This window comes from Erythrobacter dokdonensis DSW-74 (assembly GCF_001677335.1).
GTDB classification, from domain to species: Bacteria; Pseudomonadota; Alphaproteobacteria; order Sphingomonadales; family Sphingomonadaceae; genus Erythrobacter; species Erythrobacter dokdonensis.
This window is the reverse complement of the sequence record NZ_LZYB01000004.1, coordinates 56,226-167,187: the sequence shown is the minus strand read 5'-3', so window position 1 is coordinate 167,187 and position 110,962 is coordinate 56,226. Positions and strand designations below refer to the sequence as shown.

The 110,962-nt window shown below is 65.1% G+C and carries 114 protein-coding genes and 1 tRNA gene (1 of these 115 running past the window's edge); 46 read left to right on the top strand and 69 right to left on the bottom strand.

Annotated features, from left to right (window positions below; translation table 11 throughout):
* Positions 1-315 precede the first annotated feature (315 nt).
* From I603_RS09570 to I603_RS09535, 8 genes are all read left to right on the top strand, one after another.
* Positions 316-1,605, top strand: coding sequence for a glutamate-5-semialdehyde dehydrogenase (locus tag I603_RS09570; RefSeq protein WP_068864471.1), 1,290 nt, complete (start codon positions 316-318; stop codon positions 1,603-1,605).
* A gap of 18 nt (positions 1,606-1,623) precedes the next feature.
* Positions 1,624-2,292 (top strand): nicotinate-nucleotide adenylyltransferase, encoded by a 669-nt coding sequence (locus I603_RS09565; protein WP_068864469.1) that lies wholly within the window; start codon positions 1,624-1,626, stop codon positions 2,290-2,292.
* A gap of 174 nt (positions 2,293-2,466) precedes the next feature.
* A complete protein-coding gene (rsfS, locus tag I603_RS09560; RefSeq protein ID WP_086621927.1) occupies positions 2,467-2,820 on the top strand; it encodes a ribosome silencing factor in 354 nt (117 codons plus the stop codon).
* Between the two features lie 146 nt (positions 2,821-2,966).
* Positions 2,967-3,389 carry a 23S rRNA (pseudouridine(1915)-N(3))-methyltransferase RlmH gene (locus I603_RS09555; RefSeq protein WP_068864466.1) on the top strand — a complete coding sequence of 141 codons (423 nt, stop codon included), beginning with the start codon at positions 2,967-2,969 and terminating at the stop codon, positions 3,387-3,389.
* A gap of 21 nt (positions 3,390-3,410) precedes the next feature.
* Entirely contained in the window at positions 3,411-4,643 is a 1,233-nt protein-coding gene (locus I603_RS09550; RefSeq protein ID WP_068864464.1) for a murein hydrolase activator EnvC family protein, read from the top strand.
* A gap of 122 nt (positions 4,644-4,765) precedes the next feature.
* Complete coding sequence (locus tag I603_RS09545) at positions 4,766-6,112, top strand: S41 family peptidase (RefSeq protein WP_068864462.1); 1,347 nt, start codon at positions 4,766-4,768, stop codon at positions 6,110-6,112.
* A gap of 10 nt (positions 6,113-6,122) precedes the next feature.
* Complete coding sequence (locus tag I603_RS09540; RefSeq protein ID WP_068864460.1) at positions 6,123-6,575, top strand: disulfide bond formation protein B; 453 nt, start codon at positions 6,123-6,125, stop codon at positions 6,573-6,575.
* Between the two features lie 23 nt (positions 6,576-6,598).
* Positions 6,599-7,120 (top strand): demethoxyubiquinone hydroxylase family protein, encoded by a 522-nt coding sequence (locus I603_RS09535; protein WP_084440050.1) that lies wholly within the window; start codon positions 6,599-6,601, stop codon positions 7,118-7,120.
* A 241-nt stretch (positions 7,121-7,361) separates the two neighbouring features.
* Here the strand turns inward: I603_RS09535 and I603_RS14820 are convergent, their stop codons facing one another.
* Positions 7,362-7,598, bottom strand: a complete 237-nt coding sequence (locus tag I603_RS14820) for a UDP binding domain-containing protein (protein WP_232305341.1) — start codon at positions 7,596-7,598, stop codon at positions 7,362-7,364.
* Positions 7,599-7,697: 99 nt separating this feature from the next.
* The gene (locus I603_RS14815) at positions 7,698-8,462 is read right to left on the bottom strand and encodes a nucleotide sugar dehydrogenase (protein WP_232305340.1); all 765 of its coding nucleotides are present in this window, start codon (positions 8,460-8,462) and stop codon (positions 7,698-7,700) included.
* Between the two features lie 164 nt (positions 8,463-8,626).
* On the opposite strand from I603_RS14815, the gene I603_RS09525 reads away from it, so the two are divergent.
* Positions 8,627-9,208 carry a hypothetical protein gene (locus tag I603_RS09525; protein WP_068864456.1) on the top strand — a complete coding sequence of 194 codons (582 nt, stop codon included), beginning with the start codon at positions 8,627-8,629 and terminating at the stop codon, positions 9,206-9,208.
* Between the two features lie 9 nt (positions 9,209-9,217).
* On the opposite strand, the gene I603_RS09520 is transcribed toward I603_RS09525, so the two are convergent.
* The 13 genes from I603_RS09520 to I603_RS09460 all read right to left on the bottom strand — a co-directional run bounded on the left by I603_RS09520 (position 9,218) and on the right by I603_RS09460 (position 24,924).
* Positions 9,218-10,231 carry an NAD-dependent epimerase/dehydratase family protein gene (locus tag I603_RS09520; RefSeq protein WP_068864454.1) on the bottom strand — a complete coding sequence of 338 codons (1,014 nt, stop codon included), beginning with the start codon at positions 10,229-10,231 and terminating at the stop codon, positions 9,218-9,220.
* A gap of 41 nt (positions 10,232-10,272) precedes the next feature.
* A complete protein-coding gene (locus tag I603_RS09515) occupies positions 10,273-11,475 on the bottom strand; it encodes a polysaccharide biosynthesis/export family protein (RefSeq protein WP_084440021.1) in 1,203 nt (400 codons plus the stop codon).
* The gene (locus I603_RS09510; protein ID WP_068864452.1) at positions 11,472-12,851 is read right to left on the bottom strand and encodes a glycosyltransferase family 4 protein; all 1,380 of its coding nucleotides are present in this window, start codon (positions 12,849-12,851) and stop codon (positions 11,472-11,474) included. Before I603_RS09510 ends, I603_RS09515 begins: the two co-directional genes overlap by 4 nt.
* Before the next feature lie 14 nt (positions 12,852-12,865).
* A complete protein-coding gene (locus I603_RS09505; RefSeq protein WP_143736692.1) occupies positions 12,866-14,074 on the bottom strand; it encodes a class I SAM-dependent methyltransferase in 1,209 nt (402 codons plus the stop codon).
* A 137-nt stretch (positions 14,075-14,211) separates the two neighbouring features.
* The gene (locus I603_RS09500; protein WP_158093638.1) at positions 14,212-15,147 is read right to left on the bottom strand and encodes an FkbM family methyltransferase; all 936 of its coding nucleotides are present in this window, start codon (positions 15,145-15,147) and stop codon (positions 14,212-14,214) included.
* Positions 15,148-15,149: 2 nt separating this feature from the next.
* Positions 15,150-17,489: a glycosyltransferase family 4 protein gene (locus I603_RS09495; protein WP_068864446.1), complete on the bottom strand. Its 2,340-nt coding sequence runs from the start codon at positions 17,487-17,489 to the stop codon at positions 15,150-15,152.
* Positions 17,486-18,379 (bottom strand): FkbM family methyltransferase, encoded by an 894-nt coding sequence (locus I603_RS09490; protein ID WP_143736693.1) that lies wholly within the window; start codon positions 18,377-18,379, stop codon positions 17,486-17,488. The genes I603_RS09495 and I603_RS09490 overlap by 4 nt, the downstream gene beginning before the upstream one ends.
* Positions 18,376-19,791, bottom strand: a complete 1,416-nt coding sequence (locus I603_RS14915) for an ABC transporter ATP-binding protein (RefSeq protein ID WP_084440019.1) — start codon at positions 19,789-19,791, stop codon at positions 18,376-18,378. Before I603_RS14915 ends, I603_RS09490 begins: the two co-directional genes overlap by 4 nt.
* A complete protein-coding gene (locus I603_RS09480; protein ID WP_068864442.1) occupies positions 19,788-20,585 on the bottom strand; it encodes an ABC transporter permease in 798 nt (265 codons plus the stop codon). The genes I603_RS14915 and I603_RS09480 overlap by 4 nt, the downstream gene beginning before the upstream one ends.
* A gap of 2 nt (positions 20,586-20,587) precedes the next feature.
* On the bottom strand, positions 20,588-21,763 hold the full coding sequence (locus I603_RS09475; RefSeq protein ID WP_232305332.1) for a hypothetical protein: 1,176 nt from the start codon (positions 21,761-21,763) through the stop codon (positions 20,588-20,590).
* Positions 21,760-23,004: a glycosyltransferase family 4 protein gene (locus I603_RS09470; RefSeq protein ID WP_068864440.1), complete on the bottom strand. Its 1,245-nt coding sequence runs from the start codon at positions 23,002-23,004 to the stop codon at positions 21,760-21,762. Before I603_RS09470 ends, I603_RS09475 begins: the two co-directional genes overlap by 4 nt.
* Positions 23,001-23,762: a phosphocholine cytidylyltransferase family protein gene (locus I603_RS09465; protein WP_068864438.1), complete on the bottom strand. Its 762-nt coding sequence runs from the start codon at positions 23,760-23,762 to the stop codon at positions 23,001-23,003. The genes I603_RS09470 and I603_RS09465 overlap by 4 nt, the downstream gene beginning before the upstream one ends.
* Positions 23,763-23,823: 61 nt before the next feature.
* The gene (locus I603_RS09460; protein ID WP_068864436.1) at positions 23,824-24,924 is read right to left on the bottom strand and encodes an inositol-3-phosphate synthase; all 1,101 of its coding nucleotides are present in this window, start codon (positions 24,922-24,924) and stop codon (positions 23,824-23,826) included.
* Positions 24,925-25,229: 305 nt separating this feature from the next.
* Here I603_RS09460 and I603_RS09455 point away from each other — a divergent pair, with 305 nt between their 5' ends.
* Positions 25,230-26,384, top strand: coding sequence for a glycosyltransferase family 4 protein (locus I603_RS09455; RefSeq protein WP_158093639.1), 1,155 nt, complete (start codon positions 25,230-25,232; stop codon positions 26,382-26,384).
* Here the strand turns inward: I603_RS09455 and I603_RS09450 are convergent.
* Positions 26,354-27,238: a CDP-alcohol phosphatidyltransferase family protein gene (locus I603_RS09450; protein ID WP_068864432.1), complete on the bottom strand. Its 885-nt coding sequence runs from the start codon at positions 27,236-27,238 to the stop codon at positions 26,354-26,356. The two genes, I603_RS09455 and I603_RS09450, sit on opposite strands and share 31 nt — an antisense overlap.
* Before the next feature lie 101 nt (positions 27,239-27,339).
* Here I603_RS09450 and I603_RS09445 point away from each other — a divergent pair, with 101 nt between their 5' ends.
* Positions 27,340-28,362, top strand: coding sequence for a CDP-alcohol phosphatidyltransferase family protein (locus tag I603_RS09445; RefSeq protein ID WP_068864430.1), 1,023 nt, complete (start codon positions 27,340-27,342; stop codon positions 28,360-28,362).
* 2 nt (positions 28,363-28,364) lie between these two features.
* Here the strand turns inward: I603_RS09445 and fabI are convergent, their stop codons facing one another.
* Genes fabI through I603_RS09430 form a run of 3 tightly spaced genes read right to left on the bottom strand, consistent with a single transcriptional unit; the run spans position 28,365 to position 31,063 of the window.
* On the bottom strand, positions 28,365-29,171 hold the full coding sequence (gene fabI, locus I603_RS09440; RefSeq protein WP_068864428.1) for an enoyl-ACP reductase FabI: 807 nt from the start codon (positions 29,169-29,171) through the stop codon (positions 28,365-28,367).
* Positions 29,168-30,040 carry a YihY/virulence factor BrkB family protein gene (locus I603_RS09435; RefSeq protein WP_068864426.1) on the bottom strand — a complete coding sequence of 291 codons (873 nt, stop codon included), beginning with the start codon at positions 30,038-30,040 and terminating at the stop codon, positions 29,168-29,170. The genes fabI and I603_RS09435 overlap by 4 nt, the downstream gene beginning before the upstream one ends.
* Positions 30,041-30,064: 24 nt before the next feature.
* Positions 30,065-31,063, bottom strand: a complete 999-nt coding sequence (locus tag I603_RS09430) for a DnaJ C-terminal domain-containing protein (RefSeq protein ID WP_068864424.1) — start codon at positions 31,061-31,063, stop codon at positions 30,065-30,067.
* Between the two features lie 142 nt (positions 31,064-31,205).
* Between I603_RS09430 and pdxH the strand changes: the two genes are divergently transcribed.
* Positions 31,206-31,862 carry a pyridoxamine 5'-phosphate oxidase gene (gene pdxH, locus I603_RS09425; protein ID WP_068864422.1) on the top strand — a complete coding sequence of 219 codons (657 nt, stop codon included), beginning with the start codon at positions 31,206-31,208 and terminating at the stop codon, positions 31,860-31,862.
* Between the two features lie 2 nt (positions 31,863-31,864).
* A complete protein-coding gene (locus I603_RS09420; protein ID WP_084440015.1) occupies positions 31,865-32,674 on the top strand; it encodes a PhzF family phenazine biosynthesis protein in 810 nt (269 codons plus the stop codon).
* On the opposite strand, the gene I603_RS09415 is transcribed toward I603_RS09420, so the two are convergent.
* The gene (locus tag I603_RS09415) at positions 32,659-33,804 is read right to left on the bottom strand and encodes a serine hydrolase domain-containing protein (protein ID WP_068864420.1); all 1,146 of its coding nucleotides are present in this window, start codon (positions 33,802-33,804) and stop codon (positions 32,659-32,661) included. The genes I603_RS09420 and I603_RS09415 overlap by 16 nt on opposite strands.
* A gap of 35 nt (positions 33,805-33,839) precedes the next feature.
* On the opposite strand from I603_RS09415, the gene I603_RS09410 reads away from it, so the two are divergent.
* The gene (locus tag I603_RS09410) at positions 33,840-34,190 is read left to right on the top strand and encodes a hypothetical protein (protein ID WP_068864418.1); all 351 of its coding nucleotides are present in this window, start codon (positions 33,840-33,842) and stop codon (positions 34,188-34,190) included.
* Positions 34,191-34,331: 141 nt separating this feature from the next.
* On the opposite strand, the gene mnmA is transcribed toward I603_RS09410, so the two are convergent.
* Positions 34,332-35,501, bottom strand: a complete 1,170-nt coding sequence (gene mnmA, locus I603_RS09405; RefSeq protein WP_068864416.1) for a tRNA 2-thiouridine(34) synthase MnmA — start codon at positions 35,499-35,501, stop codon at positions 34,332-34,334.
* A gap of 145 nt (positions 35,502-35,646) precedes the next feature.
* On the opposite strand from mnmA, the gene I603_RS09400 reads away from it, so the two are divergent.
* The 6 genes from I603_RS09400 to I603_RS09375 all read left to right on the top strand — a co-directional run bounded on the left by I603_RS09400 (position 35,647) and on the right by I603_RS09375 (position 43,172).
* Positions 35,647-36,105: a hypothetical protein gene (locus tag I603_RS09400; protein ID WP_068864414.1), complete on the top strand. Its 459-nt coding sequence runs from the start codon at positions 35,647-35,649 to the stop codon at positions 36,103-36,105.
* Entirely contained in the window at positions 36,102-36,401 is a 300-nt protein-coding gene (gene sciP / locus I603_RS09395; protein ID WP_068864412.1) for a CtrA inhibitor SciP, read from the top strand. The genes I603_RS09400 and sciP overlap by 4 nt, the downstream gene beginning before the upstream one ends.
* 105 nt (positions 36,402-36,506) lie before the next feature.
* The gene (locus tag I603_RS09390; RefSeq protein WP_068864410.1) at positions 36,507-36,773 is read left to right on the top strand and encodes a GlsB/YeaQ/YmgE family stress response membrane protein; all 267 of its coding nucleotides are present in this window, start codon (positions 36,507-36,509) and stop codon (positions 36,771-36,773) included.
* A gap of 190 nt (positions 36,774-36,963) precedes the next feature.
* The gene (locus tag I603_RS09385; RefSeq protein ID WP_068864408.1) at positions 36,964-38,154 is read left to right on the top strand and encodes an efflux RND transporter periplasmic adaptor subunit; all 1,191 of its coding nucleotides are present in this window, start codon (positions 36,964-36,966) and stop codon (positions 38,152-38,154) included.
* Positions 38,155-38,229: 75 nt separating this feature from the next.
* Positions 38,230-41,823, top strand: coding sequence for an efflux RND transporter permease subunit (locus tag I603_RS09380; protein ID WP_068864407.1), 3,594 nt, complete (start codon positions 38,230-38,232; stop codon positions 41,821-41,823).
* A gap of 53 nt (positions 41,824-41,876) precedes the next feature.
* On the top strand, positions 41,877-43,172 hold the full coding sequence (locus I603_RS09375; RefSeq protein ID WP_084440048.1) for a DUF445 domain-containing protein: 1,296 nt from the start codon (positions 41,877-41,879) through the stop codon (positions 43,170-43,172).
* A gap of 15 nt (positions 43,173-43,187) precedes the next feature.
* On the opposite strand, the gene I603_RS09370 is transcribed toward I603_RS09375, so the two are convergent.
* The 5 genes from I603_RS09370 to sucC all read right to left on the bottom strand — a co-directional run bounded on the left by I603_RS09370 (position 43,188) and on the right by sucC (position 48,086).
* Entirely contained in the window at positions 43,188-44,021 is an 834-nt protein-coding gene (locus I603_RS09370) for an energy transducer TonB (RefSeq protein WP_158093640.1), read from the bottom strand.
* 115 nt (positions 44,022-44,136) lie between these two features.
* Positions 44,137-45,066, bottom strand: coding sequence for an electron transfer flavoprotein subunit alpha/FixB family protein (locus tag I603_RS09365; RefSeq protein ID WP_068864401.1), 930 nt, complete (start codon positions 45,064-45,066; stop codon positions 44,137-44,139).
* 33 nt (positions 45,067-45,099) lie between these two features.
* Positions 45,100-45,846, bottom strand: coding sequence for an electron transfer flavoprotein subunit beta/FixA family protein (locus I603_RS09360; protein ID WP_068864399.1), 747 nt, complete (start codon positions 45,844-45,846; stop codon positions 45,100-45,102).
* Between the two features lie 167 nt (positions 45,847-46,013).
* Positions 46,014-46,799, bottom strand: coding sequence for a hypothetical protein (locus tag I603_RS09355; RefSeq protein WP_143736694.1), 786 nt, complete (start codon positions 46,797-46,799; stop codon positions 46,014-46,016).
* Positions 46,800-46,886: 87 nt separating this feature from the next.
* Positions 46,887-48,086 (bottom strand): ADP-forming succinate--CoA ligase subunit beta, encoded by a 1,200-nt coding sequence (gene sucC / locus I603_RS09350; RefSeq protein ID WP_068864395.1) that lies wholly within the window; start codon positions 48,084-48,086, stop codon positions 46,887-46,889.
* Between the two features lie 112 nt (positions 48,087-48,198).
* Here sucC and I603_RS09345 point away from each other — a divergent pair, with 112 nt between their 5' ends.
* Positions 48,199-48,975, top strand: a complete 777-nt coding sequence (locus tag I603_RS09345; protein ID WP_068864393.1) for a 3'(2'),5'-bisphosphate nucleotidase CysQ — start codon at positions 48,199-48,201, stop codon at positions 48,973-48,975.
* Between the two features lie 57 nt (positions 48,976-49,032).
* On the opposite strand, the gene I603_RS09340 is transcribed toward I603_RS09345, so the two are convergent.
* Complete coding sequence (locus I603_RS09340; protein ID WP_068864773.1) at positions 49,033-49,728, bottom strand: OmpA family protein; 696 nt, start codon at positions 49,726-49,728, stop codon at positions 49,033-49,035.
* A 124-nt stretch (positions 49,729-49,852) separates the two neighbouring features.
* On the opposite strand from I603_RS09340, the gene I603_RS09335 reads away from it, so the two are divergent.
* A complete protein-coding gene (locus tag I603_RS09335; protein WP_068864392.1) occupies positions 49,853-51,157 on the top strand; it encodes a hemolysin family protein in 1,305 nt (434 codons plus the stop codon).
* Positions 51,158-51,286: 129 nt separating this feature from the next.
* On the opposite strand, the gene I603_RS09330 is transcribed toward I603_RS09335, so the two are convergent.
* Genes I603_RS09330 through I603_RS14710 form a run of 9 tightly spaced genes read right to left on the bottom strand, consistent with a single transcriptional unit; the run spans position 51,287 to position 59,047 of the window.
* Positions 51,287-51,703, bottom strand: coding sequence for a DUF3035 domain-containing protein (locus I603_RS09330; protein WP_068864390.1), 417 nt, complete (start codon positions 51,701-51,703; stop codon positions 51,287-51,289).
* Positions 51,696-52,232, bottom strand: a complete 537-nt coding sequence (gene lspA / locus I603_RS09325; protein WP_068864388.1) for a signal peptidase II — start codon at positions 52,230-52,232, stop codon at positions 51,696-51,698. Before lspA ends, I603_RS09330 begins: the two co-directional genes overlap by 8 nt.
* Positions 52,229-55,177, bottom strand: a complete 2,949-nt coding sequence (ileS, locus tag I603_RS09320; protein WP_068864386.1) for an isoleucine--tRNA ligase — start codon at positions 55,175-55,177, stop codon at positions 52,229-52,231. The genes lspA and ileS overlap by 4 nt, the downstream gene beginning before the upstream one ends.
* Positions 55,174-56,112: a bifunctional riboflavin kinase/FAD synthetase gene (locus tag I603_RS09315; protein ID WP_068864384.1), complete on the bottom strand. Its 939-nt coding sequence runs from the start codon at positions 56,110-56,112 to the stop codon at positions 55,174-55,176. Before I603_RS09315 ends, ileS begins: the two co-directional genes overlap by 4 nt.
* Entirely contained in the window at positions 56,112-56,612 is a 501-nt protein-coding gene (locus I603_RS09310; protein ID WP_068864382.1) for a dihydrofolate reductase, read from the bottom strand. Before I603_RS09310 ends, I603_RS09315 begins: the two co-directional genes overlap by 1 nt.
* Entirely contained in the window at positions 56,609-57,676 is a 1,068-nt protein-coding gene (locus tag I603_RS09305) for a 5-(carboxyamino)imidazole ribonucleotide synthase (RefSeq protein ID WP_068864380.1), read from the bottom strand. The genes I603_RS09310 and I603_RS09305 overlap by 4 nt, the downstream gene beginning before the upstream one ends.
* The gene (gene purE, locus I603_RS09300) at positions 57,676-58,167 is read right to left on the bottom strand and encodes a 5-(carboxyamino)imidazole ribonucleotide mutase (protein ID WP_086621928.1); all 492 of its coding nucleotides are present in this window, start codon (positions 58,165-58,167) and stop codon (positions 57,676-57,678) included. Before purE ends, I603_RS09305 begins: the two co-directional genes overlap by 1 nt.
* Positions 58,167-58,853, bottom strand: a complete 687-nt coding sequence (gpmA, locus tag I603_RS09295; protein WP_068864377.1) for a 2,3-diphosphoglycerate-dependent phosphoglycerate mutase — start codon at positions 58,851-58,853, stop codon at positions 58,167-58,169. Before gpmA ends, purE begins: the two co-directional genes overlap by 1 nt.
* Positions 58,854-58,888: 35 nt before the next feature.
* Complete coding sequence (locus I603_RS14710) at positions 58,889-59,047, bottom strand: hypothetical protein (protein ID WP_169711369.1); 159 nt, start codon at positions 59,045-59,047, stop codon at positions 58,889-58,891.
* Between the two features lie 89 nt (positions 59,048-59,136).
* On the opposite strand from I603_RS14710, the gene I603_RS09290 reads away from it, so the two are divergent.
* The 6 genes from I603_RS09290 (at position 59,137) to I603_RS09265 (ending at position 62,860) form a co-directional block, all read left to right on the top strand.
* Positions 59,137-59,211: transfer RNA gene (locus I603_RS09290), tRNA-Thr, on the top strand.
* Between the two features lie 277 nt (positions 59,212-59,488).
* A complete protein-coding gene (locus I603_RS09285) occupies positions 59,489-60,253 on the top strand; it encodes an SDR family NAD(P)-dependent oxidoreductase (protein ID WP_068864375.1) in 765 nt (254 codons plus the stop codon).
* A 23-nt stretch (positions 60,254-60,276) separates the two neighbouring features.
* Positions 60,277-61,245 (top strand): thiamine pyrophosphate-dependent dehydrogenase E1 component subunit alpha, encoded by a 969-nt coding sequence (locus tag I603_RS09280; RefSeq protein WP_068864373.1) that lies wholly within the window; start codon positions 60,277-60,279, stop codon positions 61,243-61,245.
* Positions 61,245-62,231 carry an alpha-ketoacid dehydrogenase subunit beta gene (locus I603_RS09275; RefSeq protein WP_068864371.1) on the top strand — a complete coding sequence of 329 codons (987 nt, stop codon included), beginning with the start codon at positions 61,245-61,247 and terminating at the stop codon, positions 62,229-62,231. The genes I603_RS09280 and I603_RS09275 overlap by 1 nt, the downstream gene beginning before the upstream one ends.
* Positions 62,232-62,468 carry a biotin/lipoyl-containing protein gene (locus I603_RS09270; protein ID WP_068864369.1) on the top strand — a complete coding sequence of 79 codons (237 nt, stop codon included), beginning with the start codon at positions 62,232-62,234 and terminating at the stop codon, positions 62,466-62,468.
* 2 nt (positions 62,469-62,470) lie between these two features.
* Entirely contained in the window at positions 62,471-62,860 is a 390-nt protein-coding gene (locus I603_RS09265) for a nuclear transport factor 2 family protein (RefSeq protein ID WP_143736695.1), read from the top strand.
* A 3-nt stretch (positions 62,861-62,863) separates the two neighbouring features.
* Here the strand turns inward: I603_RS09265 and I603_RS09260 are convergent, their stop codons facing one another.
* From I603_RS09260 to I603_RS09250, 3 genes are read right to left on the bottom strand one after another with little or no spacing between them, the layout of a single operon-like run.
* Positions 62,864-63,661, bottom strand: coding sequence for a sugar phosphate isomerase/epimerase family protein (locus tag I603_RS09260; RefSeq protein WP_068864366.1), 798 nt, complete (start codon positions 63,659-63,661; stop codon positions 62,864-62,866).
* On the bottom strand, positions 63,658-64,410 hold the full coding sequence (locus tag I603_RS09255) for an SDR family NAD(P)-dependent oxidoreductase (RefSeq protein WP_068864364.1): 753 nt from the start codon (positions 64,408-64,410) through the stop codon (positions 63,658-63,660). The genes I603_RS09260 and I603_RS09255 overlap by 4 nt, the downstream gene beginning before the upstream one ends.
* 6 nt (positions 64,411-64,416) lie before the next feature.
* Positions 64,417-65,844: an aromatic ring-hydroxylating oxygenase subunit alpha gene (locus I603_RS09250; protein ID WP_068864362.1), complete on the bottom strand. Its 1,428-nt coding sequence runs from the start codon at positions 65,842-65,844 to the stop codon at positions 64,417-64,419.
* Between the two features lie 123 nt (positions 65,845-65,967).
* Here I603_RS09250 and I603_RS09245 point away from each other — a divergent pair, with 123 nt between their 5' ends.
* Positions 65,968-66,504, top strand: a complete 537-nt coding sequence (locus I603_RS09245) for a VOC family protein (protein WP_068864360.1) — start codon at positions 65,968-65,970, stop codon at positions 66,502-66,504.
* Between the two features lie 37 nt (positions 66,505-66,541).
* Here I603_RS09245 and I603_RS09240 read toward each other — a convergent pair whose 3' ends face one another.
* Positions 66,542-67,351, bottom strand: a complete 810-nt coding sequence (locus I603_RS09240) for a helix-turn-helix transcriptional regulator (RefSeq protein ID WP_068864358.1) — start codon at positions 67,349-67,351, stop codon at positions 66,542-66,544.
* Between the two features lie 168 nt (positions 67,352-67,519).
* On the opposite strand from I603_RS09240, the gene I603_RS09235 reads away from it, so the two are divergent.
* Together I603_RS09235 and I603_RS09230 are read left to right on the top strand one after the other, a co-directional pair.
* Entirely contained in the window at positions 67,520-69,100 is a 1,581-nt protein-coding gene (locus tag I603_RS09235; protein WP_198157240.1) for an AMP-binding protein, read from the top strand.
* Positions 69,101-69,182: 82 nt separating this feature from the next.
* A complete protein-coding gene (locus tag I603_RS09230; RefSeq protein WP_068864354.1) occupies positions 69,183-70,010 on the top strand; it encodes a cytochrome b in 828 nt (275 codons plus the stop codon).
* Between the two features lie 22 nt (positions 70,011-70,032).
* Here I603_RS09230 and I603_RS09225 read toward each other — a convergent pair whose 3' ends face one another.
* The 12 genes from I603_RS09225 to I603_RS09170 all read right to left on the bottom strand — a co-directional run bounded on the left by I603_RS09225 (position 70,033) and on the right by I603_RS09170 (position 82,092).
* Positions 70,033-70,947: an SDR family oxidoreductase gene (locus I603_RS09225; RefSeq protein WP_068864352.1), complete on the bottom strand. Its 915-nt coding sequence runs from the start codon at positions 70,945-70,947 to the stop codon at positions 70,033-70,035.
* Positions 70,948-70,958: 11 nt separating this feature from the next.
* Positions 70,959-72,167 carry an acyl-CoA dehydrogenase family protein gene (locus tag I603_RS09220; RefSeq protein ID WP_068864350.1) on the bottom strand — a complete coding sequence of 403 codons (1,209 nt, stop codon included), beginning with the start codon at positions 72,165-72,167 and terminating at the stop codon, positions 70,959-70,961.
* Positions 72,168-72,221: 54 nt separating this feature from the next.
* Entirely contained in the window at positions 72,222-72,977 is a 756-nt protein-coding gene (locus I603_RS09215) for a ThuA domain-containing protein (protein WP_068864348.1), read from the bottom strand.
* A gap of 1 nt (position 72,978) precedes the next feature.
* Positions 72,979-73,749 (bottom strand): SDR family NAD(P)-dependent oxidoreductase, encoded by a 771-nt coding sequence (locus tag I603_RS09210; RefSeq protein WP_068864346.1) that lies wholly within the window; start codon positions 73,747-73,749, stop codon positions 72,979-72,981.
* Entirely contained in the window at positions 73,746-74,900 is a 1,155-nt protein-coding gene (locus I603_RS09205; RefSeq protein ID WP_068864345.1) for a thiolase family protein, read from the bottom strand. The genes I603_RS09210 and I603_RS09205 overlap by 4 nt, the downstream gene beginning before the upstream one ends.
* Positions 74,897-75,322, bottom strand: a complete 426-nt coding sequence (locus tag I603_RS09200) for an OB-fold domain-containing protein (protein WP_068864771.1) — start codon at positions 75,320-75,322, stop codon at positions 74,897-74,899. The genes I603_RS09205 and I603_RS09200 overlap by 4 nt, the downstream gene beginning before the upstream one ends.
* A 23-nt stretch (positions 75,323-75,345) precedes the next feature.
* Entirely contained in the window at positions 75,346-76,428 is a 1,083-nt protein-coding gene (locus I603_RS09195; RefSeq protein ID WP_068864344.1) for an acyl-CoA dehydrogenase family protein, read from the bottom strand.
* A 5-nt stretch (positions 76,429-76,433) separates the two neighbouring features.
* Complete coding sequence (locus I603_RS09190; RefSeq protein WP_068864342.1) at positions 76,434-77,675, bottom strand: cytochrome P450; 1,242 nt, start codon at positions 77,673-77,675, stop codon at positions 76,434-76,436.
* A gap of 98 nt (positions 77,676-77,773) precedes the next feature.
* On the bottom strand, positions 77,774-78,151 hold the full coding sequence (locus tag I603_RS09185) for a limonene-1,2-epoxide hydrolase family protein (RefSeq protein ID WP_068864340.1): 378 nt from the start codon (positions 78,149-78,151) through the stop codon (positions 77,774-77,776).
* Positions 78,148-78,915 (bottom strand): ThuA domain-containing protein, encoded by a 768-nt coding sequence (locus I603_RS09180; protein WP_068864338.1) that lies wholly within the window; start codon positions 78,913-78,915, stop codon positions 78,148-78,150. Before I603_RS09180 ends, I603_RS09185 begins: the two co-directional genes overlap by 4 nt.
* The gene (locus I603_RS09175; protein WP_068864336.1) at positions 78,915-79,925 is read right to left on the bottom strand and encodes an NADP-dependent oxidoreductase; all 1,011 of its coding nucleotides are present in this window, start codon (positions 79,923-79,925) and stop codon (positions 78,915-78,917) included. The genes I603_RS09180 and I603_RS09175 overlap by 1 nt, the downstream gene beginning before the upstream one ends.
* A 25-nt stretch (positions 79,926-79,950) precedes the next feature.
* Positions 79,951-82,092: a molybdopterin-containing oxidoreductase family protein gene (locus I603_RS09170; protein ID WP_232305331.1), complete on the bottom strand. Its 2,142-nt coding sequence runs from the start codon at positions 82,090-82,092 to the stop codon at positions 79,951-79,953.
* Between the two features lie 131 nt (positions 82,093-82,223).
* On the opposite strand from I603_RS09170, the gene I603_RS09165 reads away from it, so the two are divergent.
* Positions 82,224-83,228 carry an NADP-dependent oxidoreductase gene (locus I603_RS09165; protein ID WP_068864334.1) on the top strand — a complete coding sequence of 335 codons (1,005 nt, stop codon included), beginning with the start codon at positions 82,224-82,226 and terminating at the stop codon, positions 83,226-83,228.
* Here I603_RS09165 and mobA read toward each other — a convergent pair.
* From mobA to I603_RS09150, 3 genes are read right to left on the bottom strand one after another with little or no spacing between them, the layout of a single operon-like run.
* Positions 83,225-83,737: a molybdenum cofactor guanylyltransferase gene (gene mobA, locus I603_RS09160; RefSeq protein ID WP_068864332.1), complete on the bottom strand. Its 513-nt coding sequence runs from the start codon at positions 83,735-83,737 to the stop codon at positions 83,225-83,227. The genes I603_RS09165 and mobA overlap by 4 nt on opposite strands.
* Positions 83,730-84,071, bottom strand: a complete 342-nt coding sequence (locus I603_RS09155; RefSeq protein WP_068864330.1) for a putative quinol monooxygenase — start codon at positions 84,069-84,071, stop codon at positions 83,730-83,732. Before I603_RS09155 ends, mobA begins: the two co-directional genes overlap by 8 nt.
* A 4-nt stretch (positions 84,072-84,075) precedes the next feature.
* Positions 84,076-84,486, bottom strand: coding sequence for a nuclear transport factor 2 family protein (locus I603_RS09150; RefSeq protein ID WP_068864327.1), 411 nt, complete (start codon positions 84,484-84,486; stop codon positions 84,076-84,078).
* A 125-nt stretch (positions 84,487-84,611) separates the two neighbouring features.
* On the opposite strand from I603_RS09150, the gene I603_RS09145 reads away from it, so the two are divergent.
* Positions 84,612-85,424: an SDR family NAD(P)-dependent oxidoreductase gene (locus I603_RS09145; protein WP_068864325.1), complete on the top strand. Its 813-nt coding sequence runs from the start codon at positions 84,612-84,614 to the stop codon at positions 85,422-85,424.
* A gap of 108 nt (positions 85,425-85,532) precedes the next feature.
* On the opposite strand, the gene I603_RS09140 is transcribed toward I603_RS09145, so the two are convergent.
* Positions 85,533-86,309: an SDR family NAD(P)-dependent oxidoreductase gene (locus I603_RS09140; protein WP_068864323.1), complete on the bottom strand. Its 777-nt coding sequence runs from the start codon at positions 86,307-86,309 to the stop codon at positions 85,533-85,535.
* A gap of 101 nt (positions 86,310-86,410) precedes the next feature.
* Here I603_RS09140 and I603_RS09135 point away from each other — a divergent pair, with 101 nt between their 5' ends.
* On the top strand, positions 86,411-88,030 hold the full coding sequence (locus tag I603_RS09135; RefSeq protein ID WP_068864321.1) for an FAD-dependent oxidoreductase: 1,620 nt from the start codon (positions 86,411-86,413) through the stop codon (positions 88,028-88,030).
* Here the strand turns inward: I603_RS09135 and I603_RS09130 are convergent.
* The gene (locus I603_RS09130; protein WP_068864319.1) at positions 88,027-89,292 is read right to left on the bottom strand and encodes a cytochrome P450; all 1,266 of its coding nucleotides are present in this window, start codon (positions 89,290-89,292) and stop codon (positions 88,027-88,029) included. The two genes, I603_RS09135 and I603_RS09130, sit on opposite strands and share 4 nt — an antisense overlap.
* Positions 89,292-89,879, bottom strand: coding sequence for a carboxymuconolactone decarboxylase family protein (locus I603_RS09125; protein WP_068864317.1), 588 nt, complete (start codon positions 89,877-89,879; stop codon positions 89,292-89,294). Before I603_RS09125 ends, I603_RS09130 begins: the two co-directional genes overlap by 1 nt.
* A 147-nt stretch (positions 89,880-90,026) precedes the next feature.
* Here I603_RS09125 and I603_RS09120 point away from each other — a divergent pair, with 147 nt between their 5' ends.
* From I603_RS09120 to I603_RS09110, 3 genes are read left to right on the top strand one after another with little or no spacing between them, the layout of a single operon-like run.
* Positions 90,027-91,304 (top strand): cytochrome P450, encoded by a 1,278-nt coding sequence (locus tag I603_RS09120; protein ID WP_232305330.1) that lies wholly within the window; start codon positions 90,027-90,029, stop codon positions 91,302-91,304.
* A 14-nt stretch (positions 91,305-91,318) separates the two neighbouring features.
* Positions 91,319-91,720 (top strand): putative quinol monooxygenase, encoded by a 402-nt coding sequence (locus I603_RS09115; RefSeq protein WP_068864313.1) that lies wholly within the window; start codon positions 91,319-91,321, stop codon positions 91,718-91,720.
* A complete protein-coding gene (locus I603_RS09110) occupies positions 91,717-92,235 on the top strand; it encodes a nuclear transport factor 2 family protein (protein WP_084440013.1) in 519 nt (172 codons plus the stop codon). The genes I603_RS09115 and I603_RS09110 overlap by 4 nt, the downstream gene beginning before the upstream one ends.
* Before the next feature lies 1 nt (position 92,236).
* Here I603_RS09110 and I603_RS09105 read toward each other — a convergent pair whose 3' ends face one another.
* A complete protein-coding gene (locus tag I603_RS09105; protein ID WP_068864309.1) occupies positions 92,237-92,590 on the bottom strand; it encodes a nuclear transport factor 2 family protein in 354 nt (117 codons plus the stop codon).
* A 118-nt stretch (positions 92,591-92,708) separates the two neighbouring features.
* On the opposite strand from I603_RS09105, the gene I603_RS09100 reads away from it, so the two are divergent.
* Positions 92,709-93,242: a carboxymuconolactone decarboxylase family protein gene (locus I603_RS09100; protein ID WP_068864308.1), complete on the top strand. Its 534-nt coding sequence runs from the start codon at positions 92,709-92,711 to the stop codon at positions 93,240-93,242.
* A complete protein-coding gene (locus tag I603_RS09095; protein ID WP_068864306.1) occupies positions 93,239-93,604 on the top strand; it encodes a hypothetical protein in 366 nt (121 codons plus the stop codon). Before I603_RS09100 ends, I603_RS09095 begins: the two co-directional genes overlap by 4 nt.
* On the opposite strand, the gene I603_RS09090 is transcribed toward I603_RS09095, so the two are convergent.
* Together I603_RS09090 and I603_RS09085 are read right to left on the bottom strand one after the other, a co-directional pair.
* Positions 93,601-94,125, bottom strand: coding sequence for a VOC family protein (locus I603_RS09090; protein ID WP_232305329.1), 525 nt, complete (start codon positions 94,123-94,125; stop codon positions 93,601-93,603). The genes I603_RS09095 and I603_RS09090 overlap by 4 nt on opposite strands.
* Entirely contained in the window at positions 94,122-95,714 is a 1,593-nt protein-coding gene (locus tag I603_RS09085) for a fatty acid--CoA ligase (RefSeq protein ID WP_068864305.1), read from the bottom strand. The genes I603_RS09090 and I603_RS09085 overlap by 4 nt, the downstream gene beginning before the upstream one ends.
* A gap of 88 nt (positions 95,715-95,802) precedes the next feature.
* Here I603_RS09085 and I603_RS09080 point away from each other — a divergent pair, with 88 nt between their 5' ends.
* Positions 95,803-96,219: a PaaI family thioesterase gene (locus I603_RS09080; protein ID WP_068864304.1), complete on the top strand. Its 417-nt coding sequence runs from the start codon at positions 95,803-95,805 to the stop codon at positions 96,217-96,219.
* Here the strand turns inward: I603_RS09080 and I603_RS09075 are convergent.
* Both I603_RS09075 and I603_RS09070 read right to left on the bottom strand, forming a co-directional pair.
* A complete protein-coding gene (locus tag I603_RS09075) occupies positions 96,216-96,755 on the bottom strand; it encodes a nuclear transport factor 2 family protein (RefSeq protein WP_068864301.1) in 540 nt (179 codons plus the stop codon). The genes I603_RS09080 and I603_RS09075 overlap by 4 nt on opposite strands.
* Positions 96,752-97,753, bottom strand: coding sequence for an NADP-dependent oxidoreductase (locus I603_RS09070; RefSeq protein ID WP_068864299.1), 1,002 nt, complete (start codon positions 97,751-97,753; stop codon positions 96,752-96,754). The genes I603_RS09075 and I603_RS09070 overlap by 4 nt, the downstream gene beginning before the upstream one ends.
* Before the next feature lie 132 nt (positions 97,754-97,885).
* On the opposite strand from I603_RS09070, the gene I603_RS09065 reads away from it, so the two are divergent.
* Positions 97,886-98,833 carry an SDR family oxidoreductase gene (locus I603_RS09065; RefSeq protein WP_068864298.1) on the top strand — a complete coding sequence of 316 codons (948 nt, stop codon included), beginning with the start codon at positions 97,886-97,888 and terminating at the stop codon, positions 98,831-98,833.
* A gap of 48 nt (positions 98,834-98,881) precedes the next feature.
* Here the strand turns inward: I603_RS09065 and I603_RS09060 are convergent, their stop codons facing one another.
* The 4 genes from I603_RS09060 to I603_RS09045 all read right to left on the bottom strand — a co-directional run bounded on the left by I603_RS09060 (position 98,882) and on the right by I603_RS09045 (position 104,816).
* A complete protein-coding gene (locus I603_RS09060; RefSeq protein ID WP_068864296.1) occupies positions 98,882-99,382 on the bottom strand; it encodes a hypothetical protein in 501 nt (166 codons plus the stop codon).
* A 98-nt stretch (positions 99,383-99,480) separates the two neighbouring features.
* Positions 99,481-100,710 (bottom strand): aromatic ring-hydroxylating oxygenase subunit alpha, encoded by a 1,230-nt coding sequence (locus I603_RS09055; RefSeq protein WP_068864294.1) that lies wholly within the window; start codon positions 100,708-100,710, stop codon positions 99,481-99,483.
* A gap of 143 nt (positions 100,711-100,853) precedes the next feature.
* Positions 100,854-103,304: a TonB-dependent receptor gene (locus I603_RS09050; RefSeq protein ID WP_084440007.1), complete on the bottom strand. Its 2,451-nt coding sequence runs from the start codon at positions 103,302-103,304 to the stop codon at positions 100,854-100,856.
* Between the two features lie 198 nt (positions 103,305-103,502).
* On the bottom strand, positions 103,503-104,816 hold the full coding sequence (locus I603_RS09045; protein WP_232305322.1) for an aromatic ring-hydroxylating oxygenase subunit alpha: 1,314 nt from the start codon (positions 104,814-104,816) through the stop codon (positions 103,503-103,505).
* A 128-nt stretch (positions 104,817-104,944) separates the two neighbouring features.
* Here I603_RS09045 and I603_RS09040 point away from each other — a divergent pair, with 128 nt between their 5' ends.
* Both I603_RS09040 and I603_RS09035 read left to right on the top strand, forming a co-directional pair.
* A complete protein-coding gene (locus I603_RS09040) occupies positions 104,945-105,724 on the top strand; it encodes an SDR family NAD(P)-dependent oxidoreductase (RefSeq protein WP_068864290.1) in 780 nt (259 codons plus the stop codon).
* Positions 105,696-107,027: a spinster family MFS transporter gene (locus tag I603_RS09035; RefSeq protein ID WP_068864288.1), complete on the top strand. Its 1,332-nt coding sequence runs from the start codon at positions 105,696-105,698 to the stop codon at positions 107,025-107,027. The genes I603_RS09040 and I603_RS09035 overlap by 29 nt, the downstream gene beginning before the upstream one ends.
* 9 nt (positions 107,028-107,036) lie before the next feature.
* Here the strand turns inward: I603_RS09035 and I603_RS09030 are convergent, their stop codons facing one another.
* On the bottom strand, positions 107,037-107,816 hold the full coding sequence (locus I603_RS09030; RefSeq protein ID WP_068864287.1) for an SDR family NAD(P)-dependent oxidoreductase: 780 nt from the start codon (positions 107,814-107,816) through the stop codon (positions 107,037-107,039).
* On the bottom strand, positions 107,817-108,476 hold the full coding sequence (locus tag I603_RS09025; RefSeq protein ID WP_068864284.1) for a glutathione S-transferase family protein: 660 nt from the start codon (positions 108,474-108,476) through the stop codon (positions 107,817-107,819).
* A gap of 110 nt (positions 108,477-108,586) precedes the next feature.
* Between I603_RS09025 and I603_RS09020 the strand changes: the two genes are divergently transcribed.
* The 3 genes in view from I603_RS09020 to I603_RS09010 are tightly spaced (at most 50 nt apart) and all read left to right on the top strand, a layout consistent with a single transcriptional unit that may run on beyond the window.
* Positions 108,587-109,756, top strand: coding sequence for an acyl-CoA dehydrogenase family protein (locus tag I603_RS09020; RefSeq protein WP_068864282.1), 1,170 nt, complete (start codon positions 108,587-108,589; stop codon positions 109,754-109,756).
* A gap of 50 nt (positions 109,757-109,806) precedes the next feature.
* Positions 109,807-110,325, top strand: a complete 519-nt coding sequence (locus tag I603_RS09015) for a PH domain-containing protein (protein ID WP_068864280.1) — start codon at positions 109,807-109,809, stop codon at positions 110,323-110,325.
* On the top strand, positions 110,322-110,962 hold the 5' portion of the coding sequence (locus I603_RS09010) for a PH domain-containing protein (protein ID WP_068864278.1). Its footprint extends 919 nt past the window's final position; the window shows 641 of its 1,560 coding nt (coding positions 1-641); the start codon lies at positions 110,322-110,324; its stop codon lies beyond the right edge, outside the window. The genes I603_RS09015 and I603_RS09010 overlap by 4 nt, the downstream gene beginning before the upstream one ends.

Genomic DNA, 110,962 nt, shown 5'->3' with positions numbered 1-110,962 from the left:
GGAGCGTAGCTGCTCGGCCCACTTGCGCGCGGAAAAACTGTCTGACACTGCGGCCCCGATTTTGTTATCTATGCCCCACCGACGGGCGCTATCAGGGCAAATCCCGAGGGTCGAATCACCGCGGGCCGGCAAGGGGTGAACCGATGCGGAATCGCGGCGAATGGTTCATCGCAGAGCCATCTTCCGCAGGATCGCCACCATCTTGTCGGATATTGCGTATCGACGGCCGTCCCGTTCCCGATTCGTGCCAGCCGCTTCGAAGAGTAACGGGGGGCACACCTGACATTGCACGGCACGCCTGCTAAGACGCGCGCCATGAACACTACAGCAACCCAGCAAATCCAGGATGTAACTACCGATCCCGAATCGTTGGTCGGTGCGCTCGCCCGGCAGGCGCGCGCAGCGCAGCGCGGACTGGCCGCCATGTCCAGCGAGGCCCGCGCGGCCGCGCTTCACCGCGCAGCAGACCGGCTTGAAGCTGAGTCTCCAGCCATTCTCGAAGCCAATGCAAAGGACCTTGCTGCGGGCGAGGCGCGCGGATTGGCGAAGGCGATGCTTGACCGGTTGGCGCTCGACGAGACGCGGTTGGCGGGCATTGCGGCTGCCGTGCGTGCGGTGGCGGATCTGCCCGATCCCGTGGGGCAGGTGATCGACACTACCGATCGGCCCAACGGGTTGAAACTCCAGCGTATCCGCGTGCCCATCGGCACGATCGGGATCGTCTATGAAAGCCGCCCCAATGTCACCGCCGATGCCGCTGCGCTATGCGTGCGGGCGGGAAACGCGGCGTTGCTGCGCGGGGGGAGCGAGGCGGTTCATTCCAATCGCGCTATCCACGCGGCGCTGACCCGCGGGCTGGTTGAAGGCGGCGTGCCCGCTGAAGCCGTGCAGCTGATCCCGACCCAGGACCGCGCGGCGGTGGGGGCGATGCTCGCTGCGGCGGGTCTCATCGACATGATCGTGCCGCGCGGGGGCAAGAGCCTCGTCGCGCGCGTGCAGGCCGACGCCCGCGTGCCGGTGCTGGCCCATCTCGACGGCATCAATCACACCTATATCCATGCCGCCGCCGAGCCCGCCATGGCCGAGGCCATCGCGCTCAATGCCAAGCTGCGCCGTACCGGAATCTGCGGGGCCATGGAGACGCTGCTGATCGACGCGGATTACGCAAGGGCGGCCGAACTGGTCGGGGCATTGATCGACAAGGGCTGCGAAGTGCGTGGCGACGAGCGCATCCGGGCGCTTGATGACCGGGTCATCCCGGCGAGTGCCAATGACTGGGACACCGAATATCTCGACGCCGTGCTGTCTGTGGCGATGGTGGACGGGCTGGAGGCGGCGCTCGGACATATCGCGCGCCATTCTTCGGGTCATACCGATGCCATCGTGACATCGGACGAGGTGGCGGCGGAGCGGTTCCTGACACAGGTCGACAGCGCCATCGTAATGCACAACGCCTCATCCCAGTTCGCCGACGGAGGCGAGTTCGGCCTTGGCGCGGAAATCGGCATCGCTACCGGACGGCTGCACGCCCGCGGGCCGGTCGCGCTCGAAGGCCTCACCACTTACAAGTGGCAGGTGCGCGGGCAGGGCCAGACGCGGCCCTGAGTGAGCGGAAAACGGCGCTTGCGATCCCGCCCCGTCCTGACCGGGCTGCTCGGCGGCAGCTTCAACCCGGCGCATGGCGGGCACCGGCGGATCAGCCTGTTCGCAATCGACGCTCTGGGGCTGGACGAGCTTTGGTGGCTGGTCTCTCCCGGCAACCCGCTGAAGCCCGAAGCCGGCATGGCTCCTCTGCGGGCAAGGCTGCTTTCGGCACGGTTGCAGGCGCGCCTTGCGCCGATCGTGCCGACCGCGATCGAGGCGCAGCTAGGCACCCGCTATACGGTCGACACCCTGCGGATGTTGCAGCGCCGTTATCCCGGGCGGCGCTTCGTGTGGCTGATGGGCGCCGACAATCTCGCAGAATTCCACCGCTGGAAGGACTGGCGGCGGATCGCCCGGACAATGCCGATTGCGGTCATCGCTCGCCCCGGCTATGATGCTGATGCCGTGGCGAGCCCCGCCATGGCCTGGCTCAGGCGCTACCGTGTGTCTGCCGCCAGTTTTCGGAAACGGGGGCAATGGAGCGCACCGGCCCTGGTGTTATTGCGTTTCGATCCGGATCACCGCTCGGCCACGGCCCTTCGCCGTGCTCATGCGGGGTGGGCTGAGGACATCCTCGGCCAGGATGGAAATGCGCCGGTGCGTGATCGGCTTACATTCCGCAAAATCCGGTCCGGGGAGGATGCATGAGGCGCAGGCAACGCGTTTCGGCTCCTTTGCTTGCCGGTCCGCGTCATGTTCGCTGCCTGAGCCCTGAACTCTGGAGATACCCGATTGCCGATGAACGAGGCCCTGTTCGCATCCCTTCCTTCCGGCCCGGTCCAGGCTGCCGCCAAGCTGGCGCAGTCGATCGCGCAGGCTGACATGGGAAGCGACGCGCTGCACCAGCTGGTGCTGACCCAGCTTGACGATGACCAGGCACAGGAAATCGTCTCGATCCCGCTCGCGGGGAAGAGCTCGATTGCCGATCACATGGTGATCGCCAGCGGTCGCTCAACCAGGCAGGTGGCGTCTATGGCGCAGAAGCTGGCGGAGAAGATCAAGGAAGCCGGCTACGGCCCTGCGCGGGTCGAAGGCTTGCCGGCGGCCGACTGGGTGCTGATCGACGCAGGCGACGTGGTGGTGCACCTGTTCCGCCCTGAAGTGCGCAGCTTCTACAACCTTGAACGCATGTGGTCGTTCGAGGGGAGCGATGCGGCGGCGTCAGGCAGAGTCTGAGGCATTTTCTTGTTTGCGTGCCCGCCTCCGCGGCCACGTCCTCGGCGCTGTTTCAAGCCCTGCGGGCTTGAGCGCCTGCGGTCGGTCGGTCGCGCTTGCGGGCTGCGCCGCAGCCCGTTCTGGCTCCCTGACGTGAGGGCATTTCTATCCTTCTCCACATCATCGCGCGCGGGAAGATTGGCCGGTCGCCTGAGGGCGAGCTGGTCGATCGCTATGCCAAGCGTCTCACCTGGCCGGTGAAGCTGACCGAATGGCCCGATACTGGCGCGGGCAAGGTCGCAGAACCGCTCACCCCCTGCCGCACCGTGCTGCTTGACGAGCGCGGCAAGGCCATGTCGTCCCAGGCCTTCGCCGCCCTGATCGGCAAGTGGCGCGATGAGGGCGTGCGCGAGACCCGCTTCATGATCGGAGCGGCGGACGGCCATTCGGATGCCGAGCGCGCCGAGGCCGACCTGCTGCTCGCCTTTGGCCCTGCAACATGGCCGCACATGATGGCCCGCGCGATGCTGGTGGAGCAGCTCTACCGCGCCACCACGATCCTTTCTGGACATCCCTATCATCGCGCCTGAAAATCGGGCAAAGCCGACGCCATGACGCCCCGCGTGCCGCTTGCCTTGCTGACGACGCTTGCCGCCTGTGCCGTGCTGGCCCTCGCTCTGCCGGAGACGCGGGCGACACCTTCTGTCCTGCTGGTCGAGCCCGAGGAGGCCGAGGCCCAACTGGCCCGCGCCGCGCGCGAGAGCGCCGCCGCCGAGGCCCGCGCCGCCCGGCTGACCCGCGAAGCCGAGGCTGCGACAGAAGCAGCCACCCGAACGGCTGCCGAGGCCGCAGCATTGGCCGCACGCATCCAGCAGGCCGAGGCCGATATCGAACTGGCCCGTGCAAACTATTCGCTGGTCCGGGCGGAACGCGCCGCACTCACCGCCAGGCTGGCGGAGCAGCAGGAGCCTGCCGCGCGCCTTGCGGCCGCCCTCCAGACCGCCTCGCGTCGTCCACTGGCGCTCTCCGCCCTGCAGCCCGGTTCGCTGAAGGAACTGGTCTATGTCCGTGCCGTGCTCGACAGTGCCGTTCCGCAGATTCAGGCGCGCACGGCGGATCTGCGGGTCGAGCTCGAAAGGGGGCGCGCACTCGAAGCCGATGCCGCTCGTGCACTTTCACAACTTCGCGCTGGTGAAGCGGACCTGCGCGAACGCCGCAGCGCGCTCGCCGCGCTCGAGAACCGTCAGCGCCTCGCCATGCGCGAAGCGCGCGGCGCAGCCCAGCGCGAAGCCGAACGGGCGCTAGCGCTGGCCGAGGAAACGCGCGATCTGGATGCACTGGTCGCCCGGCTTGACGATGTCGCGACCTTGCGGCGCGAGTTGGCCGCGCTCCCAGGCCCGGTGCTGCGACCGGCCGATCTGTCTGTTGCGTTGCCCGCCGCTCCCGAAGAAGTGCTCCCGGTGCAGGCGGCAGAGGCAAGGCGGGTGTCGTTTCAGCTGCCCGTCGACGGGCGCACACTGATCGGCTTTGGTGCGCGGCGTGAGAGTGGTTTGCCGAGCAGCGCACTGGTTCTGGCGCCGGTCGCGGGCGCACAGGTGGTGGCGCCCGGCGATGGCCGCGTTGCTTTTGCCGGCCCCTATCGCGGCTTCGGGCGAATCGTCATCATCGAGCACGAGGGCGGCTGGGCCAGCCTCGTCACCGGCCTTGCCCGGATCGATGCCGAAGTCGGCGACAGCGTCATCAGCGGGAGCCCGATCGGGGTAGCAGGCGGGCGCGAGGCTCCGGTAAGCTTCGAACTGCGGCGCGACGGAAAGCCGGTCAACCCCTTGCAATTTGTGAATTAAGGCTGATCTTTCAGGGGTTGCGCACAGCGTCTGAATCCGCGCCGGAGCACGGGTGCGCTCTCATCTGGCGTTAAGGCCTGCAACCCTATACATTCGCAAGCCGAAGGAGCCTTGCACGTCTCATGAAATTCGCCGCTCTCATGCGCAGCGCCGCGCTTGTCACTGCGGTGGCGCTGATCCCCGCCACAACCGCCACCATGGCTCAGGTCGACGGCCGCGCCGGCCCCGAGTTCGCCAAGCTTTTTGCGGTTTTTCAACGGGTCAAGGCGAGCTACGTCGAGCCGGTAGAGGATGACGTGCTGATCCGCGGCGCGATCGACGGGATGCTGGCCGCGCTTGATCCGCATTCAGCCTATCTCGACGGCGGCGACCTGCAGCGACTCGAGACAATGATCGATGGCAATTATTCCGGTCTGGGCCTCTCGGTCGTAATGGAGGACGGGGCGGTCAAGGTTGTTTCCCCCTTCCGCGGCAGCCCGGCAGACAATGCCGGGATCAAGGCCGGCGATTTCATCACGCATCTTGATGGCACGCTGATCTATGGCGGCAGCCTCGATGATGCGGTGGCGCAGATGCGCGGGCCTTCGGGCACCTCGATCAGGCTGACGATTTTCCGCCCCGGCCGTGACGAGCCACTCGAAGTCGAAGTGACGCGCGGCGTAATCGAGCTGGAGCCGGTGACGCATGAACTGGGCGCGGGCAATATCGGGGTCATTACCGTCAACGAGTTTTCCGCCGATGTCGGCGCGGACGTGTTCTCCGCCTGGCAGGATATCCGCAAGGAAGCTGCCGGACGGGTCAACGGGCTGGTGCTCGACCTGCGCAACAATCCGGGAGGCAGCCTCGATGAATCGGTTGCGTTGGCCGATCTCTTCCTGACCGAGGGGCGGATCGTGAGCCAGCGCGGGCGTGCGCGTGGCGAGACGATCCTCTACGATGCCGAGACGCATTATCGCGGCGACATGGCCGAAGGCGTGCCGGTGATCGTGCTGATCAACGCCGGCTCGGCTTCCGCCTCCGAGATCGTCGCGGGCGCGCTGCAGGATCACCGCCGCGCACTGGTGATGGGCGAGCGCAGCTTCGGGAAGGGCTCGGTACAATCGCTTCTGCCGCTCGGCCCTGACGCCGCGCTCAAGCTGACCACGGCGCGCTATTTCACGCCGTCTGGCAAGTCGGTGCAGGAAGGCGGGATCAAGCCCGACATCGCCGTGCCGCAGATCTCCGACCCCGATTTTGCACTGCGCCAGAAGTACCAGACCCGCGAGAGCGACCTGCGCGGCCACCTGATCAACGAGATCGGCATCAAGGACGAGGAGATGGAATCGGACAGCATTGCCGATCCGCGGTTCCAGCTCACCGCTGATGAGCTGAAGGATCAGGGCGTGGAGGATTTCCAGCTCCACTACGCGATGGAGACCCTGCGCCGCACCACCGCGAGCACGGTGGCGCTGCGCCCGGCCAAGCGTTAAGGCCTTCGGCATGGACAGTCTGAACAAGGCGCGGCTGCTGGCCGTGCTGGTTCCTGGTGCGCTGCTCGGCGGCGCCTATATCGCGCAATACGGCTTCGGCCTGCCGCCGTGCGAGATGTGCTGGTGGCAGCGCTATCCGCATTTCGCGGCGCTTGGCATTGGTGCGCTGGCATTTTTCCTCAAGCCCGCGCGCGTATGGGTGGCGCTGGCGGGGCTCGCGATCATTACCTCGGGCCTCATCGGGGGCTTTCATGCGGGGGTCGAATATGGCTGGTGGCCGGGCATCACCGGCTGCTCCGCCCTGCCTTCGGGGATCGACGTGATGGACGTCTCCGCTGCGCCCCTGATCCGCTGCGATGTCGCGCCCTGGACGATGTTCGGCATCTCGCTGGCGGGCTTCAATTTCCTGATTTCCTGTACGCTGGGTGCGGCCATTGTGGCGCTCGCGGCGTATAGGAAGTAGGGTACGGTGCAAAGGAGCCGATGATGGAACGCGATGAACTCCACCGCATGATCCGGGTCGATCAGGCCGGCGAATTCGGCGCAACCCGCATTTACGAAGGCCAGCTCGCCGTAATGGGCGACCGCGGCCCGCATTCGGCGGAAATCCGGCACATGGCCGAACAGGAGAAAGAGCATCGCGCCAAGTTCGATGCCTTGCTGGTCAAACGCGGCGTGCGCCCTACTGCGCTGCATCCTTTCTGGTCGGCGGCAGGCTATGCGCTGGGCGCGGGCACGGCGCTGCTCGGCCCCGAGGCTGCGATGGCCTGCACCGCTGCGGTCGAGGAAGAGATCGACAAGCACTATACCGAACAGCTGGAGAAGCTCGCCGAAAGCGGCGCCGATCCCGAACTTGCCGACATGATCGAGGCGTTCCGCGAGGACGAGCGCGAGCATCGCGATGCCGCGTTGGCGAACGGGGCCGAGCGCGCACCGGCCTATCCGCTGCTGGCAGGTGCGATCCGGCTGGGCTGCCGCATCGCCATCAAGGTGAGCGAGCGCCTTTAGTTTTTCGCACCCGCCTCCGCGGGTGCGTCCTCGGCGCTGTTCCTTCGCTTCGCTACAGGCGCTTGCGGTCGGGCGGTTGCCCTTGCGGTCGCTGCGCGACCGAGCTTTCCCTTCCCTCCCTCTTTCACAAACTCCAGTAAACCAGCTCGTCCGGCAGGCTCTCGCGGTCAAGCGCGCTCTTCACGTCGACCAACACCCCGCCCTCGCGCACCCGTGCCACAAGGTCGGCTGGATCGGCGAGTTAGGCGGCGTGGTTCACCGCCAGCACCAGCGCGTCGAGCTGCAGGAGCTCTTCGGGTTCACATAGCGCAATGCCATATTCGCGCAGTTCCGCGAGTATGTCGGGCACCTTGGAATTGCGGATGTCGGGCACGTCCTGCTTGAAGGTCAGTCCCATCACGCCGACGCGCGCGCGGCAGGGTGACACCCCGTTCGCAATCAGCAGCTTGACCAGCTTCTGCGCGATCGCCTGCCCCATCGAATCATTGATCCGTCGCCCGGCGAGGATCACCTCGGGCCGGTACCCCAGCTTTTCCGCCGCGGCGGTCAGGTAAAAGGGGTCAACCCCGATGCAGTGTCAGCCGACCAGACCGGGGGTGAAGGGCAGGAAGTTCCACTTCGTCCCCGCTTCCGCCAGCACGTCGCGCGTGGAAATATCCATGCGATCGAATATCAGCGCGATCTCGTTCATCAACGCGATATTGAGGTCGCGCTGGGTGTTCTCGATGACCTTGGCGGCCTCGGCCACCCTGATCGAGGGCGCTTCGTGCAGCCCCGCATCAACGATGGCGCCATAGAGCGCGCGCATCCGCGCCAGCGCGACGTCGCTATCGGCGGCGATGATCTTGGTGATGGTCTCGAGCCGGTGGACGTGGTCGCCCGGATTGATGCGTTCGGGGCTGTAGCCAAGCGCAAAGTCGCGACCCTGCCTAAGGCCCGATGCCTGCGCTAGCCAGGGGCCGCAGATGTCCTCGGTCACGCCCGGGAATACGGTTGATTCGAAAACCACCAACGCGCCCTTGCGCAGCTTTGGTCCGAGGGTCTCGCAGGCCTTTTGCAGGGGCGTGAGATCGGGGCGGCGTTCCTCGGTGATCGGGGTCGGGACAGTAACGATGATCGTCTCCGCGCCCTCGAGGGCGGCGGGGTCGTCAGAGACGGCAAGGCCGCATGACGTCAGCCGCGCATGGCCGATCTCGCGCGTCTCGTCCTCGCCGGCGCGAAGGGCGGCAACGCGGCCTGCCGAAATGTCATAGCCCACGGTGTTGCCGCAGCGTTCCGCCAGCGCCACGGCGACGGGGAGGCCGACATAACCGAGGCCAACGACTGCGATTGTCCCGTCCATGCGTATCTGCATAAGTTTGGAGGCATCAATTTCTTGCTAAACCCGGCAAACGGCGAGCGTTTGTGCGGGCTTCACCCGCGGTTCAGCGCTTGCGGTCTAGACAAAGGCCCCCGTGCACAGGCATTGCAGCAGCATTTCCGTGCTCGCCACAAGGATCATTCGCGATGAAGCACCTTTTCGCCCCCGCCCTGCTAGCCGTGACTGCCGCTTTCGGCGCGGCCGCTCCTGCCTCGGCCCAGAGTGCGAACGAGAAGATCAACATGGTCATCGCCTATAGCGAGGACGAATGTCCCGAAGCCAAGGAAGGCGAGGTGGTGATCTGCGAAATCCTGGTCGAGGCGGAACGGTATCGCATTCCTTCCAACCTGCGCCAAAGCGACTCGCCCCAGAACAATGCCTGGGCAAACCGGGTTGAAGAGATCAAGTATGTCGGCGACTTCGGAGCGATGAGCTGCAGTCCGGCAGGCCTTGGCGGTTTTACGGGCTGCACCCAGAGGTTCATCGAGGCCGCCTACAAGGATCGCGCCGAGGCCGATAATGTGCGCTTCAGCCAGCTGATCGAGGAAGCACGTCAGCAACGTCTCTCGACCATCGACGCCGACGCGGCAGCCGAACAGGCGCGCGTTGAAATGATCGAGCGTGAATATATGCAGCGGCTCGAACGCGAGCGCGACGCTGAACTTCCGGGCGAGGCCAGGCCGCCGGCACCGGCGCAGGAGGAAGGCGAGGATGGTGGCCCCGAATAGGCCTGCCTCCTAAACCCCGTAATATTCCCGGTACCACGCGACAAACCGGGCGACGCCTTCGCGAAAGCCGGTCTGCGGTCTGTAGCCGGTCAGCGATTGGAGCAGGCTCGTGTCGGCCCAGGTGGCGGGCACATCACCCGGCTGGATCGGCAGGTAATTGCGTATCGCCGCGCGCCCGCATTCCTCCTCGATGGCGGTAACGAAGTCGAGCAACCGCACCTTCTCGCCATTGCCGATATTGACCACCCGGAACGGCGCGACGGGAGAAAGGCTGTCGCCTTGCGCAATGTCCTCCGGCGTCTCGGGCCGCATCGGAGGCGTGTCCACCAGCAGCCGGATACCGCGCACCAGGTCGGCGACATAGGTGAAGTCCCGGTACATTTCCCCGTCATTGTAGATCTCGATCGGAGCGCCTTCGAGGATCCCGCGGGTGAACTTGAACAATGCCATGTCGGGCCGCCCCCAGGGGCCGTACACCGTGAAGAAACGGAACATGGTGGTCGGCAGATTCCAGAGGTGGGCATAGGAATGTGCCATCGCCTCATTCGCCTTCTTGGTCGCCGCATAAAGCGTGAGCGGCGTGTCACACTTCTGTGTTTCGGCGAAGGGCATGTCGGTGTTCGCGCCATAGACCGACGAGGTCGAGGCCATCAGCAGGTGATCGACGCCAAGCGCGCGCGCGCATTCCATGACGTTGAACGTGCCGGTCAGGTTCGCATCGACATAGGCGCGCGGATTTTCGAGGCTGTAACGCACCCCTGCTTGCGCGGCGAGGTGGATGATCACATCGGGCTGTTCCGCCAGCGCCAGCGTATGGAGCGTATCGAAATCCTCCAGCATCCCCTCGAAAGCGCTGAAATGCGGGTTCTGGAGCAACATCTGGTGGCGCCGCTGCTTGATCCTGACGTCGTAGTAATCGGTCATCCCGTCATAGCCGACGACACGGAAACCTTCGTCCAGCAATAGCTGCGCAAGGTGATAGCCTATGAATCCGGCCGAACCGGTGACGAGTATGGTCCGCAATCTCTCTGCCCCCGCCCTGCCCGCATGATCGCGAGCCCGCGTCAGTTGCCGTTGTTGTTGTTAGACGTCACGACGTTGCCGATGGCAATGGCAGAGAAAGCAAGGCTAGTCACGGTGGCAAGGAATTCGCGGATTTCGGCACCCGGCGCGGTCGATACATAGACCACATCCTGATCGCGGATCATGAAATCCTGGGCCACGAAGAAGCCGCGCGCGTCCGACAGGTCAAGCCGGTAGACCACCGGCACCCGCCCGTCGTCGGTTGTCGGGATAGTGCCCCGCGTCTCGGTGTCCAGCGCGCCCGGGTCTTCCAGCCGGAAGACAAACAGGCCGCGGATATTGGCCTGGTTGTCGCGCAGGCCGCCCATGCGCGCCATAGCCTGGGCCAGCGAGATGCCGCGTCCCTCGAACGGGATCTCGGCGCTGCGGGCAACCGCGCCCAAGGCGATGAAGCTGTAGGGCTGGTGCAGCACGGTCACGACATCCTCGGGCTTCATCCGGATATTCTGTGCCGGATCGGCGATGATCGCATCAAGCGGCATGACCGCAGAAGTGCCATCGCGACTGACCTGAACCGTTGTCTGGTGCACCGGCGCGCGGGTGCCGCCCGCACTGGCGATGATATCGAGGAGTCGCTCTCCGCGCGGGCCGAGTGGAACGCGGCGGCTTTGCGCCACCTCGCCAAGCACGGTGACATTGCGCGAATCGTTCTGCGCCAGCCGCACGCTTGCCTGGGGATCGTTGGCGCGGCCGGTTAGCCGGGCGACGATGATGCGCTCGATCTCGGCCGGGGTCCGCCCGCCAACTTCGATGCGCCCCGCAAAGGGCACTGTGATCGCGCCGGCGCCATCCACTACCTGCTGCACCACCGCGCGATTCTGCGCACCCGCATCAAGTCCCGGAATAACCGCGCCGGTGCCGAACAGCACCGCAGGCGGCGCTTCCCAAAGAGCGATATCAAGCACGTCGCCCGGACCGATCAGCAGATCCCCCGCGCCGCTTTCGCCCAAGCGCTGTGCGAGGCTCTGCGATTGCTCGAAGGCGGCGACACGGCGCCAGGCCTGCGGATCGAGGTCGATCAGTGCAACCTGGCCGTTGGCGTAGCCTTCACCATCGATCTTGCGCACCTGGCCGGACGACGGACCGGCCGCGCCGAGCGTCGTGCAGCCCGCCACGACCGTAGCCAGCAGCAGGGCAATGGCAAGCCGCGGGAGGGCGGCAAGGCGGGACGGTTCAAGCATCATGCGGCTTTGGCTTTCCTCTGACTTTTTGTGGCAGAAGGCGGGGTGGCAAGCGCGCCTTCCTGTGCGACCGGCGCCGGCGCGACGCCAAGCGCCGCGTAGAACTCCGCCAGCCGGCCGCGATAGGCACTTGCGCTGAAGCGTTCGGCCTGCGCGAGGCCGCGCCGCGAAAGTTCAGTCACCGCGCGTTCGTCGCCGTCGAGCGCATGGATTGCCCGGGCTATGCCGCGGACCTTCATCGGATCGACCAGCAGCGCTGCCTCGCCCGCGACCTCGGGCAGGGATGAGGTGTTGCTGGTGATCACCGGCGTGCCGAGCGACATGGCTTCCAGCACCGGCAGGCCGAAGCCTTCATAGAGCGAGGGGAACACTACGGCTCTTGCTCCGGCGATTACTGTCGCCAGTGTCTGGCGCGGCAGATAGCCGAGCCACTTGATGCGGTTTTCGCGGTCAAGAGCGGCGAGCTGTTCGAGCAGCTTCACATCGCGCTCGCTCCCCCAGCCGGGGGCGCCGATGATGACAAGGGGATGTTTCGATCCGCTCGCCAGATGGGCTTCGAGCAGGCGGGCAAGGTTCTTTTTCGGTTCGAGCGCGCCGAAGAACAGATAATAGCCCCGCATTTCCACGCCGAGCAGTCCTTCGACCTCGCGCGCGATCTGGGCGGGGTCCACCCCCCTTACCAGCGCGGCGATATCGGTTGACTGGTATAAGTTCGTGACGCGGCTTTCCTCGACCCCGAGGATGCGGATGATATCGGCGCGCGAGTGTTCCGACACGGTCAGGATGTGATCCGCCTCACGGGCGATGCGCTGGCACAGGGCGAGGTAGGTCTTCTTGCGGTCGGCAGTGGTATAGGGCAGGCGGAGCGGCACCAGATCGTGCAGGGTGTACACATTGGCCGCGCCCGGCGCCTTGACCGGCAGGGGATAGGTCCAGTGGGCGAGATCGGTCCCCGGCACCGCGACCTTGCTCAGCTGCCCGGTTACCTTGAAGGCCCCGTGTGCAAGGCGGTAGAGCTGCGGCGCGTTCCAGTAGCGCGCATCCTTGAGGCCAAGGCCGGGCGGCAGGATCACCTCGCCCGACAGCGCGATTTCGCGCGCCTGCCGCGTTGACAGGATCCCGCCCGCCGCTTTGGCGACCTGTCCGGGCAGGGCCAGCGGCGAAGACTTGCCAGCCTTGGCGCCGGCTTCGTCGCCTTCGGCCAGCGCGATTTCGTTGAGCAGCGGCTGCGACTTCGAATGGCCCGCGCGGGTGCCGAACAGCAGGTTGACCTCATGCCCCAGCATGGCGCCCGCGCGCGCGAGGTTGCGCCCGTAGGTGGCAACCCCGGTGCCCTGCGGGCGGGCGATATTGTAGGCGTCGAGGAGGATGCGGGTCATGAGGGGTTGGGGGCTCAGGCTGGAACCTTTTGCTCCAAACGGACGGGCGCAAGGCCGGCGCTCATTGCCTGACGCACGAACGGGGTCATCTCCTGAACGGCCGGAAAGATCGTCATCCGCGGTGCAAGGACCCGGAATTGCGGGCCGTCCTCAATGATGCGGTAAAAGGCCAGCAGCGGCTGATAGCGTGTGCGCCGGTAATCGTGAATCACGATGATGCTGTCGGGGTTGGACAAGGCCAGCGCCATCATGGCACATTCCATCCGCCGTCGCCCATCGATGAAGATGAAGTCGAAAGTCCGCCCCGCAGTGAACGGGAAGGTGGAATAGTTCAGGCCGGTATCCCGATCATCAACGCAAGGCCCCTCAAGCGACATCGCCTGATGCTGCAAGTAGCGGCAATCGCTGTAGTCCTCGACGACTTTCTCAAGATACGACTTGTTGTGATCGATCGTCAGGAACAGATCGACGGGGCGATCGCCGATATGTTCGATCGTCATTCTCGTTGTGTATCCGGCGCCCCATTCGAGAAAGGTGGTTGCCTCAGATGCATACTGGCGCAGCACACGGCGAAACTCGGTGTCATAGGCTTGGCCGTATTGTTCAGGATTCTGCAGCATGGGCTTGACCTCTTCGGCGGTGGGAGCAGCAGGCTTTGGCAGCGTTGCGGAAAGAGCCTCGGCCACCCCTTCGCGCAGTTTCGCAATGCGCTCGTCCATGGTGGACGCGTTTGATCTCAAGACCTGTCGGATGAAGCTTGCCTTCTCGTGGTTGAATACCTCGCGCGGAACCATCGCGAGCCGTTCGAGAAGATGCGGGCTGTTGCGCAGGATCTTGTGAAGGCGGGGCTGGTCGCTCGGCACCATTTGCCAGTCACTGGCCACCCGAAGAGCCTCGTCGGGCGTCGACATGAAATCCTCATACCAGGCGAGGGCCAGTTCTTTTCCGGCATCCGAACCGAGATTGATGAGGAACACCCCGTCATTGACGTCCCACTTTTCCCCGGTCAGCCCGCCCGGTGCGAAAAGGAAGTCACCTTCAAAGAGGTCCAGCAGCGAACGAAGGTCATAGGAGTGGTCAAAGACATAGGCATCTGCATCGATGTAGAAGATCCAACCATCATAGCCCGCGTCGATCTGTTCCTTGAGGTATACGATGCGGTTGAAGCAGGCGTGCCAGGGAAAGTAGCCACGCTTGAGGCCGACAAATGTCTCGAAAGCCATGTCGAACCTGTCGCAATAGGCTTCATTGGATTGCGAGGAAATCGTGAGAAGCTCACGATAATTTTCGCTATCGCACGTCTGAAATGCCTTAATCGGGGCAGACATAAAATTCTTCCAAGTTGTCCTAAGGCAGGGCGCTAAGGCATGAACACGACGTTGACCAATTGAAATTCTTCGTGGCCGATTAGCTCTCTTGTTGCAGTTCCATCCTTCGCAATTTCGAGGCATTTGTATCCAAGATTTCGGAATAGGTCGATATAATCACTTGGTTCTACACCGCTGACACGCTCAAGCTGTGTGCGGTGGATTTCGGAGACCACAATGGGCCGCGCTTCTGCGAGCAACTCAACAGCATCGGACATGACCGTATGCTCTGCTCCCTCGACGTCGATCTTGATCAGCGACGGCAAATCACCGTCGACAAAATCGGAGAGGGGACAGGTCGGGACAGGCACGCTTGCATGGCCGGGAAGCACCGAACCATCGAATGACAGAAATGCACCGCCCCAGTTAGGCGACCCGGGCGCGTAGACCAACGCGACCGTTCCGCGCTCCTTCGCCAGCGCGACATTATGGATCGTGCAGTGCCCGAACCCGTTCTCATACGCCGACATGACGGCGCGCTCATGCAGGAATGGCAATGGCTCAAAGGCGATCACACGGCCTTCTGGCCCGACGAGTTTCGAAAAAAGCATCGAAAAGAAACCGATATTCGCGCCTATATCGAACACTGTCTGTCCGGGCTTTATAACGCCCGAAAGGAATTTTATCTCTGCGCGTTCAAAGTCGTTGCGGACGATTGGCCACGATATGCCGGTGTCCGCCAGGTTCACCCAAATCCGAATACCGACTTCGTGTTCGACCAGAACCCATTTGTTCATCAGCGGCATGAAGCGTGGGTTTTTATTTACAAATTCTTCGCTGTAGATCAGTTGGTTTGAAAGGGCCGCCTGATCCGTGCACGCCATCTTTTCAGCGATGACAGCTTCATTTTCTGGTTCGCGACCGAGTATCAGGCGATAACCCCATTCGACTGTTTCCCTGCTGATCATTTGGCGCTCTGAATCAGTCACGCTCAACATGCGATCTTGTACGCATTGCGTTCGGCGATCTTCAGGCGTTCGGCCATCGCGCCGGCGCCCAGCAGCACGAAGCTCCTGAGCCCGAAGGTCAGCTCGCGCGGGTCGATGGCGCGGCTGGCCTCGCGCATGGCGGGGGTGACGCCGGCCAGTTCGAACCGGAGATCGATCGCCAGCATCCCGTCGACGCTTTCGCTTGCGCGGCGGCGCAGCTCGGCCACGGGCAGCGGCCAGGCGAGCACGGGGTTGGCGCTGTCAACCATGCGCTCGTCCCCCAGCGCCGCACCGCCCGCCAGCAGGCGGATGCGCGCGCCCATCATCGGGGCGACGAAGGTGAAGGCGGCATAGAGCACGATCTCGCTGTCCGCCGCGATGTCCGCCGGATCGAGCGCGAATTGCAGGCCGGCGCGCTCGTGCAGCGCCCAGCTGCCCCAGCGCTCTGCCGGGAACCAGTTGGTGTCGCGCGCCAGCAGACCGGCCACGCGATGCGCCGCCTTGGCAGTGCCACCCATGATCGGAGCGCCGAAGGCTTCCTCCATCGCCTCAAGCATGGCGCGGCCGAGCAGACCGTCGAACCCGCCCTGCAGCTTCTTGACCGTATATTCGGTGCCGGGCACGATCCTTGGCCGCTGGAAGGCCGGCATCTCGCCGCGCTGGAGTGCGAGGCAGCCTTCCACGACCCGCCGCGCGACATCCTCCCAGCGCAGCGGGGCGAAGCGCGCCGCGATGGCCTGTTCATATTCGGCCAGCCGGTCCGGGTCGCCGAGCAGTCCCGCGATCGAATCCGCCGCCGTCTCGACATCGTCGAGCGGGATGAAGCAACCGAACTCGCCTGCCACTTCGGGCAGGGAGGAATTGTCGGCCAGCACGCACAGCTTGCCGTGGCCGAGGCTTTCCCCGATCGGCAGGCCCCAGCCTTCATAGACGCTGGGGAACACGGTGAAGAGGCAATCGCGGTAAAGCGCGTTCAGCGCCTCGTCCGAGACATCCTCGCGCAGCTCGATCCGCCCGCCGAGATAGTCGCTTTCGAGCAGGTTGGTGAGGAAGGCCTCGGCCCGCCAGCCGATCCGTCCGACGCACACCAGCCGCGGCACGTCCACCCCGCGCTCGACCAGCGTGCGCCAGGTCTCGAACATGAAATTGTGGTTCTTGCGTCCTTCTATGGTGGAGACGAACAGCACGAAGGGATCGCGCGCCCGCACGCCGGCAGGCGGCGGGGTCGCGGCCTCGCTGCGGGGAAAGAACTCGTCGAAACTGGTGCCCAGCTGCGTCACCAGCGTCGGCGGCACCGGGAATCCGCTCTCGCTGCAGTAGCGCTTCAGATCGCGTTCGGTGCTGCGCGAGACGCACATCGCAAGGTCGACGATGGGCAGGACCTGATCGACGAATTCGCGGAACACCACCGCCGTGCCCTGATCGCAGGTCTCGCGGGCGTAGATCGGGATGAAATCGTGGAACAGCATGGCGAAGCGCGCATCGTGGCTGCGCTTCAGATTGACGATCAGCGAGGCATATTCGGGGATCACCCAGGCCGCGCCGAGCAGCACCACGGTGGTCCGGCCCGGGCGCAGGAAGGCGGCCAGCGGCTCCTGCGGGAAGAGCCGGCCGTGGCGCGCGGCGGCTGCGTCGAACGTGGCCTTGCGGCGCTCCTTCGGCAGGGCCAGATCGTCAAGCAGGGCAAGGAAGCTGTCCGGACAAACCGAGCGGAACGCCCTGAGATCGCGGTCATAGGAAATGAAGCGCAGGTCGCGCGGATCGTGCAATCCGTATTTCATCACCGCCTGGATCATGCAGCACTGGACGCGCTGGATGCCCGAGAGGTTGTCGTGATGGCCGATATAGAAAACCAGATCGGAAATATCGAACACGACGAGTTGTTCGGTACGATGTGACGGCGCGTGCTTGCGCAGCAGAATTTCGTTGGCTTGATCGACCAGGCCCATACGCTCCAGCTCCTCGAAGGCATGGAGATTGAACGGCGTGAAGTCGAGCGCGTGCAAATAGCTTTCGATGGCGCCCTGCCGGTCCCCCATGACTTTGTGCAGGTGCCCCAGCTGAAGGTGGGTGTCGGAAGTGTTCAGCCCCAGGGCAAGCGCCTTTCTGTACGCTGCCATGCTGGCGTCAATTCGGTGTTCCTCCTTAGAGACGTTGCCGAGCTGGACCCAGATGTCGGCATGATCGGGCTTGAGCTTGAGATAACAGGCGTAATCGCGCGCCGCCGCGGCCCAATCGCCACGGTCTCGCGCGGCATCGGCGGCGGCGAGAATTGCCCCCGGATCGGATGCACCGCCCGAAAGGCTGCCGATAAGGCTGCTGGCAAACCTTACGGCCTTCATGTGCCGTCTCCCTGAGCTGCCATTTCCGAGGGTGTTACGTGTTGGCGGGTATGCGCAAAATCAACGCACACTAGCCAATCTTCTCCCGGCTGGAGGGTTTCGGCCATGTCGCGCGTGAAAGGCTTCACGGTGCTGTCGAAGTCGAGGAAGCCGAGTGCATCGGTGCCAAATGCGGACACGACCTCGTCCCAGCCATAGCCACGGCTGAAATTGATTTCGCACACCACCTTGGGCTGGAACTTGTCCAACACGGGGCGCAGATGCTCGAGCACGGCAAGTTCGGCGCCCTCGACATCGATCTTGACGAAATCGACCCGTTCGAAGGCGTCGGGATCGATCCGGCCCAACGCGACTTCGCTGACCGTCCCATGGCCCGCCAATCGCTCGGGTTCTTCCGTATCTCCGATGAAGCGGCCGTTCTTCGGGTCGCCTGCAGGCACGAAGAAAGCCCGCTTGCCGGTTTCGCCCGGTCCTGCCAGCGCGACATTGCGGGCATTTGTGCGCGGCGCAAAGCCGTTGACCGCGATGCTGGCCGAAAGATGACGAAACACCTCCGGATTGGGCTCAATCGCGATGACTTGACCCTCCGGCCCGACCAGGTCAGCGGCGAGCAGAGTATAATAACCAAGGTTCGCGCCGATATCGATCACCGTGTCACCCGGGTGGATCACCTCGGCAAAATGACGAGTAAGCCAAAATTCCCAGTAACCCTCGAAGATCATGTGCGGCGAGAAACCGATGTCATCGCCGATCGCGAACAGCTTTAGTCCGCCCAGCACCTGACACAGCAGCGTGCCTCTTCCGAGATATTGGCTGCGGGTGCGCGAGGTAAAATATTCCTCGGCAGCCGGCCGATCTTGGCGGAGCAGGATCGAGCGGAGATTGCTCATGCGCTGGCCTCTGCCCGGCTGGCGGCGGGCACGGCCCAACCATCGAGCCCGCCCGAGCGGCGCAGCGCATGAAAGAGTTCATCGCCCCGCGCCAGCGCCGCATCAAGCTCTTCCTGCCGCGCACCTGCAAGCCTGGCCAGATCCTCGCGCCATTCAATGCGCAGCGGGGCATCACCAGGAACCACCGCGATGCCACCGGGCAGGGCCGCTCCGGATGCGGTCGTACTCGGATCGTCCAGCATATGCGCTAGCACATCCTCTATGCCGTCTTGCCGCCGCATCAGTGCGAGCGCCTCGTCGTCGCCCAGCCGGTCGCGCCCTTGAGCCAGAGCCGCCAGAACGGCCAGATCGGGGTAACCGGGCGGCTGCCGCCGGGTCTCGCCACCATCAGGCGCCGCCACGGGGATCGCAGGTGCGGCTTTGCCCGGCTGTTCGACCGCTGCGATGAAAGGCTCCAATACACGCACCGACTCTCCGAAGGCACATGCGGTACGGTAAGCGATCTCGGCCCGCACCATCCGTCCCTGTTCGCGCGTCACGTGGCCAAGCTGCACCCAGTAGCTGCGCTCGTAGGGGTGCAGGCTCAGTGCGGCGGCATAGCTTGCTTCGGCTGCAGCCCAGTCATGCCGGTCGCGAGCGGCATCAGCCTGCCGCACCAGCGCCATGAAATGCTCGTCCTCATGCGCGACGCGGCGCAGGGAATCGATCGCTGCCATGCGCCGCGAGAAGGGCTGGGCCACGGCCCGGACCGGCTCACGCACCCGCATCTGGGCGAGGAAATGGTCATGTGCGGTCTCGAAGTCGTCGAAGGCGGTCAAGCGCCCGGCATCGAGCACGGCGAAACGGTTGCAATGGTCGCGCAGATAGCCCGGATCGTGAGAGATGATCATCATCGCCCGGTCGCCGCGCTTGTCGAACAGCTCGTAATTGCAGCGCTCGTGGAAGCGGGCGTCGCCGACCGAGGCGATTTCGTCGATCAGGAAGCAGTCGAACTCAATGATCATCGAGATCGCGAAGGCGAGGCGCGCGCGCATCCCCGAAGAATAGGTCATCACCGGTTCGCGCAGATATTGGCCCAACTCGGCGAATTCCTCGATGAAGGCGAGATTGTGCTCCGGATCCTGCGCGTAAAGGCGACTGATGAAGCGGACATTGTCGACCCCGGTCAGCTGCGATTGGAACGCACCGCCGAAGGCGAGCGGCCAGGATACCGACATGCCGCGTGTGATCTGGCCCGATGTTGGCCGTTCGGCCCCGCTTACCAACCGGATAAGGGTCGACTTGCCTGCCCCGTTGCGGCCCAGCACCCCGAGCCGCTCGCCCTTGTGCAGAGTGAAGTTGACATTGTCGAGTACGCGCCGAGGGCCGGTGCGGGTGCGGTAATCCTTGGAGATGTTCTCGACGGCGATCATTGCGGGGTCAGCCGTTTCTCGACCCAGCGCACCAGGATCAGTGCCGCGACCGACAACACCAGCGAGCAGGCCAGGACGTAGCCGGGATCGTAGATTGCCTGGACCTTGGAGCCGAAAAAGCCCTCGCGGATCATCTCCACCCCGTGCACCATCGGAATGTAGAGCACGATCTCGCGCGCGAAAGGTGGCAGCGCCGACACCAGAAACGCGGCCCCCGAAAGCGGAAACAGCAGATAGGATGCCGGGTGCCAGAACTTGTCCACCAGCTCGTATTCGTGGCTCAGCGCGCCCAGCGTGATCGCCAGCACGGCGCCGAACCATGCGATCATCATCCACCCGGCCGCAACCGTGAGGAAATCCTCCGGCGGGTCGAGCCAGCCGCTGAGAATGAACACCAGCGCGAGTGTGAAGAACGAGATTGTCGCGCCCGAAAACTCGATCATGATCCGCGCCATGTAGATATCCAGCGCGCGGATATTGCGGTGGTACATCAAAGAGAGATTGGCCTCGAGCGCGCCGATGCAGCGACCGGGCATGTTGCGCCACAGCAGCACGCTGGAATAGCCGGTGAGCGCGAAGGCGACGATCGGCAGGTCGCTGCCATGCGCCGATTTGGTCGCCGTCCACAGTGCCGTCACTCCGAGCGTGAACATCATCGGTTCGACGAACAGCCACAGGAAGCCGATATTGTGTCGCCCGTATCGGGTCAGTAGCTCACGCACGAGCAGCGCGGCCAGCACACGGCGCTGAATCTTGAGGCTTGCGGCCAGCGATGGCTGTGCGGCGCTCGCCATGCTCAGTCCTTGTGCTCCCGGATACCGACCAGCAGCATCGAGGCAACGCCCCATGCCAGCAGGCCGAGCACGAAGGTGGCGAGAATGCTGCGCAGGCGGCGCGGATAGGCGGCATCGTCGGGCAGGCTTGGATTGGAGATCCGTTCGACATAGGCCTGCTTGCGGCGCGCCTCGGCCTGAGCGTCCTGATAGGCCGAAAGCGCGATCGCGAGGCGCTTTTCGGCATATTCCGATGCGAGCGCCAGCTCCTGATAGCGCGCCGATGCTGCCGACAGAGAGCCTCGTCCGCCTGCGAGCTGCGCGGTTTGATCGGCGATCTCGCGTTCGAGATTTCGGATCTGGGTGCGCAGATAGGGGATCTGCGAGGCCTGCGGAGTATAGGTCTGCATCTGCAGCAGCTGGGTCTGTGCGGCGATCAGCTGGTCCTGCAGCTTGCCGATCATCTGCAGTCCGGCGCTGGCCTGCAATTCGGGGTCAATCACGCCTTCGCGGTCCCGGAAGGCGGCGAGCGCTACTGCTGCCGACTGTGCTTCCTGGCGGGCGCGGCCGAGTTCCGCTTCGGCAAAGGCAATCGCATCGCGCCGCGCGCGGTCGGACAGCTCGTTAACCAGCACCTCCGATTGTTCGAGCAGCCGCCGGTTGATCACCTGCGCGCTCTGCGGATCGAAGGATTTGACTGTGAGCACGGTCACCATGGTCGTGGTGGAATCTTCCGCCGTGACCTTGCCGAGGTAGTATTCGAACAGGTCTTCACCGGTATCCGAGCCGAGCCCGCCGAACCGGTCCATCAGGAAAATCGAGGAATTGCCCCAGGCGCGGGTGATGTAATCGTCCTGATTGACCGTTTGCAGCGCTTGGCGCGAGCCGAGGAATTCGGTCACCGCCTCGCTTTCCTCGCTCGCCCCTACAAGCCCGCTGCCGCCGAGCACCATGCCAAGCGGCGAGAGATTGGGCTTTTCCGGGCTGCGCACGATGAAGCGGCTTTCCGAGACATAGACGTCATTGGCGAGCAGCCCGAAATAGAGGCTCGCGATAACGGTCGGCGCTATGACCATCCCGGCAAACAGCGGGTTGATCGCCCGTAGCCGAGCCAGCAGGCTGCGCGGTGGGTCCTCGGCGACGGTTGCCGGTCCGTGACCCAGCCCCAGTTGTTCGGCAATAGGGTCCATCCGGGTCATGATGCAGCTCCTGCAAGTGCGGACGGCATCGCTATGCCCGCGCTGCGGTGATGGACATGGACCGACGCTCCGGATCCCTCCGGCAGGCTCGCCAACCAGTCTTCGACAAGACCGAAATGGTCGCGCCATCGGGGCGCGCGATAGGATCGCAGCGCGGCGAGCTGGCGTTGTCGCTCCGGACCATTGCTGGCGAATTCCCGGATACGTTCCAGCCATGCCTCGGGCGCGGATGGATCGAGGAAAGTGGGTATCGAGCCACCGACTTCGCGGAAGGCGGGGAGGTCGCTCGCGATCACCGGCACACCAAGCGTCAGCGCCTCGACCACCGGCAGTCCGAAACCTTCGGCACGCGAGGGTGCGAGCAGCGCGCTGGCGCTGCGCAGGTGGCCGGCGAGCTCGCTATCGGAGCAGTCGCTATGGATCGAGACGAAGCGCTGCAGCTGCGGATCCGCGAGATAGCGGCTGCGCACCGCTTCGGCTCCGACACCCCAGCGCCCGATCAGTGCGAGCCGCGGCGCAGCCTCGCTCATCTTGGCGATCAAGCGCTTCCAAACATCGAGCAGCAGCATGTGGTTCTTCCTGTGCTCGATCGTGCTGATGCACACGAAGCTGGCCTGCCGCTGCACTGTTGTGCGAGCGGCCGGAACGGGCAGGTACGGCGCGCCCAGCGGCGCTCCGAGGATCGGCGGGGGCGTGATACCCTCGCTCATGGCGAAGGCGGCGATCGCATCCGCGGTAGTATGCGAATTGGCGATGATCCCGCTTGCCGCATCAAGCGCGCGGCGTACCCGCCCTGCATGGCGACTGGTCTTGCGCGGGGTGGTAAAGTGCGGGTGTTCGATCGGAATCAGGTCATGCAACAGATAGACCGGACGCACACGGGTGTTGCTGAGCCAGTCGCGATGACTGTCGAGATCGAAATCGGTATGTGAGACATTGAGATAGATCGCACCTGTAACGTCGGTCCGCCCGCGCGCGCCTGTGCCGAGCATCGCTGCCAGTCCGGCAAAGCGACGCCGGAAGGCGCTGCGCGGGCCGTCAAGCATCGCGAACAGGGCTTGCGATTGGCTCGGCGTCAATACCCGCGCGCGGCCGCGCAATTGCACAACAGCCTGCGCCTGCGGTCCGAAATGAGCGAGATAGGCCTCGCACACACGGTCAATCCCGGTCGGCATCCGCCGCGACCAGCGATGCGCCACCATCCGGGTGCAGTCGAGCAGGAGCGGCTGCGCAACCGTCATGCAACCGCCCTTTGGTCAACCATTCCGCCAGCGAGTGAAAGGAACGTCGGCGCCGCGCGTTCAGCAAGGGCCAGCATCCGTGGTTCGTCTACATCGATCCACCAGTTGCCTGTTACATCCACGGTTTCTGCCGCGCCGTCATCCGCGAGTCGCTGCATGCCTTCCGACAGGCTTCCCGCGGCACCTTCCGCGATTGCTGCGGCAATCGCTGCTGCAAGATCGGGGGTGGCGATGAATGCACCGCAATCGACTGCATCGTAACTGGCAAGCTGCTTGCCGATCCGCGCGATCTTGCCATTGGCGCGGCAGCGCACCCAGGTTGCATCCTCGGGATCGATCGCCGGCCCTGCGATATTCCGATCGATCGCCAGTGCCGCGCCGTGCTGGCGATCCATGCCTTCGACCAGCCGGGCCAGCAGACCAGTGGCGAACAGGTGATCGGCCATCATCAGGAGGTAGTTGCCCGAAATCCTTGCGGCTCCGGCGAGCACCGAATGGCCGTTGGGCCGCGACCAGTCGGAGAGACGACAGGGCTCAAGCGTGACCCCGGTGCGGTAGGCGATGCCCGGAAGGCGCGCCTCGATCTCCTCGGCGCGGTGGCCGGTGACGACCACCGCGTGGGCGATGCCCGCCGCTGCAGCCTGATGCACCGACCATTCAAGCAGGCTGCGCCCCGCCACCTTGACGAGCGGCTTCGGTGGGCTGCCTGCCATTGCAAGGCGACTGCCATAACCGGCGGCGAGGATGAGCGCTTTCATGGAAGAGGAGACCTGAAGCATGGGGCTGAGAAAAATTGCGGCGTTCGGTTTGCGGGCCTCCCTATTCGGCTGCATCCAGCTGAGGTGTGGCACGTGCATCGAGCAGCGTGACCGCGGCATCCTCTGCCATCTGCTGCGGGGGGTGCTTGCAGAAGTAGGCGCTTTCGGCGATCAGCGCGCCGCCTTCACCACGGTCGCGCGCGAGTTTGCAGAAGCGGATCGCGTCCATTGCGCAGGCGGCGGCGTTGGGGCTGTCTTCGACCGACAGGCGCAGTTCGAGGTTCATCGGCACTCCGCCCCACTGCGTCCCTTCGAGACGCAGGAAGCAGATCTTGTTGTCCTTTTGCCATGGCACGTATTCCGACGGACCGATGCGAATGTTCTCGTCCGCCAGCCGTTCCGCGAGGGCTGCCTGGACCGCTTCGGTCTTGGACAGCTTCTTGTGGGTCAGCCGCTCGCGATCGAGCATGTTCATGAAGTCGGTATTGCCGCCGGTGTTGAGCTGGTAGGTACGGTCTACCGTAACGCCGCGGGCCGAGAACAGGCTGGAGAGCATCCGGTGAATGATCGTCGCCCCGACCTGAGCCTTGATGTCATCTCCGACGATCGGCAATCCGCGCTGGCGGAAACGCGTCTCCCACCCTGCATCGCTGGCGATGAAAACAGGGATTGCATTGACTACGCCGACGCCCGCATCGAGTGCGCATTCCATGTAGAATTCGCTCGCCTGTTGCGATCCGACGGGCAGGAAGTTGATCAGTACATCGACCCTCTCGCGCCGCAGCGCGTCAACGATGTCCTGCTGGGTAGCTTCGGGCTGCGAGGCCGGCTGGAAGCCACGCTCGCCCGCTTCGACCATATGCGCGGCTACGCCGTCCAGCAGGCGCCCCATGATGACCTTCGCATTGGTCGGGGCAATGTCGGTCTCGAAGAATTGTGTATTGTTCGGCGCAGCGAAAATTGCCTCCACAAGATGCTTGCCTACCTTGCGGCGATCAACATCGATCCCGAGCACGAAATCAACGTCGCTTACTTGGTAAGGGCCGACAAATTCATGCATCAAGCCGCCGCTTGACTTGGTGCGCCTGTAAAAGGCACCACCTTGTACCAAGGAGCAGGCACAGTTGCCCACGCCTACGATTGCGACCCGTACGCGATTCATTAAGAGACCCTCAATTTCAAACGCGGTGCATCATGACAAAACAACCCTCTGTCAAGCCGAACGAATTTTCCTCGCAGACCCTTCGTTTAGCCGAAGCCCCCAGTTTCCGCGACGGCAACTGACTGCAAAATGGTTGTGAATCCCATGCCCGAAAACCTCGGAATTCTGCGGATTCAACCCCTGCAATCAGGGGGGTTACCCAGGCGCGGGCGAGGGGGATGCAGCGGGCTGCAAGGCCCCTTCGCCGTTTCGACAGAGCGCCCGTATTTTCCGACCAGTTGCAGTGCGGCAAAGCCATGTCAGGATTGAAGAAATTGCAACAGTCCGGCCCGCGGCGCATCGCGCTCGATTGCCGCTATATCGGCCCTCGGCCAAGCGGCATCGGCGAGATGGTCGCGGCGCTCGTCAAGCACCTGCCCGCAATGGCTCCCGATTGGGAGTTCACCTTTCTGCGCAATCCCTTGAGAGTCGAATCGCTGAGCGATGCCCCCAACGTCCGCGAAGTGATGGTGCACAGCCCGGCCAATGGCCCGGTCACACTTATGCATCTGCCGCTGGCAGTCGACCTTCGGGGCATCGATCTGTTTCATGCTCCGGCCAATATCCTGCCCGGAGGCCTGTCGATGCCGGCGATCACGACGGTGCATGACGTGATGTGGCTGAAACATCCAGAATGGTGCAATCCCTCGGCCTGGGGATGGGTCGAGCGCCATTTCTACGCCTACGGCATCCGGCGAGCGCTGGCACGATCGGCGCTGGTTGCAACCGTGAGTGAAGCGAGTCGCTCCGAAATCGCGGGACTTGCGCCGGAGGTGGAGGAGCGCGTGCTTGTCACCCGCTCGGGAGTAGCCGAAGATTTTCGACCGATGGCGCGCGATGCCGCGAGTCTCGCGCGCCTCGGTGTGCCGCCAGGGCGGCGTTACGTGCTCGTGGTCGGCCAGGGCGCACCCTACAAGAACCATGCGGGCGCCCTGCAGGGCTTCGCCCGCGCATTTGCCCAAGCCGCCGATATCGACCTGGTAATGGTGCGGCGGCGCGGCGATACCGGTCCGGCGCTTGAAAAACTCGCTGGCGAACTAGGTCTTGCCGGCCGGGTGCATTTCCTCGAGACCATAGGCCGACCCGCTCTGGTGCAGCTCTATGCCGGGGCCGAGGCGCTGCTCCACCCGTCCCTGTGCGAGGGCTTCGGCAATCCCGTAGCCGAGGCCATGGCCTGCGGCTGCCCGGTGGTGACCAGCAATGTCTCGGCCATGCCCGAGGTCGCTGGCGGGGCGGCGCTGCTGGCAGATCCGCGCGATCCGGATGCGCTGGCGGCTGCTCTGAGGCGCGTGGTGGATGATCCCGCACTTGCCGCCGACCTGCGCGAGCGCGGGTTGCAACGCGCTGCCGAGCTCGACTGGCGCGCCTTTGCTGCCGCAAATCTCTCGCTTTACCGCAAGGTTCTGGAAGCAGCGGCCTGAGCCAGCACCGCTCCGAACACTCGCCGCACCCGCACCACAGAGGCCAGCAGCACCAGACCGAGCACCAAAACTTCGAACAGGAAATACCACTGCGGTCGCCCCGCCAGCATCGCAGCGCCGACTGCCAGCGTCCGGTAATTCGCGCTGAGCGGGCTGATCCATCCGAGCCATTCTCCGGCCCGCTCGCGCATGGCCTTGCGCAGGACATCGCGCTGCGCCGACTCCTGCGCAGCCGCAGTCAGCGCTTCGCCGTGGGGCACGATCAATCCTGTGAGCCAGAGGTAATAGGCAACGAAGGGGTGGCGCCGCCCGGATGCGGTAACGACCGGCGCCGTGCTCGCCATCCACGGAGTGCCGTAAACGATCAGCTGGTATTGCCGCCGCGCACCCTCGTAATGCGCAGCCTGCGCCACCCGGCTCGCACCTGCCGCCCACATCAGCGCCCAGCCCCATCCGCCGATCTGGCCCGCGGCGATGAGGCCCATCGTCACGTAGAGCACGATATGGCCCACATAGTCGCAGATCCCGTCGACCAGCTCGCCATGCGGGGAGCTCTTGCCGGTAAGCCGTGCCAGGTCTCCGTCCGCCCCGTCGAGAACGTGCCAGCCCATGTGCAGCGCCAGCCCGAGCGCGACGCTCCACGGCCATTCGAGCAGGCCATAGGCGGCGGCCGCCAGGATGATTGTCAGTGCGCCCGCCGCCGATACCATATCCGGAGAGATGCGGGTGGACGCCAGCCGCCGCGCCAGCCGCCACGAGAGCGGATGGTAAAGCCGGCCATTGAGCGGGTCTTCCAGCTCCGCAGGACGCGCGGGACGCTGTGACGGATCAAAGAACGGGGCGGACTGCGACACGCATCACCGGATGAGGGCGAGGGCGGAGTTGCCCTGCCTTGGTTTGCTCCTCCATATAGACGCCTGTTTTGCGGCGCAAATGCGCACTAGCACGGGGACGCATGACCACGCCTGCCACCTTCCAGTTTGTCTCGGCGCAGACGGCCAACCGGCTGGTCGCGGGCATTCCTGCCATCGCCCGTCTGGCACTCGCCTATGACCAGGCATGCCCCGGTGCGCCGCTCGTGCTGGCGCTGGGCGACAGGGGAGCGCTCGATCCTTTCTCCCGCGCCGAAATCATGCGGCTCGCACCGGGGCTGAAGGTGCAGGTCGAGCGCGAAGCGCAGGGCCTTGTCATTCCGGCCGAGACGCTGCCCGATGCCGCAACAATCGCCGGTCTGCTGGCGGGTGCCGCACCCGTCCCGCCGCCGCCCGCCGACCCGCAGACAGAACTCGCGGCTGCCGCGCGTGCGATCATTCGCGCCACGGCCAAGCCGGGGGACGGGATCGTTGCGCGCCGCATCAACCGCCCGATCTCGCAAGCTGTTTCGGCGTTGCTGCTGCGGTTGGCCTGGGTGCGGCCGGGACATGCCACCGCGCTCACGGCGCTGGTTGCGCTGGCGATGATCGCTTGCCTGCTGACCGGCACCACCGACGGGCTGGTCGCGGGCGCGGTGCTGTTCCAGCTGGCCTCGATCGCCGACGGGATCGACGGGGAGATTGCGCGCGCCACCTTCCGCACCTCCGCCAGCGGAGCAGCGTGGGACAGCGGAGTCGATGCGGCCACCAATCTCGGCTTTCTGGCCGGGGTGATCGCCAACCTGTGGCTCCGCGGCGCGACGGATACCGCGATCATCGGGCTGGCGGGACTGGGGATCCTTGCGTTCGGCACCGGGCTGCTTGGCCTTTATGCCCGGGCGCGCGGCGAGCCGCTGAACTTCGATGGCGCCAAGGCGCTGCTGGGCGAGCGGGAGAGCGCGCTGAAGCGCTGGCTGCGCTATCTGACGATGCGCGATTTCTACTGCCTGTTTCTGGCGCTGATGATAGCGGCCGGACAGGTCGCGGCCGCGCTGGCGATTTTCGCGCTGGCAGCAGCCGGGTGGCTGGCGACGGTGATCGTGCTGCTGTGGCGTGCCCGAGCCTGATGTCAGGACAGCGCAATATCAGGTGCGTCTTCCTGCTTCATGCCGACCAGGTGATAGCCCGCATCGACATGATGCACCTCGCCCGTCACCCCGGCAGACAGGTCTGACAGGAAATAGAGCCCCGATCCGCCGACATCCTCGATCGTGATGTTGCGGCGCAGGGGCGAATTGAGCTCGTTCCACTTGAGGATGTAGCGGAAGTCGCCGATGCCGCTCGCTGCGAGAGTCTTGACCGGCCCCGCGCTGATCGCGTTCACGCGAATGCCGCGCGGTCCGAGATCATTGGCAAGATAGCGCACGCTGGTCTCGAGCGCGGCCTTGGCCACCCCCATCACGTTGTAATGCGGTACGACCTTTTCCGCCCCGTAATAGCTCAGCGTCAGGATGCTGCCGCCGCTTTCAGGCATCATTTCCGCCGCGCGCTTCGTAACCGCCACCAGCGAATAGGCCGAAATATTCATTGTCAGCAGGAAGTTGTCGAGGCTGGTGTCGACATACTTGCCGCGCAGCTCGTTCTTGTCGGAGAAGCCGATCGCGTGAACCACGAAATCGAGGCTGTCCCAGCGGCTCTTCAGCGTCGCGAAAGCGGCATCGAGCGATTCCATGCTGGACACGTCGCATTCGAAGGTGAAGTCGCTGCCAAGCTGCTGTGCGAGCGGAATCACCCGCTTGGCCAGCGCTTCGCCCTGATAGGAAAAGGCCAGCTCGGCTCCCTGCTCGGCGAGTTTCCTCGCGATACCCCAGGCCAGCGACTTGTCGTTGGCTAGCCCCATGATCAGGCCGCGCTTGCCCTGCATCAAACCGTTCATTCAGCCGTCTCCTTGGCCATGCCTGCCTCGCGCTGCCCTCTTGTCGCCAGCGCCGCGTTCAGTTCCGCGCCGATAACGAGGCCGAGCCCGACGAGCCAGAAAAACAACAGTGTCACCATGCTTCCGGCAAGGCTGCCATAGGTGAGATCATAGGTGAAGAAACGCCGCAGCACCACCGGCAAGGCCGCAGCTACCACCAGCCACCACAGTGCCGTGAACAGTGCGCCGGGCCACTTGGGGCACCCCGCGCCGCGATATTCCGCCGGTGTGAGCGAGGCGAACAGCACATAGAGCGATCCTGCCAGGCCCAGCGCAGGCACGATCTGGGAGAGTTGCAGCGCGCCGATCAGCTCTGCGAGTTGCGGGATCGCCGCGAGGATCACCTGCTGCACCGCTCCGATCACCACCTGTGCAAACAATGACAGCATCAGCACGATCACCGCCGCCAGGGTCAGCCCGGCAGAGAACAGCCGGCTTTTCCATGCGGCATGAACGGGCCGGGTCCCGTAGGCGCGGCGCAGGATGTCGCGGATCGTTTCGATCAGGCTCGAGACCGTCCACAGTCCCACCGCGGCACCCAACCACAAAAGCCAGCCCGAACGCGCGTGGATCACATCGTCGGCAACCGGTTCGATGACGCCGGCGACCGTCGGCGGAAGCGCCCGCACGACCGCGTCGATCAGCCCCAACGCGTTCTCGCGCCCGCCGATCAGCTCGAACAGTGCCGCGCCGAGGATAAAGAATGGGAAGATCGCCAGCATCGAGAGGTAGGCCAGATTACCGGCATGGATGAAGCCGTCGTTATAGGTGCCGACCATGACGCGGCGGACGACCCCGGTTGCCTGTCGCAGGAAAGCAGTATCGCTCACCGGCTGCCAGCCTGCCGCCCGGCCCTACAGGCCGAACTTCTCCCGCGGGCGGGCCGTATCGATCCAGCCATCGAGCCGCTGCTCCAGCTCCGCGATATTGTCGGGCAGCTGGATTTCGAGCGTAACCAGCTGGTCGCCGCGCTCGTGCTTGCCGTCGGTTGTCTTGCCGCCTTTCTTCGTCCAGCCCTTGCCTGCAAGGCGCAACACGCTGCCGCCGCTCGTGCCCGGCTTGATGGTCAGCATCACCGGGCCATCGACCGTCGGGCACTTGACCTTGGCCCCGCGCACTGCCTCGTCGAGCGTGATCGGCAAGTCCATGCGGATATTGTCGCCCTCGCGCTTGAAGAAAGGGTGCGGGCCGATCTCGACCATCACGATCCCGTCGCCCGGTCCGCCCTGGCCGGGGTGGCCCTTGTCCTTGAGGCGCATCATCGTGCCGTCCTCTACCCCGGTCGGCAACTTGAGGTTGATCGCCTTGCCGTCCGCCAGCGTAATGCGCTGGTCGCGTCCTGCGGCAGCTTCGACGAAGGGCACGGCGAGGCGGTACTGAATATCCGCTCCGCGCTTGGGCGGAGGCGGTGGGGGCTGGCGTCCGAAGCCGCGCCGCGCCCCCGCACCCGGTTGCTGGCGCGTACGGCCGCCACCGAAAAGGCCCTCGAACAGGTCGCTCAGATCGACGTCATCGCTACCGAAGCCGCCGAATTCGCTGTCGCGGAACCCTGCACCGCCCGGGCCTGCACCATAAGTGCCGCCACGGCTGTAGCCGCCGCGCCCGCCCATCCCGGCGAAGGGGTTTGCAGGATTGCCCTCGGCATCGATCTCGCCGCGATCGAACTGCGCGCGCTTGGCCTTGTCCGACAGCAGATCATAGGCCCGGGTCGCCTCGGAGAATTTCTCGGCGGCCTTGGGATTGTCCTTGTTGCGATCGGGGTGCAGCTCTTTGGCGAGCTTGCGATAGGCGCTCTTGATGTCCGCTTCCGAAGCGGTGCGGGGTACGCCGAGGATGCTGTAGGGATCGCGCATAGCGTGTTAGCTAGGTGAGACAGTCCTTATGCGCAAGCATGTGCGCTAGGCAACGAACAGGCGAAATTAAGCATAAGCAGCTTTCGCGGGGCAGCGCGCGTATCTATGGGACGTCCCAACCAGCCCAACCAAGGATCTTCCGATGTCCAGCCCACCTCCCCTCGACGACGCCCAGCTTGCGGACAGCGTGATCCCGGCAGGTGCCGATCCCTTCGCGCTGTTCGACGAGTGGTTCGCTGCGGCACAGGCGAGCGAGCCCAACGATGCCAATGCCATGGCGCTTGCCACCGCGACCGCCGGCGCCGCTCCCGCTGTGCGGATGGTGCTGCTGAAGGGCCACGGGCGTGAGGAAATCCCCGGCGGAGGCTTCACCTTCTTCACCAATGCCGAAAGCCGCAAAGGCCAGCACATCCGTGCCAACATGCAAGCCGCGCTGCTGTTCCACTGGAAGAGCCTGCGCCGCCAGATCCGCATCGAAGGCCCGCTTACCGAGGTTTCGCCCGAACGCGCCGACACCTACTTCCACTCGCGCCCCTACAAGAGCCAGGTCGGCAGCGCCGCCTCCGACCAGTCGCGCCCGCTGCCCGTGCGGCAGGCCTATCTCGACCGGGTGCAGGAAATCTGGGCCGCGCACGAAGCGCAAGGCATGGTCCCGCGTCCGGCGCACTGGACCGGCTTTACGCTCTCGCCCCGCCGCATCGAGTTCTGGATCGATCGCGACAACCGCCTGCATGACCGCCGCGAGTTCCTGCGCGACAGTGCCGGAGGGCCGTGGTCCGATACGCTGCTCTACCCCTGAAGATGGCCATGCGGATCCCCTATTGGCACGTCGATGCCTTCAGCGCGCGGCCCTTCGGCGGCAACCAGGCGGCGGTGATGGTGCTGGATGAATGGCTGCCCGACGATGTGCTGGTGGCGATCGGGGACGAGAACAATTTCGCCGAAACCGCCTTTGTGGTGCGCGACGAAACGGGCGCGGTGGACTGGGAGCTGCGCTGGTGCACCCCGACCTGCGAAATCGCGCTGTGCGGCCATGCGACGCTGGCAAGCGGCCATGTGCTGCTGACGCGCGACGGCGGCGATCGGATCACCTTCCGCACCCGCCAGTCGGGCATTCTCGAAGTGCGGCGCGAGGGCGAGGGTTACGAGCTCTCGCTCCCGGCGATTGTCACCACGGCTGACACTTCTGCCGAACAGGCCGAAGCGATACGCCTGCTCGGCGCGGAGCCGCTGGAAGTGTTCCGATCAGAGCTGGGATACAACGTCTATCAATACGAGAACGAAGCGGCGGTGCGCGCTCTGACGCCCGATATTCGCGGGCTGGAGCAACTCGGCACGGACCAGTTCATCGTCACCGCGCCCGGCAGCCGCACCGATATTGTCAGCCGCGTATTCGTGCCCGGCGGCGGGGTCGACGAGGACAGCGTCACCGGCTCGGCCCACGCCGCACTGACGCCTTACTGGGCCAAGCGGCTGGGGCGTGACCGCTTTACCGCGCATCAGGCCTCCACGCGCGGAGGTGATCTCACGCTGCGGCTGGATGGCGACCGCGCATGGCTGGGCGGGCCTTGCGTGACCGTGGTCGAGGGCGTGTTCTACTTCGCGGGGTAAAGCTCCAGGACGTCCGCCGTCTGCTGCAGCATCGCCTTGCGCTCCTCGGCTCCCGAATGGCCAAGCCGCACCAGAGTCACCCGCTGTGCGGGCGAGACGAGGACATATTGGCCCATATGGCCGATCAGCGAGAACAGGCTTTGCGGCGCGCGGTCGGGGAACAGGGGGTGCTCGCTGGCTGCCACGCCGGGGATCGGGCGGTTGAGCCAGGTCTGGAAGCCGTAGTGCGGGCTGGCGGGAGAGGGCGTCACCATCGCCTCAACCCAGCGTTGCGGCACCAGCTGTTCGCCGCCCGGCGCCCGGCCCTTGCGGCGCAGCATTTCGCCGAACTTCGCCCAGTCGCGCGCTGTGGCGTGCATGAGGCTGCCTCCGATCAGCGTGCCGCTGGCATCGAACTCGGGCACCATGCTGGTCATGCCCAGAGGCCCGAACAGGCGCTGTTCGAGGTAGTTGGCCACCGCCTTGCGCCGCGCCTCGGGATCGCTGCTGTCGGTCAGCGCCCGCGCGGCGATGTCGGCGAGGATCACGCTGGTGTTCGAGGAATATTCGAACTGCTTGCCCGGCTCTGCCTCCAGCGGCTGTTCCCTGGCCCAGCGCGCCATGTCGTCGCGCCCGTCGAGGAACAGCATCCGGACTTCGGAGGATTCGTAAGGTGGGTCACCCGCCTCGGTGTGGCGTAGTCCGCTGCGCATCTGGAGCAGGTGTCTGAGGGTTATCCCGGCGCGGGGATCACCCGGGCGCTGCCACAGCGGCACGGGGGCAGGTTCGTCCAAAGCCAGCAACCCGTCCGCGACGAGCATCCCGATCAGCACGCCGGTGACGGTCTTGGCCATCGACCAGCTGACGAAGCGGGTGTCCGCGTCATAGCCATCGGCATAGCGTTCGGCAGCGAGTTTGCCGTCGGCCATCAGCACCACCGCGCGGGTTTCGCCTACGCCGGGGGCCGTGAATATGTCATCGATCCGGCGGGCGAGCTGGTCCTTCGGCGCGCCCGCATCGGCGGTGACTGCAGCCAGCGCGGCCTCGGAAAGCGGGGTTTCGGCGGGCGGGGCAGCGCCGCAGCCTGCGAGCAGCAGCAGGGCTGGTGCGAGCAGGAACGGGCGGTTATGGAAGCGGTTGGCGAGGGTCATCGCGCCCTCAATTCCCGAAGCGACAAGGCTTGGCAATGGCGAAATCATCCCCTTCCTCATCCGCGCGCCGCCCGCGCTACGGGCTGTGGCTGCTGGCACTCATCGCGTTCGTTGCCGGCGGGGCTGCCTGGGCTTTCCGCGAGCCGATCAACGGCTATGGCAGCATCGCCTCGGCCTATTCGGCGCGTGTCGCCTGCTCGTGCCGCTTCGTCGCGGGGCGCAGCCTCGAGGATTGCGCCAAGGACAAGCTGCCGGGAATGGAAGCGGTCACGCTGGTCGATGACAGTCAGGCGAGGAGTGTCACGGCGCGCTTTCCGCTGGTGGCCGAGGCGACCGCCACCTACCGCGAAGGCTATGGCTGCGTGCTTGAACCCTGGGAGGAATGAGGCCCGCCGCCATCCGCCCGGTGGCGAATGTTCCACGTGAAACACGCGATCCCGGGCTGGGCTGAGAGGGGTCTGGCAGGGGTCAAGAAGGGGTCTGGCGCGATCCAGAGGGCGCCGACCGCTGCTTTCGGGCGGCCAGCGCTAGGCCGTCACCTTCTCGGTCGAATCGATCCACCCGCCGCCGACCACACGCTCACCGGCATAGATCACTGCCGCCTGCCCGGGGGCGACGCCGAATTCGGGCGCGGCGAAACGGATCGAGGTCGCCGCACCATCTCCCAGCGGGCCTTCGAGGGTTACCGGCACCGGCTTGGCGAGACTGCGCACCTTGGCGGTCAGCGGTTCGTCAGGCAGCGGCCCGATGCGGTTGGTCTCGGTCAGGCGGGCGGCGCTCACGGCGAGCATACGCTTGGGCCCCACCCGCACCTCGCGCGCCGCAGCATCAAGGCCGACCACATAGAGCGGCTCGGGCTGGCCGCCGATCTCCAGACCCTTGCGCTGGCCGACGGTGAAATGGACGATACCCTTGTGCTCGCCCAGCACCGCGCCGGTGGCAGCGTGCACAATCGCGCCGGGCGCCGCGCCTTCGGGACGAACCTTGGTGACGATCTTCGCGTAGTTGCCGTCGGGCACGAAACAGATGTCCTGCGAATCCGGCTTGGCCGCGTTCCTCAGGCCCGCCGCCTCGGCCAGCTCGCGCACCTGCGGCTTGGGCATTCCGCCGAGCGGAAAGCGAAGGTAATCGAGCTGCGCGTCGGTGGTGCCGTAAAGAAAATAGGACTGGTCGCGCGCCGGATCGAAGGCGCGGTGCAGCTGCGGGCCGTCAGCGGTCATCACCCGGCGCACGTAATGTCCGGTGGCAAGGCAATCCGCGCCCAGCTCGCGCGCCATGCGGAACAGGTCGGTGAACTTGGGCCCCATGTTGCAGCGGATGCAGGGCACCGGTGTGCGCCCGGCGAGATATTCGTCGGCGAACTGTTCGACCACCTCCTCGCGAAAGGCGTTTTCATGGTCAAACACGTAATGCGCGATGCCGAGCCGGTCGGCCACGGCCCGCGCATCGCGGATATCGTCGCCCGCGCAGCACGCACCCTTGCGACCCGTCGCCGCGCCATAATCGTAAAGCTGGAGCGTGATGCCGATCACTTCCGCGCCGGAAGCCGCGGCGATGGCTGCCACCACCGACGAATCGACCCCGCCGCTCATCGCCACCACGATCCGGCATTCGGACGCAGGGCGGGGCAGATCGAAAAGCGCGGCGGCTTCGGGCCCGCTCAGCAGGCCGGCCTTGGGGAGTGTTGGCGTATCCATGGGAACGCGGCGCGATATAGCGATCCTGGCCGCCTTTCGCCAGCCCCACGGCATCTCCCAGGGTTTCCGCAGCAGCAGGGCTATTCCTAAGGTCGGGTAAATGGCAGTTTTACCCGATCTTGACGCACTCGCGTTAGAACGCGGAATGATGTTCGAGAAAGTCGACCCTGCTTCCATGACGTTTCGTCTGCCACTTGCCCGGCGGCCCGAAGATGGTGCGCGCTTGCGTTTGCCCGTCACGGGGCTTGCCGGCGACCGGCCCGAACCGCGCGGGTCGCGGCGTGCGGGCGATGCATTGCGTGCCGTCGAATGGAGCGAAATCACCGCCCGGCTCAATGCCGCGCGCGATCTGCGCCTCCTGCTGCGGAACGAATCGCAGGGCCGGATCGACGCCGTTGCTGCCAGCTTCGGCGATGCGGCGGCGAGTTATTTCGCGATGATCGACAATGACGAACCCGACATTAACCTTGATGCTTTAGACCGCTCTAAAGCCTCTGGTGGCAACGACGGCTACAGCGCGGCTGTCCGCGATGATGCGGGGTCTGACCACAGGTCCGATCCTGCCGCGGACGCGACCGGAGGCGATGCGAGAGACAGAAAATGATGGAAAACCAGGACATCCGCCCCGCACAGGTGATCGGCCCGCTCGGCGAGCCGCTGACGCTCGCCGACTTGCCGTCGCCCGACACCAAGCGCTGGGTCGTGCGCCGCAAGGCCGAGGTCGTGGCCGCCGTCAATGGCGGGTTGCTCACGCTTGACGAGGCGCTGGCACGCTATGGCCTGACGCTCGAGGAATTCGCCTCGTGGCAGCGCGCGGTCGACCGTTCGGGCATGCATGGCCTGCGTGTGACCAAGATCCAGCACTATCGCGATCTCTACCAGCGCCAGCTCAAGTACTAACTGCCCGCAGAGCCGCTGCGGGGTGGCCTGATCCGGAAAAGTCGTCTATTCACTCTCCTCGCGCAGGCGGCACCTGTCCGCCGCATGCAGGGAGGGAGCAATCGAATGGGGTGGATCATCGCACTGATCGTCGGCGGCGTTGCCGGCTGGCTTGCAAGCCTGATCATGAACCGCGATGCCTCGATGGGAATTTTCTGGAATATCGTGGTCGGCTGCGTCGGCTCGGTCGTCGGCAACGCGATTGCCGGACCCTTGCTGGGCATCGGTGGCAGCGTGCAGGAATTCTCGATTACCGGCCTGATGGTTGCCGTGCTCGGCGCTGTTGTGCTGCTCGGCATCGTCAATCTCATCAAGCGCGGCCGCTTGCGCTGAAGCCTGTGCGCCGAATTTCCGAAACCTTTCACCCCGTCCTTCGTCTGGTGTGAAAGTCACCCGTCGATGCGGGCATTGCCCGCATGGCTGCTCGCGCCTATCTAGCGTTGCGCTTGGTGACTTATCAGGGTAATACACTCAGGGGCTGTATATCCGCGCGCGGGTGAACGTCTCCGACGAGGGAACGAGAATGAATTACGCAACCACCATCCGGGCCGAAGCTGCCGACGGGGTGACAACCGACCTTGCCGGCGCGCGGACGCTGGCGGCCCCGCGCGTGCCTCGCTGGCTGATCCTCGGCGGGTTGGGTCTGTTTGCCCTGCTGCTGGCGATCGGCGCCTATTTCGCGCTGGCTGGCGGCGAACCCGTTGCGACGGGTGACGACAATTCCCAGGCCCCGGTGGTGACGGTCATCACACCGGGCCAGACGACCGTGGCAGGCACCATCGAAGCGCCGGGCACGCTCGCGGCGCGGCGCCCGATGCCTGTCGGTGCGGTCGGCGAGGGCGGGCAGGTCGTGCGCGTCACGGTCGATGCCGGCGACTGGGTGCAGCAGGGACAGGTGCTGGCGGTGATCGACCGTTCGGTGCAGGTCCAGCAGGCCGAGGCGCAGGCCGCGCAGATCGAGGTTGCCCGGGCCGACGCCAATATTGCCCAGGCCAATCTCGACCGCGCGTTGCAACTGGTGGAGCGCGGGTTCGTTTCCAAGGCCGATGTCGACCGCCTCACCGCTACCCGCGATGCTGCCGCGGCGCGGGTCAAGGTTGCCGAGGCCCAGCTGCGCGAACTGCGCGCCCGCAACGACCGGCTCAACATCCTTGCTCCGGCCACCGGCTACGTGCTCCAGCGGAACGTCGAGCCCGGCCAGACGGTCGGCCCGGGCAACGGCGCGCTGTTCACCATCGCCAGCGGCGGCGAGATGGAAATGCTCGCGCAGCTGAGCGAGGACCAGCTTGCGGGTCTTTCGGTCGGCACCATGGCGACCGTGGTCCCGGCCGGTTCGGACAAGCAGTTTGCGGGCCAGGTGTGGCAGCTTTCCCCGGTGATCGACCAGGCTACGCGGCAGGGCACGGCCCGCATCGCGCTGCCCTTCGACCGCGCGCTGCGGCCCGGCGGCTTTGCCACCGCGCGCCTCAGCAGCGGCAGCTTCACCGCCACCGTATTGCCCGAAAGCGCTGTTCTCGCCGACGAGGAGGGCAGCTTCGTCTATGTCGTGGGCGAGGAAAGCAAGGCCGTGCGTCGTGCGGTCAAGACCGGGGCGGTGACCAAGCAGGGCCTCGCCATCACCGAGGGCCTGTCCGGCACCGAACAGGTGGTGCTGCGCGCCGGCGGTTTCCTCAACCCGGGCGAGACCATCAACCCGCAGCCCCAGAAGAAATAGGCCGCAGAAGCAGGCGACCCATCCGGTCGCGCCGCGGGCGCGTAACTGGCAGGAAGACAGGCAACAAGGAACAATATGGCTCTCCGCGACATCTCGGCCTGGTCGATCCGCAATCCGGTGATTCCGCTGGTGTTCTTCACCGGCCTGCTGTTCGTGGGAATCGTCAGTTTCCTGCGGATGGATGTGATCGACAAGCCGGATGTCGAGTTTCCGGCAGTGAGCGTGACCATCGCCCAGCCCGGGGCGTCCCCGACCGAGATCGAGAACCAGATCACCCAGCGCGTCGAAAGCGCGCTGCGTTCGATCAACGGGGTCAATTCGTTGCAGTCCACCGCGCGCGAGGGCAGTTCCAACACCTTTGTCGAATTCGAGATCGGCACCGACCTGATCGAGGCGGTCAACGAGGTCGAGACCGCCATCGACGGGGTGCGCGGCAGCCTGCCCGACGGGATTCTCGAGCCGCAGGTGCGCAAGGTCAACGTGGTCGGCGAGCCGATCGGCTATGTCGCGGTCGAAGCCAACGACATGACGATCGAGCAGCTCAGCTGGTTCATCGACGACACCGTGGCCAAGCGGCTGCTCAAGATCGAGGGCATGGCCGAAGTCAACCGCTTCGGCGGGGTCGACCGCGAGATCGAGGTCATCCTCGACCCGGCGCGGATGCAGTCCTTCGGAGTCACCGCCTCGCAGATCAACGCCGTGCTGCGGCAGGTCAATCTCGACGCGGCTGGCGGCCTCGCAGAGATCGGCGGCACTCGCCAGTCGCTGCGCGTGCTTGGCAATTCGGACGACGCCTATGCCCTCTCGCAGACCCAGATCCAGCTCGGCGGCGGGCGCACCGTCCGGCTGGCCGACGTCGCCACCGTGCGCGACGGCTATTCCGAGCGCACCTCGATCAGTGAAGTGAACGGCAAGGAAGTCGTCAACTTCGCCATGAGCCGTGCGCGCGGGGCCTCCGATCTCACCGTCTACGACGCCGCGCTGGAGGAGATGGACGCGATCGAGGCCGAGAACGAGGGCGTGAAGTTCATCAAGCTCTCGACCAACACCACCTATACCCGCAGCCAGTACAAGTCCTCGATGTGGGCGCTGTTCGAAGGCGCGGTGCTGGCGGTGGTCGTGGTGTTCATCTTCTTGCGCGACTGGCGCGCGACCTTCATTTCGGCGGTCGCGATCCCGCTGTCGGCGATCCCGACCTTCTGGTTCATGGACCTGCTCGGGTTCAACCTCAACTTCCTCTCGCTGCTGGCGCTGGCGCTGGTAGCGGGGGTGCTGGTCGACGATGCGATCGTGGAGATCGAGAACATCGTGCGGCACATGCGCATGGGCAAGACCGCCTATCAGGCAAGTATCGACGCTGCTGACGAAATCGGCCTGCCGGTGGTGGCGACCAGCTTCTGCATCGTCGCGGTGTTCCTGCCGGTCGGCCTGATGCCGGGCGTGTCGGGCCAGTTCTTCCAGAACTTCGGGATCACCGTGGTGGTCGCGGTGCTGATGTCGCTGGCCGTGGCGCGCATGATCACGCCGCTGATGGCGGCCTATTTCCTCAAGGCGCAGGGCCAGGCCGAACACGGCGAAGGCCCGCTGATCGATGCCTATATGCGGGTGCTGGCCTGGACGCTCGACACGGGCAAGATGGAGTCCCGCCGCGCCGGGCTGGAAGGTCCGCAGCGGCGCATGATCTACGTCCCCTCGCTGCTGTTTGCGGTCATTGCTCTTCTGCTGGTTACCGCCGTGACCCTGTTCGAAAGCTTCAGCGGTTCGGTTTCGGCCATGATTGCCGAGTCTGTCGGGGTTGCCCCGCCGTGGAAAGGCATCGCCGGTTTCGAGGTCCCGAAGCTCGTGGCGAGCGCGGTTTCGAGCGACAGCAACGGCTTTGTCTACAAGCTGGTCGCCAAGATCTTCGAGATCGTGCAGGTCTTGCTCGTGTCCGGCCTGTCCTTCGGGGCCGGTTGGCTGACCTTCAAGCTGTTCGAACTGCCCGCGGGCGGATCGAGCCGGATCGCGCAGGGCGCCCGCTGGCTGACCGCGCGCTTCTATGATCACCGCGTGTGGATGCTGGCGATCGGCTGGTTCTCGTTCCTGATGACGATCCTGCTGTTCGGCCAGACCCCGCCGCAGTTCCAGCCCACCATCGACGACGAGAACAGCCAGGTCCAGATCGAAGTCGTGCCCGGCACGACGCTCCCCGAGACTAAGCGGATCGTGAACGCTGTCGCCGACCGGCTGCGCGAGGAGCCGGAAGTCGAGCGCTTGCTGGAGCGCATCCGGCTGGGCGAGACGTCCTCGATCTTCGTCAAGCTCAAGGAAGACCGGGCGCGCAGTTCGATCCAGTTCGAGCGCGAGCTGGCCCCCGTGTTGGCCAAGATCCCCGATGCGCGCGTGCGTTTCCAGTCACAAAGCGCAGGGTTCGGTTCGGGCCGCGACATGACGGTGATGCTGGCCGGTTCCGATCCCGTCCTGCTCGAGCAGACCGCGACCCGGCTGGTCGAGCAGATGAAGGGGCTTAACACGCTCGTCGCGCCGCGCATCAGCGCCGACCTCAACCGGCCCGAGATCATCATCACCCCGCGCGACAAGATCGCCGCCGAACTCGGCGTGACCACTGCGGCCCTGTCGCAGACGATCCGCATCGCGACGCTGGGCGAGATCGAGCAGAACGCAGCGCGTTTCTCGCTTTCCGACCGCCAGATTCCGATCGTCGTGCGCCTTTCAGAGGAAGCCCGCAGCGATTTCAGCACGATCGAGAACCTGCCGGTTCCCACAGCCAATGGCGGCTCGGTGCCGTTGAGCCGGGTGGCTGACATTACTTTCGGTTCCGGCCCGACCGCGATCCAGCGTTACAACCAGAACCGCCGCGTGCTGGTGGGGGCAGATCTGGCCGCGGGCGTGCTGAAGGGCGAAGCGCAGGCCCAGATCGACGCGCTGCCGGTGCTCCAGGACCTGCCCACCGGCGTGATCCGCGATGTGGTGGGCGAGGATGAATGGCAGGCCGAGCTGATCCAGAACCTGATCATCGCGATCATATCAGGGGTGCTGCTGGTCTTTGCCGTGCTGGTGCTGCTCTACAAGCGCCTGATGAGCCCGCTGGTCAACATGACCTCGCTGGCGCTGGCGCCGCTGGGCGGCGTGCTGCTTGTCTGGTTGCTGGGCCAGCCGCAATCGATGCCGGTCTATATCGGCATCCTGCTGCTGCTCGGGATCGTGTCCAAGAACTCGATCCTGCTGATAGACTTTGCGATCGAGGAAATGGCCAAGGGCGTCGGCAAGCTGGAGGCCATCATGGACGCCGGGCACAAGCGCGCGCAGCCGATCGTGATGACCACGGTCGCCATGACGGCGGGCATGGTTCCGGTCGCGCTGTCGCTTTCCGGCGACGGGGCGTGGCGCCAGCCGATGGGCGTGGTGGTCATCGGCGGGCTGGTTCTTTCGACCCTGCTGACCCTGCTGATCGTGCCCGCCGGCTTCAGCCTGGCCGACGGGTTCGAGAAGCGCGCCGGGCCGTGGTTGCGGGCGCGGCTGCTGACCTACAAGCCCGGCGACGATAGCCGCCCGCAGGGCACTCCGGAGCATGGGCCAGAGCCGGACCTGCCCTTTCCCGGCCTGCCCGGCAATGCCAAGCCGGTCCCGGCGCGCCGCCTGCCGCCGGGCACCGAACCGGCAGAATGAGCGACAAAAGCGTGACGCGGCAACCTGTGTCACGCTAGGATCACCGGATGGAGATGCGTCACTCCCGTCCCCTGACCTTTCGCGGTGAACCGCTGAGCGTGGATCGCGCCCGCCGGATGCGCTGGACAGCGACGGGAATGCTCGCCGCGATGGCAGTGCTTTTCATTGCCACGCACGGGCTTGTGTCGACGCACCCGGTCTGGGGCTATGTCAACGCCTTTGCCGAAGCTGCAATGGTGGGCGGTCTGGCCGACTGGTTCGCGGTCACCGCGCTGTTCCGCCACCCGCTCGGCCTGCCGATTCCGCACACCGCGATCATCCCCGAAAACAAGGACCGCATCGCCGACACCATGGCGCAGTTCCTGCGCGAGAACTTCCTCACGCCCGCGGTGGTCGCGCGGCGCATGTCGGGGATGAACGTGGCGAAGGCTGCGGGCGAGTTTCTTGCCGCTTCGCCGGAACGGGCTTCGGACGGCTCCCTCGACGAACGCTCGCGCATCACGAGCGGCGCGGCGGAATTGCTGGCCGAGGTGCTCGAAAGCCTTGATCCCGACAGGCTCGGCAATCAGGTGCGCGCCGGGCTCGCGGGCCAACTCGCCAAGCTCGATATTGCTCCGCTTGCGGGCCGGATGATCGAAAGCGCGATGGTCGACAAACGCCACCAGCCGCTGATCGACGGTTTCGTGCGCTGGGCGGGCCTGACCATTGAGGACAACGAGGAAACCCTGCGGGACATCATCCATCAGCGGGTCGCCGGCGTGCTGCGCTGGACGGGGCTGGACAAGACCATTTCCTCCAGCGTGCTCGACGGGCTCTACAAGCTGCTGGCCGAGGTGCTGGTCAACCCCGATCACCCACTGCGCGGCAAGATCGAGGAGGGGCTGGCGAAGCTGGGGCAGGATTTGCAGCACGATCCCGACACGCGCGCGCGGGTCGAGGAGATGAAGCGTGACCTCATCGCCAATCCGGCTGTGGCGGTGTGGTGGACAGGCGTTTGGGAGCGCATCCGCCAGTCATTGATCCGCCGCGCGCGTGATCCGGAAAGCGGGATGGGCGAGGACATGCGCAACATGCTCGCCGAACTGGGGCAGGCGCTGCAGCAGGACGAGCGGCTGCAGGAGCAGATCAACCGCTTCGCCCGCCGCACCATGGTCGGCGTGGCGACACGCTATGGCGACCAGATCGTGCGGCTGGTGTCGGAGACCGTGAAACGCTGGGACGCGACCACCATCACCGCCCGCGTCGAAGGCGCGGTGGGCCGCGACCTCCAGTTCATCCGCATCAACGGCACGCTGGTGGGCGGTCTGGTGGGGATGACTTTGCACTTCGTAACGACGCGGCTGTTATAGGCTTGCGCCTGCCGGTCAGTTTCCGATCTGGTAGGCGATTGATGTGCTCATGAACGACCGCATCGGTTGGCCCGATGCGTCAAGCGCCGGTTCGAAGCGAGCCTCGCGCATTGACTCGCAGGCGGGCGATTGCAGCTTGTCGGCCTCGGTCACGTTGAGCAACGTGCATCGCTCCACCGCGCCTGCCTCGTCGATGATCACACGCATCCGCACAATTCCCTGCTGTCCGGCACCCAGGGCTGAGCGGGGATAGTTCGCCTGGATGCGGCGCACGACCGCGTCCTGGTTGGTCCAGCGGGCCGCGCGGGTCGCCGTGAGGTGCGCCGCGGCATCGACGCCCCAGGAATCGACGAGACCCTGCGTGCATTTGTTGAGTTCGGCAAAGGCCTTGCCAAGCGGCCCGGTCATCAGCCGGACTTCACTGGCACGCTGGAGCAGGCCGATGAAGCGGGTCTGGTCGGCGAGACCGGTGTCGAGTGGCGGCAGGCTGGCGGGCGCCTCCTCGTCCTCCTTATCCTCCGTTCCGTGCTCGAGGCTGACATTGGAGTAGATAACACCGGTTCCGAACCCTTCGACCTCGCCGGTATAGGGTGCGGTCCGAAAAGGGCGCTGGCCTTCGTAGAACCGAAGCGCGGTGCGCTGGCGATGGCCGAAGCGGTCATAGGCGGGGCCGGCAACGGTAAGGCCGAAGGTTTTGCCGGGACCATATTGATCGATGAAAAGAAGATGGCGGTTCTCGCCTTCACCAAAAATGCGGGCGAGGCGACAGCGCCCCTCGCCATAATCCGCATTCCACGGCGTGCTCGGCGCAATCTCGACGGGCTTTGCGAATGCCGGGGAGAGGGGCATGGCCGCAAACGGGACAAGCGAAAGGCAAAGCAGCGCGCGCATAATAAAAAACCTCCGGCAGGTGGACAACCTGCCGGAGGTTTGCTTCGAAATAAAGTCTTTCGCGATGAAGCGCTTACAGCGCCCCGGTGAGCTCCGGAACCGCCGCGTAAAGATCCGCCACCAGCCCGATATCCGCGACCTGGAAGATCGGCGCGTCCTCGTCCTTGTTGATGGCGATGATGACCTTGGAGTCCTTCATCCCGGCAAGGTGCTGGATCGCGCCCGAGATACCGATGGCAAAGTAGACTTCCGGAGCGACGATCTTGCCGGTCTGGCCGACCTGGTAATCGTTGGGGACATAGCCCGCATCGACCGCCGCGCGGCTCGCGCCGATCGCCGCGCCGAGCTTGTCGGCGAGCGGGGTGATGACGCTTTCGAAGGTCTCGGAGTCCTTCAGCGCGCGGCCGCCCGACACGATCACCTTGGCGCTGGTCAGTTCCGGACGCTCGCTCTTGGCGATTTCCGAGCTGACGAAGGTCGAAATCCCTGCGTCACCGGGGCCGGCGACAGCTTCGATTGCCGCCGAACCGCCTTCGGTCGCGGCCTTTTCGAAGGCGGTCCCGCGCACGGTGATGACCAGCTTGGCATCGGTCGATTCGACGGTGGCGATGGCGTTGCCGGCATAGATCGGGCGGGTGAAGGTCTTGGGGCCTTCGACCGACAGGATTTCGCTCACCTGCATCACGTCGAGATGCGCGGCGACGCGCGGGGCGACGTTCTTGCCCTGCGTGGTGGCAGCGGCGAGAAACGCATCATGGTGGCCCATCAGGTCGGCCGCGAGCGGCGCGACATTTTCCGCAAGACCGTTGGCATAGGCCGCATCGTCCGCGACGTGGACCTTGGAAACGCCCGCGATCTTGGCAGCCGCTTCGGCAACCGAACCGCAATTGAGGCCGGCGACCAGCAGGTGCACTTCGCCGAGCTTGCCGGCAGCGGTGACCACCGCGAGCGTCGCGTCGTTCACCTTGGTGTTGTCATGTTCGACGAGAACCAGAGTCTTCATCTCGATGTATCCTTGTTCTGAGGGCTGGCACGCTTACGCGATGCCGAGCGCCTTGACCTTCTCGACCAGCGCGGCGACGTCGGCGACCTTTTCGCCCGCCTGACGCACCGGCGGCTCGGCGACCTTGAGGGTCTTGAGGCGCGGGGTCAGATCGACGCCGTAATCACCGGCGGTCTTGGTCGCGAGCGGCTTTTGCTTCGCCTTCATGATGTTCGGCAGCGAGGCATAGCGCGGCTCGTTCAGACGCAGGTCGGTGGTGACGATGGCGGGGAGCGCGAGCTTCACGGTCTGAAGGCCGCCATCGACTTCGCGCTTCACGGTCACGCTGTCGCCATCGACTTCGACGGTGTTGGCGAACGTGCCTTGCGGACGGCCCATCAGCGCGGCGAGCATCTGCCCGGTCTGGTTCGAATCGTCCGAGATCGACTGCTTGCCGAGGATGACGAGGCCCGGCTGTTCTTCATCCGCGATGGCCTTGAGGATCTTGGCAACCGCCAGCGGCTCAACCTCTTCCTCGGTCTCGACGAGGATCGCGCGGTCGGCACCCATGGCGAGCGCGGTGCGCAGGGTTTCCTGCGCCTTGGCCGGGCCGATGCTCACGGCGACGATCTCGGTCGCCGCGCCCTTTTCCTTGAGGCGGATGGCTTCCTCGACCGCGATCTCGTCGAACGGGTTCATGCTCATCTTGACGTTGGCAAGGTCAACGCCCGTGCCGTCGGCCTTGACCCGCGGCTTGACGTTGTAATCGATCACCCGCTTGACGGGGACGAGGATCTTCATGGCTTGTCCTTCCTCTCAAAGAATCACGCGAGGCCTTCCGGCCCCTTGGCCGCCCGCCTAGCTTGCGTTTACGTAAACGTCAAGCGAGGCAGGGTGGCAATCAGCAAGTGACGGGGCGCACATCCGCACCCGCCCGGAATCAGTTACGCGTCGAAGGCCGGAGCGGATCATGACGCCGTGGGTGCCCCTGTTGCGGCGCATTGATCGATCAACCCTGCGCCGAAGTTTTCCTTCCGCAGAGCTTCAGGATCGTCCGATCCCAGCGCAACATCGGGAGCAACGAGTTCCAGCAGGCTTCCCGTGTCGGTCGGAGAAACCTTGACCGCGTAATACTCGCGCCGGATTTTGCCCAAGTTGTCGAACCTGGTGATGAAATAGGCGTAAAATGCGCCCCTGTGGTCAGCTTCGAAGGTTGTCGAAATCCGCGCGCCGCCAAGATCTTCGTCGCGCACCGTGAGGCAATCGACTACCTGCGAAACAGGCTTTGGCGACGGCGCACTGAACTTGACGTCGTCACTCGCCCTGACCCAGGCAAGCGGAAGGGGCATTCCGGCGGGGAAAGCCTCGCCAAGTGCCACACCGCAGCGCCCATGGAACGAGGCCACATCGTTCTCGAATCGATCTGTCTCCGGATTGAGACGATAGAACCGGTTATCGATATCGACGCGGGTCCAGCCAGACGCAGACGAAAAGGTGACCTCCTCCTCGTAGGTGTACCCCGAGTCGGTCTTGCCCTTCCATGTCAGTTTCTCGATCGAGACATTGCCCTTTTTGGAGAGCTTTGACTTGAACTTCGGCGCGGGCTTCGATCTGCCGCGTTCCGCTGCCTCGATCTCGTTCACGACACATTCACGGACCACCGACACATCGGCCGGCACGCTGAATTCGAAGTGCGGCGTGAACTGCCGGAATTTGTCGAGCGGCCCGCGCTCCTTGCCAATCGGCTCGGCCATGAGGCTGGCAGGGTTTGCCAGAGCCAGCATCGCACAGCCGAGCCAGATTGTCCGCATCATCAGCTTTCCCAAAAAGCGCCTGACGGATCAGGCGGCCTTCTTCACTTCCGCGACGATCTTCTGCGCCGCATCGCCGAGGTTGTCGGCACTGACGATGGCGAGGCCCGAGTTGTCGAGGATCGCCTTGCCTTCGGCCACGTTCGTGCCTTCCAGACGCACGACCAGCGGCACCTGCAGGTTCACGTCCTTGGCCGCCTGCACGATGCCGTTGGCGATCACGTCGCACTTCATGATCCCGCCGAAGATGTTGACGAGGATGCCCTCGACCGCCGGGTCCTTGAGGATGATCTTGAAGGCCGCGGTGACCTTCTCGGTGGTGGCACCGCCGCCCACGTCGAGGAAGTTCGCCGGGAAAGCGCCGTTCAGCTTGATGATGTCCATCGTCGCCATCGCGAGGCCTGCGCCGTTCACCATGCAGCCGATGTTCCCGTCGAGCTTGATGTAGGCGAGGTCATATTCCGAGGCTTCGACTTCCGCCGGGTCTTCCTCGGTCTCGTCGCGCAGGGCTTCGATATCGGGGTGGCGGTAGAGCGCGTTGCCGTCAAAGCTCATCTTGGCGTCGAGCACCAACAGCTTGCCGTCTTCGCTTTCGACCAGCGGGTTGATCTCCAGCATCTCGCAATCGGTGGCGAGGAAGGCGTCGTAGAGCTGCTTGGCGAGCTTTTGCGCCTGCTTGTTGAGATCGCCCTTGAGCTTGAGCGCGAAGGCTACCGCGCGGCCGTGGTGCGGCTGGAAGCCCTGCGCGGGATCGACGCTGAAGGTGGTGATCAGTTCGGGCGTGTCATGCGCCACGGTCTCGATATCCATCCCGCCTTCGGTCGAGACGACAAAGGCCACGCGGCCCGTTGCCCGGTCGACCAGCAGCGAGAGGTAGTATTCCTTGGCGATGTCGACGCCGTCGGTGATGTAGAGGCGGTTCACCTGCTTGCCCGCATCCCCCGTCTGGATGGTGACCAGCGTGTTGCCGAGCATTTCCTCGGCATGGGCGCGCACTTCATCAAGGCTCTTGGCGAGGCGCACGCCGCCCTTGGCATCCGGCCCAAGCTCCTTGAACTTGCCCTTGCCGCGTCCCCCTGCGTGGATCTGCGCCTTCACGACATAGAGCGGCCCGGGCAGCTTCTTCGCGGCTTCGACCGCTTCCTCGACGCTCAGCGCGGCATGGCCGGCGGGCACCGCGATCCCGTGCTTCGCGAGCAGTTCCTTGGCCTGGTATTCGTGAACATTCATTGCGTATCGATCCCTTCAATGCATTCCTGGGGAGAGGTTCGTCCGCGCGGGGCCTAAGCACGGATCGACCCTCTTGAAAAGTGCTCTGTGCAGGGCCAACAGCGCTACTCGCATGATTGACAGGTCGCGCCTTGAAGAGATTGTCCGCGAGGCGGGCCGCATCGCCCTTTCGCGCTGGCCGGGGGCGGGCCATGCGCTGACCAGCTGGGACAAAAGCCCGAACAATCCGGTGAGCGAGGCCGATATCGAGGTCGACCGGTTCCTCAAGCGCGAACTGCATCACCTGCTGCCCGCCGCCGCGTGGCTTTCCGAAGAGACCGCCGATGACAAGATCCGGACCGGCAGCGGCCTGATCTGGCTGGTTGACCCGATCGACGGCACTCGCGATTTCGTGCGCGGGCGGGATGGTTGGGCGGTGTCGGTCGCGCTGGTGAGTGGCGGCAAGCCGCTGATCGGGATGCTCGCGGCGCCTGCGAGAGCTGAGGAATGGGTGGCTGTCGCGGGACAGGGGGCAACGCTCAACGGACGCAGGCTCAGGGCCAGTACCCGCGCGGAGTTTGCCGGCGCGCGGGTTCCGGTGCACAGCTTGCCCAGGGAGGATGCGGATCTTGTCGCGGTCGAGCAGCCCAATTCGATTGCATTGAGGATCGCGATGGTCGCCGATGACCGTGCCGATCTGGTGGCGACCCTGCGCTGGGGTTATGAATGGGATATCGCCGCGGCGACCCTCATCGCGCGCGAGGCGGGGGCCGATGTGACCGACGCCTTCGGTCGGCCGCTGGCCTATAACAAGCATGACCCGCGCGACTTCGGCGTGCTGGTTTGTTCGCCCGCGATCCATGCCGCAGCGGTGGAGCGCCTCGCCGAACGCGCGAAGGCGCTGCGCTGAAAGCGAAAACGGGCCGCCCTGCGGGGCAGCCCGTTCATCTGGTCCCGGACCGGAAAATCAGTTCCCGCGCGCGGCGTTCACATCTTCCTGGCTGATCGGGATGATCTTGATTTCCACGCGCCGGTTCATCGGCTCGTTCACCCCGTCGGCAGTCTTGACCCTGAGATAGTCATACTGCTCGCCGAAGCCCTGCGTCGCGATGCGCGAGCGTGCTACACCGCGCGCCGCGAGGTAATCCGCGACCACCTGCGCGCGCTGTTCCGACAGGCGCTGGTTGGTGGCGGGCGAGCCGGTGGTGTCGGTGAATCCGTAGACGTCGATCAGGCTGTTGGGATAGGTAATCAGGCTTTCCGCGACATTGTTGAGCGTGTCGTAGAAGCCCGGGTTGATCTGCGCCGAACCGGTCGCGAAGGTCACCCCGTCGGGCAGGCGCACGAGGATCGCGTCCTGATCGCCCACTTCCTCGACTTCGACGCCGGTGCCTTCGGTCTGTTCGCGAAGGGTGCGGATCTGGTCGTCATATTGCTTGCCCAGAATGGCGCCAGCCGAGCCGCCGATACCCGCACCGATAATGCGTCCGGCGTCGCCGCCGATCGCACCGCCGAGCAGATAGCCGAGCGTGCCGCCGAGGCCGGTCCCGATCGCTGTGCGCGAAACCTTGCGCTCGCCGGTGTTGGGGTCGGTGACGCAGGCACTGGTGCCGAGCAGCGCCAGCGCGGCGGTGCCCGAAAGCAGGATACGCGAAAAAGTCATGATGCTTACCTCCCTCTTCTCCGGACCGAACAATGCCACGCCAACCAACTTGCGACAAGGAATTCCGCTGCCGTCCCAATTCCGGCGGCTGGCATCGCGGGGCTTTTGTGCTAGCGCAGGCACCGTGACACCTTTTCCCTGGACCGACCTTGCGATCATCGTCGCGCTGATCGTGCTCAACGGTGTGTTCGCCATGTCCGAACTCGCCATCGTCTCGGCCAAGACCAGCGCGCTTGAGGCGCGGGCCGAGGCGGGTTCCGTCGGCGCGCGCACCGCCATCCGCCTTGCAGCCGATCCGGGCAAGTTCCTCTCCACCGTGCAGATCGGGATTACCCTGATCGGGATCGTCGCCGGGGCCTATTCGGGGGCTTCGCTAGGCGGGCCTGTCGGGGAACGGCTCGCAGCGCTCGGCCTGCCGCCGCGCTATGCCGACGAGACCGGCTTCGCGCTGGTGATCGCGCTGACCACCTATCTCAGCCTGATCGTCGGCGAACTGGTGCCCAAGCAACTGGCCTTGCGTGCGGCGGTGCCCGTGTCGCTGGTGATGGCGCGACCGATGGCATTTGTCGCGCGCGCGGCGGCCCCGCTTGTATGGCTGCTCGACAAGAGCTCGGCGGGCGTGATCGCGCTGTTCGGCCTGCGCGAGCGGGGCGAGGCCTCGGTCACTGCCGAGGAATTGCAGATGATCTTTGCCGAGGCGACCCGTTCGGGCGTGATCGAGGCCGACCAGCGCCAGATCCTGACCGGCGTGGTCCGCCTTGCAGAACGCCCGGTGCGCGAAATGATGACCCCGCGCACCGAGGTCGACTGGATCGAGGCCGACGCCGACCTTGCCGAAATCCGCGAGACGATCGAGGAAAGCCCCCACTCGTTGATGCCGGTCGCCGAAGGCTCGCCCGACACCATTCTCGGCGTGGTGAAGGTGCGCGAGGTGCTGGCCGCCATGGTGGCGGGCGAGCCGGTGTCGATCCGCGGGATGATGAAGCGGGTCGAGGTGGTGCCTGACCAGCTCGATGCGATGGACGCCTTGCGGGTACTGCAATCATCCGAAGTGGCGATGGCGCTGGTCCATGACGAATACGGGCATTTCGAAGGCATCGTCACCCCGGTCGACCTGCTGACCGCGATCGTCGGCACCTTTGCGAGCGATCAGGACGAAGGCGACCTGCCGCAGGTGGTCGAGCGCGAGGACGGCACGTTGCTGGTCGCCGGCTCGCTCTCCGCCGATGCGCTGGCCGATCGGCTGGGGCTCGATTACGGCGAGAACCGGGAGTTCGGCACGGCAGCAGGCTATGCCCTGTCGGTGCTCAAGAAGCTGCCTGTCGAGGGTGAGCATTTCCACGACCAGGGCTGGCGCTTCGAGGTGATCGACATGGACGGCCGCCGGATCGACAAGCTGCTGGTCACGCCCGTGACCAGCGAAGATTGACTGTTTTCCGCATCGCCGCCGCGATCCGAAATCCTCAGGCCTCCAGCGCTGCGGGCCGGCGGCCGCCGTTGCTCTCGCAGCGCGACTAATTGCAGCGACGCACTGCCGTGATTGACTAGCCTGCTTTTATCAGGCGCTCGGGATTACTGTCGAGGCCGACTGCCCGTCGCCTTCCGGAGCGGCGATGATGTCGCGGGTGACGCGGCCCTTGGCTACGGTATTGGTGCCGGTGTCGCCCGCGGTGCTGCGGATCGACGGGTCGGCGCTGCCCGCACGGTCGATCAGGCTGGTCTCGATCCTGCTGCGCGGCGCAGGGCCGCCAAACAGGGCTTCCAGAGCCTGCTCGGCCGCGGTGCCTTCGGTCGGGCGCGGGGCGCCGGGGGCGGGCGGGGTCAGGGTGAAATCGGGTGGCACGACCAGCGGCGCCTGGCGCTGCACCGCGAATTCGTCAGGCCGGTCGCGGTTGAAAATGCCGCCGCCAGCGCCGCAAGCCGCCAGCATCGCCGTGCTTCCTGCCAGCATGATAACGGGTGCAAGTTTACGCATCTGAAGTCTCTCCACGGGATGCATCCCCGGTTTCGGTTTCTCCCTTGTCGCGCACGAACAGGCTGCGGGCAAGGATAATGACGACACCGATGGTAATGGCGGCATCGGCGATGTTGAAGATCAGGAACGGGCGGAAGTCGCCGATGTGGAAATCGGCATAGTCGATGACATAGCCCAGATCATAGCGATCGCGGATATTGCCGAGCGCCCCGCCGAGGATCAGCGCGAGGCCGAAAATGTCGCCGAGCAGCTTTTCTCGCATCATCCACACCAGCACCACCAGCGCGATTGCCGCGGTCATCGCCACCAGCAGCCACCGGGTTTCCATGTCGGTGGCCTGTAGCATGCCCAGCGAGATGCCGCGGTTTTCGGTATAGGTGAGGTCGAAGAAGGGCAGCAGGTCGATATGCAGCACGCGCCGCAGGTCGAGCGGACCGATGACGTAGAACTTCACCGCCTGGTCGACCAGCGCGATGAACGCCGCGAGCGCGAGGCCGATCAGCCGGTTGCGGGTGACAGGTGCGCTCATGCCGCGCCTGCATCCATGGCGCCCACCACCTCATCGCAGCGCCCGCACAGCGCGCCTTCTTCCGCCACGTCGGGCAGATGGCGCCAGCAGCGCGAGCACTTGCGGTGGGCGGTCTTGGTCACGATCACAGCCTCGCCCTGCCCGCGCGTCACTGTCGCGGTGATGAACAATTCGGCGAGGCTCTCGTCGCTGACGCCTTCGGGCACGGCGGCGGCTGGGACGGTGACCTCTGCTTCAAGGCTCGAACGGATGGTCTTGTCGCGCCGCAGCGGTTCGATCGCCTCGTTGACCTGATCGCGCAGCGCCCTCAGCGCGTCCCACTTGGCGGCATCGGCACGCACGCCCGGCACGCTCGGCCATTCGAGCAGGTGCACAGAACCGCGCTGGCCCGCGTCATCCTCCTCGCCATCCTCGGGATAGCGGGAGAGCCACACTTCCTCCGCCGTGAACACCAGCACCGGCGCGGCGTAGCGCACCAGCGCGTGGAACAGCAGGTCGAGCACGGTGCGATAGGCGTTGCGCGTCACGCTGTCCGGCCCGTCGCAGTAGAGCGAGTCCTTGCGAATATCGAAGAAGAAGGCCGACAGGTCCTCGTTGCAGAAATCCACCAGCAGCCGGGTGTAGAGGTTGAAGTCGTATTCCTCCGCCGCCTTGCGCAGCTTGCCGTCGAGTTCGCTGAGCAGCGCGAGGATATAGACCTCCAGCTCGGGCAATTCGCCCGCATCGCTCATGTCGCCCACGAAGCTGTCGAGCGCGCCGAGCAGGTAGCGGAAGGTGTTGCGCAGCTTGCGATACTGATCGCCGACGCCCTTGAGGATCTCGTCGCCGATGCGGTGATCCTCGGTGAAATCGACCGAAAGCGCCCACAGCCGGATGATGTCCGCGCCGTAGGTCTCCATCACCTTCAAGGGATCGACCGTGTTGCCGAGGCTCTTCGACATCTTCTTGCCCTTGGCGTCCATGGTGAAGCCGTGGGTCAGCACCTGATCATAGGGCGCGCGGCCCCGCGTGGCGCTGGATTGCAGCAGCGAGGACTGGAACCAGCCGCGATGCTGGTCGCTACCTTCAAGGTAGAGATTGGCGGGCCATGTGAGGTCGGGCCAGCGCCCGCTTTCGAGCACGAAGGCGTGGGTGCAGCCCGAATCGAACCACACGTCGAGAATGTCGGTGACCATCTCGAAATCGTCTGGGTTGTAATCGGGGCCGAGGAATTCGGCCTTGCGCGCTTCGTCCCACGCATCGACCCCGTCCTGCATGACGGCGGCGATGATGCGGTGGTTCACTTCCGGATCTTGCAGATAGGTGCCGTCGGGCCGCACGAACAGCGTGATCGGCACGCCCCATGCGCGCTGGCGGGAGAGCACCCAGTCGGGCCGCCCTTCGACCATCGCGCCGATGCGGTTGCGGCCCTTTTCGGGGATGAACTCGACGCGCGCGATTTCCTCCATCGCCCGTTCGCGCAGGGTCGGGGAGGCGCACAGGGTTTCCTCGGAGGGGTCGATCGCCCCGCCTTCGTTCTCCCAGCCCTTTTCCGCGCGGGTCTTGGGCTCGATCCAGTCCATCACCCGGTCCATCGGCACGAACCACTGCGCCGTAGCACGGAAGATCACCTTGGCCTTGGAGCGCCACGAATGCGGGTAGGAGTGCGCGTAATCCGCGCTCGCGGCGAGCAGCGCGCCCGCTTCGGCGAGGTCCGAGCAGATCGGGCCGTCGGGCGCGTTGAACTTGGGGTTGATGACGCTCATGCGGCGCTCATCCGCCGAGCCGAGCCATGGCCAATCGTCGCGGTAGCGCCCGTCGTCCATCACCGCGAAGACGGGGTTGATGCCGTTCGCTTTGCAGAGGTCGAAGTCGTCCTCGCCGTGGTCAGGCGCCATGTGGACGAGGCCGGTGCCGCTGTCGGTGGTGACGAAGTCGCCGGGCAGCAGCGGGCGCGGGGCCGCGTAGAACCCGCCGAGATGGTGCATCGGGTGACGGGCGAGGGTGCCGGCAAGCTGCGAGCCATTGTAAGCCTTGCTCAGGCCATAACGCAGTAGTTCCTCGGCGTCCTCGGGCATACCCGGTTCATCAAGCAACCCAAGGCCCGAACGCTTCAAGAATGCCTCGACGAGTTCGAAAGCGACGAGATACTTCCGACCGTCTGTGGCGTTGATGAGCCAGTAAGCTACCTCCGGCCCATAAGCCAAAGCCTGGTTCACCGGGATCGTCCACGGCGTCGTCGTCCAGATCACCGCGTGAGCGCCGACCAGCTCGGGGATCGGGCTCTCGACGATCTCGAAGGCCACGTCGATCTGGGTCGAGGTGATGTCCTCGTACTCCACCTCCGCCTCGGCCAGCGCGGTCTTTTCGACCGGGGACCACATCACCGGCTTGGCCCCGCGATAGAGGTTGCCGTTCTCGGCGAACTTCATCAGCTCGGCAACGATGGTGGCTTCGGCCTGGAAATCCATGGTGAGGTACGGATTGTCCCAGTCGCCCATGATGCCGAGCCGCTTCAGCTGCTCGCGCTGCACGTTCACCCAATTCTGGGCATAGGCGCGGCATTCGGCGCGGAATTCGCGCGGCGGAACCTCGTCCTTGTTCTTCTTCTCCTTGCGGTATTGCTCCTCGACCTTCCACTCGATGGGCAGGCCGTGGCAGTCCCAACCCGGAACGTAAGGCGCGTCGCGGCCCAGCAGGTTCTGGGTGCGGCAGACCATGTCCTTGAGGATGTGGTTGAGCGCATGGCCGATATGCATGTCGCCATTGGCGTAGGGCGGGCCATCATGGAGGATGAACTTCTTGCGGCCGCGACGGGCCTTGCGCAGTGCATCATAGAGGCCGATCTGCTCCCAGCGCGCGGCAATGCCCGGCTCCTTCTGGGGGAGGCCGGCCTTCATGGGGAAATCGGTCTTCGGCAGGAAGACGGTGTCCCGGTAATCGCGCTGCTTGGAGTCTTCGGTCATAGCGGCTGCGCGCTTAGAAGGCGGCGGGCCTCGGCGCAATCCTTGTCCATCTGTTCGATCAGCGCCTCGAGGCTGTCGAACTTCGCCTCGCCGCGCAGGTAGTGGTGGAAGGCGACTTCGATCTCCTGCCCATACAGGTCACCCGAAAAGTCGAAGAAATAGGGCTCGAGCAGCTCCTTGGGTGGCTCGAACTGCGGGCGGATGCCGATATTGGCTGCGCCATGGAGCAGTTGACCGGTCGCCAGAATCCGGCCCGTCACGGCGTAGATGCCGTACTTGGGACGCAGGTAGTTGTCGATCGCGAGGTTGGCGGTGGGATAGCCGATGGTGCGCCCGCGCTTGTCGCCGTGCTCGACAATGCCCCTGATGGCGAAGTGGCGGGTGAGCAGCCGCGCCGCCAGCTGCGGGTCGCCGTCACGCAGCGCCTGCCGAATGCGGCTGGAGGAGACGATCTCGCCTCCCTCCGCCACCGCTTCGACCACGCGGGATTTCAGGCCCAGTTCCGCGCCCAGGGTGCGCAGCAGCTCGACATTGCCCTTGGCGCCCTTGCCGAAGGTGAAATCACCCCCCGTCACGACCCCGTGCGCGCCGAAGCGGTCGATCAGGATGGTACGGATGAAGTCCTCCGCGCTCGTTCCGGCCAGCTCGGCATCGAAGTGGAACACCAGCATCGCGGTCGCGCCCGCGGCCAGATAGAGTTCCTGTCGCTGTTCGAGCGTCGTCAGACGGAACGGCGGCACGTCGGGGCGGAAGAAGCGCACCGGGTGCGGATCGAAGGTGGCGATGATCGAAGGGCGGCCCTCGGCCTGCGCCCAGCGGATCGCCTCGCCCGCGACCGCCTGATGCCCGCGGTGGAACCCGTCGAAATTGCCGAGCGCGATGACCGCGCCGCGCAGCGCGGCAGGGATCGCATTGCGGTGATCGAGCCAGCGCATCAGCCCTGTCCCCGGCGATAGGTCAGGAACGAGAAGGCGGGGTGCTCGCCCTCAGCCGCATGATCCTCGCGCGCGGTCAGCGCCCAGTCGCGGCCCGGCTCGGCCATGAATGTGTCGCCCGGATAATCGGCGTGGATCTGGGTCAGTTCGATCCGGCGCGCGAGCGGCATGAACACGTCATAGATCGCCGCGCCGCCAATGATGGCGACCTCGTCGCTCTCGTTGCCTTCGGCCGCCAGTGCGAGTGCCTCCTTGACCGAACCGGCCATCTCCGCGCCCTCGGCGGTAAAGCAGTCGCGGCGCGAGAGCACGATGTGGCGGCGCCCGGGCAAGAGGCCGGGCAGGCTCTCGAAGGTCTTGCGGCCCATCACCATCGGCTTGCCAATGGTGAGCGCCTTGAAGCGCCTGAGGTCGGCGGGCAGGCGCCATGGCAGGTCGCCTTCATTCCCGATCGCGCCATTGGCGGCGCGGGCATAGATCAGGACGATTTCGGGATTCACTTGAGCGAATGCCCCACGCGGGTGACATGGCCCATCTTGCGCCCCTCGCGCGCCTCGCGCTTGCCGTAGAGGTGCAGGTGCGGCTCGCCCGCCTCGGCAAGGATAGTGTGCGCTGACAGCGCATCTTCGCCGACGATATTGCGCATGTCGATGCTGGCAAAGCGCGTCGCGGTGCCGCCCAGCGGCAGGCCGCAAATGGCGCGGATGTGGTTTTCGAACTGGCTGGTGGCCGCGCCCTCGATCGTCCAGTGGCCGGAATTGTGCACGCGCGGGGCCATCTCGTTGAACACCGGGCCACCCTTCGTCGCGAAGAATTCGAGCGTCAGCACCCCGACATAGCCCAGTGCCTGCGCGGTCTTGGCGGCGAGTTCGCGCGCCTGAGGCACCTGCGCCTCGATCAGCGCGCCCGCCGGCAGAACCGATTGCGCCAGCATCCCGCCCTCGTGCCGGTTGGCGGTCGAATCCCAGAATCGCACCTCGCCCTCACGGCTGCGCACGAGAATGACCGAGAACTCGGCTTCGAAGGCGACCAGCCCTTCATAGATGCAGGGCTTGCCGGGGAAGCGCACGCCGCTCGCCTCGCGGTCCGAGGCGATGCGCCACTGGCCCTTGCCGTCATAGCCATCGCGGGCGGTTTTCAGGATGCCGGGGGTGCCGACTGCGTTGAGAGCGCGGACGAAGTCCTCGTCGCTCTCGACCCGGGTATAGGGCGCCGAGGTGCCGCCGAGCTGGGCAATAAAGCCCTTTTCGTTCAGACGATCCTGCGCCACTTCGAGCGCGCGGGGCGGGCAAGCGAGCAGGTTGCCGGAGATCGCCGCGACTGCTGAAAGCGGGACGTTCTCGAACTCCCAGGTTACCACGTCGCACTTGGCCGCGAAGGCGGCGAGTGCCACGCGGTCACCCCAGCCCTTTTCGAAGATGTCCGCGCAGGCGTCCGCAGCGACATTGTCGCCCGGCGGGGCGTAGGCGATGCAGCGATAGCCGAGCTGCATCGCGGCCATGGCCATCATCCGGCCGAGCTGGCCGCCGCCGAGAATACCAATGGTGGAGCCGGGCGGCAGCATCAGTCTTCCGGAAACTCGCCGACGGCACCGCTTTTCGCGGCGCGCCAGTCCTGCAGGCGTTCGGACAGCTCCTTGTCGCCCAGCGCAAGGATTGCGGCCGCCATCAGCCCGGCGTTCTTCGCCCCGGCCTCGCCGATTGCCAGCGTGCCGACCGGAATTCCGGCGGGCATCTGCACGATCGAGAGCAGGCTATCCATGCCCGACAGCGCCCTGGACTGCACCGGAACGCCCAGCACCGGCAGGTGTGTCATGCTGGCGATCATGCCCGGCAGATGCGCCGCGCCGCCCGCGCCTGCGATGATGACGTCGAAGCCTTCGCCCTCCGCACCCTTGGCGAAGGCGGTCATGCGATCGGGGGTACGGTGGGCCGAGACGATCCGCGCCTCGTAGGGCACTTCGAGCTCGTCGAGCACCTCGGCAGCGCATTTCATGGTCGGCCAGTCGGACTGGCTGCCCATCACGATCGCGACGCGTCCCCCGGTCACTTCCATCATGCGTCCTTCAGATAGTACCGCTCGCCCGGCACCATAGCATCGTCGAATTCATAGATGATCGGCTGGCCGGTGGGAATCTCGAGGCCCGTAATGTCCTCGTCGGATATGCCCGACAGGTGCTTGACCAGCGCGCGCAGGGAGTTGCCGTGAGCCGAGATGATCACCGTCTCGCCGCTGGCCAGCACCGGCAGGATGGCGCTTTCCCAATAGGGCAGCACGCGCTCAATCGTCAGCTTGAGGCTTTCGGTGTTGGGGATCGGGATCCCCGCATAGCGCGGGTCACTGGCGAGATCATAGGCGCTGCCCGCCTCCAGCGGCGGCGGCGGCACGTCAAAGCTGCGGCGCCAGATATGCACCTGTTCATCGCCGTGCTTCTCGCGGGTTTCCTGCTTGTCGAGACCGGTGAGGCCGCCATAGTGGCGTTCGTTCAGGCGCCAGTCCTTGGTCTCGGGGATCCACAGCCGGCCTGCGGCTTCCAGCGCCAGGTGCAGCGTCTTGATCGCACGGGTCTGGAGCGAGGTGAAGGCTCGCGACGGCAGCACGTCCTTGTCTTTCAGCAGCGCGCCAGCCGCGACGGCTTCGGCTACACCCTGATCGGTGAGATCGACATCCCACCAGCCGGTGAAGCGGTTTTCAAGGTTCCACTGGCTCTGGCCGTGGCGGACGAGGATGAGCTTGGGCATTGCGGCTTTCGTCTTCAGCGTTGGAGCGCGCGGGGTTAGCTTTCGCTGGCCGGATTGGGAAGCGATTCCGTTGCATTTGCCGCATCCGAATCGCTCAAGGCACGAGCTTGCGCCTTCCTGCGGCGCAGATTTTCGCGCAGCTTGGCTGCGAGACGCTCCTCGCGGGAAAGATTCTTGCGGGGCTCTTCACTCATGCGAAACGCCTTGCAGATATGTCGCGCGGTCTCAAGCCTTCGCTTGACAATGCGAGGCGGCGCGACAATAGGGCGCGCCTGTTTCCGGCGCTGCTGTAGCTCAGTGGTAGAGCGCACCCTTGGTAAGGGTGAGGTCGGGAGTTCAATCCTCCCCAGCAGCACCATTTCCGGCTGAAGGCCGGAAATGGAGTCCTTGCGGTTTCGCTCGCACCTCCGTGCGAGCGTCCTCGGTGCCATTCCTCCACTGCGCTACGTTCCGGGCACCTGCGGGCGCGTGTTTTTGTGCACCCTATCGCTCCGCTATTCGAGGGCAGTCGAGCTTGTGGTTGCCTCGCGACCCATGGACTTCAATACTCCCCATCCCAACAAAATTGACGATACGCCCCGCTCCCAGCCTCGGCTATCCCCTCTTCCCACAACCAAAAGCCGGGGAGAGGCGCTATGGATCTGGGACTCAAGGGCAAGAAGGTCATCATGAACGGCGGGGCGCATGGCCTTGGGCTGCAATCCCTGAAGCTGTTTGCCGCCGAAGGCGCTGACGTCGCTTTCTTCTCGCGCAAGGAAGACAAGATCGAGGCCGCGAAGGCCGAAATCGATGCCGCTGGCCCCGGCAAGGTGTTTGCCGAGGTGTTCGACATGGCCTCGGGCACCGAAGCCTATCAGGCGTGGCTCGAAAAGGCCGTCAAGGAACTGGGCGGCTGCGATATCTTCGTCCACACCGCGAGCGCCTCGGGCACCGGCGGGGCGGGGGACTGGCAGGCCTGCCTCGACATGGACCTCAAGGGCGCGGCCTATGCGGTCGAAACGCTCACCCCTTACCTCGAAGCCTCGGGCACCGGCTCGATCGTGATGCTGTCCTCCACCGCCGCGCTCGAAACCTTCATCGCCCCCAACCCCTTCAACGCGATCAAGGCCGCGCTGATCACCTATGCCTCGCAGCTTTCGCAGGCGATGGCCGCCAAGGGTATCCGGGTGAACACGGTCAGCCCCGGCGCGGTCTATTACAAGGGCGGCAACTGGGAAGTGATCGAGGAGCACATGAAGCCGCTGTTCGACGCGACCCTCGCCAAGATGCCAACGGGCCGTTTCGGCGAACCGGTCGAGGTCGCCAAGGCGATCGTCTTCGTGGCGAGCCCGGCGGTGCCCTACATGACCGGCGCGAACATCGTGGTGGACGGCGGCTTCACCCAGCGCGTCCAGTTCTAACCCCCCAAGCAAGGCGATAAACCATGGCGCAGATCGACCGCGACAAGCTGCTCGACATCTACACCCGCACGATGAAGGTGAACCGCACCGACGAGAAGTTCCGCGAGCTGCTGATGGGCGGCAAGGTCGCGGTGATGTATTACTGCGTGCGCGGGCAGGAGCTGGTCTCGGCGGCCGCGATGGCGGCGCTCGAGAAGGACGATTACGTCGTCTGCACCTACCGCGGACAGGGCGAGCAGACCGCCAAGGGCATCCCGATGGAGAAGTGGTGGGGCGAATGCCTCGGCAAGGCGACCGGCACTTGCAAGGGCAAGGGCGGCACCATGCACATCACCGATCCCGAAACCGGCATCATGGTAACGACCGGCGTGGTTGGTTCGGGCTTGCCGATCGCCAACGGGCTTGCCATGGCGAGCCAGAATAACGGCGACGGGCGCGTGACGCTGGTGAGCTTCGGGGACGGCGCGGCCAATATCGGCGGCTTCCACGAAGCAATGAACATGGCCCAGCTCTACAAGCTCCCCGTCGTGTTCCTGTGCCAGAACAACCGCTACGGCGAGCACACGGCCTACGCCGATCACACCGACAGCCCCAACATTGCGTCCCGCGCGGCGGGTTACGGAATGCCGGGCGTGACGGTCGACGGGAACGACGTCAACCAGATCTACCCGGCGGTGAAGGAAGCGGTCGACCGTGCACGGCGCGGTGAAGGCCCGACGCTGGTCGAGGCCATGTGCTACCGCATGATGGGCCACTTCTTCGGCTCGGATTTCAGCTACATGCCGCCCGAACACATCGCGGAAATGAAGGCCGAAGACCCGCTGCCCAAGCTGCGCAAGGTGATGCTGGAGCACCAGTTCACCGAGGAAGAGCTGGACGCCATCGTTGCCGATATCGACGCGCAGATCAACGCGGCGGTCGAACACGCATTGGCCGCGCCGCTGCCGGATACCGACGAAATCTACAAGGACGTGCTGGAGGAGACCGCCTGATGGCCCAGATCACCATGACCCAGGCGCTGAACCTCGCGATCGACGAGGCTATGGCCGAAGATCCGGGTGTGTTCTGCCTCGGCGAGGACGTATCCGCCAAGCAGGGCGGGGGCGTGTTCAAGGTCACCGCCGGCCTCACCGAGAAATACGGCGAACACCGCATCCGCGCGACGCCGATTTCGGAAACGGCGATTATCGGTGCCGCCGTCGGTGCCGCGCTCGCCGGGCAGCGTCCGATTGCCGAAATCATGCTGATGAACTTCGTCGGCGTGTGCATGGACCAGATCGTCAACCACGCGGCCAAGCTGCGCTTCATGTCGGGCGGTCAGACCCCGTGCCCGATCGTGATCCGCACCACCACCGGCGTCGGTGTCGGTTTCGGCGGGCAGCACTCCGACATGCTGGAAGCGTGGTTTGCGCACGTTGCGGGCATCCACGTCGTCACTCCGTCCAACCCGGCGGACGCGCGCGGGCTGATGCGGGCGAGCATCGACGCCAATGATCCGGTGATCTTCATCGAGAACATCCTGTGCTACGGCCTCAAGGCCGAAGACCCCGGCCCGGGCTACCGCGTCCCGCTCGGCAAGGCGGCGATTGCCCGCGAGGGCACGGACATCTCGATCATCACCTATGGCCGCACTGTGCTGGATGCGCTCGATGTGGCGGCAGACCTCGAGAAGGAAGGCATTTCGGTGGAGGTCGTCGACCTGCGCACCATCGCCCCCTATGACGAGGCGACCGTGCTGGCGAGCGTCCGCAAGACCGGCCGCGCGCTGACCTTGCACGAAGCCGTGCGTCCCTTCGGCACCGGCGCGGAGCTTGCCGCGAATATCCAGGAAAAGTGCTGGGACGATCTGAAAGGCCCGGTGCGGCGGATCGGCGGAACTTTCTCTGCCGTGCCCTTCGCCTCGCACCTGGAACAGGCCTGGATCCCGACCAAGCCGCAGATTGTCGAACAGATCAAGGCCTCGATGGGGAAACTCTAAATGGCATCCGAAATCCGTATCCCCAAGCTCGGCATGAGCGCTGTTGAAATGACTCTCGTCGAATGGATGTTCGGCGATGGCGAGCGTGTCGAGAAGGGCGAGATCATCTATACTGTCGAGACCGACAAGAGCACGACCGAGATCGAAGCCCAGGCCAGCGGCATCATTCACCCGACGGGCGAGGAAGGCGCGGTCTACAAGGTCGGCGACCTGATCGGCACGATCGACGAGGGCTGACCTTGGCGGCAACTCCCCGCGAGATGCTGGCAGCCGTCTATGCGGCGGCTGGCGCGCGCGATTGGGACAGGGTGGCAAGCCTGCTGCACCCCGATTTCGTGCTCCACGAGGCCAACAGCCTGCCGTTCGCGGGTGAGTGGCGTGGGCGTGATGCGCTTCAGCGCTGCGCCGCCGCGATGTATGGCACGTGGCAAGAGGCAAAGGTCGATATCCACGACATCACGGGCGGCGACACATGGGCGGTTGTGGTGCTGAGCCTGACCATGCACCCCAAGGATGGCTCGGCCCCCTTCAGGCAGACCGTGTGCGAGGCAGGCAGTTTCGAGGACGGGCTACTGAAAGAGCTTCGTATCCACTACTTCGACGCAGCCCAGGTCGCCGCGCGGGCGTAAGCCTCAGCCGCGTGCGGCGAGCCACGCGCGGCTGGTGCGCGCGACTTCGCGGGCGCGCTGGTTGAGGTCGGGGAAGGCTTCGCGCAGGGCTGCGGAGCGTTCCTCGATGGCCATGGGCAGATGGTGCGGCAGGGCATCGACCATCGCGGCCAGCGCCAGCCCGCCTTGGCCCAGCGGCATCCGGCGGTTGATCGCATCGTCGATGACGGCATCGAAATTCGCAAGGTCTGGCCCTTGGGCGGGAGCGTCGCAGGGCTGGCAATAGGAAAGCCAATCGCGCGGGATTGCCGCCAGATCCTCCGCCGTCGCGCCCGAGCGCGACCAGTGGAGTGTATCGACCAGAAGTGCCTTGGCCTCGCCCTCGACATTCTCAAGGATCGAGCGGGCCATCTGGATGGTCTTCACCTCGGTGAAGATGCCGAATTCGAGATTGACCCTGACGCCGGTGCCTTTGGCGCGGTCGACCATCGCCTGAAACTTGGCGGTGGTGGCGGCCATGTCCGGGTCGCTCGAGACGCAAAGCAGGTTCTTCGCGCGCAGCTCGGCGGCGATTTCGACCAGTTCGGTGAGCCACGGATCGGGGGCGCCCGGCATGATCCACGCCACTTCGCAGTCGAGCAGTTCGACCCCGGCATCTCGGGCCTGTGCGCGCATTGCGCGGGTGGTGGCAGGCGTCCATGTCTCGCGTTCCACCCACATCCCGCCGAAGTCGAAATCGCTGGCCGCCGCCGCTTCGATCAACTGGCGAGGCGTGGCCTCGGGCATGATCCCGGCAGCGAGCGAGATCTGCCTGCAGGTCATAGGGTTTGCCCGTCGTCGAGCACGAAATCCGCCCCGGTGACGAACTCGGCGGCATCGGAACACAGGAACAGGATAATCGCGTCCAGTCCCTCTTCGCCCATAAGGCGGCGCTTGGGGAAGCGCGCGATCTGTTTCTTGCCGGGTTCGGTATCGAACCAAGCATCATTGATCGCGGTGCGGATGTAGCCCGGGGAGACGGTGTTGACGCAGATTCCGGCTCGCGCCCATTCGCGCGCAAGCGTGCGCCCGGCCTGCACCACGCCCGCCTTGGAGGCAGCATAGGCCACGAGGCCCGGGGAAGGCTCGAAGGCGGTGATCGAGGCGATCATCACGATCCGGCCCTTGGTGACCCCATGCGCCATCATCCGCTTGGCCCCCTCGCGCGCGGTCAGGATCGCACCCTTGAGGTTGATCGCGAGGGTCTGCTCGATCTCCTCCTCGGAGATGGTCGTCGCCATGCCCGCGCCGTCGACGCCGGCATTGGCGATCACCGTATCGACCGGGCCGAACGCCGCCTCGGCCGCGTCGAACCCGGCGATGATGTCGGCCTCGCGCGCGACGTCCATCTGCACCGCGGCCGCCCGGGCACCGATGTCGTCAGCGAGCGTTGCGAGCCGGTCGGCCCGGCGCGCTCCAAGGGCGACATTCGCGCCGCTTGCCGCGAGGATGCGCCCGAAGCGGGTGCCGAGGCCTGATGACGCGCCGGTGATGAGCGCGGTGCGCCCGGTGAGATCGAAGGAGAAGCCCATGGCGATCTACTTAGTCGCGGGCAGTTCCCCGTCGATATATTTCTTCAGCGTGGTCTGGAAATGGCGCACGCGGCTGTCCTGATAATGGCCCAGCTCCATCTGGCCGACCTTCATCGTCTTCATGCCTTCCTGAACGTAAGGCAGGTTCGCCATGTCCTGATCGAACACATTGGCAAGCTGCGGCCCCATCTTGTCTGCCGCCCAGGCGAAAGGTTCGTCGTCAGGGATATAGGTCGGCTCCACCGCGCGCGGGCGTTTTTCGCCCTTGGGGGTGGGGAACAGCAGGCGGATTTCCATGATGCACCAATCGGGCGTGTCGCCCGGTAGCCAGCGGTAGACCAGCGTGGGCAGGAAACCGATCCAGGGCGAGAAATTGGGGAAGATGTTGTAGGTGAAGTTGTCGAGGATCTCGGTGTCCGAGGCCTCCGAATAATCGTAACCGTATTGCTCGGCAAAGCCCTTGCGTCCGGCCTCGGCCAGCAGCTTGCGCGCGCCCAGCGGATCATCGGCCTCGTAACCTTCCTCTCCGCCCTCGCTGGCCGAGAAGCGCCGGTTGGTGCGCGCGTCCTGCCCGCCCGAAAATTCGTTCATTTTTTCGAGGACGTAATCCGAATTCTTGCCCTTCACGTGCGGGCTGAGCACGCCGGAAGGCGTGATCGCGCGGTTGAAGTGATCGCCGATCAGATCGTAGCGCGTGTTGGCATCGCCAAGAAAGGCAAGCAGTTGCGGGTGCGTGGTGATGGAGTGCCAGGCCTCCATGAAAGCCTCGGCCGTCGCCTTCCAGTTGGCCGGAATCTTCTTCTGCACCCACATGCCGGTGTAGCGGTTTTCGAAGTCGTAGCGCTCGTAATGCGAGGCTGCCGGGCCCAGCCAGGTCTTGAAATCGGGCAGGTCGTGGTTCTCTGTCAGCATGACGAAGCCCTGCCAAAGCTCGACGCGCGCCTCGGGCAGGCTCATGTCCTTGCCTTCGAGATGCGGGAAGTCCCAGGCGCAGGGGATTTCCTTGAGGCTTCCGTCATTGCGCCATGTGAAACCGTGGAAGGGGCAGCGAAGCTGGATCGAATTGCCGCTTTCGGTGCGCAGTTTGCGGCCGCGGTGGAGACAGGCGTTGTAGAACGCCTTCACGCTGCCGTCCTTCTGGCGGATCAGCAGGAAGCTCTTGCCGGCAATGTCGAACACGACCGTATCGCCGGCGTCGGGCATCTCGTCCTCGCGCGCCGCGAACAGCCAGACATTGGGCCACATTTTCTCGCGCTCGAGACGGGCGAATTCCTCGGAGATATAGGGCGCCACCGACAGCGGTTCGTCGCCCATTTCGATCGTGGTTTCCTCGAACAGGTAATCGGGCGGGCGGCGCGTGTCGCCGTTGAGCATGTCGGTATAGCTGATCCCCGGGCAACGGTCGCCGCGGGCAATGTCCTTGATCTCGTTCATCGGGCTTGTTCCGTCCTTTCGGGTGGTCCCTCGTCCCAGCATCCTCGCACTTTGTGCAGTATTGTGCGGAGAGAATATCACACAGGTTCGCAGGCGGGTCACCCTAGCGGATTGGAGAGGAACATGGCGCTTACCGGAAAGATTGCCGCGCTGGGCGAGGTGATGCAGCTGGCTTTCGTGCCGCAGGATTTCGATGCGGCGGTCGCGCACTGGACGAAAACCATGGGCGTCGGGCCGTTCCACCTGATCGAGGGTATCCATCTCGACGGGATGAAATACAAGGGCGAGCCGACCGGCGCGGTGTTCGACCTTGCGCTGGCCTATTGGGGCGACATCCAGATCGAGCTGATCCGGCCGCGTGACGATCACCCCTCGATCTATCGCGGCGAATACGGCTCTACCGGCAACGGACTGCACCATGTGTGCATTCTGGTGGACGACATCGCCGAGGCGCGCCGCGTCTGCGAAGCCGAAGGGGCCGAAGTGGTGATCGAAGGGCGGTTCGGCACCAGCGAGGTGATCTATGTCGATCCCGGGACGGGGCCGGGGACGCTGGTCGAGATCTTGCAGCAGGCCAAGGACGGGCCCGATCTGTTCGCAATTATCAAGGCCGCCTGCGCCGCATGGGACGGCAGCGAGCCGCTGAGGAAGCTGGGGTGAGGCCCCGCTCCTCCCTCAAGCGGGAGGAGCGGAAAGCTCAGTCAGATGCTCCAAGATATCCGAGCTGCCCGGCCTTGAAGATCGTCTGCGCGCGGTTCACTGAGTCGAGCTTCTCGCCCGCGCGGTGGATGTGGTAGCGGATCGTGGCGTGCGACCGGTTGAGGATCATGCTGATCTCCTTGTCGGTCTTGCCGATCGCGGCCCAGCGCAGGCATTCCACCTCGCGCTTGGACAGCACGCAGTCGGACGGGATGCGCCGCTTGGTGCGGTTGGCCTGCACGTAACCGGCGACGAAGCAGCGCGTCACCATCGCGAACAGTGCGCCATATTCGGCGAATTCGGCGGCAAGGTCTTCCTTGTTGCGGTCCATCGAGATGAAGCTCGAAGCGGAAATCTGGCCAAACGGCAGGTGCACAGGAATGACAATCGCGGCCTTGCACAACGCGCGCTTCTCGAAATCGGCAAGGTCGATCTCGTCGAGATAGGAATTGCGCCAGCGGGTGTTGAAGCCATGGCGGTTTACCCAGAAAGGCTCGCTTTCATAGCGGCAGGCGCGGGGCAGCGGCGAGTGAAGCGCCAGCCGGTGATCTTCCCACCAGCGCGCACCGTCATCCAGCCAGCGGAAGATATCTGCGTTGAGGATCGTGCCGTCGGCATCGACCATCGGCTCCTTGGAAGAGATGTCATCGCATACCGCGATCTGCATGCCCCGCTCCTGCGCGATTCGCGCCAGATTGACAGCGGCATCGTGGATGTCTTCGGGGCAGGTAATCGTCACCTGGTCGAGCAAAAGCTCAAGCGATTCGCGACCTTGCGGCGTCCGCAACTCGACAACATTGTGGGCCATTGTCAGCCTCGCTCCTCTCCTAATGTTCTCCCGCACAGGGACATTAGCGCAATTTCCGAGAATGTCCTCTCCATTTACGTAGGGGAAACAGGTTTGCGCGGGGGCTAGCGAAAATGAGAGAGGAGACATTCTGAAATGGGCTTTGCAGGTGCGAATTTTTGTGTGGCGTTGAAGCGCCTCGCACAGACAGTCCCGTCCGATCGGCCCGCGCTTGTCCATGGCGGGCGGGTGGTCAGCTGGGGCGAGCTCGATGCGCTCACCGACCGCATTGCCGCCGGGCTCGCCGCGCGCGGCCTCAAGCCTGGTGACATTGCCGGGCAGATGCTGCGCAACACGCCCGACTACATGCTCGCCTATTTCGGCTGCGTGAAGGCGGGGGTGGTGCCGGTCAACGTCAACTACCACTACAAGACGCGTGAGCTGGCGGATATTTTCACCCGCTTCGGGCTGAAGGCGCTGTTCACCGAAAGCGATTTTGCCGAGACGGCGCGCGAGGCCATGCCCGATGGCACGCTGACGGTCGATGTCGGGAGCGCCGACTGGACGGGGCTGTGCGAGACCGCCCTGCCCGCCGGTTTTGCCATCCATGACGACCCGCAGGCGCTGTTCCTGACCGCAACCGGCGGCACCACCGGCATGCCCAAGGCGGTGATGTGGCCGATGGATCAGGCATGGCAGGCCTTCAGCATCGGGGTGTGGCAACAGGGGCCGGGCAATCCGCCCTTCGTCGCCGGATCGCTCGATGAACAGGCCGCCCGGGCCGCGGCAATCGGCCCCGATCATCCCGCCAGCACCTCGCCGCTGCTGCTGCTATCCCCGCTGATGCACGGCGCGGGGCAGTTCACCGCCGTGATCCACCTGCTCAAAGGCGGCACGCTGGCGCTGCTGCCCGCGCCGAAATTCGATCCCGATTTGGCCTTGGACGAGGTGAAGCGGATCGGGGCTAGGGGCCTGTTCATCGTCGGCGATGCCTTCGCCCTGCCGCTTGCCGACCGGCTCGATGCGCGCGGCGACGGGGCCGAGGTGCTGGCCTCGCTCAGGAGCATCACCTCCTCGGGCGCGGTTTTCTCGCCCGCGCTGAAGCAGCGCCTCATCGCGCATCATCCGGCGCTGATGATCATCGACGCGCTCGGTTCTTCGGAAAGTTCGGGCACCGGGATCGTCATCACCACCGCGCAGGGCTCCAGCGGCGGGGGCAAGTTCCAACCGCTGCCGGGGCGCGAGACCGGGCTGTTCGACGAGAACCTCCAGCCCATTCTCCCCGGGTCGACAAGCGTCGGCATCGTTGCACGCACCGGGCCGCTGCCGCTGGGCTATCTCGGCGAGGACGAGAAGAACGCCCAGACCTTCCCGGTGATCGGCGGCAAGCGCTGGCTGATGACCGGCGACCGCGCGCGCTGGGCGGCGGATGGCACACTAGAATTCATCGGCCGCGACAATATGTGCATCAACACCGGGGGCGAGAAGGTCTTTCCCGAAGAGGTCGAGGCGGTGCTGCTCGATCATCCGGCGGTACATGACGTGCGGGTGGTGAGCCTGCCCGATCCGCGCTTCGGCAGGAAGGTTGTGGCGGTGGTGCAGCCGGAGAGCGAGGTGTCGGAGGAAGCGCTCGATGCCCACGCCCGCGCCGGGCTGGCGGGCTACAAGATCCCGCGCCTTTACGTGATCACCGACCAGTCCCTGCGGCTCAACAACGGCAAGCCCGACTACAAGACCGCGCAGGCGCTGGCCGACGCTGCCGCGGGATAGGCCGGTTCGGACGGATTGACAGACGGCGCGCACTCGCCCGATAGGCCGGCCCTTACCACTCGCAGACTTACGCGGAACACCAATGGGGATCGGATATCTGGCGCTGGCGCTGGTGCTGGCGCTAACGCTCAATGCACAGGCGCGCTGGCTGCGTGTGGCGGGAACACTGCTTGCTGCCGCCGGGCTGTTCATGATGGTCTATTCGATCATCCTTGCCGACCTCGACGGAACCTTTGCCGCCATTCCCGCGAGTGCGCCGCTGATCGTGCGGATCACTCCGTTCATTCTCAACACCCAGGCCGTGATTGCGACGGTGGCAATGCTGTTCCTGCTATGGTCGGCATGGTTGCAGACCCGGCGCCCGGTTCACGAGCAGCTGCCGCTGCGTAATGACGAGGCCCGTTTCGGCGTCGTGTCGCGCGGATTTCACTGGGCGATGGGGATCATGATGCTGTGCCTCGTGCCGATCGGGCTGTTCATGGCCGTGCTCCCCGAAAGCGCTCCGGAACGCAGCGATTTCGTCGCAGCGCATCAATCGCTCGGGATCACCGTTTTCGTGCTTGTCATCGGCCGCATTGGCTGGCTGATGGCGAGCCCGCCGCCCGCTCCGCTTGCTGTAGCGGGCACATGGGAACATCGTCTGGCACGCCTCGTCCATATCGGTCTTTACGGCGCGCTGCTGGCCTTTCCGCTGAGCGGCTATCTGCTGCCGCAAGGGGGCAGCGCCGATTTCTACGGTTGGAGGGTCGCCGCGCCGGACTGGCCCGCTGCCGCTGGCGCCGCGCGGCTGATCCATGCCTGGGTCTTGCCGCTGCTGTTCTACGCCACGCTGGCGCTGCACCTGCTGGCCGTGCTGAAGCGCCACTTCTCCGATGGCGACAGGCAGGCGGTTCGCCGGATGCTGCGCTGAGCCTGCGTGGGCAATCGAGCGGTCAGCCGACCGTTCGTTCCGCCTTGTCCTTCGCGTTGGTGCCCTTGATCATCGCGCGCATCTGCTCCCATTCGGCATCGCCGAGCGCGTGGAGCATCGGATAGAAGGTCCCGCCGGTTGCCTGGAAGCCCGCACCGTCGATCGCGATGGTCTGCCCGTTCACATACTCCGCGCCCGGCCCCATCAGGAACACCGCGAGGTTGGCAAGCTCGTGCATCTCGCCCGCCCGGCCCATCGGGTTCATCGCGTTGTTCGAATTGCCGCCCGACCCGCCCGGATTGAGCCGCGCGCTCATGCCCTTGGTCGGGAAAAGGCCCGGGGCGATGGCGTTGAAGCGCAGGCCATAGCGGCCCCATTCGGTCGCGAGGCTCTGGGTCATGGCGTTGATCGCGGTCTTCGACATGGCGGAAGGCACCACGAAGGCGCTGCCCGACCACACCCAGGTGGTGAGGATCGACAGGAAGCTGGCCTTCTTCTTCTCCGCAATCAGCCGCTTGCCGATGTCGAGCGTGACGTAGAAGGTGCCGCGCATCACGATGTCGGCAATGGCGTTGAAGCCGTTCACCGACAGGTCTTCGGTGCGGCTGATGAAGTTGCCCGCCGCATTGTTCACGACGCCGGTCAGCGCGCCTCCGTCCGCCCAGATCGCATCCACCATCGCGTGGATGGCATCCGGATCGCGGATATCGCAGGCCATGCCGACGATCTTGCCGCCGGAATCCTTGGCGTGGAGGGCGGTCAGCTCGGCGGCGGTTTCATCGAGCTTGTTCTGGCGTCGCCCGCAGATGTAGACGGTCGCACCGAGCTTGAGGAAGGCTTCGGCCATCTCGCGACCGAGGCCCGTGCCTCCGCCGGTGACAAGAATCCGCTCGCCCTTCATCAGGCCGTCGCGGAACATCAGCTTGGATACGTCCATTATCTGTCCTCTCAGAGACCGAGCACGGTCTTGGCGATGATGTTCTTCTGCACCTCGTCCGATCCGCCGAAGATCGTGGCGGCGCGATTGTTGAGGTAGCGGCCCATCGCCGTCTGCGCCATTTCGCTGCCCACTGGTTCGGGCGCCTCGTTACCGTAGAGCGGGCGTTCCAGCGGCAATTGCAGCGCGTCCGGGCCGAGCAGTTCGAGGCGCAGCACATCGACCTGCTGGCCGATATTCGAGCCGAGCAGCTTGACCAGCGAGGTCTGCGGCCCGGGTGCGCGGCCCTTGGCGAGTTCGGCGAGGATCCGCAGTTCGGTCACCTCGAGCGCCTCCGCCTCCAGCCGCACACGGGCGAGCCGGTCGCGGAAACGCGGGTCATGCGCAATCGCGCCGTTCACGCCCGAGGGCTGGGTCTGCGCCAGTTCCTCCAACCGCTCGATGCTCTGGAGCAGGCGGGGGGCAAAGCACGATCCGCCGCGCTCATTCTCCAGCAGGAACTTCGCGATGCTCCAGCCCTGGCCTTCCGCGCCGATGCGGTTCTCCGCCGCGGTTCGTGCATCGGTGAAGAACACCGCGTTGACCTCGTGATCGCCCGACATCGAATGGATCGGGGTCACTTCCACGCCCGGCTGGTCCATCGGCACCAGCAGGAAGCTGATCCCGGCCTGCTTCTTTACCGATGCATCGGTCCGCACCAGTGCGAAGATCCAGTCGGCATGGTGGGCATGGGTGGTCCAGATCTTGGAGCCGTTGATCACATATTCATTGCCCTCCAGCCGGGCCGAGGTCTTGAGGCTGGCAAGGTCGGAACCGGAACCGGGCTCTGAATAGCCCTGGCACCAGTAATCCTTACCCGAAAGGATGCCGGGCAGAAAGCGCGCCTTCTGTTCGGGTGTCCCGAACTCGCAGATCACCGGGCCGACGAGGCGCAGGCCGAGGATTGCGAGCGCGGGAGCCCCTGCAAGCGCGCATTCCTTTTCAAAGATGAATTTCTGCGTCGGGGTCCACCCTGTTCCGCCGTCCTCCTTGGGCCAGTGCGGGGCGACCCAGCCTTTCTCGTAGAGGATGCGGTGCCACTCCATCCCGATATCGGGTTCCACGAACACGCCGGGCGTGCGCCGTGCGCCGTCGCGCAGGCGTTCGGGCAGGTTGTCGCGCAGGAAAGCGCGCACTTCCTCGCGGAAGGCGATGTCCTCAGGGGAGAAGTCCATGTCCATGTCAGTCAATCCCACTTGTTCTCCGGCAGATACGGCTCATCGGCCCTGCCAGCTTCAGTCCCCGTCCCGCATGGCCCAGGCGATCGAACGCCGCAGCAGGTCATAGTAGACGTCGTAATTCCAGGCGCACATTTCCTTGTGCGGGTAGAAGTCGACCATGCCGGGAAGGTCGTAGTGCCCCCGGCAATGGCCCAGCGCGTTGTAAACGATGCGGCCTTTGCCGATATCCCTCGTATAAACGATAGGAACCGTGGTCTTGGGCCACTGGCTTTGCGTGAAGCCGGTCGCCTCGCCTTCGAAGGTGGTCTGCATCAGGGTGTCGATCGGTGCGGTGGTCTTGGACAGGTAAAGCTCGTCCACCACCTCGAAATCCGCGATGCCGCGGGTCAGCTCGTGGTCCTTGTTGACCACCTCGACCGGAAATTTGTCGATCGGCGGGTGGGCAACAAACTGCGTGCCGAGCATTTCCATCACGTCGGGACGGTCATCGGGTGCATCGACGAGGCCTTCGGCGGTGAAGACGAGGATCGAATTGGTGCCGTGGAGCGCCATCCACTTGCCACCCTTGTCGAGCCACGCGCGCAATTGCTGCGCCTGTTCGGGGGTCGGCATCAGGTCGCAGGTATAGGTGATGAGAAAGCGGCACTGGTCGAGCCGCTCCAGCCCCGAATAATCCGCCGCCACCGTGGTGCGGATCTGTGGATGCTCGGCCAGCAGCTTGAGGATCTCGAGCCGCGGATAGTCGATATCGTGATACTTGCCCGCGGCGATGAAATGCGCGTCGATGCGGGTGGCGGGTTGTTCTGCCATGTCAGCTCCTGATGCTGCCGCCGCCATCGACGGTAAAATCGCAGCCGGTGGTAAAACCTGCCTCGTCGCTGGCGAGGAACACGACGGCACGGGCGACTTCCTCGGGCTCGCCGATGCGGTTCATCGGGTGGGTGGCGGCGAAACTGGTCTCGATGTTCTCCGGCGTGTCGGCGCCCGAAAACTTGTAGCGGTTGTACATCGGGGTGCGGATTGCGCCCGGGTGGACCATGTTGACGCGGATCGGAAGGCCCCGTTCGGCGAGGTCGAGCGCGACCGATTGCGTCAGGCCCCTGAGGCCCGCTTTCGACGCCGAGTAGGCTGCAACGAAAGCCGCAGGGCGCATCGCGATCATCGAGCCGATATTGACGATTGCACAAGGCTCGCCGCTTGCCTCCATCGCCGGGATCGCGGCGCGCATCCCATAGAAGGGGCCGTTCAGATTGATGTCGATGGTGCGCTCCCAGACGTCGAGCGACCCGTCGGAAACATTGCCCGGCTCGGAAATGCCGGCGATATTGCAAAGCACGGTAAGCTTGCCGAAATGGCCGCGTGTGGCAGAGACGGCTGCTTCCCACTGGTGCAAATCGCGAACATCGAGTTGGGTCGCGGCGGCGCGCTCACCCAGTTCGGCGGCCAGTTCCTGCGCCTTTTCCAACTGGACATCGCCCAGCATGACGCTGCCGCCCTCGCCCACGATCAGGCGCGCGACCGCCGCGCCGATCCCTTCCGCGCCGCCCGAAACCAGCGCGACCTTGCCCTGCATCCTGCTCATTCGCGCTCCAGAATCGCCACGCCGGACAGGCCGGGGGCGCCGTAGACGTGACTGTAACCGAAGCGGGGCTTGCCCGGCACCTGCCGCTCGCCGGCGCGCTGGCGCAGCTGCTGGACGTTCTCATAGACCTGCCTGAGACCCGATGCCCCGATCGGCTCCCCACAGGCGAGGCATCCGCCATCGGTGTTGACCGGAAGCTTGCCGCCGTTGATTTCGGTCCAGCCGTTCGCGAGCCATTCCTCCTGCTCGCCGTCCTTGCAGAAGCCGTTTTCGGCCATGTGCATGATTTCCGCGCCGCTTTCGGTGTCCTGCAGTTGCGCAACCGAGATGTCCTCGGGCCCGATGCCCGCCTTCTCGAAGGCTGCCTGCGAAGCGAGCACGGTGGGCTTGCCGCCTTCCTCGATGCTGATGCCGGCCTGGAACACCTCGAAGGAATTGGGCGGACGGGTTTTGACCGAAACCGCGCGGATCTTGACCCCGTCCGCGCCCAGTTCCTTCATTTTCTTCTCGCTCGCGAGGATCAGCCCCACCGCGCCCTCTGCCGGCGAGCAGAACATGTATTTGGTCAACGGGTCGTTGATCATCGGCGCGTTCATGATCGTGTCGAGGTCGACCGGGCTGCGGCGCCAGGCGTGAGGTGTGATCGTGCCGTTGCGGAACGCCTTTTCGGCTACCCGGCCCAGCGTCGTGCGGCTGATTCCATGAAGCTGCATGTAGCGCTGGATCTTCAGGGCGAAGAACTGCGTCGTCAGCATCATGCCGGTCTGGCCGTACCACTCGGGCAGGCCGTATTCGGCGGGCTTGGCATTGAACGCACCGCGCGGGTGCTTGTCGAAGCCGACCGCCAGTGCGAGGTCATACATGCCGCTTGCAATCGCCTGCTGCGAGGCGGCAAGTGCGCTGCCGCCGGTGGCGCAGCCATTGGCGACATTGGTGAAGGGGAGCGAGGTCAGCCCCAGCTCGTTCACCATGATATCGGCATTGCCCGCTGCAGCGGAGCCGCCATAGGCACATTCGATATCGGGCCATTCGAGCCCCGCATCCTTCAGCGCCTCGCGCACGGCATAAACACCCTGTTCGCGGCCTGACCGGCCGTCCGTGCGCCCGAACGGATGGATGCCCGCACCGATGATATAGACGTTCTCGCTCATGCGGCCTGACTTTCAGCTTGGGAGACGGGGCGGAAGGCGAAGGTGTCGTAGCGCGCATTGAACGGCACGATGCAGAACTCCAGATCCATGCCGAGATGCAGATCCTCCAGCCGCGCATCGACAATCCGGCTTTCGACGATCACTTCGCCGGGCAGTTCGACATAGCCGAGCAGGAAGGGCTTAAAGTCGGGCGGGCCTTCGCCGGGGCCGCTGCCGGGGCCTTCATAAGGCTCCTTGGGCAGGAAGCCCTGCGAAGTCCACGACCACAGCTTGCCGCGGCGTGACAGCTTGTAAGGTTCCACGCCCTCGGCCGCGTCGCCGACCGGCATTGGAAAGACGATCTCGCCCGAAGGCAGCTTACCGCCCATCAGGTGCGGTTGCGGATCATCGCTCCACAGGTCCGGGTCGATCTTTTCGCCCATGTCAGTCCCCTCCAGCCCGCGCGTCACGCCGCGAGCGCATATTCCGCCAGCACGGTATCGACGTCGCCGAACAGCCGCGCCAGCACCAGCACGCGCTTCAAAGCGTGGCCGATGGCAAGTTCGTCGGTTATCCCCATGCCGCCATGCATCTGCACCGCCTCGCGCGCGATGTGATCGACATTCTCGGCGATGAAGGCCTTGGCACCGGCGGTAGCGCGCTGCCTTGCGGCGGTGTCGGCACGGTCGGCCAATGCGGCGCGGTATAGCATCGAGCGCGATTGTTCCTCCCGCGCGTAGCAATCGACCAGCCGGTGCTGGAGCGCCTGGAAGCTACCGATCGCAACGCCGAACTGTTCACGCTCCTTCACATAGGCCAGCGTGTCATCGAGCAGGCGCTGGCCGAGGCCGACCATCTCGGCGGCGGCGTAAAGGCGCATTTCGGCAGCAATGGCATCGAGCGCCTCTGCGTCGAGCGAAAGCTGTGCGCTGGCAGGGGTTCGGGTCAGCTTCAACTCGCCCGCGATGCTACCATCGGCCAGCCGATAGGCGCGCACTTCAAGCCCCGGCGCATCCCCCGGCACAAGGAAGCAGGCGGTTTCGCCATCAAGCTCGGCAGTCACGATGAACAGGTCAGCGAGCGCGGCTCCCATAACCATGGTCTTTTCGCCGCTGAGGGTGAGGCCGTCCGCGCCGGTTTCGGCTTTCATGCCCTTGGGGTGCAGACTGTAGCGTTGCCCCCGCTCGGTCCACGCAAGAGTGGCGATCGTCTCGCCCGACAGCACCCCTTCGAGCACTTCGCCCGCGCCCCCGCGTTCGAGCAGCAGCGCGGGCAGGATGCCGTGTTCAAGCAGCGGGTCCGGCGCATTGGCCTTGCCGATGGCTTCCGCCACCAGCGCCAGATCGAGCGGGGACCCGCCCATGCCGCCGGCATCCTCCCCCGCTGCCAGCGCGACCAGGCCAAGCTCGGCCAGTTGCTGCCAGCGCGCCCGGTCATATCCGTTGGGCGACAAACGCAGCCGCCGCCGCGCCTCCACGTCGACAGGCGCTGCAAAGCGCTCCACCGAGGAGACAAACATTTCCTGTTCTTCGGACAGGTCGAAATTCATGGGGTTCAGACTTTCCGGGTGAAGGTGATCGGCAGGCGAGTGACGCCGCGCAGCAGGATATTGGGCAGGATGCGGATGCCGTCCTCATCAGCCACCGCGAAATCATCGAGCCGCTCGAGCAGTTCATCGAAGGCGACCAGCATCTCCTTGCGGGACAGCATGTTGCCCACGCACATGTGCGGACCCTTGCCGAAGGCGAGGTGGGTGCGGGCATTCGTGCGTTCGATGTCGAACTTGTCGGGATCGGGAAATTTCCTGGGATCGCGGTTGGCCGCGGCATAGCGCAGCTGCACCACGCTGCCGTTCGGGATTTTCATGCCGCCCAGCTCGGTGTCGGCCTTGACGATGCGCCACATGCCCGCGGTCGGGGTTTCATACCGAAGCGACTCTTCGACGAGGTTGCCGATGACCTTCGGATCACGTCCGCCTGCGGCGGCCTTTGCCTTCGCCATCTGGTCGGGATTGCGGATCAGCTGGAGCAGCCCCCCGGCGAGCGTCGAAGTGGTCGTCTCGTTCCCGGCCACCATGAACTGCTGCATGATCGACATGATTTCCGGATCGGTCAGCGGGGTTTCGCCTTCGACCCGGGCCTCGACCAGATCGGTCAGCAGATCGTCGCCGCCATTGGCGCGGCGATCGTCGATCTTGCCCTTCATGTAGTGCTGGAATTCGACCAGGCTGCGCGCACATTCCTTCTTGCGCTCGTGATCGACCATCTGGCTGAAACGGTCGACTGCGGCATCGGACCATTCCTTGACCTGTTTGGGATTGTCGTCGAGCCCGATCTGCCCGGCGATCATCGCCACCGGCAGCGGCACGGCGAATTCCTCGACGAATTCGCATGACCCCTTGTCGGCGAAGGCCTCGATCAGCTCGATCGACTTGGCGCGCATGTCGGCCTCGATCGCGTTCACGCGCGGGGCGGAAAAGGCGAGGTTCACCAGCTTGCGGTTGCGGGTGTGCACCGGATGATCTGCGGTCAGCAGGGTCGGCACGTCGGGCCAGCCCTCTGCGAGAATGGCCTGGATTTCCTCGTCCGCCTCGCGCCCCATCAGAACGCTGAAATCGTTTGAATACATCTCCGGCTTGCCGAGTGCCTCGTTGCACAGGTCATAGCTGTAGACGACGTAGGTGTTCATCCCTTCGAGCAGTTCGATTTCCACTCCGGCCTCGTGGATGGCGCGGTAGTAGTCGAACGGATCGACCAGCGTTTCGGGGGCAAACACATTGCCTTCGGGCTTGTTCATGGCGAAAGGCTCCAAACCTTGCAGATCATGAAGGCAAGCCTAGCCATGAGTGCGCCTGCGATGCGATGCGCGTTTGTGTTAGGGTCGGCAGTGTGCGGTCAGGCGCCTGCGAATTCGCGCTGGAATTCGCCCATGTCGAAATAGTCGCGCCAGGCGGTGATGCGGCCGGCTGCGCCTATCTCGAAGGTGCCCATCACCCGGATCGCGGCCGAGCGTCCGTCCTTGAAGGTGAAGCCGTCGGTGCGCTCGGTCAGCACGGTGTTGCCATTGGCGGCAATGGCGCGGGTCTGCCAGTCGCACGCGGCGATATTGGCGAGAAAGCCTTCGACCATCGCGCGCATCGCGGTGGTGCCGTGGATCGGCTCCATCGGGATGTTGTGATAGACGATGTCGTCCGCACACAGTGCGAGCATCGCGTCAATGTCGCAGGCGTTCCAGCAGCCGATGAAGGCTTCGACGGTTTCTTGCGGGGTCATGCGGTTTCTCCTGAGGTGTATTCGAGCGCCTGGGCGAGCATCCGGCGCACATGCGGGTTGGCGTAGGTCGCCGGGCCGTCGCCGAATTGCAGGTAGACTAGCGGTGCGGGGCAGTTGCAGCTTTCCCATGCCACGCAATCGCTGCCGGACGGGTGGTCCCAGCCCTCGCGGGAGAACATCGCGCCTGCGACGGCATTGGCGGCCGAGTAGAAATTGTCCGCGGTGAAGGCGAAGCCCCCGGCGCGGACGAGCGGGACAATCACGCTTTCGTCGATGGGGCAAAGGTAAAGCTCGTCGGTAACGGGGAAGCCGGCCGGAAGCCCGCGCGTGACCGCGTGATCGGCGACAATGCGCGCTTCGTAGGCGACATCGTGGCGATAGCCGGAATCCGCGCCGTGCGCGCCGGGCTGGTAGTGAAACTGTCCGCCGAGCCACGCGTGCCACTCCGGCCATTCGGCCCATCCGGCCAGGGCATGGTGCATCGCCACCGCGCCCTTGCCCGCTGCGAAGCGCGCCGAGATGGCCGCGCGATAGGCCGGCGAGGGCGGGCGCATCGTCACCCCGCCCTCGCCGAAGCTGTAGCCCGGCATGTCGTAGAACAGCAGCGCATCGGCGGCGAGGATAGCCTGCGCGGCATCGGCCTCGCCGCCTTCGGGGTGGATCAGGTGGGTGATTTCCCACTCTCCGAGCGCGCCCAGCAACTCGGCGAACGGCCCGGCCTCGTAGGGGTGCCCCCCTGACAGCACGAGCAGCGAACGGGGCATCAGGCGATCTTGAGGATCATCTTGCCGTCATTGGTGCCCGCAAACAGCCGCATGAAACTGTCGAAGGCATTCTCCAGCCCCTCGTCGATATGCTCGTCGATGGTGAGGCGGCCTTGCGCCGCCCAGACGCCCATTTGTTGCGCGCCCTCGCCGAAGCGTTCGACATAATCGGCCACCAGCAGACCCCTGATTTGGGCACGCTTGACGATCAGCTGCCACAGGTTGCGGATGCCGCGCGGCTCGGTGTTGTACTCGCTGATGAGGCCGCACAGCCCGACGCGCGAATGGAGGTTGAGGTTCATCAGCCCCGCATCGAGGATCATCCCGCCGACATTTTCGAAAATCACGTCGACCCCGTCCGGGCAGGCTTCGGCGATGGCGGCGGTCAATGCCGCTTCATCCTTGCCGCGATAGTCGATGGCCGCATCGAAGCCGTATTTCTCGATAAGGCGCGCGCATTTGACAGGCCCGCCGGCAATCCCGACAGCGCGGCACCCGTGGATCTTGGCAAGCTGGCCGACAAGGCTGCCGACCGCCCCCGCCGCGCCCGACACCAACACAGTCTCGCCCGCTTTCGGCTCGCACACTTCGAGAAAGCCGAAATAGGCTGTCATCCCGACAGCGCCGAAGATCGACAGGTAATTGGTGACGCTTGGCACCAGTGACGGGTCGATCGGCTGGGTGAAACCGCCTGCGACGCCGATCGAGTAGTCCTCCAGTGCATTGAGCCCCATCACCCACTGGCCGGGCTCAAACCCTTCGGCGCGGCTCGCCTCGACCACGCCGATGGTGCTGGCGCGCACCGGATCGCCAAGCGGGATCGGCGGCATGTAATTGCCCTCAGCATCCATCCAGCCGCGCATCGCCGGATCGAGCGAGGCGTAGTGGTTGCGGATCAGGAACTGGCCCTCTTCCAGCGCGGGTGTGTCTTCGGTGACGAGTTCGAAATCCTCGTGAACCGGCGTGCCAGTCGGGCGGCGCTGGAGCAGGAAGCGGCGGTTCTGGGGCATATCTGTCTTTCGTTTGGCGAGATAATCAGGCCGGTTCGAGCTTCACCGGAATGGCGCTTTGCAAGGACTGGCCCGTGATCGGATCATAATCGACCACCTCGCTCACCAGCCGGTTGGTCGAGGAACCGCGTTCGCGCACATCCTCCTTGGTCGCGTCGGCATCCCCGTAGGCATGGGCCATCGAAACGATCCCGCGCCGCACCTTGTCGCTTGCCTTGACCACGCCGTGGATGGTGGCGTGGGGGCTGGTGATCGCGACCAGCCCGCCTTCCTCCAGCCCCAGCGCCGCCATGTCTTCCGGGTGGATATAGGCGGGGTTGGTGGTGGTCTTGGCCTGCAATCTCTTGAGCGGGTGGCCGATGGAATTGAACCGCGTTTTCGACCGGCGGCTGATCAGGCGGAAGTCGAAGCCCGCCTTGCTGGCCGGATTGGCGGCATATTTCCCGATCTCCGCCGGCATCGCGCCGACCGCCAGATCGAAGCGGTGGAAGTCGCTTTCGTCGAGCGGTTCGACCTTGGGGTGGACTTCGGGATAGATCACCGCCGCCCCGCCGTTGGCGCGGCAATCCTCGCGCACCTTGCTGGGCGGCACGAGGCAGCCGGTCACCGCCAGATCGAGGAATTCCTGCTTGGTCGGCTTGCGGTCCATCGGCAGCGGGCCGCCGTTCAGCATCATCTGGATCCCGAGGTGGTGCGCCAGCGTCCAGAACATCTCGTATTCGTCGATCACGTCACCCGGCGGCGCGACAATCGCTTCGGTGTAGCGGGCATAGGGTTCCTCGTGCCACCATTCCGAAAGGCTGGTGATGTCCTCGCGCTCAAGGCATTGCGAGGGCGCGAGTACCACGTCGGCGCGGCGGGCCGAGGCGCTCATCCACGGGTCGATCTGCACGAACAGTTCAAGATCATCCAATGCGCGGACCATCTTGGCCTGGTCGGGGAAGCCGACCACCGGATTGCCGCCGACCGAGATCAGCGCGCGCACCTGGCCCTCGCCCGGCGTGAGAATCTCGTCGGCCAGCACGTTGCACGGCATTTCCCAGCCCAGATGCCCCAAACCCCGGAAGCGCGACTTGGGCATGCCTTCCGCGCCGAACATTGGCACCGGCGGCGCGACCTGTGCGCGGCGCGCGGTCTGGTAGGGGCTGAACACGCCCGGAATCGCGGCCTTCTCGCCCTCCTGCTTGAAGCGGGCACAAATCGTGTTGAGGCAGGTGACGAGATATTCGGTCAGCGTGCCGTGGCCCGCCATTTCCGGGCCGGTGCCGGTGGTGGCGCAGCCCTTGGTGCCCCCGGCAAACATCCGCGCGGCGGCCACCAGCTGTTCCTTGTCTAGCCCGGCGCGTTCCGCCGCCACTTCGGGCGGGAAGGCCTTCACCGCCTCGGCCAACTCATCGAACCCGTCGACATGCGCGGCGACGAAATTGCGATCATACAGCCCTTCGGCGATGATCACGTTGAGCATCCCCGCCAGCATCGCCGGATCCTCGCCCGGCTTGACCGGCAGGTAGATGTCGGCAAGCCGCGCGACATCGCTTTCGCGCGGGTCGGCGACGATCAGCTTCAGGCCTTCGGCCTTCTTGTCGCGGATGCGGCGCGAGGGGCTGAAGGGCGGCACGCCCCCGACCGGCGCATAGTGCGACACGATCGGGTTGTTGCCGATGAACATGGCAACGTCGCTCTCGCTGAAGGTGTTCGGTCCCGCCATCCACTTGCCGTAACGCGCGGTGGTGAAGACCTTGGCGGGCTGATCGAGCGTTACCGAGGTGTAGAAATTGCGGCTCCCCACGGCCTGCGCGAAGCTGAGCGATGCGGCCATCGCAGCCGAGTTCTGGAAGCCGCCCGAACCCATGAACACCGCCACCGAATGCGGGCCATGGGTGTCGATGATCCGGCGCAGCTCGGAGGCGACATGGGCCAGCGCCTGATCCATCGGGGTTTCGACGAATTCGCCCGCTTCGTTCCTCACCAGCGAATGGTGCAGGCGGTTTTCCGAATTGTGCGAATCCGGCAGCTCGCGGCCCTTCATGCAGGTGTAGCCGCCATAGGCGGGGTCCTGCGGATCGCCGCGCACTTCCACCACCTTTCCGTCGACGACATCGACTTCCATCGCGCAATTGGCGTGGCAGAAACGGCAGAAGGTCTTGTGAGTCTCGGCGCCCATCATCTCTCTCCTTGAGACCGACAAACTACCACAGGGGGCAGGGCGCTCGACTGATACTTTTGTCCGTGGAGAGGCGGCTTGCGGACCCGCAATAGAACCGGCAGACAATTCCTTGCGAGATGGGGAGATACCCGATGCCCACTACCACCCGCCAATGGCTGTTGAACGGACACCCGCGCGGTCGCGGGATCGAGATCGACAACGACTTCCGGCTGGTAGAGGCCGAGCTGCCCGATCCGGGACAGGGCGAGATGCTGCTCAAGACGCACTATCTCGGCTTTGATCCGGCGCAGAAGGGCTGGATGGAGAACATCGCCGATTACGTCGCGCCGATGAACATCGGTGACGTGATGCGCGGCAGCGGGATCGCGGAAGTGGTGGCGTCGAACGGCGGCAGGTTCGCAGTCGGTGACATGGTGTTCGGCACCACCGGCTGGACCGAATACCTCGTCACCGACGGCAAGGAGCTGACGAGGGTCGAAACCGAACTCTCGCCCACCGCCGTCCTGTCGGTGCTGGGGACGACCGGGCTGACCGCCTATTGCGGCCTGTTCAAGGTCGGCAAGCCCGTGGCGGGCGACACCGTGCTGGTTTCTGGCGCGGCGGGCGCAACGGGCAGCATCGTCGGCCAGCTCGCCAAGATCGCCGGGTGCCGCGTGGTCGGTATCGCGGGCGGCAAGGACAAGTGCGACTGGCTGGTGCGCGAGGCGGGCTATGACGCCGCGATCGATTACAAGGCGGGCGGGGTGAAGGAGCAGATCCGCGAGCTGTGCCCGCGCGGCGTGGACGTGATCTACGACAATGTCGGCGGGAAGATCCTCAACGACATGCTGGCCTGCATCGCCACCGGGGCGCGGGTGGTGATCTGCGGCGGGATCAGCCGTTACGAGACGGGGAGCCTGCCTGCCGGGCCGGAAAACTATTTCAACCTCGTGTTCCGGCGCGGCACTATGGCGGGCTTCATCGTGCTCGACTGGGCGAGCGAGTTTCCCGGCATCCGCAAGCGGCTCGAAGGCTTCGTCAAGGGTGGCAGCCTCAAGTATCAGGAAGATATCCAGCACGGTTTCGAGAATGCGCCGCAGACTTTGCAGCGCCTGTTCACCGGGCAGAACCGCGGCAAGCAGATGCTCAAGCTTTAAGGCAGGTCCTCAGGCCGGTTCACATTCATGAGCCGAGCGGCCAGCATCACTCGCCGCGCGCCGATGTGATCCGCGAAGCGGTAGAGCGAGCGGCCGCCTCCGGCGATGAAGTCGGCGAGCAGCGGTGCGGCTTCGGCTGGCCACAGGCCGACGACCGGCTGGCTCTCGACGATTGCGGCACCTTCCCCAGCGAGTGCGGCGGCGAGACTGTGCGGCAGGTCGGGTGCGTCCACTCCGGCAGAAAGCACGTGGGTGGAGCCTTGCTCTCCCGCATGGCGCAGCGCTGCCGCGAGCCCGCCCAACGGGCCGAGCCCCGCTTCGGGCCAATCGGGGATGCAGGCAAAGCCCGGCTCCTCGCGGCCGCACACGACCAGCCTGTCGGTTTGCGCCAGAAGCGCAGCCGCGACCCGGTCGATCAGCCGGGTGCCTTCAAACAGTGCCTGCGCCTTGTCGCTGCCAAACCGCCGCGCCTGTCCGCCGGCAAGGATGGCGCCCAGTAGCCTAGTCAAAGGCCTCGGTCGCCACGCCTTCAGCATTGTAGACCGGCCCTTCGGCGTCCACGCGATATTTCTTGCTCACCGCGGCGGTGATGCCGAACTGGCCGATATGATCGCGCATCCCGGTATAGGCCGGGTCGCGGAAATGCGCGGCGAGGGCTTCCTCGCTCTCCCATTCCTCGAACACGTTGACCCGTGCGGGGTTCATCGAACAGGCGCTCCAGTCGTAGTGGATGCAACCCTTTTCAGCGAGCGCGGCCTCGATATGCGGGCGGGCGCTGCGCAGCGCCTCCTCGCGCTGGGCGGGATCGAGATCGATCTGCGCGGAAATGACAATCTTCGCCATGGCTTTACCCTTCCACTCCGAATTCCGCGACGATGCGGAAGGTGCGGCTGGTGAACACCCAGCGCCCGTCGATCTTCGCCAGCGTGTCTTCATACAGCCCGCCGACATGGCGCGCCTTGGCATCCTTGGGCTTGAGGATCTCCTGCGTCTGCACGCGGGATTTCGCGGTGTTGCCGTCGATTTCGATCATGCACGGCACGCATTGGAAGCTGACCGCCTCCAGCCCGCCCATTGCGCCGTTCCAGAAGGCGACGATGGCGTCCCTGCCCTTGGTCTTGTGGCCCATCAGGTCCCAGTCGGCATCCTCGGCCCAGACGCTTCCCCAGGTCTCGGCATCAAAGCGCACCACGCCATCGGCATAGGTGCCGTTGAGTTCGGCAATCGCGACGCGATCTTCCAGCGGTCCGGTGAACATTGCTCGCTCTCCCTCGAATATGGGGAGGCTATCGGGCGGGTTAGGCACGCGGACAATGGACACTTTTGGGAAGGGTCGCTCCGCAAGGATGCGTGGTAGGCGCTGTGCCGGAGAGGAGACAAGCGATGGGACAACTCGAAGGCAAGAGCGCGGTCATTCTGGGGGCGGCATCGCCCGGCAACATGGGGCAGGTCATCGCCCGCCTGTTCGCGGCCGAGGGCGCGAAGGTCATGGTGGCGGGCCGCAAGCAGACCCCGCTTGCCGATCTGGCGGCGGAAATCGGCGGGGAATACGCCCTGTGCGACATCACCAGCCATGCCGAGGTTCACGCGCTGGCCGACAAGGCGAGGGACACCTTTGGGCGGGTCGATATCGCGATCAACACCACCGGCTGGGGCCTGCTGGCGAACACGCTGGAGATCACGCAGGAACAGCTCGAACAGATCACCGACCTGCAATTCAAGGGGGTGCACCACTTCGCGCAGGCCTTTGTGCGGGTGATGAGCGAGCAGCAGCCGACCGGCGGATCGATCATCTCCTTGAGTTCTGCCACCACCAAGGCGCTGATCAACAACCACATGGCCTATATCGCCTCGAAACGCGCGGGCGAGGCGATGATGGAATGCGTGGCCAATGATTTCGGGCACCTGGGGATCAAGGCCAACACCGTTTCGCCCGCCTTCACCGAAAGCCCCATGACGTCGGACAGCTTCCAGGTGCCCGGCCTCGTCGATGCTTTCGTTCCGCGCTATCCCTTGGGGCGGCTCAACACCTCGGAGGATGTCGCCCATGCCTGCCTGTGGCTGTCGAGCGACCATGCCTTTGTGACGGGTCAGAACATCCAGCCCAATGGCGGGCTGACCCTGCGCGGCAATCCGCAGGCGCGCGACATCGAGGCGGCGGTCGGCGCGGCGATGGCGAAGTTGCAGGAAGGCTGAGCGATGCGGCGATGTTTCAGATGAAACATCGCCGCGAGGGGCCGCAAGGCGCGCGCGAACAGGGGTCTGGAGGGGGTCGAGACCCCCGCGAAGCCGGTCAAAGCGCCTTCAATACTGGGCTGTGCCCCCGTCAACGCTGATCTGCGCGCCGGTGATCCCCGCGCCCGCCTTGCTGGCGAGCAGCACTGCCACCGCGGCGATTTCCTCGACCTCGTTGGGGCGCTTGATCGCCGCTTCCTGCGCGAACAGATCGATCATCTCCTCGAACTCCATCCCCATTGCCTTGGCCGTGGCGGGGCCGTTGTTGCGGATGATGTCGGTGATGACGAGGCCGGGGCAGATCGCGTTGACCGTCACGCCCTGGGGGCCCACCTCGCGCGCCAGGCTCTTGGTCATGCCGTTCACCGCGTGCTTGGCCGCAGAGTAAGCCGTCAGCACCGGCTTGCCGTGCTTGCCCTCCATCGACGAGATGTTGATCACCCGCCCGTCGCCCTTCTCCAGCATCACCGGCAGCGCGCGCCGCGTTGCCCAGAAGGTCGAATAGACATTCCACTTCATCGCCTCGTCGAAGGCGTGATCGGACAGGTTGACCAGCGGCTGCAGGTCGCCCGCGCCGCCTGCATTGTTCACCAGAATGTCGAGCGTGCCGAAATGGGCGATGGCCTTGTCGATGAAACCTTCAAGATCGGACTGGTTCATCACGTCGCCGGCGACGAAAAGGCCGCGCTCGCCTGCGCCCATTTCTTCGAGCACCTTCGCGCCCTTTTCCGCATTGCGGGCGAACAGCGCCACCTTTGCGCCCTCGGCAAGGAACGCCTCGGCGATCCCGCGCCCCATCCCCGCCGTGCCGCCCGTGATGGCGGCGACCTTGCCTTCCAGTTTCATGGTTCTCTCCTTTCACCGGTGGTTAGCCGCACCGGCAGGCGGGCGCACCTTGCCAAAATGACGGGTTGCCCGATCCTGCCTCGCAGGCGTCTAACCCCGACATGAGCGATGTCGATGTGATCGTGCTGGGAACGGGCGCTGCCGGAATGGCCGCCGCGCTTGCCGCGCACGAGGCGGGGGCAAAGGTCGCGCTGGTCGAGCGCGGCGACCGCATCGGCGGCACCTCGGCCATATCGGGCGGGGTGATCTGGGTGGCGGACAACCCCCGGATGCGGGCAGCGGGCATGGCCGACAGCCGCGAGGACGCGCTCGCCTATTTCCGCAGCCTTAATCACGGCGATCTGGTGGACGAGACGCTGGAAGCCTTTGTTGGCAAGGGGCCGGAGGCGCTGGCCTTCCTCGAAGGTATCGACGCGCTCAAGGTGGCGGTGCTGCCGGGCTATCCCGACTACTATCTCGACCGGCCCGGCGCGAAGCCCGAAGGCTCCCGCGCGCTCGACCACGACCTGTTCGCGCTGGGGGAACTGGGCGACTGGGCGGCGAAGATCTACGCCATTGAAGAACCCAAGCCCCTGATGCTGCGCGAGACGCCGCTGGGCGGGGCGACCGCCATGCCGCCAATGGAGGTGCTGGGCCAGCGCATGGCTGCACGGCAATGCGGGTTCGGGCAGGCGATGGTGGCGCGATTGCTCAAGGCCTGTCTCGACCGCGGGATCGAACCGGTGCTCGGGGTGGAGACGCACCGGCTTGTGAAAGACGGCGCGCGCATCACCGGCATCGAAGGCGAGCGTGACGGCGCGCCCTTTGCCCTCGCCGCGCGCCGGGGTGTGATTGTCAGCACCGGCGGGTTCGAATGGGACGAAGACCTGCGCCAGACCTTCCTGCGCGGCCCCGTCACCGCGCCCGCCAGCCCGCCGACCGCGCGCGGCGAGGGGCTGAAGCTGGCGATGGCGGCGGGCGCGAAGCTCGGCAACATGACCAGCGCATGGTGGGCGCCGACCCTTGTCCAGCCCGATGCGCCCTGGGCCAGCGGCGAGAGCCGCGCGCAGATCATCCTGATCGAGCGCACCGTGCCGCATGCGATCATGGTCAATCGGTCAGGCAAGCGGTTCTGCAACGAGGCGGCGAATTACTCCGCGCTGGGCGGCGTGTTCCACCAGTTCGATCCGGCGACTTACGACTATCCCAACCTGCCCTGCTGGCTGGTGTTCGACGCGCAATATGCCGAACGCTATCCGCTGGGCACACGCCAGCCGGGCCAGCCGATTCCGGATTGGGTGATGCGCGATGACACGCTTGCAGGGCTGGCGGCGCAGATCGGTATCGACGGGGCGGCGCTGGAGGAAACCGTGGCGCGCTTCAACGTCCATGCCGACGCGGGCCATGATCCCGATTTCGGGCGCGGGACGAGCGCCTATGACCATTTCTACGGCGATCGCAGCCGGGAAGGCGCCGCCGTCACGCTCGGCGCGATCCGGGAAGCGCCGTTCTACGCGGTGGAAATTTCATCGGGCCTGCTCGGCACCAATGGCGGGCCGAGAACGGACGGTCAGGCGCGCATCTTGGGGCATGATGGCGCGCCGATCCCCGGCCTGCTCGGCGCGGGCAATGCCATCGCCTGTCCGACGGGCGGGATTTATGCAGGCGCGGGCGGGACGCTCGGCCCGGCGATCACCTTCGGCTATATCGCCGGTCGGACGGCGGCGCGGGCGAACACCTAGCGCTTCCTCGCCACAAACTCGATGTTGAGCTGCTTCAGGCTCCGCAGCAGGAAATGCGGGTGATAGCTGAAATCGTTCTGCCCTGGCGCAAAGTCCATGTCCTCGAAGCGGTCGACCACGGCCTGGAAGCCCCATGTCAGCTCCCGCCTTGCTAGCGGCGCGCCGAGGCAGTGGTGCGTGCCTGACCCGAAGGCCATGTGCGCGCCGGCCTTGGGCCGGTCGAGATCGAGCTTTTCGGGGCATTCGAAGAAGCGTTCATCGCGGTTGGCCGCGCCGTAGCGCACATTAATCACCGATCCGGCGGGGATCGTCACCCCGTCCAGCTCCACATCCTTGTGAGTGAAGCGCATGAGGCTCTGCACCGGGCTTTCGAGCCGCAGCACCTCCTCGACGAAATTGCGCATGTATTTTTCCGGATCGGATTTGAGCTTCACCCACACGTCCTTGTTCTCGATCAGCAGCTTCATGCCGGCGGCGAGCGCGTTGGTGGTGGTTTCCGAGCCGCCGACGAAGGTGTCGGCCATCATCTCGGCGTGGAGTTCGTTGTCGTTGAGGGGCCGCCCCCAGCCCTCGATCACGGTGTTGACCAGCACCGAGATAAGGCTGCCGTCGGGTTCTTCCCGCAGGCGTTCGAAGATCGGCTGGAAATAGTGCTGCGCCTCGATCTCGCGGTCGACCATCTCCAGGTGCCTGTCCTCTGGCAGCATCAGAGAGATGCGGTGGAAGAAGGCGTCGGTCCAGCCCTTGATGCGCCACATGTCCTCGCGCCTGGCGCCCATCTGCTCGCCGATGATGAACAGCGGCAAGGGGACGCAGAACTGGCGCACCCAGTCGCATTTCCCGTCCGCGAGGAATTCGTCGATCAGCTCGTAGGCGAGGGTTTCGACCCGCGGATCGATCTCCTTGATGCGGCTGGGCTTGAACGCCTCGTTGAACATCGCGCGCATCTGCTTGTGGTTCGGATCGTCCCGGCCCGCCAGCGTCGGTGCGGGGAGCCAGCCTTTCTCCTTGAAGCGCTGGGCGACCTTGCGCCCGCGTTCCATGTCGACGGGGCTGGCGCGCATCAACTCGTTGGCGGCAGTCGAGGGGAAGCGCTGCGGGTCCATCAGCACCTCGCGCACGTGGTCATAGCGGCTGACGACCCAGATCTGCGTGCCGGGGATGTTGTACACCGGCGCCTCGTCGCGCAAGGTCTTGTAGGCCTCGTAGGGGCATTGCTGGAGCTCGGGATCGAACAGGTTGATTGCGGGGGGCTGGTTCATCAGCGCACCTCGATTTTCTCGGCGCCCCATGGCGCGATGCTCTCCGCCTTGCGGAAGGCTTCGGGCAATTCCTCGACCATGTGCCAGGTCGCGGCGAGCCGACCGAAACCGACGAAGAAGGCGACCGTCATGCCCAGTTCGACGATCTGGCTTTCCGTGAAGTGCTGGCGCAGATCGTCATAGACCGCATCGTCGATGGCGAGGTGGTCTGTCGCCATCAGCTCGCCGTAACGGATCGCGGCTTTCTCTGCCGCCGAAAGGTTCTCCGCCTCCTGTGGGCGTTCGAGCGAGCACACCAGCCCTTCGGTCACCCCGTCGGCGACCGCATCGGAATAGCGGATCGCCATGCACGAACGGCACTGGTTGAAGAAGGCGACGCGCAGCCGCACCAGCTCCACCAGTCTGTCGGGCAGCGAGCGGTTCATTTTCAGCGCCCCGCCAAACGCCATCAGCCCCAACGCCTGCTCGGGGCAATGGGCGAAATAGCGGGTCAGGCCCTGTTCGAGATCGGTCAGATTGTCCGGCCGGATCGCCTTGACCAGGCGTTCGTCCCATTCCTCCGGCGGCAGCTTGGCAATTCGGCTCACGTCTCTCTCCCCGTGGGCCTCACAAAATAGCCCGTTTCCGTAAGGGCGAGGCTGCGGGACAAGCTTCGCATCAGCAATTGGCGGATTCGCTAAGCGGGTCGCCGTCGCGATGGGAGAGGCGGATTGCAGGCGGAACACCCTCGCACATTGGACGAGGTCGACCTGTTCGCTCCGGGCGCGCAGGAGCACTGGTACCCTGCCTATGCGATTCTGCACGAACAGGCTCCGGTGCAGCGCCTTGCGGGCGAGGGGCTGACCCCCGGCAGCGATGCCTTCGTCCTCACCAAATACGAAGACGTGCGCCGCGTGGTGATGGACTGGGACCGTTTCCCGCCCACGCTTTCCCTGCTGGTGGCGCAGATCATCCAGTCGGGCGAGATGCCCACCCACATCCCCGATATCGACGCGATGGTCGCCTCGATCGTCTCGCTGCGACCCGATCCGGAGCTGTGGCGCGCGCATCGCAGGGAGCTGACCGATCCGTGGGTCGGCCCGGGCTGCACCCGCCATGCGGCGATGATCACCGGCCATGTCGAGAACCTCATCGCCGGGATGCTCGAGAAAGCGCGCGCCGGCGAGCCGGTCGATTTCGTTGCCGATTTCGCCCGGCCCCTGCCCCAGCGCACAATGGCCGATGTGCTCGGCTTCCCGCAGGAGGATATTCCCCGGCTCGAACAATGGGGCAATGCGCAGGTCATGTCCTATGTTCACGGACGCACCCACAAGAACATTCTCACCCCCGAACAGACGCAGGAGAAATTCCGGCTGCTGGCGGGGATGAAGGAATACGTGGCGCAGCAAACGCGCGAGAAGCGTGCCCGCCCGCAGGACGATATGGTCAGCTTCCTCACGCAGGTCGAATACCAGGCATTGGGCCGCAAGCTCACCGACGACGAGATCAATGGCGTGGTCTACGCGATGGTGATCGGCGGGCTGGAGACGACGCAATATGCCATCGCCGAACAGGCGCAATTGCTGTGCGAGCGGCCCGGCATGTTCGGGCGTCTTCGCGAGGATCGCAGCCTCATCCGCACCTTCATCGAGGAAGGGATGCGGCTGCGCTCCCCCACGCAGGGGCTTTCGACGCGCATCTGTTCCCGTGACGAGGTGTTTCAGGGCGTCGAGGTGCCCGCCGGATCGATGCTCCACCTGCGCTGGGCGGCGGCGAACATCGACGCGGATGAATTCGAGGACCCGCTGGAGTTAAAGCTGGATCGCAAGGCCGCGACGCGCCACTTGGCCTTCAGCCAGGGGCCGCGTTCGTGCCCCGGATCGAACCTCTCGCGGCTCGAACAGATGATCGCGTGGGACCGCCTCGCCGATGCCTTTGCGGACATGGAATACGCGCCCGGCAATGATTTCCGCCACCAGGGCGGGATCATGCTCGGCATCTACCGCCTGTTGCTGAACCTCACCCCTGCCTGAACGGAGACGCTCTGATGGCCACGCTGCTCGCCCATATCCAGATCAAGCCCGGCAAGGAGGAAAAGTGGGAAGCGATCATGCACGACATGGTGGCCGAGACTTTCGGCACCGAGGACGGCGTGATCCGCTACGAATACTGGAAGGGCCAGGAGCCGCTGAGCTATTATTGCCTGCTGTCGTTCAAGGACAAATGGGCCTTCTATCACCACCAGATGTCCGACCATCACGAAGGCCACGATTTCGCCGATGTGCTGGCGGGGATCAGGCTGGAATATGTCGATCCCGTGGAAGGTGCCGGCGGGGGACTGCCGCATACATCCGATCCGGCGCTGCCCGATGATGCCAGCGCGGCGATGACAACCGCGCAGGAACGCTTCCCGCTCGACATTGCGCCGTGGTGGAGCGGGCGGGCATGAATATGGACGCACAGCTTCAGGCGCTGCTCGACAAGCAGGCGATTGCCGAGGTGCTGCAACGCTATTCGCGCACACTGGACTGGCTGGATGACGAGGGGCAGGCGGGTTGTTTCTGGCCCGATGCGCACATCGATTACGGCTTCTTCACCGGCAGCGCGGCGGATTTCCTGCCGGTGGTGATGCAGATCGAGCGTGCCAGCCAGCGGCGCTGGCATTTCCTCAGCACGCCCTCGATCGCGCTCCATTCCTCCGACAGGGCCAGCGTCGAATGCTACGGATTTGCCACCGGCATCCGCGAACAGGATGACGGCACCTGGTCGGGCGGGCTCTATGGCGGGCGCTATCTCGACGAGTTCGAGAAAAGGGACGGCGAGTGGCGCATCGCCAGCCGCCGCTACATCATGGACTGGAAACTGCCGCTGGAAGACCAGCCGGGCAACGAACCCAACCCCGATTTCCCCCTGCCGGTGCTCCAGATCATCGCCAGCGGCCACCCGGATTACCGGGTAATGTAGCCTACTCGCCCGCCGGGTCCATGTAATCGCGGTAATAGGTGAGCTGGCCACCCTCGACCTTGTAGATGCCGACGCCGCCACGGGGTGCGTGGCCTTCCATGTGCATCGTCCAGCGTGCCCAGACGGCGTGATCGTCACCGCAGATTTCATCGACGGTAAAGTGGACTTTGCGGTCCGACATTTCCTCGACCATCTTGGTCATGAAGCCGAGAATCGCCTCGCGGCCGCGATACTGGCCCCAGATTGGGTCTTCGAGAAAGGCGTCCTCGGCGAACAGGGGCGCGAGCTTGGTATAGTCGCCCGCGTCCTGGATGCGCCAGAATTCCTCGATCACGCGCTGTGCCTGCCCTGCCATCTCGTGTCTCCCTTGCTGGTGGCAATCTGCCATGGCGCCGCGCTTCGCCCCCCTGTGAAAATCGCGAGGGCCGCCAGCAGGTCGCGGCCTGTTATCCTTGCCCCAAGGAGAGAGCCCCATGTCCACAATCCCCCGCGTATCCTCGGCCATTCCGGGAGAGCCGGCGCACTTCGGTTCCGTCCTCGCCCATCAGCCCGAAATCGCCCGGAGCTTCTTCGCCCTCTATGGCCGTTTCTGGGGGTCTGACGTGCTGGCGGCGCGGATCAAGGAGGTCGCGCGGATGCGCAATGCGCGCGTCACCGAATGCGGGTTCTGCCGCAATGTCCGCTTCGACAAGGCGGTGGCCGAGGGTCTGGGCGAGGAAGTGGTGGACGACATCACCGATGGCTATGAGACCAGCGACAGGCTGACCGATACCGAAAAGGCCGTGCTGAAGTTCACCGACGCGTTGATCCACGATCCCGAATTGCTGACCGGCGATGCCAAGGCGGCCTTGCAGCACCACCTCACCCCGGCGCAGATCGCTGAACTCGGCCTTGGCGTGACCCTGTTCCTCGCGCTCGCCAAGGCGCTCATCACCATGGGGCTGGAGCCGGAGGCAATGGACCGCACCGTGCTGCCCACCCCGGCGGTGCTGGAGGCTGCCGCATGAGCGCCGTGTGTGCCGCGCTTGCCGCCGATCCGGTGCTCGCCAGCCACTACGCCGATTTCCGGAGCAAGACCGAGGCCGCGCTCGATCCCGCGCTGGTGGCGCTGGTCCGGCAGGCGGTGGCGGCGGTCCACGGGATGGAACCCGCGCCCGATGAAAGCGCACTCGACGAGGGCACCCGCCTGTGCCTTGCCTATGCGCGACGGATGCCGTTCGAGCATACCGCGATCACCGATGCCGAAGCGGCTGGTTTGGTGGCCCATCTGGGCGAGCCGGGCTATGTCGCCTTTTCGGTCGTGACGGCGCTGGCCGATGCCGAGTGCAGGGCAGCGCAGGTCGGGTTGCCGGAGCTGGCGGGCGCCTAGCCCAATTCGCGCAGCAGGTCGCGCCCGTCCCACCCCTTCGCGGCATCGGCCACGAAATCGTAGAAGCCGGTCAGCTGCTGGGTCGGCTCGTAAAGTTCTAGCATATGGCCAAGCCTCGCGCGCGTATCGACGAAGGCGAAGGCGGTGCCGGTCGCGGTAACCGAAAGCTGTGCCAGCGGTGCGCCCTCGGCGTCGAAGCGGGCGATGGCGGCCTGCAAGTCGTCCACGAACAACGCCGCGTGATGCAGGCCTTCCTGGCCCGAGCCATAGGGGAACATGTCATGCAGCGCAGAATCCTCGGGATTGTGCTGCACCACCAGCTCCACCATCACGCTGCCCCATTGGCCATAGGCGGAGGAGTGATCGAACATCCGTTCCACCCCGCGATGGTGTGACGAGGACAGGGCCACGTGCCTGAGCACGAAGAACGGCCCCGAACCGAACTGCCGGTGATGCGCCTGCGCTGCCGCCTCGAGGCTCTCGACCTTGTAGGCCAGCTGTCGGACGGGCAGGCGGTTCAATTCACTGCCCGGTCTTTCCCCGCCCAATAGGGTGCGCGCAGTTCGCGCCGCAGGATCTTGCCCGAGGGGTTCCTCGGCAAAGCTGCAATGAAATCGACCGATTTCGGGCATTTGTAGCCCGCGATCAGCGTGCGCGCGTGGGCGATCAGTTCGGCTTCGGTCAGCTCCTCTCCCTCCTTCACCACCACGCAGGCCTTCACCGCCTCGCCCCACTTGGGATCGGGCACGCCGATCACCGCGACGTCGGCGACCCTGGGGTGCGAATAGAGCGCGTTCTCGACTTCGGCAGGATAGACGTTCTCGCCGCCGGAGATGATCATGTCCTTCACCCGGTCGTGGATGTAGAGATAGCCGTCCTCGTCGAGGTATCCCGCATCGCCCGTGCGCAGCCAGCCTTCGGCATCGATGGTCGCCTTGGTGGCTTCTGGGTTGTTCCAGTAGCCGCGCATGTTCTTGCTCGAACGCGTGGCGATTTCTCCCACGGTGCCCGTCGGAACCTCGTTGCCTGCCTCGTCGATGATCTTGATTTCGACGCCGGCGAGCGGCTTGCCCACACTGCGCATCTTCGGCGAGCCTTCGGGCACATGGTCCTCGGGGTCCAAGGCGACGATGGTGCCGCTTGTCTCGGTCATCCCGTACATCTGCACGAAACCGCAGCCCATTACCCGCATCGCCTCGCGCATCAGTTCGAGCGGGATGGGCGAGGCGCCGTAGGTCACATATTTCAGGCGGCTGAAATCGACCTCGTTCACCTTCGGATGATTGAGCAGGATCTGGATCGCGGCGGGGACGAGGAAGATTTTCGAGATGTTGAAGTTGGCGATCAGATCGAGCGCCTTGGTCGGATCATATTCGGGCAGGACGATCGAATTCGTGCCCGCGACCATCGTGCCGATACCGGTGCCGGTGCCCGAAATATGGAAACACGGCATGGCCAGCAGGGTGACATCGCCCGGGATCGGCTCCTGCCATTTGCGCATTTCCTCGCCACACGCGGTCGCATCGCGGCTGGAGAGGATCGAGCCATGGGTCATCACCGCGCCCTTGGGCTTGCCGGTGGTGCCCGAGGTGTAGAGCTGGAGCGCGTCGTCCTCCGGCTTCACCACGTGCGCGGGCGGGGTGGCGGGGAAGCTGCCCTTCCAGGTGCGGTAATCGGGGCCGTCATGCTCGGGCGCGTCGATGCCGATGATGTGCGTGACATGCGGCACATCGGCGCGCACCTGTTCGATCATCGCGGCAAAACCTTCGCCGACGAACACGACATTGGCCCCGCAATTGTCGAGGATATAGGCCACCTCTGGTGCGGCGAGCCGCCAGTTGACCGGGGTCATCACCGCACCGATCCGCGCAGCGCCGAGGAAAGCCTCGAAATAGAGCGGGTGGTTCTTGCCGAGGAAGGCCACCCGGTCGCCGGGCTTCACCCCCAGCGCGACAAGCCCGTGGGCTGCGCGGTTCGCATCCTCGTCGAGGGCGGCGAAGCTGATCTCCTCGTCCCCGTAGGTGAAGGCGATCACCTCGCCCTGATTGCGCGCGTGTTCGCGCACGATGTCGCAAAAGGAATCTGCGGCGAGTTCTGCAATGTCTCCCATGGTGCAAGGAGATAGCTGGCGCTCGCGGCTGCTGTCATTGGCACAATTCATAGCGGCGCCCGGCACGGCGTGCGCTAGGCTGGCCTGCATGGATGACACAGCGATCCCCGAAGGCTTCAAACCCGCTGCGTTCACGCCCGGCTTTCTCGATCATGGAGGGCCCTACTTCCTCGGCCCGCCCGTCGATGGTGTGCGGGTGGTGGGTTTGCGCATCATGCCGCACCATATCAATTATCAGGACTCGGCCCATGGCGGGGTAATCTCGACGCTGGCCGATGTCGCGCTCAGCCACGCGGTCTATGATGCCGAGCGCCCGCGCCTTGCCCCCTCCACGGTCACGCTGACGGTGAACTATCTCGCCGGCGCGCGGTTGGGTGACTGGCTGGAGGCGAGGGTGCGGATCGACCGGCTGGGCGGGCGCACCGCCTATACCTCGGGCGGCATCTGGCGGGGCGAGGAACAGCTGGCGACGATGAGCGGGGTGTTCGCGTTCCGGCGGCCCTAGCCGAGCCACTGCCTCACCGCCGCAGTCGAAGGGTCGCGCGCGTCATGATAGCCTGCAGCGCCTTCGGGCGTGTCGGAGAGGTCGACGCCTTCCGCCACCCGGAACTCGCGCCAGTCGTAAAGCCCGATGCGCTGGGCGATGCGCCATTCGCCCTTTCGCTTCTCGAAGCGATCCACGTAACGCCCCGCGACGATGCCGGAATAGATTGCCCCCTTGTCGGGAAAGGCCGCCGTCATCGGATAGCCGGGGGGGATGGTGTGCATCGCGGTCATATAGGTTTCGGTGTGGCACAGGTCCGGCCCCTCGAAGCCGAAGATCGTCTGGCCGAGCTGGTGCTGGGTGGCAAGGCAGGGGTCGATGATTGCGCGCGCCTGTTCGACAAAGCCGCGCCAGTCGCCTTCCACCAGCCCGAAACGGAAGGTCGCATCATCATGGAAAAGCCGCTCCATCATCCCCCAGCGCCGCCGGTCGATGGCATGGGCATAGGCGGCGAGGATATCGCGGATGGCTTCGCGGTCTTCGAGACTTCCGGTCATTGATCCAGCTCCACGATCACCTTGCCGATATTGCCGCCGGTGAACAGCTTGGCATAGGCGGCGAGAGTATTTTCCAGGCCGCATGTCACGTCATAGGGCATGACGAGTTCACCCGCCTCGTGCCACGCTCTTAACCGCTCGGTCAGGGCGGGGCCTTCGTGCATGAAATCGGGCGAGAAGAAGCCCTCGATCCGCAGGCGCCGCATCAGCACCTGATCGAATTCGCGTGGCGCAGTTCGGGTGCCGGCGGTGTAGTCCGCGAGCAAGCCGCACACCGCGATCCGGCCATAGTGGTTCATGCGGGTGAGCACCTGATCCAGCAGCGCACCCCCGACATTGTCGAAATAGACATCGAAGCCTCGGGCCGCATCGAGCTGTGCGCCGACGTCGCCCGCTTTGTAATCGACCGCGCCGGCAATCCCGAGTTCATCGGTCAGGTAGGCGCATTTCTCTGCCCCGCCCGCAATCCCCCATGCCTCGCAGCCGAGCAGTTTCGCGATCTGCACCGCGAGGATGCCGGTTGCCCCTGCTGCCGCCGAGACCAGCACGCGCTCGCCCGGCCGGGCCGCGCCGGTGCGCTCGACGCCCCACAGCGCCGTCCAGCCGTTCATGCCGAGCGGGCCGAACCACGCGCGCCGGTCCGCGACCGAAGGATCGAGCAGGATTGCGCCCGACATGACGGCATCGACGGTGCTGATATCCGCCCATTGCCCGAAGGCGCGCACCAGATCGCCCGGCGCGAAGCCCTCGGCGCGGCTCTCCACCACCTCGCCCAGCACCAGCCCCGTCATCGGGATGCCGAGCGGGAGCGGCGGCTGATATCCATCCTCGCGGGCCGTCAGCCACAGCCGCGTGCCCGCATCCATCGAAAGGTGCGAATTGCGGATGCGGATCTCGCCGTCTGTCAGCGGTGCGAGCGGGGCTTCCACCAGCGTCAGCGCATTGGCGAAATCCGTGCCTTCGGGGCGGCTGTCGATGCGCCAGAAACGGTTGTCCATCGCGGCAGTTCTTGGCCCCGCGCACCGCCACGGCAACCCCGCCTTTTCGCTAGGTCGCTATCACTTTGGCGCGGTGCGCGCGCAAGGGGCGCTTCCTAGTCTGTTGCACAAAGCACAAATGGGGAGAGAGACATGGCACTCATCACGGTGATCGGCGCGAGCGGGCGGCAAGGCTTGGCGCAGGTGCGCCAGGCGCTTGCGGCGGGGTATGACGTGCGGGCTATCTCGCGCCGCCCCGATGCGCTGGAGGGCGCGCCGGTGGAAGGGGTCGAGCGGGTCGAGGTGCGGCCGATGGATCTTTACGACACGTCGACCTTCCATGACGCGCTCGAAGGGTCGGACTACATCTTCTACACCCACCCTTTGCAGGCCCGCGCGGACCGTGCCTATCTGATCGGCGAGGTCGGCAAGGTCGCCGCGCATCTGGGGGTGAAGCGCGTTGTCTGGAACACATCGAGCTGGATTCCCGACAAGCCCGGCGATCCCTTCACCTATGGCGAAAACACCAAGGGCATCAACGCCCTGTGGCGCTCTGGCGCGCCGGGGACGGTGTTCGGCTCCGTGCTGTTCATGGACAACCTGCTGACCAACTGGGCGCGGCCCTTCATCGTCAACGAAGGGCGTTATGTGTACCCGCACAATCCCAACCTCGAAGCCAACTGGATCAGTCTGGATGACGTCGCGCGCTTCATGCTGGCGAGTCTCGAGCGGCCCGACATGGAAGGCGCATGGCTCAATATCGGCGGGCCGGAGCGGCTGGTCGGCAAGCAGGTGACGGCCTGCCTCAGTGAGGCGCTGGGCAAGGAGATTGCCTACGACCCGTGCACGCCGGAAGAGTTCGGCCGCTATCTGGTCGAGGCGGCGGGCGACTCCATGCCGGCGGAAATGCGCGAAGGCTTCGCCCAAGGCATCCAGGCCTTTTACGAATACAACAACGAGGCACCCACCAAGCCCTTCGCGGTCGACATGGACCACGTCTACGAACGCTTCCCCGAACTCGACGGCAAGCTGGAAACGATGGGCGAATGGACCAAGCGGCAGGACTGGGGCGAGAGCAATTACCGGCCTGCCTTCGGATAGGCCTCCGTTCGCGTCAGATCACCGAAGGCCGGTGAACCCGAATGCGGTTTATCGGCCTTCGATGAGGATCGCCGTGTCCAATCCGCCGGCGCGCAGGGCTGATTTGAGTTCCTCGGCACGTTTGCGAACGCCCGTTTCGTGATTGCCTTGGACAAAAATATATTCGCGGCCGTCGTTCAGCGACACCGCACCTCGGTGAAAATCGCCTTCCGGACTGGTCGAGCGACGAACCACAATCGCGTTCACATCCGCAAACTGCCAGACTTCGCTGGATAGTGCGAAGGGCGATCTGGTCGTTGCCTCAATGCGGCGCTCGCCGGGATTGATTGTCAGAATCCGCGTGCGGGCGCGAACCACATCGCGCAGCGGGAATGGAATGCAAACCAAAGCTCCAACGGTCAAAGCCACTGCCGCCCAGACGGGTGCGACTTCGGGAACGCCAAGCCAAACGGAAATGATGACGACAGGAAATATGATCAGGAACAATGCGCTCAGCGCGGCATCGAACCAATCGCCATGATCGACGAAGCGAAGAGATCCCGTTGCCATTGCGATAAGTGTAGATATGGAACGCTTACCGACCCGTTACAGATCGAACGGCCCGGCGGGCGAAGCAAAGGTGCGGGCACCTGCAACCGGGGCGTCCGTTACTCCGCCGCTTGCCGCTGTTCCTGTGCAAAGATCTCCACCAGCTCGTCATCGGTCGCGTTGGTGAGCCGTTCGACCCATTGGTGGAAGACCTGCCCGCCCTTCTCGTTGCGGCCGAACAGCACCTCTTTCATCAGGCCTGAGGCGAGCGCCTGTTGCTGGCGCTTGCCCGTGGCGTAATCCTCATCGCGGACCACCACTTCGAGGAAGTTGAACTGGTCGTGCGCGGCCTGGACCTGTTCGGGCGTCTCGGGCTGGTTTTCCATGACGTAGAACTGGGTGGTGAAGCTTTCGCCCACCTTCTCGCCGGGGAACAGCTGGCTGATCATCGCCCCGCGCTGCCCGCCGCCGTAGAAGCTGGCGATCGAGATGTGCGGGAAGATCGTCCACACGCCCTGCACCAGCACTTCCTGCGGCAGGTCGTCATCGCTCAGGGCTTCCAGATCGAGCTGCTGGTCGTCATCGCCCGATACCTTGATCGCGAATTTCGACGGGGTGCTGAGGCGCTGGTGCGGGCCGAAGGCGAAGTAATTGGCGCGGTTGTAGAAATCCGCGCCGAAAGTGTCCTTGTGCAGCACCGGCAGGTGGTAGAAATCGAGATAGCCGTCATAGGCTGTCTTCCAGTTCGGCCCCGGTAGCGTGCGCTGCGCGAACAGGGTCCAGCCCTCGAATTCGAAGGCCTTGAGCAATTCGTCATAGCCGCACAGGTAATCGGCGATATCCAGCTTGGAGGCGGGATCAAGCGTGACCCAGATCAGCCCCGCATTCTCGTAGACGGGGAATTTCGTCAGACAGTGCTGGCTCTTGTCGATCTTGCCGAAATCCTGCGCATCGGCCACCCCGATCAGGTCGCCGTCGGCCTTGAAGGTCCAGCCGTGATAACCGCAGGTAAAGCGGCTGGCATTGCCGCAGCCGCTCGCCAGCGGGTTGCCGCGGTGGGTGCACATGTTGAGGAAGGCGCCCATGCTGCCGTCCTTCTGACGGGATAGCAGCAGCGGCACGCCGCAAATGTCCATCGCCTTGAAGTCGCCGGGGTTCGGCAGCTCGCACGAGGGTGCGACCATCAGCGGCAGGCGGCGGAAGATCTGGCGCTTTTCAACTTCGAACAGCGCCGGGTCGGTATAGGCACTCGCCGGAATGCGCACGACCTCGTCGGCATATTCCATCGTGTCGGCAGCGCCGTGCGCTACCAGGTTGCGGGTCATGGCGACCAGTTCTTCGCGTGACATGGCTTCCTCTCCCGTAGCCGCGATTGCTCGGGGCGAGCATCCGCCTTCGCTGCCCTTGCGGCAATGCTCACTTTTGGCAGAGCGGCGCCAAAGCAAAAGGGCGGCTGCTTGCGCAACCGCCCCCTGCCAGATTGTCGGGCCGGTCAGAAGCGGAAGCTGATTTCCGCGAAGACCTGCCGACCGCGGTTCTGCGTAAGCACCAGATCGTCGCCGCCCACCGGCAGGAACGGACGCCCGCCCGAGGTAATGACGAAGATCTCGTCGGTCAGGTTGGTGGCGATCAGCGAAAGCTTCCACTTGCCGTCGGGGTGACCGATCGACACGTTGGAATCGATCGTCCAGAAGCTCGGCTGGACATAGTCGTTCAGCGTCGCCTCGTCGGTGATGTAGCCGTCGTTATAGGCCACGTTGCCCGACAGGAAGATCTCGAGACTGTCGGACAGCGGAATGGTCCAATCCGCCGCGATGTTGCCCGCCCATTCCGGTGCCTGGCTGCCGCGCCGTCCCTTGAGATCGACCGTGGAGATGCCCAGCGGCTGGATGAAGGTGTCGGTGTATTCGGCATCGAGATAGGACAGGTTGGCCGAGAGGTTGAGCCCGTCGAGCGGCGTAATCCAGCGCGCTTCCAGATCAACGCCCTTGGTCGTCAGTTCACCCGCATTGCTGGTGGCGAACTGCACCGTGACGGCGTTGAAGTTCTGCACCTGCAGGTCGGTGAAGACATAGTAATAGGCGGTCGCGTTGAGGGTGAAGCTACGCCCTGCCCATTGCGACTTGAAGCCGATTTCCCCGCCTTCCGCTTCTTCCGACTGGAAGATCAGCGAGCTGAAGTCACCCGACTGCGCCGCCTGGCTGAGGCTGTTGGACGGCAGCGCCGAGTTGTCGATACCGCCCGACTTGAAGCCGGTCTTGTAGGAGGCGAAGAAGTTGAGATCATCGTTCGCCTGATACCGCAATGTGACTTCGGGCGAGAAATTGTCATCCTGGAACCGGATCGGCCCCGAGAAGAACCCCGGCGCCACAAAGCCCGGCCCTTGCAGGAAGGTGTGGACGTAAGGCACCGCGATCGTCTGGATCTTGGTCTCGTCGGTCCAGCGGATCCCGCCCGACAGTTCCAGCTTGTCGGTCAGCTGGATCATCGCGCTGCCGAAGAAGGACAGGGCTTCGGTCTTGGTGGTGTGGGTCTTGTCCCAGTCATAGGTGAAGCCGGTCACCGGATCAGGCCCGAGGAACGAGATGTTCACCCCCTGCTGGGACGTGTCGAAAATGAAGGTGCGGTCTTCATAGAACGCGCCGAGCATGAAGTTGAAGGCCCCGTCGAAATCCGAGGCGAGGCGCAGTTCCTGGCTGTACTGCTCGAGCTTGTTGATCGGGTCGGATGCGCCCGCGCCGCCCGGCAGGCGGGTGCCGTTCGGGCCGGGCAGGAAGCCGCCATAGGAATAGATGTCGTAATCGATCGCATCCATGTTGAGCAGGCCGGTGACCGAAGTCAGGGTCAGCGTGTCGGAGAGGTCGAGGTCGAACTGGAGCCGCCCGAACCACACTTCGGTTTCCCCGAAAGGCACGCCATTGCGGCCGTCGGCGGGCGAGTTGCCTGGCACCGGCCCGGCCAGCGGCCCCGCCGCGTCGGTCAGGTAGTAGCGCTGGTCGAAGGCGTTGCAATCATAGCCCGCAGGAATCGAGATGGCTCCGCCCAGCAGCACGATCGGATCGGCCACGCCATTGGCGCCGCAACCGATCTCGGCCGTGCCGATCGCACCATCATTCTCGTTCTTGGTGTATTGCACCTTGAGGTTGGCGCGGAAGCGATCGGCGGGGTTCCAGTCGAGCGTGACGCGGCCGATGAAATCGGTCAGCCCGCGCTCCTGGTTCACCGCAGGCGTGTTCGGCTGCATCAGCTGGAATTCGTCGATATCGTTGAACTGCGCGGCGACGCGGATGCCCAGCGTATCGGTGATCGGGCCGGAGATGTAGCCGTTGACGAGGTAGCCCTTTTCCTCGAATTCATAGGAAGCGCGCATCCCGACTTCCCAATCGGGTGTCGGGTTGGCCGAGCGCAGCGAGAGCACGCCGGCGGTCGCCGACTTGCCGAAGAACAGTGATTGCGGGCCGCGCAGCACGTCGATCTGCTCGACATCGAAGAAGCCGGCCTGCACGAGGCGCATGGTCGAGACCACCACGCCGTCATATTCGAACGCCACCGCCGAATCGAAGGCGGCCGAGATGTTCGACGAACCGACGCCGCGCAAGGAAAGCTGGCCGCCCGAACCCGAGCCGCCGACCTGCACATTCAGGGTCGGCACGCGGCTGGTGATGTCGGCCACCTGGTCGACATTGTAACGCTGGAGCGTCTGGCCCCCGATCGAGGTCACCGTAACGGGGACTTCCTGCAGAGTTTCGTTCTGGCGACGAGCCTGAACGATGATCACGCGCTCGCCGAATTCGTCGCCCTGAGCGGCGGCCGCTTCGGAATCCTGCGCATGGGCTGCGCTCGGCAGCGCGGCAACGCCGCCAAGGGCAGCGCCGCAAAGCAGCGCCGTGCGCAATCTGCCGTGGCGGGCTCCGGATACATTTCGGGCACGAAGTGTGTTCATGGTCCTCTCTCCCCTGCGGGCCGCGGCTCGCCCGCGCGCCCTGGTTCCCCAGTGCCGTGGCGCGTTTCTTCGCGCCTATCGGTATGGCATGCAGGTGTATGGCCCGCGCGCGAACACGCTATCAGCAAAAGCGATAGTGACCGCGCCAATGTGCGACAAAAACGTCACAACAGCCTGCAAAAGCACGGTGCCGTAGCGTCATTTCGCTGTCTGCCGACCTGCGCTGCGCTCGCGCTCCATCTGCGCGGTGCGCGGATCATTGGGCCAGATCCAGTCGCTGCCGATCACCGGTTCGACCCGCAGATGCTCGGGGATGTTGCGTTCCCCGATCATCCTGTCGAGGCTCTGGTGGAAGGCGTAGATGCGCGCTTCCTGATAGGACAGGGGCACGCTGCGGAAGGCGGCCGATTGCATCGAGTGCTGGATTGCCTCGCCGAACTGGGTGTCCTCGAGGATGATCGGGCTCATCTGCCGTCCGTTAGGCTGGCTGGCATCGGGTACGGTCCACAGGTCGGGTGCGGGGGCGTCACCCCAGTCCAGTGCCATGGTCACCAGTTCGAGCCGCGTGGTCGTCAGCGAGGTGGGCCAGAACACCAGCGGGGGCACGAAGTAGTTGCTCAAGGGGCTGACCCAGTTGGGAAACAGCGTGTAGCTCTGGGTGCAGGTGCGCCCCAGCTCACCCACGGTCTCGATCTGTTGCCAGCCCGGCGGCGAATCAATCGCGCGCACATGTTCGCGGTCGGTCTGCTGCGGCGGCGGAGCCAGCATCCGCGCATGGCCATTGGGGTACATGGTGTTGAGATTGCGCGTCGAATCGACCAGCGGCGCGACTGTCTGGGGATGGATGAAAGGCACATGGTAGACTTCCATGTTGGCCTCCATCGCCACCTTCCAGTTGCAATTGAGATCGAAGCTGTGCCGCGCGGCGAGGCGGATGCGGTCGAAGGCGAACTCCTCCCATTCGCGCGCGAGCGGGCCGAGCCAGTCGACGAGCGGGATCGCGTTCTCGTCGAAATTGACGAATATGACCTTGCCGAACAGTTCGCACCTGACCGGCAGCAGACCCCGGCACGACAGATCGAAATCCTCGGGGAAATCGCGCCGCTCGGGCACGCCGACCAGGCTCCCGTCGGTCTTGTAGGTCCAGTTGTGATAGCCGCACATCAGGCGGCTCGACTTGCCGCGATCCTCTGTCACGACAGGCGCGCCGCGGTGGCGGCAGGTATTGTGGAAGGCGCGTACCTTGCCGTCCATGCCGTGGACGATAACGATCGGATCGCCGGCATTGTGCCAGCGCATCCAGCACCCCGGTTCCGGAACCTCGTCCATGTGCCCGGCGAACAGCCAGGACTTGCGGAACACGTGTTCGCGTTCGAGCGCGAAATATTCTGGCGACGTATAGCGCGCGGCAGGCATGTCGGGCAGCCTGGGGAAGCCCTCTGGCGGTGCGGTGCGCCTGCCTTCCCACTCCATCAGCGCCTTCAACCGGGTGACTTCGGCCGCGTCCATCATCTCGCCTCTCCCCTTGCGGCAAGGATAGGCTCTGTCAGCCCGGCCTGCGAATGCGCGCTTTCGACAGTGGCGGCGGCCCGCGCGCCCGATAGGCTGCAGGCTATAACAACGCTTCGGGGAGAGAGCAGATGGCGGGCAGGGTGGCAGGCAAGGTCGCGCTCGTTACGGGCGGCGCAATGGGTCTGGGCAAGGCCGACTGCGAGGCGCTGGCGCGCGAGGGTGCGACGGTGATCGTCACCGACCGCGAGGTCGAACTGGCGCACAAGGTCGCGGCCGAGATCGGCGGTGATGCCATGGCGCTGGATGTCACCAGCGAGGACCAGTGGATCGAGGTCATGCGCGCGGTCAAGGAACGCCACGGCGGGCTCGATATCCTTGTGAACAACGCGGGCAACGTGATCTTCGAAAGCATCGAGGATTGCAGCCTCGCCCACTTCCGCCTGCATCTCGACATTCACGTGGTCGGCACCTTTTTGGGGTGCAAATATGCCGTGCCGCTGATGAAGCACCGACACCAGACAGTCGGCGGGGGCGGCTCGTCGATCATCAACATGGCCTCCACTGCCGCGCTGCTGGGCTATGGCAATATCCCTGCCTATGCCGCGTGCAAGGCGGGGATCGCCGGGATGACCCGCAGCCTTGCGATGGATTTTCAGGACAAGGGCTATGGCATTCGCGTCAACGCGCTTGCGCCGGGCGGGATCGAAACGCCGATGGTGATGGGCGTATCGGGCCGCGCGGGCGAGACCCCGATGGACATCCCCGAAGGCCCGCTGCCGATGGACGCGCTGGGCCACCCGAAGGATGTGGCAGGCTGCGTGCTGTTCCTCGCCTCGGACGAGGCGCGCTTCCTCAATGGCCTGACGATCCCGGTGGATAATGGCCTTACCGCGCGTCCCCATCATTAAGGGGCCGACCATTGAGGCGGAGGCGCCCGGCGATCAGCGGGGCGCCTACAGATGGTATGTGCTGGCGCTGCTGACGCTGACCAGCGCCTTCAGCGTCGCCGACCGGCTGGTGTTCGGCATCCTTGTCGAGGACATCAAGGCCGAGTTTTCGCTCAGCGATTTCGAGCTTGGTCTGCTCGGCGGGGCGGCGTTCAGCCTGGTCTATGTCCTCGCCGGCTTCCCCGCCGCGCGGCTGGCCGACCGTTCGGTGAGGAAGAACATCGTCGCCGCCGCGATCGGATTCTGGAGCCTGATGACGGCGGTCTGCGGGCTGGCGACGGGGTTCTGGACGCTGTTCATGGCGCGCACCGGTGTGGGCGTGGGCGAGGGCTGTTCCGGCCCCTCCTCGCAAAGCCTCGTCGCCGATTTCTTCGCGCGCGGCGAACTGGCCAAGGCGATGGGCTATCTCACCATCGGGGCGAGCATGGGGACGGCGGGCGGATTGCTGATCGGCGGGCAGCTGGCCGAGGCCTTCGGCTGGCGCTGGGCCTTTGCGCTGATGGGTCTGCCGGGCCTGCTGATCGGAGCGCTCATCTACCTCACCGTGCGCGAGCCGGTGCGCGGGCGCTATGCTCCGGCGGGCACCGACATGGCGCAGCAGCCGCTGGGCGCGACGATCCGCAGCCTCGTCACCAACCGCGTGTTCATGGGGCTGGCGCTGGGCTGGGCGGTGCAGATCATGATCGGCTATGCGCTGGCCTTCTGGATGGCGGCGGTGATGCTGCGCCAGTTCCCGATCTCGACCGGCGAGGTGGGGCTCTATCTCGGCTTCACCTTTTTCCTTGGCGGGATACCGGGGCCGATCCTTGGCGGCTATGTCACCCAGTGGCTGTGCGGGCGCGACGAGCGCTGGCGGGCCTGGCTGCCGGGCGCTGTGAGCCTCGGCTGCGTGGTGCCGCTGGCGCTGAGCCTCACGTCGAGCAGCTTTGTCGCGTTCCTCGGCTGGTTCGGGCTTGCCTATGCGATCTATGTCGCCAGTCAGGCGGGCATCCTGTCAGGCATTCAGGCCAGCGTCGAACCGGCCAGCCGCGGCTTTGCGGTCGCTATCGCGCTGTTCTTCAACAACCTGGTCGGCCAGGCGCTGGGCCTCGCGGTGATCGGCGCGGTGAGCGATGCATTGGCGCCCACACAGGGGGCGAGTGCGCTCGCGATCGCGGTGTTCGGCGTGTGTCTTGCCTCGGGCCTTGCCGCCATGGCGATCTTCGCATGGACTGCGGCGCAGATGGGGCCGACGGGTTATCTGGAGAAGATGCGCACCGGTTGATCCGGGGCGCTAGAACCCGGGATGGATCGAAAGTGCCGCCCCGTCCACCACCATCTCCGCGCCGGTCATGAAGGGACATTCGTCGCTGGCAAGAAAAGCGATGGCGGCGGCCGTTTCCGCCGGATCGGCGAGGCGGTTCAGCGGCGAGGTCTTGGCCACCGCCGCGATCAGGCCGGGGGTCTGCTGTTCGGCGGCTTCGAGAATGCCGGTCATGGTCGCGCCGGGGATCACGGTGTTGCAGCGGATGTCCAATTGATGCTGTGCGCACCATGTGGCGACCGACTTGCTAAGCACCCGCACCGCGCCCTTGCTTGCCGAATAGCCGACATCGGTCGGCAGCGGGGCGATGGCAGTGGTCGAGGCGATGTTGATGATCGCGCCTTTTGCTCCGCCCGGATTGTCGCGCATTGCAGCAATCGCCGCCCGGCACCCTGCCATCGTGCCGGTGAGGTTGACGGCCAGCACCCGGTCCCACGCGGCGAACATCGCATCATCGTCAAGATCGCCGATGCCAGCGCCCGACACCATCCCGGCATTGTTGATGAGGATATCGAGCCGCCCGAAGGCCTCCACCGCGCGCGCCACGATCTGCGGCCAGGCCGCGCGGTCCGACACGTCCTGCACGGCAAACAGCGCGCCTGTTTCGGCACAGAGCGCCGCGCCGCGCGTTTCGTCCATGTCGGTGCCGAGCACCTTGGCCCCATCCGCCACAAAGCGCCGCACTGCCGCCGCGCCGATGCCGCTGGCGCAGCCGGTGACGATCGCGACCTTTCCCGACAGGTCAGGCATTTATTCAGCCTGTTGCCAGATCGCCGCGCAAGCCCGCTGGTTGTGGGTGTCGATGAAGCGGGCGAGGTTGTCGGTGCCCTCGGGCAGTTTCCAGCCCACGGTGAAGCCGAAATTGGCAAAGGCGAAAATGATCAGGTCGGCAAAGGTGAACCGCCCCAGCGCGATGTGGTTGCTGCCGCCGAGAAACTCGTCGAACATCCGCCACTTCGCGTCTGCCATGGCGGAAAGTTCCGCCCCTGCCTCCGGCGAGACTACCGCCATACGCGGTTCGAACATCGGACGGCCTGCCCCCGCGCGAAAGCCCATCGTCATCGGCACCACCACTTCCTGATCGAACAGGCGCGCCCATTTGCGCACCGTGGCGCGCTCCACCGGGGTTTCGCCGAACAGGTTGGGTTCGGGGTGCATTTCCTCGATGAATTCGCAGATCGGCCAGCTTTCGGTGAGGCAGGTGCCGTCGTCGAGTTCCAGCGTCGGGGTGGTGCCCATCGGGTTCTTTGCGACATAGGCGGCGTCCTGCCGGTTCTGGCCGGTGATGATGTCGTAATGGACGCGGGTGAAATCCCCCTGTCCTTTTGGGCCCTCCTCGAGGCCCTTCTCGACCATGAACATCCGAACGAGGCGCGGATTGGGGCCGAGGCTGGAATGGAGCGTGGTCATGTGTCTCTCCGGCAAATGGTCTGGTGAATTCCTAGTCTTCCAGGGCTTGTGCGCCAGCCTCACAAATGCGCTAGGGGACGTGCGAGAGATGACAGAGGATTGAGGCGGCCATGAACTTCCAGCTGACCGACGAGCAGCGCGAGCTGCAGGAGACCGCGCGCAAGTTTGCGCGCAAGGAACTGCCAGCTCTGGCGCGCGACATGGAGGAAAGGGACTACCCCGTCCCGCACGACATGCTGCGCACCTATGGCGAGATGGGCTTCCTCGGCATCAACCTGCCGACCCAATATGGCGGGCTGGGGCTGGGCCATCTCGAGGCGCTGATCGTGCTGGAGGAATTCGCCAAGATCTCCAATGCGGTTGCCTTTCCGGTGTTCGAGGCGCTGTCCGGGCCGGTACGCACCATCGAACGCTTCGGCTCGGCGGAGATGAAGGCCAAGGTGCTGCCCGAAGTCATCAAGGGCGAAAAGGTGGTCGCGGTCTCGATGTCCGAACCCGACGCGGGCACGGCGCTGACCGACCTGAAAACCCGCGCGGTGCTCGATGGCAACCACTATGTCGTCAACGGCTACAAGCGCTGGACCAGCGGCGGGGGCCATTCGGATTATTACGTCACCTATTGCCGCTTCACCGATGAACCGGGAGCCAAGGGGATCGGCGCGATCCTGCTGGAGAAGGACTTGGCCGGAATGCAGTTCGGCAAGCGCGAGGAGCTGATGGGCTTTCGCGGCATCGCCACGGCCGACTACGCGATCGAGGATGTGCGCGTGCCTGCGGGCAATGTGATCATCGGCGCGGGCGGATTCGGCAGGCTGATGAGCGCCTTCGGGCTCGAACGCTGCGGCAATGCGACCCAGTCGCTCGGCGTGGCATCAGCCGCGCTGGAGGCCGCGACGCAATATGTCCAGGAGCGCGAGGCCTTCGGCAAGCCGATCGTCGAATTCCAGGCGGTGCAGCTCAAGATCGCCGAGATGGCGATGAAGGTCGAAGCCGCGCGCCTGCTGATTCACCGCGCGGCTGCCAATGCCGCTAACCAGCCCGACGGGCTGCCGACCGTGTTCGAAAGCTCGGTCGCGAAATGCTATGCCAACGAAATCGTGCGCGAGGTCGCGGCGATGGGGATGCAGGTGATGGGCGGCTACGGCTATCACAAGGACTACGGCATGGAACAGCGCTTGCGCGATGCCTATGCCTGGGGGATCGCCGGGGGCAGCATCGACGTGCAGAAGACCAATATCGCTGCTGCACTGGTGGGCAGGCGCTTCGACCAGCGACGCTAGGCGACGGAAAATCCTTGCGCGGCACGAGTGTATTGCGCAAGTAATGCACCATGGACCAGATGATCGCGCCCAGCCCTTCGGGCCTGCCTGTCGATGATGAAGGCGAACTGACCCGCCTGCATCCGAACTATACCCATGCGCTCAGGGTGCGCACGGTGCTGTTTGCCATTCCCTTTCTTGTCGCAGCCTTGGTGCTCGAAGCGATCAGCCGGGACAAGGCGCTGCTGCCCCCCGGCGCGATTGCGGGACCGGTGCTGTTGATCGCGCTGGCTCTCGTCATTCGCGTGCCGGCCCGCCGCTACAATGCCCGCGGCTACCAGATTGCGGCCGACCGCCTGCGCGTGGTGCGCGGGATCCTGTGGCGGTCCGACACCGTGGTCCCCTTCGGCCGGGTGCAGCATATCGACGTCGACCAGGGCCCGCTCGAACGCTTCTTCGGCATCGCCACCATGACGCTGCACACGGCGGGCAATCACAATGCCTCGGTATCGCTCCCCGGCCTCGGGGAGGAACTGGCGCGCGATATGCGCGAGGAGATCCGCGCGCATATCCGCCGGGAAAGCATGTGAGCGAGGCGCGCCACACCGCGCCGCTGAGCGTCGCTGTCGGCGCCATCGGGGCGATCCGCAGTGCGATTTTTCCGGCCGTCGCGATCATCTTCTCGGGCATCGGCGGATCGGGGCGCTTCCTGATCGGGATTGGCGTTGGCGTGGCATCGATCGTGATCGGCACGCTGGTCAGCTATATCGGCTGGCGGCGGCTGACCTATACCATCGGGGCGCAGGATATCCGCGTCGAGAGCGGGATCCTCAGCCGCTCGGCCCGCTCTGTCCCCTACGAGCGGATCCAGGATGTCAGCCTTGAAGCCAAGCTGCTGCCGCGGCTGCTGGGTCTTGCAGCGGTCAAGTTCGAGACCGGGGCAGGCGGGGGCGAGGACCTCAGCCTCCAGTATCTCACCGCCGCCGAGGGCGAACGCCTGCGCCGGCTGGTTCGCGCCCGGCGCGACGAGGAACGGGCCGCCGACAGCGTTTCTGACGAGCCCGGTTCCGCGCCGGAAGACGCCGACGAGGGCGAGGTGCTGTTCAGACTCGGCCCGCGTCGGCTGCTGACTTTCGGCCTGTTCGAGTTTTCGCTCGCGGTCTTCGCGGTTCTGGGCGGCATCCTGCAGTATGTCGACAGTCTCACCAACTTCGAGGTGTGGGATTT

Bases quoted from the DNA above. Each gene is read 5' to 3' on its own strand.
- I603_RS09570 (WP_068864471.1), top strand. From the start codon at position 316: ATGAACACTACAGCAACCCAGCAAATCCAGGATGTAACTACCGATCCC.
- rsfS (WP_086621927.1), top strand. From the start codon at position 2,467: ATGGGAAGCGACGCGCTGCACCAGCTGGTGCTGACCCAGCTTGACGAT.
- I603_RS09550 (WP_068864464.1), top strand. From the start codon at position 3,411: ATGACGCCCCGCGTGCCGCTTGCCTTGCTGACGACGCTTGCCGCCTGT.
- I603_RS09545 (WP_068864462.1), top strand. From the start codon at position 4,766: ATGAAATTCGCCGCTCTCATGCGCAGCGCCGCGCTTGTCACTGCGGTG.
- I603_RS09540 (WP_068864460.1), top strand. From the start codon at position 6,123: ATGGACAGTCTGAACAAGGCGCGGCTGCTGGCCGTGCTGGTTCCTGGT.
- I603_RS09535 (WP_084440050.1), top strand. From the start codon at position 6,599: ATGGAACGCGATGAACTCCACCGCATGATCCGGGTCGATCAGGCCGGC.
- I603_RS14820 (WP_232305341.1), bottom strand. From the start codon at position 7,598: ATGGGGCAGGCGATCGCGCAGAAGCTGGTCAAGCTGCTGATTGCGAAC.
- I603_RS14815 (WP_232305340.1), bottom strand. From the start codon at position 8,462: ATGGACGGGACAATCGCAGTCGTTGGCCTCGGTTATGTCGGCCTCCCC.
- I603_RS09525 (WP_068864456.1), top strand. From the start codon at position 8,627: ATGAAGCACCTTTTCGCCCCCGCCCTGCTAGCCGTGACTGCCGCTTTC.
- I603_RS09515 (WP_084440021.1), bottom strand. From the start codon at position 11,475: ATGATGCTTGAACCGTCCCGCCTTGCCGCCCTCCCGCGGCTTGCCATT.
- I603_RS09510 (WP_068864452.1), bottom strand. From the start codon at position 12,851: ATGACCCGCATCCTCCTCGACGCCTACAATATCGCCCGCCCGCAGGGC.
- I603_RS09505 (WP_143736692.1), bottom strand. From the start codon at position 14,074: ATGGCTTTCGAGACATTTGTCGGCCTCAAGCGTGGCTACTTTCCCTGG.
- I603_RS09495 (WP_068864446.1), bottom strand. From the start codon at position 17,489: ATGAAGGCCGTAAGGTTTGCCAGCAGCCTTATCGGCAGCCTTTCGGGC.
- I603_RS09490 (WP_143736693.1), bottom strand. From the start codon at position 18,379: ATGAGCAATCTCCGCTCGATCCTGCTCCGCCAAGATCGGCCGGCTGCC.
- I603_RS14915 (WP_084440019.1), bottom strand. From the start codon at position 19,791: ATGATCGCCGTCGAGAACATCTCCAAGGATTACCGCACCCGCACCGGC.
- I603_RS09480 (WP_068864442.1), bottom strand. From the start codon at position 20,585: ATGGCGAGCGCCGCACAGCCATCGCTGGCCGCAAGCCTCAAGATTCAG.
- I603_RS09475 (WP_232305332.1), bottom strand. From the start codon at position 21,763: ATGACCCGGATGGACCCTATTGCCGAACAACTGGGGCTGGGTCACGGA.
- I603_RS09470 (WP_068864440.1), bottom strand. From the start codon at position 23,004: ATGACGGTTGCGCAGCCGCTCCTGCTCGACTGCACCCGGATGGTGGCG.
- I603_RS09465 (WP_068864438.1), bottom strand. From the start codon at position 23,762: ATGAAAGCGCTCATCCTCGCCGCCGGTTATGGCAGTCGCCTTGCAATG.
- I603_RS09460 (WP_068864436.1), bottom strand. From the start codon at position 24,924: ATGAATCGCGTACGGGTCGCAATCGTAGGCGTGGGCAACTGTGCCTGC.
- I603_RS09445 (WP_068864430.1), top strand. From the start codon at position 27,340: ATGACCACGCCTGCCACCTTCCAGTTTGTCTCGGCGCAGACGGCCAAC.
- fabI (WP_068864428.1), bottom strand. From the start codon at position 29,171: ATGAACGGTTTGATGCAGGGCAAGCGCGGCCTGATCATGGGGCTAGCC.
- I603_RS09430 (WP_068864424.1), bottom strand. From the start codon at position 31,063: ATGCGCGATCCCTACAGCATCCTCGGCGTACCCCGCACCGCTTCGGAA.
- pdxH (WP_068864422.1), top strand. From the start codon at position 31,206: ATGTCCAGCCCACCTCCCCTCGACGACGCCCAGCTTGCGGACAGCGTG.
- I603_RS09420 (WP_084440015.1), top strand. From the start codon at position 31,865: ATGGCCATGCGGATCCCCTATTGGCACGTCGATGCCTTCAGCGCGCGG.
- I603_RS09415 (WP_068864420.1), bottom strand. From the start codon at position 33,804: ATGACCCTCGCCAACCGCTTCCATAACCGCCCGTTCCTGCTCGCACCA.
- I603_RS09410 (WP_068864418.1), top strand. From the start codon at position 33,840: ATGGCGAAATCATCCCCTTCCTCATCCGCGCGCCGCCCGCGCTACGGG.
- mnmA (WP_068864416.1), bottom strand. From the start codon at position 35,501: ATGGATACGCCAACACTCCCCAAGGCCGGCCTGCTGAGCGGGCCCGAA.
- I603_RS09400 (WP_068864414.1), top strand. From the start codon at position 35,647: ATGATGTTCGAGAAAGTCGACCCTGCTTCCATGACGTTTCGTCTGCCA.
- sciP (WP_068864412.1), top strand. From the start codon at position 36,102: ATGATGGAAAACCAGGACATCCGCCCCGCACAGGTGATCGGCCCGCTC.
- I603_RS09390 (WP_068864410.1), top strand. From the start codon at position 36,507: ATGGGGTGGATCATCGCACTGATCGTCGGCGGCGTTGCCGGCTGGCTT.
- I603_RS09385 (WP_068864408.1), top strand. From the start codon at position 36,964: ATGAATTACGCAACCACCATCCGGGCCGAAGCTGCCGACGGGGTGACA.
- I603_RS09380 (WP_068864407.1), top strand. From the start codon at position 38,230: ATGGCTCTCCGCGACATCTCGGCCTGGTCGATCCGCAATCCGGTGATT.
- I603_RS09375 (WP_084440048.1), top strand. From the start codon at position 41,877: ATGCGTCACTCCCGTCCCCTGACCTTTCGCGGTGAACCGCTGAGCGTG.
- I603_RS09370 (WP_158093640.1), bottom strand. From the start codon at position 44,021: ATGCCCCTCTCCCCGGCATTCGCAAAGCCCGTCGAGATTGCGCCGAGC.
- I603_RS09365 (WP_068864401.1), bottom strand. From the start codon at position 45,066: ATGAAGACTCTGGTTCTCGTCGAACATGACAACACCAAGGTGAACGAC.
- I603_RS09360 (WP_068864399.1), bottom strand. From the start codon at position 45,846: ATGAAGATCCTCGTCCCCGTCAAGCGGGTGATCGATTACAACGTCAAG.
- I603_RS09355 (WP_143736694.1), bottom strand. From the start codon at position 46,799: ATGGCCGAGCCGATTGGCAAGGAGCGCGGGCCGCTCGACAAATTCCGG.
- sucC (WP_068864395.1), bottom strand. From the start codon at position 48,086: ATGAATGTTCACGAATACCAGGCCAAGGAACTGCTCGCGAAGCACGGG.
- I603_RS09345 (WP_068864393.1), top strand. From the start codon at position 48,199: ATGATTGACAGGTCGCGCCTTGAAGAGATTGTCCGCGAGGCGGGCCGC.
- I603_RS09340 (WP_068864773.1), bottom strand. From the start codon at position 49,728: ATGACTTTTTCGCGTATCCTGCTTTCGGGCACCGCCGCGCTGGCGCTG.
- I603_RS09330 (WP_068864390.1), bottom strand. From the start codon at position 51,703: ATGCGTAAACTTGCACCCGTTATCATGCTGGCAGGAAGCACGGCGATG.
- lspA (WP_068864388.1), bottom strand. From the start codon at position 52,232: ATGAGCGCACCTGTCACCCGCAACCGGCTGATCGGCCTCGCGCTCGCG.
- ileS (WP_068864386.1), bottom strand. From the start codon at position 55,177: ATGACCGAAGACTCCAAGCAGCGCGATTACCGGGACACCGTCTTCCTG.
- I603_RS09315 (WP_068864384.1), bottom strand. From the start codon at position 56,112: ATGCGCTGGCTCGATCACCGCAATGCGATCCCTGCCGCGCTGCGCGGC.
- I603_RS09305 (WP_068864380.1), bottom strand. From the start codon at position 57,676: ATGCTGCCGCCCGGCTCCACCATTGGTATTCTCGGCGGCGGCCAGCTC.
- purE (WP_086621928.1), bottom strand. From the start codon at position 58,167: ATGGAAGTGACCGGGGGACGCGTCGCGATCGTGATGGGCAGCCAGTCC.
- gpmA (WP_068864377.1), bottom strand. From the start codon at position 58,853: ATGCCCAAGCTCATCCTCGTCCGCCACGGCCAGAGCCAGTGGAACCTT.
- I603_RS14710 (WP_169711369.1), bottom strand. From the start codon at position 59,047: ATGAGTGAAGAGCCCCGCAAGAATCTTTCCCGCGAGGAGCGTCTCGCA.
- I603_RS09285 (WP_068864375.1), top strand. From the start codon at position 59,489: ATGGATCTGGGACTCAAGGGCAAGAAGGTCATCATGAACGGCGGGGCG.
- I603_RS09280 (WP_068864373.1), top strand. From the start codon at position 60,277: ATGGCGCAGATCGACCGCGACAAGCTGCTCGACATCTACACCCGCACG.
- I603_RS09275 (WP_068864371.1), top strand. From the start codon at position 61,245: ATGGCCCAGATCACCATGACCCAGGCGCTGAACCTCGCGATCGACGAG.
- I603_RS09270 (WP_068864369.1), top strand. From the start codon at position 62,232: ATGGCATCCGAAATCCGTATCCCCAAGCTCGGCATGAGCGCTGTTGAA.
- I603_RS09260 (WP_068864366.1), bottom strand. From the start codon at position 63,661: ATGACCTGCAGGCAGATCTCGCTCGCTGCCGGGATCATGCCCGAGGCC.
- I603_RS09255 (WP_068864364.1), bottom strand. From the start codon at position 64,410: ATGGGCTTCTCCTTCGATCTCACCGGGCGCACCGCGCTCATCACCGGC.
- I603_RS09250 (WP_068864362.1), bottom strand. From the start codon at position 65,844: ATGAACGAGATCAAGGACATTGCCCGCGGCGACCGTTGCCCGGGGATC.
- I603_RS09245 (WP_068864360.1), top strand. From the start codon at position 65,968: ATGGCGCTTACCGGAAAGATTGCCGCGCTGGGCGAGGTGATGCAGCTG.
- I603_RS09240 (WP_068864358.1), bottom strand. From the start codon at position 67,351: ATGGCCCACAATGTTGTCGAGTTGCGGACGCCGCAAGGTCGCGAATCG.
- I603_RS09230 (WP_068864354.1), top strand. From the start codon at position 69,183: ATGGGGATCGGATATCTGGCGCTGGCGCTGGTGCTGGCGCTAACGCTC.
- I603_RS09225 (WP_068864352.1), bottom strand. From the start codon at position 70,947: ATGGACGTATCCAAGCTGATGTTCCGCGACGGCCTGATGAAGGGCGAG.
- I603_RS09220 (WP_068864350.1), bottom strand. From the start codon at position 72,167: ATGGACATGGACTTCTCCCCTGAGGACATCGCCTTCCGCGAGGAAGTG.
- I603_RS09215 (WP_068864348.1), bottom strand. From the start codon at position 72,977: ATGGCAGAACAACCCGCCACCCGCATCGACGCGCATTTCATCGCCGCG.
- I603_RS09210 (WP_068864346.1), bottom strand. From the start codon at position 73,749: ATGAGCAGGATGCAGGGCAAGGTCGCGCTGGTTTCGGGCGGCGCGGAA.
- I603_RS09205 (WP_068864345.1), bottom strand. From the start codon at position 74,900: ATGAGCGAGAACGTCTATATCATCGGTGCGGGCATCCATCCGTTCGGG.
- I603_RS09200 (WP_068864771.1), bottom strand. From the start codon at position 75,322: ATGGGCGAAAAGATCGACCCGGACCTGTGGAGCGATGATCCGCAACCG.
- I603_RS09195 (WP_068864344.1), bottom strand. From the start codon at position 76,428: ATGAATTTCGACCTGTCCGAAGAACAGGAAATGTTTGTCTCCTCGGTG.
- I603_RS09190 (WP_068864342.1), bottom strand. From the start codon at position 77,675: ATGAACAAGCCCGAAGGCAATGTGTTTGCCCCCGAAACGCTGGTCGAT.
- I603_RS09185 (WP_068864340.1), bottom strand. From the start codon at position 78,151: ATGACCCCGCAAGAAACCGTCGAAGCCTTCATCGGCTGCTGGAACGCC.
- I603_RS09180 (WP_068864338.1), bottom strand. From the start codon at position 78,915: ATGCCCCGTTCGCTGCTCGTGCTGTCAGGGGGGCACCCCTACGAGGCC.
- I603_RS09175 (WP_068864336.1), bottom strand. From the start codon at position 79,925: ATGCCCCAGAACCGCCGCTTCCTGCTCCAGCGCCGCCCGACTGGCACG.
- I603_RS09170 (WP_232305331.1), bottom strand. From the start codon at position 82,092: ATGATGGGCGCCGAGACTCACAAGACCTTCTGCCGTTTCTGCCACGCC.
- I603_RS09165 (WP_068864334.1), top strand. From the start codon at position 82,224: ATGCCCACTACCACCCGCCAATGGCTGTTGAACGGACACCCGCGCGGT.
- I603_RS09155 (WP_068864330.1), bottom strand. From the start codon at position 84,071: ATGGCGAAGATTGTCATTTCCGCGCAGATCGATCTCGATCCCGCCCAG.
- I603_RS09150 (WP_068864327.1), bottom strand. From the start codon at position 84,486: ATGTTCACCGGACCGCTGGAAGATCGCGTCGCGATTGCCGAACTCAAC.
- I603_RS09145 (WP_068864325.1), top strand. From the start codon at position 84,612: ATGGGACAACTCGAAGGCAAGAGCGCGGTCATTCTGGGGGCGGCATCG.
- I603_RS09140 (WP_068864323.1), bottom strand. From the start codon at position 86,309: ATGAAACTGGAAGGCAAGGTCGCCGCCATCACGGGCGGCACGGCGGGG.
- I603_RS09135 (WP_068864321.1), top strand. From the start codon at position 86,411: ATGAGCGATGTCGATGTGATCGTGCTGGGAACGGGCGCTGCCGGAATG.
- I603_RS09130 (WP_068864319.1), bottom strand. From the start codon at position 89,292: ATGAACCAGCCCCCCGCAATCAACCTGTTCGATCCCGAGCTCCAGCAA.
- I603_RS09115 (WP_068864313.1), top strand. From the start codon at position 91,319: ATGGCCACGCTGCTCGCCCATATCCAGATCAAGCCCGGCAAGGAGGAA.
- I603_RS09110 (WP_084440013.1), top strand. From the start codon at position 91,717: ATGAATATGGACGCACAGCTTCAGGCGCTGCTCGACAAGCAGGCGATT.
- I603_RS09105 (WP_068864309.1), bottom strand. From the start codon at position 92,590: ATGGCAGGGCAGGCACAGCGCGTGATCGAGGAATTCTGGCGCATCCAG.
- I603_RS09100 (WP_068864308.1), top strand. From the start codon at position 92,709: ATGTCCACAATCCCCCGCGTATCCTCGGCCATTCCGGGAGAGCCGGCG.
- I603_RS09095 (WP_068864306.1), top strand. From the start codon at position 93,239: ATGAGCGCCGTGTGTGCCGCGCTTGCCGCCGATCCGGTGCTCGCCAGC.
- I603_RS09085 (WP_068864305.1), bottom strand. From the start codon at position 95,714: ATGGGAGACATTGCAGAACTCGCCGCAGATTCCTTTTGCGACATCGTG.
- I603_RS09080 (WP_068864304.1), top strand. From the start codon at position 95,803: ATGGATGACACAGCGATCCCCGAAGGCTTCAAACCCGCTGCGTTCACG.
- I603_RS09075 (WP_068864301.1), bottom strand. From the start codon at position 96,755: ATGACCGGAAGTCTCGAAGACCGCGAAGCCATCCGCGATATCCTCGCC.
- I603_RS09070 (WP_068864299.1), bottom strand. From the start codon at position 97,753: ATGGACAACCGTTTCTGGCGCATCGACAGCCGCCCCGAAGGCACGGAT.
- I603_RS09065 (WP_068864298.1), top strand. From the start codon at position 97,886: ATGGCACTCATCACGGTGATCGGCGCGAGCGGGCGGCAAGGCTTGGCG.
- I603_RS09060 (WP_068864296.1), bottom strand. From the start codon at position 99,382: ATGGCAACGGGATCTCTTCGCTTCGTCGATCATGGCGATTGGTTCGAT.
- I603_RS09055 (WP_068864294.1), bottom strand. From the start codon at position 100,710: ATGTCACGCGAAGAACTGGTCGCCATGACCCGCAACCTGGTAGCGCAC.
- I603_RS09050 (WP_084440007.1), bottom strand. From the start codon at position 103,304: ATGAACACACTTCGTGCCCGAAATGTATCCGGAGCCCGCCACGGCAGA.
- I603_RS09045 (WP_232305322.1), bottom strand. From the start codon at position 104,816: ATGATGGACGCGGCCGAAGTCACCCGGTTGAAGGCGCTGATGGAGTGG.
- I603_RS09040 (WP_068864290.1), top strand. From the start codon at position 104,945: ATGGCGGGCAGGGTGGCAGGCAAGGTCGCGCTCGTTACGGGCGGCGCA.
- I603_RS09035 (WP_068864288.1), top strand. From the start codon at position 105,696: ATGGCCTTACCGCGCGTCCCCATCATTAAGGGGCCGACCATTGAGGCG.
- I603_RS09030 (WP_068864287.1), bottom strand. From the start codon at position 107,816: ATGCCTGACCTGTCGGGAAAGGTCGCGATCGTCACCGGCTGCGCCAGC.
- I603_RS09025 (WP_068864284.1), bottom strand. From the start codon at position 108,476: ATGACCACGCTCCATTCCAGCCTCGGCCCCAATCCGCGCCTCGTTCGG.
- I603_RS09020 (WP_068864282.1), top strand. From the start codon at position 108,587: ATGAACTTCCAGCTGACCGACGAGCAGCGCGAGCTGCAGGAGACCGCG.
- I603_RS09015 (WP_068864280.1), top strand. From the start codon at position 109,807: ATGGACCAGATGATCGCGCCCAGCCCTTCGGGCCTGCCTGTCGATGAT.